The 111,844-nt window shown below is 73.7% G+C and carries 101 protein-coding genes (2 of these 101 cut by a window edge); 37 read left to right on the plus strand and 64 right to left on the minus strand.

What is annotated here, in order from left to right:
• The 5 genes from ggt to ACLWS4_RS00740 all read right to left on the minus strand — a co-directional run.
• Positions 1–481: the 5' end (the start) of a gamma-glutamyltransferase gene (gene ggt, locus ACLWS4_RS00720; RefSeq protein WP_416873035.1), read on the minus strand. Its footprint begins 1,310 nt before the window's first position; the window shows 481 of its 1,791 coding nt (coding positions 1–481); it begins with the start codon at positions 479–481; its stop codon lies off the left edge, out of view.
• Between the two features lie 139 nt (positions 482–620).
• A complete protein-coding gene (locus tag ACLWS4_RS00725; protein WP_049654486.1) occupies positions 621–1,727 on the minus strand; it encodes an ROK family glucokinase in 1,107 nt (368 codons plus the stop codon).
• Complete coding sequence (locus tag ACLWS4_RS00730) at positions 1,724–2,626, minus strand: ATP-binding cassette domain-containing protein (protein ID WP_416873036.1); 903 nt, start codon at positions 2,624–2,626, stop codon at positions 1,724–1,726. The genes ACLWS4_RS00725 and ACLWS4_RS00730 overlap by 4 nt, the downstream gene beginning before the upstream one ends.
• A gap of 38 nt (positions 2,627–2,664) precedes the next feature.
• Entirely contained in the window at positions 2,665–3,711 is a 1,047-nt protein-coding gene (locus ACLWS4_RS00735) for an ABC transporter permease (protein WP_380744170.1), read from the minus strand.
• Entirely contained in the window at positions 3,708–4,727 is a 1,020-nt protein-coding gene (locus ACLWS4_RS00740) for a substrate-binding domain-containing protein (protein ID WP_416873037.1), read from the minus strand. The genes ACLWS4_RS00735 and ACLWS4_RS00740 overlap by 4 nt, the downstream gene beginning before the upstream one ends.
• 311 nt (positions 4,728–5,038) lie before the next feature.
• Here ACLWS4_RS00740 and ACLWS4_RS00745 point away from each other — a divergent pair, with 311 nt between their 5' ends.
• Positions 5,039–6,172 carry an alpha/beta hydrolase gene (locus ACLWS4_RS00745; protein ID WP_049654481.1) on the plus strand — a complete coding sequence of 378 codons (1,134 nt, stop codon included), beginning with the start codon at positions 5,039–5,041 and terminating at the stop codon, positions 6,170–6,172.
• 84 nt (positions 6,173–6,256) lie between these two features.
• Here the strand turns inward: ACLWS4_RS00745 and ACLWS4_RS00750 are convergent, their stop codons facing one another.
• On the minus strand, positions 6,257–7,867 hold the full coding sequence (locus ACLWS4_RS00750; protein WP_074004317.1) for a PucR family transcriptional regulator: 1,611 nt from the start codon (positions 7,865–7,867) through the stop codon (positions 6,257–6,259).
• Between the two features lie 299 nt (positions 7,868–8,166).
• Here ACLWS4_RS00750 and ACLWS4_RS00755 point away from each other — a divergent pair, with 299 nt between their 5' ends.
• The 6 genes from ACLWS4_RS00755 to ACLWS4_RS00780 all read left to right on the plus strand — a co-directional run bounded on the left by ACLWS4_RS00755 (position 8,167) and on the right by ACLWS4_RS00780 (position 15,436).
• Positions 8,167–9,054 carry an FAD binding domain-containing protein gene (locus ACLWS4_RS00755; RefSeq protein WP_416873038.1) on the plus strand — a complete coding sequence of 296 codons (888 nt, stop codon included), beginning with the start codon at positions 8,167–8,169 and terminating at the stop codon, positions 9,052–9,054.
• On the plus strand, positions 9,051–9,539 hold the full coding sequence (locus tag ACLWS4_RS00760; protein WP_074004315.1) for a (2Fe-2S)-binding protein: 489 nt from the start codon (positions 9,051–9,053) through the stop codon (positions 9,537–9,539). Before ACLWS4_RS00755 ends, ACLWS4_RS00760 begins: the two co-directional genes overlap by 4 nt.
• Complete coding sequence (gene pucD / locus ACLWS4_RS00765) at positions 9,536–11,902, plus strand: xanthine dehydrogenase subunit D (protein WP_198959433.1); 2,367 nt, start codon at positions 9,536–9,538, stop codon at positions 11,900–11,902. The genes ACLWS4_RS00760 and pucD overlap by 4 nt, the downstream gene beginning before the upstream one ends.
• Before the next feature lie 291 nt (positions 11,903–12,193).
• The gene (locus ACLWS4_RS00770; protein WP_387969346.1) at positions 12,194–13,693 is read left to right on the plus strand and encodes an NCS2 family permease; all 1,500 of its coding nucleotides are present in this window, start codon (positions 12,194–12,196) and stop codon (positions 13,691–13,693) included.
• 134 nt (positions 13,694–13,827) lie between these two features.
• Positions 13,828–15,042 carry an XdhC family protein gene (locus ACLWS4_RS00775; protein ID WP_375873457.1) on the plus strand — a complete coding sequence of 405 codons (1,215 nt, stop codon included), beginning with the start codon at positions 13,828–13,830 and terminating at the stop codon, positions 15,040–15,042.
• 100 nt (positions 15,043–15,142) lie between these two features.
• Positions 15,143–15,436 (plus strand): hypothetical protein, encoded by a 294-nt coding sequence (locus ACLWS4_RS00780; RefSeq protein WP_049654035.1) that lies wholly within the window; start codon positions 15,143–15,145, stop codon positions 15,434–15,436.
• Positions 15,437–15,454: 18 nt separating this feature from the next.
• Here ACLWS4_RS00780 and ACLWS4_RS00785 read toward each other — a convergent pair whose 3' ends face one another.
• The 13 genes from ACLWS4_RS00785 to ACLWS4_RS00845 all read right to left on the minus strand — a co-directional run bounded on the left by ACLWS4_RS00785 (position 15,455) and on the right by ACLWS4_RS00845 (position 30,216).
• Complete coding sequence (locus ACLWS4_RS00785; protein WP_049654038.1) at positions 15,455–16,075, minus strand: LysE family translocator; 621 nt, start codon at positions 16,073–16,075, stop codon at positions 15,455–15,457.
• 94 nt (positions 16,076–16,169) lie between these two features.
• On the minus strand, positions 16,170–16,367 hold the full coding sequence (locus ACLWS4_RS00790) for a type II toxin-antitoxin system VapB family antitoxin (protein ID WP_049654040.1): 198 nt from the start codon (positions 16,365–16,367) through the stop codon (positions 16,170–16,172).
• A gap of 97 nt (positions 16,368–16,464) precedes the next feature.
• The gene (locus ACLWS4_RS00795) at positions 16,465–18,219 is read right to left on the minus strand and encodes an SDR family oxidoreductase (protein WP_416873039.1); all 1,755 of its coding nucleotides are present in this window, start codon (positions 18,217–18,219) and stop codon (positions 16,465–16,467) included.
• Complete coding sequence (locus tag ACLWS4_RS00800) at positions 18,216–19,112, minus strand: M24 family metallopeptidase (protein ID WP_074004312.1); 897 nt, start codon at positions 19,110–19,112, stop codon at positions 18,216–18,218. The genes ACLWS4_RS00795 and ACLWS4_RS00800 overlap by 4 nt, the downstream gene beginning before the upstream one ends.
• Before the next feature lie 13 nt (positions 19,113–19,125).
• Entirely contained in the window at positions 19,126–20,214 is a 1,089-nt protein-coding gene (locus ACLWS4_RS00805; protein ID WP_416873040.1) for a PDR/VanB family oxidoreductase, read from the minus strand.
• Between the two features lie 47 nt (positions 20,215–20,261).
• Positions 20,262–21,179 carry a metal-dependent hydrolase gene (locus ACLWS4_RS00810; protein ID WP_049657802.1) on the minus strand — a complete coding sequence of 306 codons (918 nt, stop codon included), beginning with the start codon at positions 21,177–21,179 and terminating at the stop codon, positions 20,262–20,264.
• Between the two features lie 244 nt (positions 21,180–21,423).
• Positions 21,424–22,203, minus strand: coding sequence for an IclR family transcriptional regulator (locus ACLWS4_RS00815; RefSeq protein WP_074004310.1), 780 nt, complete (start codon positions 22,201–22,203; stop codon positions 21,424–21,426).
• 251 nt (positions 22,204–22,454) lie between these two features.
• On the minus strand, positions 22,455–23,915 hold the full coding sequence (locus ACLWS4_RS00820; RefSeq protein ID WP_416873041.1) for a catalase: 1,461 nt from the start codon (positions 23,913–23,915) through the stop codon (positions 22,455–22,457).
• A 116-nt stretch (positions 23,916–24,031) separates the two neighbouring features.
• Positions 24,032–25,228: an allantoicase gene (alc, locus tag ACLWS4_RS00825; protein ID WP_416873042.1), complete on the minus strand. Its 1,197-nt coding sequence runs from the start codon at positions 25,226–25,228 to the stop codon at positions 24,032–24,034.
• Positions 25,229–25,238: 10 nt separating this feature from the next.
• The gene (allB, locus tag ACLWS4_RS00830) at positions 25,239–26,645 is read right to left on the minus strand and encodes an allantoinase AllB (RefSeq protein WP_416873043.1); all 1,407 of its coding nucleotides are present in this window, start codon (positions 26,643–26,645) and stop codon (positions 25,239–25,241) included.
• A 147-nt stretch (positions 26,646–26,792) separates the two neighbouring features.
• The gene (locus ACLWS4_RS00835; protein WP_416873044.1) at positions 26,793–27,935 is read right to left on the minus strand and encodes a glycerate kinase; all 1,143 of its coding nucleotides are present in this window, start codon (positions 27,933–27,935) and stop codon (positions 26,793–26,795) included.
• A gap of 440 nt (positions 27,936–28,375) precedes the next feature.
• A complete protein-coding gene (locus ACLWS4_RS00840) occupies positions 28,376–29,263 on the minus strand; it encodes a 2-hydroxy-3-oxopropionate reductase (RefSeq protein ID WP_375873446.1) in 888 nt (295 codons plus the stop codon).
• Between the two features lie 107 nt (positions 29,264–29,370).
• On the minus strand, positions 29,371–30,216 hold the full coding sequence (locus ACLWS4_RS00845; protein ID WP_117492631.1) for a TIM barrel protein: 846 nt from the start codon (positions 30,214–30,216) through the stop codon (positions 29,371–29,373).
• A gap of 272 nt (positions 30,217–30,488) precedes the next feature.
• Between ACLWS4_RS00845 and ACLWS4_RS00850 the strand changes: the two genes are divergently transcribed.
• From ACLWS4_RS00850 to ACLWS4_RS00880, 7 genes are all read left to right on the plus strand, one after another.
• Positions 30,489–30,743, plus strand: a complete 255-nt coding sequence (locus ACLWS4_RS00850; RefSeq protein WP_063780213.1) for a thiamine-binding protein — start codon at positions 30,489–30,491, stop codon at positions 30,741–30,743.
• Complete coding sequence (locus ACLWS4_RS00855) at positions 30,740–31,120, plus strand: helix-turn-helix domain-containing protein (protein ID WP_049653753.1); 381 nt, start codon at positions 30,740–30,742, stop codon at positions 31,118–31,120. Before ACLWS4_RS00850 ends, ACLWS4_RS00855 begins: the two co-directional genes overlap by 4 nt.
• Positions 31,121–31,368: 248 nt before the next feature.
• Positions 31,369–31,872 carry a 2-oxo-4-hydroxy-4-carboxy-5-ureidoimidazoline decarboxylase gene (gene uraD / locus ACLWS4_RS00860; protein ID WP_053112152.1) on the plus strand — a complete coding sequence of 168 codons (504 nt, stop codon included), beginning with the start codon at positions 31,369–31,371 and terminating at the stop codon, positions 31,870–31,872.
• A gap of 105 nt (positions 31,873–31,977) precedes the next feature.
• Positions 31,978–32,313 carry a hydroxyisourate hydrolase gene (gene uraH, locus ACLWS4_RS00865; protein ID WP_049653752.1) on the plus strand — a complete coding sequence of 112 codons (336 nt, stop codon included), beginning with the start codon at positions 31,978–31,980 and terminating at the stop codon, positions 32,311–32,313.
• 32 nt (positions 32,314–32,345) lie between these two features.
• Entirely contained in the window at positions 32,346–33,266 is a 921-nt protein-coding gene (pucL, locus tag ACLWS4_RS00870) for a factor-independent urate hydroxylase (RefSeq protein ID WP_074004302.1), read from the plus strand.
• A 318-nt stretch (positions 33,267–33,584) separates the two neighbouring features.
• Positions 33,585–35,135: a nucleobase:cation symporter-2 family protein gene (locus ACLWS4_RS00875; RefSeq protein WP_117492638.1), complete on the plus strand. Its 1,551-nt coding sequence runs from the start codon at positions 33,585–33,587 to the stop codon at positions 35,133–35,135.
• A gap of 67 nt (positions 35,136–35,202) precedes the next feature.
• Positions 35,203–36,588 (plus strand): 8-oxoguanine deaminase, encoded by a 1,386-nt coding sequence (locus tag ACLWS4_RS00880; RefSeq protein WP_416873045.1) that lies wholly within the window; start codon positions 35,203–35,205, stop codon positions 36,586–36,588.
• Positions 36,589–36,848: 260 nt separating this feature from the next.
• Here the strand turns inward: ACLWS4_RS00880 and ACLWS4_RS00885 are convergent, their stop codons facing one another.
• Both ACLWS4_RS00885 and aceB read right to left on the minus strand, forming a co-directional pair.
• On the minus strand, positions 36,849–37,250 hold the full coding sequence (locus tag ACLWS4_RS00885) for a gamma-glutamylcyclotransferase (RefSeq protein WP_074004300.1): 402 nt from the start codon (positions 37,248–37,250) through the stop codon (positions 36,849–36,851).
• Positions 37,251–37,383: 133 nt separating this feature from the next.
• The gene (aceB, locus tag ACLWS4_RS00890) at positions 37,384–39,036 is read right to left on the minus strand and encodes a malate synthase A (RefSeq protein WP_416873046.1); all 1,653 of its coding nucleotides are present in this window, start codon (positions 39,034–39,036) and stop codon (positions 37,384–37,386) included.
• A 202-nt stretch (positions 39,037–39,238) separates the two neighbouring features.
• Between aceB and ACLWS4_RS00895 the strand changes: the two genes are divergently transcribed.
• Positions 39,239–40,036: an IclR family transcriptional regulator gene (locus ACLWS4_RS00895; protein WP_049653741.1), complete on the plus strand. Its 798-nt coding sequence runs from the start codon at positions 39,239–39,241 to the stop codon at positions 40,034–40,036.
• Between the two features lie 174 nt (positions 40,037–40,210).
• Positions 40,211–40,993, plus strand: a complete 783-nt coding sequence (locus ACLWS4_RS00900) for a hypothetical protein (protein WP_416873047.1) — start codon at positions 40,211–40,213, stop codon at positions 40,991–40,993.
• Between the two features lie 138 nt (positions 40,994–41,131).
• On the opposite strand, the gene ACLWS4_RS00905 is transcribed toward ACLWS4_RS00900, so the two are convergent.
• Positions 41,132–42,430: an esterase/lipase family protein gene (locus ACLWS4_RS00905; protein ID WP_416873048.1), complete on the minus strand. Its 1,299-nt coding sequence runs from the start codon at positions 42,428–42,430 to the stop codon at positions 41,132–41,134.
• 210 nt (positions 42,431–42,640) lie between these two features.
• On the opposite strand from ACLWS4_RS00905, the gene ACLWS4_RS00910 reads away from it, so the two are divergent.
• Positions 42,641–42,970, plus strand: coding sequence for a MoaF-related domain-containing protein (locus tag ACLWS4_RS00910; protein WP_049658181.1), 330 nt, complete (start codon positions 42,641–42,643; stop codon positions 42,968–42,970).
• A gap of 117 nt (positions 42,971–43,087) precedes the next feature.
• Here the strand turns inward: ACLWS4_RS00910 and ACLWS4_RS00915 are convergent, their stop codons facing one another.
• On the minus strand, positions 43,088–44,230 hold the full coding sequence (locus tag ACLWS4_RS00915) for an alpha/beta hydrolase (RefSeq protein ID WP_049658183.1): 1,143 nt from the start codon (positions 44,228–44,230) through the stop codon (positions 43,088–43,090).
• A 261-nt stretch (positions 44,231–44,491) separates the two neighbouring features.
• Positions 44,492–45,112: a TetR family transcriptional regulator gene (locus tag ACLWS4_RS00920; RefSeq protein WP_380738600.1), complete on the minus strand. Its 621-nt coding sequence runs from the start codon at positions 45,110–45,112 to the stop codon at positions 44,492–44,494.
• Positions 45,113–45,249: 137 nt separating this feature from the next.
• Between ACLWS4_RS00920 and ACLWS4_RS00925 the strand changes: the two genes are divergently transcribed.
• Positions 45,250–46,014 carry an SDR family NAD(P)-dependent oxidoreductase gene (locus ACLWS4_RS00925; RefSeq protein ID WP_416873049.1) on the plus strand — a complete coding sequence of 255 codons (765 nt, stop codon included), beginning with the start codon at positions 45,250–45,252 and terminating at the stop codon, positions 46,012–46,014.
• Positions 46,015–46,152: 138 nt separating this feature from the next.
• Here ACLWS4_RS00925 and ACLWS4_RS00930 read toward each other — a convergent pair whose 3' ends face one another.
• The 6 genes from ACLWS4_RS00930 to ACLWS4_RS00955 form a co-directional block, all read right to left on the minus strand.
• Positions 46,153–46,644 (minus strand): GNAT family N-acetyltransferase, encoded by a 492-nt coding sequence (locus tag ACLWS4_RS00930; protein ID WP_416873050.1) that lies wholly within the window; start codon positions 46,642–46,644, stop codon positions 46,153–46,155.
• A 141-nt stretch (positions 46,645–46,785) separates the two neighbouring features.
• Positions 46,786–47,730 carry a phosphotriesterase gene (locus ACLWS4_RS00935; protein WP_416873051.1) on the minus strand — a complete coding sequence of 315 codons (945 nt, stop codon included), beginning with the start codon at positions 47,728–47,730 and terminating at the stop codon, positions 46,786–46,788.
• Positions 47,727–48,197 (minus strand): carboxymuconolactone decarboxylase family protein, encoded by a 471-nt coding sequence (locus ACLWS4_RS00940; RefSeq protein WP_416873052.1) that lies wholly within the window; start codon positions 48,195–48,197, stop codon positions 47,727–47,729. The genes ACLWS4_RS00935 and ACLWS4_RS00940 overlap by 4 nt, the downstream gene beginning before the upstream one ends.
• Before the next feature lie 17 nt (positions 48,198–48,214).
• Positions 48,215–48,808, minus strand: a complete 594-nt coding sequence (locus tag ACLWS4_RS00945; RefSeq protein ID WP_416873053.1) for a DUF4865 family protein — start codon at positions 48,806–48,808, stop codon at positions 48,215–48,217.
• Between the two features lie 149 nt (positions 48,809–48,957).
• Positions 48,958–49,524 (minus strand): TetR/AcrR family transcriptional regulator, encoded by a 567-nt coding sequence (locus ACLWS4_RS00950; RefSeq protein ID WP_117492659.1) that lies wholly within the window; start codon positions 49,522–49,524, stop codon positions 48,958–48,960.
• 269 nt (positions 49,525–49,793) lie between these two features.
• Positions 49,794–50,813 (minus strand): LLM class flavin-dependent oxidoreductase, encoded by a 1,020-nt coding sequence (locus tag ACLWS4_RS00955; protein ID WP_074004290.1) that lies wholly within the window; start codon positions 50,811–50,813, stop codon positions 49,794–49,796.
• A 432-nt stretch (positions 50,814–51,245) separates the two neighbouring features.
• Here ACLWS4_RS00955 and ACLWS4_RS00960 point away from each other — a divergent pair, with 432 nt between their 5' ends.
• The gene (locus tag ACLWS4_RS00960) at positions 51,246–52,238 is read left to right on the plus strand and encodes an aldo/keto reductase (RefSeq protein WP_117492663.1); all 993 of its coding nucleotides are present in this window, start codon (positions 51,246–51,248) and stop codon (positions 52,236–52,238) included.
• A 131-nt stretch (positions 52,239–52,369) separates the two neighbouring features.
• Here the strand turns inward: ACLWS4_RS00960 and ACLWS4_RS00965 are convergent, their stop codons facing one another.
• The 6 genes from ACLWS4_RS00965 to ACLWS4_RS00990 form a co-directional block, all read right to left on the minus strand.
• Positions 52,370–53,458 (minus strand): LLM class flavin-dependent oxidoreductase, encoded by a 1,089-nt coding sequence (locus tag ACLWS4_RS00965; RefSeq protein WP_416873054.1) that lies wholly within the window; start codon positions 53,456–53,458, stop codon positions 52,370–52,372.
• 3 nt (positions 53,459–53,461) lie between these two features.
• A complete protein-coding gene (locus ACLWS4_RS00970; RefSeq protein ID WP_388047846.1) occupies positions 53,462–54,367 on the minus strand; it encodes an ABC transporter substrate-binding protein in 906 nt (301 codons plus the stop codon).
• Positions 54,368–54,453: 86 nt separating this feature from the next.
• Positions 54,454–55,230, minus strand: a complete 777-nt coding sequence (locus tag ACLWS4_RS00975; protein ID WP_375873428.1) for an ABC transporter ATP-binding protein — start codon at positions 55,228–55,230, stop codon at positions 54,454–54,456.
• Positions 55,227–56,093, minus strand: coding sequence for an ABC transporter permease (locus ACLWS4_RS00980; RefSeq protein WP_049652179.1), 867 nt, complete (start codon positions 56,091–56,093; stop codon positions 55,227–55,229). The genes ACLWS4_RS00975 and ACLWS4_RS00980 overlap by 4 nt, the downstream gene beginning before the upstream one ends.
• Positions 56,090–57,130, minus strand: coding sequence for an NrtA/SsuA/CpmA family ABC transporter substrate-binding protein (locus tag ACLWS4_RS00985; RefSeq protein WP_416873055.1), 1,041 nt, complete (start codon positions 57,128–57,130; stop codon positions 56,090–56,092). Before ACLWS4_RS00985 ends, ACLWS4_RS00980 begins: the two co-directional genes overlap by 4 nt.
• Before the next feature lie 59 nt (positions 57,131–57,189).
• Complete coding sequence (locus ACLWS4_RS00990; protein WP_416873056.1) at positions 57,190–58,299, minus strand: ABC transporter substrate-binding protein; 1,110 nt, start codon at positions 58,297–58,299, stop codon at positions 57,190–57,192.
• A 431-nt stretch (positions 58,300–58,730) separates the two neighbouring features.
• Between ACLWS4_RS00990 and ACLWS4_RS00995 the strand changes: the two genes are divergently transcribed.
• Complete coding sequence (locus tag ACLWS4_RS00995) at positions 58,731–59,513, plus strand: IclR family transcriptional regulator (RefSeq protein ID WP_387966720.1); 783 nt, start codon at positions 58,731–58,733, stop codon at positions 59,511–59,513.
• A gap of 174 nt (positions 59,514–59,687) precedes the next feature.
• Here the strand turns inward: ACLWS4_RS00995 and ACLWS4_RS01000 are convergent, their stop codons facing one another.
• The 6 genes from ACLWS4_RS01000 to ACLWS4_RS01025 form a co-directional block, all read right to left on the minus strand.
• A complete protein-coding gene (locus tag ACLWS4_RS01000) occupies positions 59,688–60,326 on the minus strand; it encodes a winged helix-turn-helix domain-containing protein (RefSeq protein WP_416873288.1) in 639 nt (212 codons plus the stop codon).
• An 801-nt stretch (positions 60,327–61,127) separates the two neighbouring features.
• On the minus strand, positions 61,128–61,286 hold the full coding sequence (locus ACLWS4_RS01005; protein WP_375873423.1) for a hypothetical protein: 159 nt from the start codon (positions 61,284–61,286) through the stop codon (positions 61,128–61,130).
• Positions 61,287–61,700: 414 nt separating this feature from the next.
• The gene (locus ACLWS4_RS01010) at positions 61,701–62,375 is read right to left on the minus strand and encodes a GTP-binding protein (protein ID WP_079272453.1); all 675 of its coding nucleotides are present in this window, start codon (positions 62,373–62,375) and stop codon (positions 61,701–61,703) included.
• Positions 62,356–62,760, minus strand: coding sequence for a DUF742 domain-containing protein (locus tag ACLWS4_RS01015; protein ID WP_416873289.1), 405 nt, complete (start codon positions 62,758–62,760; stop codon positions 62,356–62,358). Before ACLWS4_RS01015 ends, ACLWS4_RS01010 begins: the two co-directional genes overlap by 20 nt.
• Positions 62,761–62,975: 215 nt before the next feature.
• Complete coding sequence (locus tag ACLWS4_RS01020) at positions 62,976–63,395, minus strand: roadblock/LC7 domain-containing protein (RefSeq protein ID WP_049652175.1); 420 nt, start codon at positions 63,393–63,395, stop codon at positions 62,976–62,978.
• On the minus strand, positions 63,392–66,406 hold the full coding sequence (locus ACLWS4_RS01025) for a nitrate- and nitrite sensing domain-containing protein (RefSeq protein WP_416873057.1): 3,015 nt from the start codon (positions 66,404–66,406) through the stop codon (positions 63,392–63,394). The genes ACLWS4_RS01020 and ACLWS4_RS01025 overlap by 4 nt, the downstream gene beginning before the upstream one ends.
• A 540-nt stretch (positions 66,407–66,946) precedes the next feature.
• Here ACLWS4_RS01025 and ACLWS4_RS01030 point away from each other — a divergent pair.
• Positions 66,947–68,773, plus strand: coding sequence for an AMP-dependent synthetase/ligase (locus ACLWS4_RS01030; protein WP_416873058.1), 1,827 nt, complete (start codon positions 66,947–66,949; stop codon positions 68,771–68,773).
• Positions 68,774–68,984: 211 nt separating this feature from the next.
• Positions 68,985–70,172 (plus strand): polysaccharide deacetylase family protein, encoded by a 1,188-nt coding sequence (locus tag ACLWS4_RS01035; protein WP_416873059.1) that lies wholly within the window; start codon positions 68,985–68,987, stop codon positions 70,170–70,172.
• 108 nt (positions 70,173–70,280) lie between these two features.
• On the opposite strand, the gene ACLWS4_RS01040 is transcribed toward ACLWS4_RS01035, so the two are convergent.
• Entirely contained in the window at positions 70,281–70,673 is a 393-nt protein-coding gene (locus ACLWS4_RS01040) for a hypothetical protein (protein WP_416873060.1), read from the minus strand.
• A gap of 399 nt (positions 70,674–71,072) precedes the next feature.
• Here ACLWS4_RS01040 and ACLWS4_RS01045 point away from each other — a divergent pair, with 399 nt between their 5' ends.
• Positions 71,073–72,038, plus strand: a complete 966-nt coding sequence (locus tag ACLWS4_RS01045; RefSeq protein ID WP_416873061.1) for a nitroreductase/quinone reductase family protein — start codon at positions 71,073–71,075, stop codon at positions 72,036–72,038.
• Positions 72,039–72,225: 187 nt separating this feature from the next.
• Here ACLWS4_RS01045 and ACLWS4_RS01050 read toward each other — a convergent pair whose 3' ends face one another.
• The 3 genes from ACLWS4_RS01050 to ACLWS4_RS01060 form a co-directional block, all read right to left on the minus strand.
• Positions 72,226–73,023 (minus strand): SGNH/GDSL hydrolase family protein, encoded by a 798-nt coding sequence (locus ACLWS4_RS01050; RefSeq protein WP_074004280.1) that lies wholly within the window; start codon positions 73,021–73,023, stop codon positions 72,226–72,228.
• Between the two features lie 553 nt (positions 73,024–73,576).
• Complete coding sequence (locus ACLWS4_RS01055; RefSeq protein ID WP_181970874.1) at positions 73,577–74,233, minus strand: NUDIX domain-containing protein; 657 nt, start codon at positions 74,231–74,233, stop codon at positions 73,577–73,579.
• 302 nt (positions 74,234–74,535) lie between these two features.
• Positions 74,536–75,711 (minus strand): hypothetical protein, encoded by a 1,176-nt coding sequence (locus ACLWS4_RS01060; RefSeq protein WP_416873062.1) that lies wholly within the window; start codon positions 75,709–75,711, stop codon positions 74,536–74,538.
• Positions 75,712–75,962: 251 nt separating this feature from the next.
• Here ACLWS4_RS01060 and ACLWS4_RS01065 point away from each other — a divergent pair, with 251 nt between their 5' ends.
• On the plus strand, positions 75,963–77,132 hold the full coding sequence (locus tag ACLWS4_RS01065; protein ID WP_117491108.1) for an exonuclease SbcCD subunit D: 1,170 nt from the start codon (positions 75,963–75,965) through the stop codon (positions 77,130–77,132).
• Positions 77,129–80,167 (plus strand): AAA family ATPase, encoded by a 3,039-nt coding sequence (locus ACLWS4_RS01070; RefSeq protein WP_416873063.1) that lies wholly within the window; start codon positions 77,129–77,131, stop codon positions 80,165–80,167. Before ACLWS4_RS01065 ends, ACLWS4_RS01070 begins: the two co-directional genes overlap by 4 nt.
• A 31-nt stretch (positions 80,168–80,198) precedes the next feature.
• On the opposite strand, the gene ACLWS4_RS01075 is transcribed toward ACLWS4_RS01070, so the two are convergent.
• Entirely contained in the window at positions 80,199–80,417 is a 219-nt protein-coding gene (locus ACLWS4_RS01075) for a hypothetical protein (RefSeq protein ID WP_049650622.1), read from the minus strand.
• 272 nt (positions 80,418–80,689) lie between these two features.
• Between ACLWS4_RS01075 and ACLWS4_RS01080 the strand changes: the two genes are divergently transcribed.
• A complete protein-coding gene (locus tag ACLWS4_RS01080) occupies positions 80,690–81,244 on the plus strand; it encodes a DUF1990 family protein (protein WP_416873064.1) in 555 nt (184 codons plus the stop codon).
• An 81-nt stretch (positions 81,245–81,325) separates the two neighbouring features.
• Here ACLWS4_RS01080 and ACLWS4_RS01085 read toward each other — a convergent pair whose 3' ends face one another.
• Complete coding sequence (locus ACLWS4_RS01085; RefSeq protein ID WP_049650624.1) at positions 81,326–81,787, minus strand: YjbQ family protein; 462 nt, start codon at positions 81,785–81,787, stop codon at positions 81,326–81,328.
• A gap of 237 nt (positions 81,788–82,024) precedes the next feature.
• Complete coding sequence (locus ACLWS4_RS01090; RefSeq protein ID WP_049650625.1) at positions 82,025–82,291, minus strand: hypothetical protein; 267 nt, start codon at positions 82,289–82,291, stop codon at positions 82,025–82,027.
• A gap of 896 nt (positions 82,292–83,187) precedes the next feature.
• Between ACLWS4_RS01090 and ACLWS4_RS01095 the strand changes: the two genes are divergently transcribed.
• A complete protein-coding gene (locus ACLWS4_RS01095; RefSeq protein WP_388044642.1) occupies positions 83,188–85,395 on the plus strand; it encodes a bifunctional glycosyltransferase/CDP-glycerol:glycerophosphate glycerophosphotransferase in 2,208 nt (735 codons plus the stop codon).
• Between the two features lie 83 nt (positions 85,396–85,478).
• On the opposite strand, the gene ACLWS4_RS01100 is transcribed toward ACLWS4_RS01095, so the two are convergent.
• The gene (locus ACLWS4_RS01100) at positions 85,479–85,691 is read right to left on the minus strand and encodes an EF-hand domain-containing protein (protein WP_049650627.1); all 213 of its coding nucleotides are present in this window, start codon (positions 85,689–85,691) and stop codon (positions 85,479–85,481) included.
• A 176-nt stretch (positions 85,692–85,867) separates the two neighbouring features.
• On the opposite strand from ACLWS4_RS01100, the gene ACLWS4_RS01105 reads away from it, so the two are divergent.
• Positions 85,868–86,536 (plus strand): lysophospholipid acyltransferase family protein, encoded by a 669-nt coding sequence (locus ACLWS4_RS01105; protein WP_074004273.1) that lies wholly within the window; start codon positions 85,868–85,870, stop codon positions 86,534–86,536.
• A gap of 112 nt (positions 86,537–86,648) precedes the next feature.
• On the opposite strand, the gene ACLWS4_RS01110 is transcribed toward ACLWS4_RS01105, so the two are convergent.
• Entirely contained in the window at positions 86,649–88,487 is a 1,839-nt protein-coding gene (locus ACLWS4_RS01110; protein ID WP_049650629.1) for an ABC transporter ATP-binding protein, read from the minus strand.
• Between the two features lie 211 nt (positions 88,488–88,698).
• Positions 88,699–89,472: an SDR family NAD(P)-dependent oxidoreductase gene (locus ACLWS4_RS01115; protein WP_074004271.1), complete on the minus strand. Its 774-nt coding sequence runs from the start codon at positions 89,470–89,472 to the stop codon at positions 88,699–88,701.
• 233 nt (positions 89,473–89,705) lie between these two features.
• On the opposite strand from ACLWS4_RS01115, the gene ACLWS4_RS01120 reads away from it, so the two are divergent.
• The 4 genes from ACLWS4_RS01120 to ACLWS4_RS01135 all read left to right on the plus strand — a co-directional run bounded on the left by ACLWS4_RS01120 (position 89,706) and on the right by ACLWS4_RS01135 (position 92,598).
• The gene (locus tag ACLWS4_RS01120) at positions 89,706–89,831 is read left to right on the plus strand and encodes a hypothetical protein (protein ID WP_380349161.1); all 126 of its coding nucleotides are present in this window, start codon (positions 89,706–89,708) and stop codon (positions 89,829–89,831) included.
• Positions 89,832–89,909: 78 nt separating this feature from the next.
• On the plus strand, positions 89,910–90,623 hold the full coding sequence (locus ACLWS4_RS01125; protein WP_416873065.1) for a hypothetical protein: 714 nt from the start codon (positions 89,910–89,912) through the stop codon (positions 90,621–90,623).
• Positions 90,620–91,573, plus strand: a complete 954-nt coding sequence (locus tag ACLWS4_RS01130) for a DUF6895 family protein (RefSeq protein ID WP_387820118.1) — start codon at positions 90,620–90,622, stop codon at positions 91,571–91,573. Before ACLWS4_RS01125 ends, ACLWS4_RS01130 begins: the two co-directional genes overlap by 4 nt.
• A complete protein-coding gene (locus ACLWS4_RS01135; protein WP_416873066.1) occupies positions 91,570–92,598 on the plus strand; it encodes a serine hydrolase domain-containing protein in 1,029 nt (342 codons plus the stop codon). The genes ACLWS4_RS01130 and ACLWS4_RS01135 overlap by 4 nt, the downstream gene beginning before the upstream one ends.
• Before the next feature lie 48 nt (positions 92,599–92,646).
• Here ACLWS4_RS01135 and ACLWS4_RS01140 read toward each other — a convergent pair whose 3' ends face one another.
• Positions 92,647–93,309, minus strand: a complete 663-nt coding sequence (locus ACLWS4_RS01140) for a LysE family translocator (RefSeq protein WP_049650635.1) — start codon at positions 93,307–93,309, stop codon at positions 92,647–92,649.
• Positions 93,310–93,402: 93 nt separating this feature from the next.
• Between ACLWS4_RS01140 and ACLWS4_RS01145 the strand changes: the two genes are divergently transcribed.
• Positions 93,403–94,755 (plus strand): PLP-dependent aminotransferase family protein, encoded by a 1,353-nt coding sequence (locus ACLWS4_RS01145; RefSeq protein ID WP_416873067.1) that lies wholly within the window; start codon positions 93,403–93,405, stop codon positions 94,753–94,755.
• 65 nt (positions 94,756–94,820) lie between these two features.
• Here the strand turns inward: ACLWS4_RS01145 and ACLWS4_RS01150 are convergent, their stop codons facing one another.
• From ACLWS4_RS01150 to ACLWS4_RS01160, 3 genes are read right to left on the minus strand one after another with little or no spacing between them, the layout of a single operon-like run.
• Positions 94,821–95,714, minus strand: coding sequence for an SDR family oxidoreductase (locus tag ACLWS4_RS01150; RefSeq protein WP_416873068.1), 894 nt, complete (start codon positions 95,712–95,714; stop codon positions 94,821–94,823).
• A complete protein-coding gene (locus ACLWS4_RS01155) occupies positions 95,711–96,694 on the minus strand; it encodes an alpha/beta fold hydrolase (RefSeq protein ID WP_416873069.1) in 984 nt (327 codons plus the stop codon). Before ACLWS4_RS01155 ends, ACLWS4_RS01150 begins: the two co-directional genes overlap by 4 nt.
• Complete coding sequence (locus ACLWS4_RS01160) at positions 96,691–98,262, minus strand: flavin-containing monooxygenase (RefSeq protein WP_375873407.1); 1,572 nt, start codon at positions 98,260–98,262, stop codon at positions 96,691–96,693. The genes ACLWS4_RS01155 and ACLWS4_RS01160 overlap by 4 nt, the downstream gene beginning before the upstream one ends.
• A gap of 222 nt (positions 98,263–98,484) precedes the next feature.
• Here ACLWS4_RS01160 and ACLWS4_RS01165 point away from each other — a divergent pair, with 222 nt between their 5' ends.
• Positions 98,485–99,273 carry a MerR family transcriptional regulator gene (locus ACLWS4_RS01165; protein ID WP_049650639.1) on the plus strand — a complete coding sequence of 263 codons (789 nt, stop codon included), beginning with the start codon at positions 98,485–98,487 and terminating at the stop codon, positions 99,271–99,273.
• A 59-nt stretch (positions 99,274–99,332) separates the two neighbouring features.
• Positions 99,333–100,370 (plus strand): ABC transporter substrate-binding protein, encoded by a 1,038-nt coding sequence (locus ACLWS4_RS01170; protein ID WP_416873070.1) that lies wholly within the window; start codon positions 99,333–99,335, stop codon positions 100,368–100,370.
• 119 nt (positions 100,371–100,489) lie between these two features.
• On the opposite strand, the gene ACLWS4_RS01175 is transcribed toward ACLWS4_RS01170, so the two are convergent.
• From ACLWS4_RS01175 to ACLWS4_RS01195, 5 genes are all read right to left on the minus strand, one after another.
• Entirely contained in the window at positions 100,490–101,428 is a 939-nt protein-coding gene (locus ACLWS4_RS01175; protein WP_416873071.1) for a CPBP family intramembrane glutamic endopeptidase, read from the minus strand.
• A gap of 395 nt (positions 101,429–101,823) precedes the next feature.
• Positions 101,824–103,461, minus strand: coding sequence for a M4 family metallopeptidase (locus tag ACLWS4_RS01180; RefSeq protein WP_416873072.1), 1,638 nt, complete (start codon positions 103,459–103,461; stop codon positions 101,824–101,826).
• Positions 103,462–104,153: 692 nt separating this feature from the next.
• Complete coding sequence (locus tag ACLWS4_RS01185) at positions 104,154–106,205, minus strand: serine/threonine-protein kinase (protein ID WP_416873073.1); 2,052 nt, start codon at positions 106,203–106,205, stop codon at positions 104,154–104,156.
• Between the two features lie 113 nt (positions 106,206–106,318).
• Positions 106,319–107,245 (minus strand): alpha/beta fold hydrolase, encoded by a 927-nt coding sequence (locus ACLWS4_RS01190; protein WP_416873074.1) that lies wholly within the window; start codon positions 107,243–107,245, stop codon positions 106,319–106,321.
• A 150-nt stretch (positions 107,246–107,395) separates the two neighbouring features.
• On the minus strand, positions 107,396–108,154 hold the full coding sequence (locus ACLWS4_RS01195; protein ID WP_074004258.1) for a dienelactone hydrolase family protein: 759 nt from the start codon (positions 108,152–108,154) through the stop codon (positions 107,396–107,398).
• A 178-nt stretch (positions 108,155–108,332) separates the two neighbouring features.
• Here ACLWS4_RS01195 and ACLWS4_RS01200 point away from each other — a divergent pair, with 178 nt between their 5' ends.
• Positions 108,333–108,746 (plus strand): DUF6191 domain-containing protein, encoded by a 414-nt coding sequence (locus ACLWS4_RS01200; protein WP_416873075.1) that lies wholly within the window; start codon positions 108,333–108,335, stop codon positions 108,744–108,746.
• Here the strand turns inward: ACLWS4_RS01200 and ACLWS4_RS01205 are convergent.
• Both ACLWS4_RS01205 and ACLWS4_RS01210 read right to left on the minus strand, forming a co-directional pair.
• Positions 108,707–109,108, minus strand: a complete 402-nt coding sequence (locus tag ACLWS4_RS01205; protein WP_416873076.1) for a VOC family protein — start codon at positions 109,106–109,108, stop codon at positions 108,707–108,709. The two genes, ACLWS4_RS01200 and ACLWS4_RS01205, sit on opposite strands and share 40 nt — an antisense overlap.
• A gap of 66 nt (positions 109,109–109,174) precedes the next feature.
• On the minus strand, positions 109,175–110,035 hold the full coding sequence (locus tag ACLWS4_RS01210; protein WP_416873077.1) for a (2Fe-2S)-binding protein: 861 nt from the start codon (positions 110,033–110,035) through the stop codon (positions 109,175–109,177).
• A gap of 346 nt (positions 110,036–110,381) precedes the next feature.
• On the opposite strand from ACLWS4_RS01210, the gene ACLWS4_RS01215 reads away from it, so the two are divergent.
• Complete coding sequence (locus tag ACLWS4_RS01215; RefSeq protein WP_049651877.1) at positions 110,382–111,179, plus strand: inositol monophosphatase family protein; 798 nt, start codon at positions 110,382–110,384, stop codon at positions 111,177–111,179.
• 46 nt (positions 111,180–111,225) lie between these two features.
• On the opposite strand, the gene ACLWS4_RS01220 is transcribed toward ACLWS4_RS01215, so the two are convergent.
• Positions 111,226–111,844: the end of a pyridoxal phosphate-dependent decarboxylase family protein gene (locus ACLWS4_RS01220; RefSeq protein WP_234348391.1), read on the minus strand. 896 nt of this gene lie beyond the right edge of the window; 619 of the gene's 1,515 nt are visible here — the last part of the coding sequence; its start codon lies beyond the right edge, outside the window; its stop codon occupies positions 111,226–111,228.

The raw sequence follows: 111,844 nt of genomic DNA on the forward strand, positions 1-111,844 counted from the left end.
CGAGCGAGCGGGTGCCCCACTTGCGCAGTGCGGCGTCCCAGGTGGCGGGGGTGCCGGGGATTCCGACGGACAGGCCGCTGGTGACGGCGTCGGCGAAGGCCAGCGGTTTGCCGTCCTCCAGGAACAGGCCGCTGTCGGCGGTGCGGCCGGCCGTCTCCCGGCCGTCGATGGTGTGCACCCGGCCGGTGGCGTGGTCGTAGTAGACGAAGTACCCGCCGCCGCCGATGCCGGAGGAGTACGGCTCGGTGACCCCGAGGGCCGCGGCGGCGGCGACGGCCGCGTCCACCGCGTTGCCGCCCTTGCGCAGCACCTCGATGCCGGCGGCGGTGGCGTCGGCGTCGACGGTGGCGACCGCTCCGCCCCGGCCCACCGCCTCGGGCACCTTCGTCGGCGGGGTCGCGGCGCCGGCCGGTCCGACGCCGGACCAGACCAGCGCGGTGGCGAGCAGCAGTGGTGGTGCGAGACGGGTCAGAGCCCTCATCCGAATCCTCCTGAGTCTGCGTCAACTCAGTTGTTCCACAGGAGGGATGATCCGACAACCACACCGCGCCGCTACCAACGGGTAGTTGGCGGGGCGGGCGGGGGCGCCAGGAGAACAGCCGGCAGGCGCCCCCACCCCGCTACAGCGCGCTGCGCTCCACCCGCCGCCGCTTGATCGTGCGGAAGCGCCGCGCCACCTGCCGGGCCAGGTCGGCCGCGCCGACCAGGCCGGCCTCGTTGCCGAGGGCGGCGTGCACGATGGCGGCCTCCGGGCGGAACCCGCGCCCGGTGAGGGTGCGGCGGAAGGTGTCCCGGGCCGGACCGAGCAGCAGGTCACCGGCCTCGGAGACCCCGCCGCCGATCACGAAGCGGCCCGGGTCCAGCGCGGCGGCCAGGTTGGCGATGCCGACGCCGAGCCAGGTGCCGACCTCGTAGAGCAGCTCGGTCGCGACCGGGTCGCCCTCCTGGGCGGCCTCGGTGACCAGCGGCCCGGTGATGCCCTCGACCGTGCCGCCCGCCCGGGCCAGCAGCGGCTGCACCACCGGCGACTCCTCGGCGACCAGCTCGCGCGCGTCGCGCACCAGGGCGTTGCCGGAGGAGTACTGCTCCCAGCAGCCCCGGTTGCCGCACGGGCAGCGGTGGCCGCCGGGCAGCACCTGCATGTGCCCGAACTCGCCCGCCAGGCCGTACTTGCCGCGGTCCACGTAGCCGTCCCGGACCACCGCGCCGCCGATGCCGGTGCCCAGGGTGAGCATCACCATGTGGTCCTCGCCGCGCCCGGCGCCGAAGCGCCACTCGGCCCAGGCGGCCGCGTTGGCGTCGTTCTCCACGATCACCGGGAACCGCAGCCGCTCGCTGAGCGCCTCCCGGAGCGGCTCGTTGCGCCAGTTGAGGTGCGGGGCGAACAGCACCTTGGAGCGGTCGGCGTCGACCCAGCCGGCCGCGCCGATGCCCACGGCGTGGACGTCGTGCCGGTCGGCGAGCTGGAGCACCAGCTCGACGATGACGTCCTCGACCACCTTGGGGCTCTTGCTCTTGTGCGGCGTGTCCGTGCGCAGCTTCTCCAGCACCTTGCCCTCGCCGTCCACCACCCCGGCGACCACCTTGGTGCCGCCGATGTCGACACCGATCGTGGGCAGCCGCAGTATCCCGGCGGGCAGGGCGCGGCGGCGGCGCTCGGCGCGCGGGCCGAGGCCGAGCAGGGTCGGCAGGACGGGTGGCCGGGTGCTGCCTTGGGAGCCGGTCACGGCTGCGGACGCTCCTCACGGGTGTCGGGTTCTCGGGGGTCGGATTCTCCGGAAGCCGATTCTCCGCCACCGGGGAGCCCGGTGCCGGAGCCGCCGGGGTCGGAGCCACGGGGGTCGGAGAGCGACGGTCGGGCCAGCTCGTGCGAGAGCTCGGCGAGGTCGGAGCCGCCGGCCATCTCGGTGGTGAGCTGTTCGAGGCTGATCTCGGCACGCGGATGGCTGCCCGCCATCCGGCCCCGCCGGAGCAGGGTGAAGTGGTCGCCGACCAGGTACGCGTGGTGCGGGTTGTGGGTGATCAGCACGACCCCCAGCCCGGCGTCGCGGGCGGCGGTGACGTACTTGAGCACCACCCCGGACTGCTTGACGCCGAGCGCGGCGGTGGGCTCGTCCAGGATCAGCACCTTGGCGCCGAAGTGCACCGCGCGGGCGATCGCCACGCACTGGCGCTGCCCGCCGGAGAGGGTGCCGATCGGCCGGTCGACGTCGTACAGGTCGATGCCCATCCGCGCGAGCGCGTCGCGGGTGGTGGCGCGCATCCCCTCGGCGTCCAGCCGCAGGCCGCCCCAGCGGCGCATGCCCTGCTCGGAGCCGAGGAAGAAGTTGCGCCAGACCGGCATCAGCGGGACGACCGCGAGGTCCTGGTAGACGGTGGCGATGCCGCGGTCCAGGGCCTGGCGCGGGGAGTCGAAGCGGACCGCCTCGCCGCCGACGGTGACGGTGCCCTCGTCGTGCTGGTGCAGCCCGGAGATGATCTTGATCAGGGTGGACTTGCCGGCCCCGTTGTCGCCGAGCACGCAGCTGATCTCGCCGGCCCGCAGGGTCAGCGAGACGTCCTGGAGCGCCCGGACGGTGCCGTAGCTCTTGCCGACGCCGTCGAGGGAGAGCAGTTCGGTACCCATCGCTTCCGTGTTCGTCGCGGCCCCCGTGAGGTCCGTGTTCATCGCGGCCCCCGCTCGGCCCGGCGCTTGACGTAGGCGTTCAGCAGCGCGGCCAGCAGCAGCATCGCGCCGAGGAAGAACTTGAACCAGTCCGGGTTCCACTGGGCGTAGATGATCCCCTTGCTGGCCATGCCGAAGATCAGCGCGCCGAGCGCGGAGCCCACCACCGAGCCGTAGCCGCCGGTGATCAGGCAGCCGCCGATGACCGCCGCGACGATGTAGATCAGCTCGTTGCCGACGCCCTCGCCGGACTGCACGGTGTCGAAGGAGAACAGCAGGTGCTGACCGAGCACCCAGGCGCCGAAGCCGACACCCAGGTACAGCAGGGTCTTCGTCCGGGCGACCGGCACGCCGACCGCGCGGGCCGCGTCCGCGTCGCCGCCGACCGCGAAGATCCAGTTGCCGAAGCGGGTGCGCAGCAGCACCCAGCTGCCGACCACGAGCAGGCCGAGCCACCACCAGACGGTGGCCTTGATGGTCAGCCCGCCGACGGTCACCTCGGAGGCGAACAGCCAGCGGCAGGCGGCGAAGCCCTCCATGTCGGAGATCGACTTGGTGGAGACGGTGCCGGAGATCGCCTTGGTGACGCCCAGGTTGGCGCCGGTCAGCATCAGGAAGGTGCCGAGCGTGACGATGAAGCTGGGCAGCCTGGTGCGGCCGAGCATCCAGCCGTTGAACCCGCCGATGGCCAGCGTGGTCGCCAGCGAGACCAGCACGCCGACCCAGGTCACCGCGGTGAACTGGTACGAGACCATCGAGGAGGTCAGCGCGGCGGTGGTGACCAGCACGCCGGCCGACAGGTCGAACTCGCCGCCGATCATCAGCAGCGAGACCGGCACCGCCATGATCCCGATGGTGGAGGCCGCGTACAGCACGGTGCCCAGCGAGGAGACCCGCAGGAACGGTTCGGCGACGACGGCGAAGACCGTGAAGACCGCGACGGCGGCGATCAGCGAGCCCAGCTCGGGGCGGGCGAGGAGCCGCCGCAGGGCCGCCGGACGGCCGTCGACCAGGCCGTCGTGGGCGAGGAGGTCGGGGGTGCTCACCTGGTCCCCCTCGCGACGTACTCGGCGAGCGCGTCGGCGTTGTCCTTGGTCAGGATCTGCGGACCGGTCTCGACGGGCTTGCCGCCGCCGAGCATGTTCAGGTTGTACTTGTACAGCCAGACCAGGTCGACGCCGGTGTAGCCCTGGAGGTAGGGCTGCTGGTCGACGACGAAGCCGACGCTGCCGGACTTGAGCCCGGACACCACCTGCGTGCCCAGGTCGAAGGTGTCCAGTTCGACGGTGCGGTGGGCGTCCTGGACGGCCTGGAGGCCGGTGGCGGCCATCGGGCCGGAGAGGGTGAGCACGGTGTCGATGGACGGGTCGGCCTGCAGCTTGGCGGAGATCGCGGCGCGGGCGTCGGGCATGTCGACGCCGTTGACGTAGAGCACCTGGAAGGCTCCGCCGGACTTGGACTGGGCGCCGGAGCAGCGCTGCTCCTGGCCGACGTTGCCCTGCTCGTGGATCACGCAGAGCACGTTCTTGCGGCCGCGCGAGGCCAGCTCGGTACCGGCCGCCTGGCCGGCGGTGGACTCGTCCTGACCGATGTGGGTCAGCGCGCCGAACTTCTGCGAGTACTCCTGGCCGGAGTTGATCGTGATCACGGGGATGCCGGCGGCCTTGGCCTTGCCGAGGACGTCCGCCATGGCGTCGCCCTTGGCGAGGGTGACCAGCAGGCCGTCGACCTTCTGGTCGATGGCGGCCTGGACGAGCTGGACCTGGTTCTGGGTCTGCGCGTCGTTGGAGTACAGGAAGGTGATGTTGTCCTTGGCGGCGGCCTGCTCGGCGCCCTTGCGCACAGTGTCCCAGAAGGCGTCGCCGGCTCCGGCGTGGGTCACCATGGCGACCTTCCAGCGCGGAGTCGAGACGGCGCCGCCGCCGGTGGCCGCGGCCTTGGCGCGGGCCTCCTCGGCGCGTCTGCCTCCAGTACTGCTGCAACCGGCCACGGCGACCGCGAGTGCCAGGACGGCACACGCGGGCCAGAGGCGGTGGGACGGGCGAAAGCGGGTGATGCTCATCCCCATAGTCTCCCTGCCCGTGCCGCGCGGTATCGCACCGCCTCGCCCGGCAGCGCGAACGGCCTGGGAGGTAAGGTGCCCCGGGGGACCTTTCCTGGTAGTTCGCTGAACATCTGGTCCGGACGACGTCCGTTCGGGTGGCAGACTAGGCGCCGATCCGAAGGCGGTTCATCACAAGAAAGTGATGTTCCTCTCAGGTTCCGCACAGATTCGGACGGCAACCGATCACCGGTCCATCGCCGTCTGATGCCATTGACGTGCGTTCGGGCGAGTGGGCCCCGGGCGGCGTGCGACCCGGATACGAGAACTCGATGGAACTGACAGGTACGCCATTCTTCCTCCTCACCGTCATCCTGGTGCCGGTGTCCATCACAGTGGCGTTGCTGTTCTGGGGGAAGGTCGGCGGCCCGCAGCCGGTACGCTACCTCACCCGGATCGTCATGATCATGTTCTGCCAGGTCACGGCCGTCCTGATGGTCTTCGTGATGGTCAACAACGCCAACCTGATCTACGGCAACTGGGACGACCTGCTCGGCACCGGCAACCACGTCCGCGCGGTGCCCGTGGTGGCGCCGGTCGACCCGGCCGCGGCCGCCGCCGGCGGCCAGGGCGCCGAGCCCGCCAAGGAGCCGCAGAAGGTCAAGCAGAGCTTCGGCGGCGTGAACGACCCGCTCGTCCCGAACGACGTGCAGCGGACCGAGCTCAAGGGCCAGGTGTCCGGGGTCGACGGCGAGGTGCTGGTCTGGCTGCCGCCGCAGTACAACGACCCGGCGTTCAAGGACAAGAAGTTCCCCGTGGTCGAGCTGATCCCGGGCTACCCCGGCTCCTCCTCCACCTGGTACGGCACCCTCAAGGTCTCCGAGCAGCTCAAGCCGCTGATGCAGCAGGGCAAGGTCGCCCCGTTCATCCTGGTCTCGCCCCGCACGAAGCTGCTGAACAACCAGGACGCCGGCTGCACCGACATCCCCGGCAAGATCAACGCCGACGCCTGGGTCACCCGCGACGTCCCGCAGATGGTGCTGGACAACTTCCGCGCCGACCCGTCCGCGGACCGCTGGGCGATCGCCGGCTACTCGGCCGGCGCGCACTGCGCGGCCAAGCTGTCGCTGGCCCACCCCAACCGGTACCGGGCCGCCATCGCGATGTCCGGCTACAACGACCCGGCCCAGGAGCCGGACTCCCTGGTCGGCAAGGACGCCAAGCTGCGCGAGGCCAACAACCCGGTCAACATCCTGAAGACCGCCCCGCAGCCGCCGAAGGTCGCCCTGCTGGTCAGCGGCTCCAAGGGCGACGGCTACGAGGACGGCGAGGCGATCCGCGCCGCGGCCAAGGCCCCGACCACCGTCCAGGTCGAGGAGGGCACCGGCCCGCACACCACCGAGCAGTGGAAGAAGATGGTCCCCGCCGCCTTCCAGTGGCTGACCTCGGTCATCCCGGTCCAGTAGGCCGGCCGGCAACAGCGAACCGTACGGGAAGGGCCCGCCGCGACCGAGGTCGCGGCGGGCCCTTCCGCTTGTCCGGGCGCGGCGTCAGGCCAGCTCCAGCGCCAGGTAGAAGTCCACTCGGTCTTCCAGCCGGGAGAGGTCACGCCCGGTCAGCTCCTCGATCCGGCCGATCCGGTACCGCAGGGTGTTCACGTGGACGTGCAGCTGCGCGGCGCAGCGGGTCCAGGAGCCGTCCGAGCGCAGGAAGGCCTCCAGGGTGCGGACCAGGTCCGCCTGGTGCTCGATGTCGTACGCGATCACCGTGTCCAGCAGCCGGCTGCGGAAGGCCCGGCGCACCTCGTCCGGGACGGCGGCCAGCAGCAGGACGTGCGAGGCGAGCTCCTCGGGGCCCGCGACACAGACCCGGCCGACCCGGGAGGCGGCGATCCGGCGGGCGTGCCGGGCCTCCTCCAGGGCGCCGCGCAGGCCGCCGGCCCCGGCGGCGGGGGCGGAGACGCCGAGGGTGATCCGGCCCTCCGAGCCGAGCCCGGCCTCCAGCGGGGCGAGCAGTTCGCGCAGGGCGTCGGCGGGCACCGGGGCGTCCAGGACGGGCAGCACCACCACGGCGCCGGTGCCCGTCCCGGCGACCAGGGCGCGGTCGGAGGCGCCGCCGAGCGCCTCCTCCAGCACCGCCCGTACGGCGCCCTCCGGCAGGCCGGTGCCCTCGGCGCTGAGCACCAGCCAGGAGCCGTCCTCCGCCTGGGACTTGGCCCCGGGGCCCTCGTAGCGGGCGGCCATCGCCGAGGAGGCGTACAGGGCGCGGCCGACCTCGGCCGGGTCGGCGTCGCGGCGCAGCAGGGCGAGCAGTTCGTCGGCGAGGCGGCGGCGCAGCCGGCGGCCCTCGTCGCGGCGGTGGCGCTCGGCGGCGACCAGCCGGGCCAGGTTCTCGGCGAGCTGCTGGCGCTTGGTGGTCCACTCGGTGACGTCGCCGGCCACCGCGAGCACCCAGTCGGCCAGCAGGCCGCCGCCGGCCGGCGGCTCGTCGTGCTCGGCGGAGGCCGGGGCGGGCAGCAGCGAGAAGGAGCCGGCGGCCAGTCGGGCCCGGTGCGGGGGGCGGCGGCGCTGGCGCTGGGCGGCGAGGTGGGCGCGGACCAGCTGGTCGCGGTCCTGGGCGGAGAGCCGGTCGGCGGGGCCGGCGATCACCGCGCCGGTCGGGGTGAGCACCCAGCAGTCCAGGTCGAGGTCGCCGCCGAGCAGGTCGAGCACCGCGTCCAGTCCGCCGCCGCCGGCCGCCGAGACCAGCAGGCGGTGCCGGTCGACCAGGGCGGCGAGGTCGGCGGCGCGGTCGGCGGAGACCTGGCGGCCGATGAACTCGGTGACGGTGCCGAAGGCGATGTCGTCGGGGACGGCGAGCAGCGGCATCCGGTGCCGGCGGCAGGCCTCGACCAGGTCCTCGGGCACCGGGCCGACCTCGGCCTCGCCGGCCGCCAGGGCCACCGCGCCGCCGGCCGCGAGGGTGCGGACGAAGCGCTCGGAGTCGGCCGGGACGGTGCGCCAGAGCATGCCGGTGAGCACCAGTTCACCGCCGTGCAGGTAGCGGCCCGGGTCCTGGAGGTCCGTCGTCATCACACCGCTGACCTGCCGGTCCAGCTCTTCCTCGGCCGCGAGCAGGCGCAGTCGCGGGGCGCCGGGGGCGAGCAGGTCACGGACGCGCATCCGCGGACTCCTTAACGGGGGCTTGGGGGGAGGGTGAAGGGGTAACGATAGGGCCTGTCCGGCCGGGCGTCCGCCCGGGTCCGTAGCCCGCGCGTCACGGCCGGATTACGGTCGTAGGTAGCACCCGGCGGACACCTGGGCTGCGAGGTTCTCCTCCTTAGAGGAACGTACAGGATGCCGGGCGGGCTCACAGCCGGGGCTTCATGCCATCGGTGACTGCCAGCGGGCCGCGTCGCGGCGGTTCACTGGGCGACACGCCGCCGGGCACCCGGCGGGCGACGACTTGAGGAGACACCCGCATGGAGTTCCTTCGGCCCGCCACCTGGGACGAGGCACTCGCGGCGAAGGCCGAGTACCCGACCGCGCTGCCTGTTTCGGGCGGCACGGACGTCATGGTCGAGCTGAACTTCGACGTGCACCGGCCATCCGCGATTCTCGACCTGAACCGCATCACCGAACTCGCCGAATGGTCGAACGACGGCGAGGTGGTGAGGCTCGGCGCCGCGGTCCCGTACGCCCGGATCATCGCGGAGCTGTCCGGTCCGCTGCCCGGGCTGGCCCTGGCGGCCCACACCGTCGGCTCGCCGCAGATCCGCAACCGCGGCAGCGTCGGCGGCAACCTCGGCGCGGCCTCCCCGGCCGGCGACTCGCATCCGGCGCTGCTCGCGGCCGGGCGGGACGTGTTCGTCGAGGCGGCCTCGGTGCGCGGCACCCGGCTGATCCCGATCGACGACTTCTACGTCGGGGTGAAGCGCAACCTCCTGGCGGCCGACGAGCTGATCCGGGCCGTGCTCATCCCGGTGGCGGACGGGCCGCAGCAGTTCTCGAAGATCGGCACCCGCAACGCCATGGTGATCGCGGTCTGCGCGTTCGGCTTCGCCCTGCACCCGCGGAACGGGACCGTCGGCACCGGCATCGGTTCGGCCGCCCCCACACCGCGCCGCGCCGTCGAGGCCGAGGAGTACCTCCAGGGCGTGCTCGCCGAGCGCGGGCTGTGGGAGTCCGGGGAGCTGCTGGGAGCCGAGGTGGTCCAGCGCTTCGGCGAGCTGGTGAAGGCCGCGGCCTCGCCGATCGACGACGTCCGCGGCACCGCCGACTACCGCCGGCACGCGCTCGCCGTGATGGCCCGCCGCACCCTCACCTGGACCTGGAACGACTACGGCAAGCAGATCAGGAGCGCGGCATGAAGGTCACTTTCACCGCCAACGGCAGGCCCGTCGAGGCCGACGACGTGTGGGAGGGCGAGAGCCTGCTGTACGTGCTGCGCGAGCGGGTCGGCCTGCCCGGCTCGAAGAACGCCTGCGAGCAGGGCGAGTGCGGCTCCTGCACGGTCTACCTGGACGGCCTCCCGGTCTGCTCCTGCCTGGTCGCGGCCGGCCAGGTGCAGGACCGCGAGGTGCGCACGGTCGAGGGCCTGGGCACGGAGGACGGCGAACTGGGCCTGGTCCAGCAGGCGTTCGTCGACGCCGGCGCCGTCCAGTGCGGCTTCTGCACCCCCGGCCTGCTGGTGCAGACCGACGCGCTGCTGGCCGAGGACCCGCAGCCGAGCGACGACGACATCCGCGAGGCGCTGTCCGGCAACCTGTGCCGCTGCACCGGCTACGAGAAGATCATGGACGCGGTGCGGCTGGCCTCGGCCCGCGCGTGCGCGGGGACGGAGGGCGCGGCGTGAGTGCGCGGACCATCCAGGGGCAGAAGAACCTGCAGAACATCAACCAGGCGGCCAAGGACGGCATCGGCGGCTCGCCGCTGCGCCCGGACGGCAACCTGAAGGTCCGGGGCGAGTTCGCCTACTCCTCCGACCTGTGGCACGAGGACATGCTCTGGGGCACGGCGCTGCGCTCGCCGCACCCCCGGGCGAACATCCTGTCGGTGGACGTCTCCGAGGCGCTCAAGGTGCCCGGGGTGTACGCGGTGCTGACGCACGAGGACATCCCCGGCTCGAAGTACTACGGCCTGGAGATCCAGGACCAGCCGGTCCTGGCCATCGACCGGATCCGCTACCACGGCGAGGCGATCGCGCTGGTCGCCGCCGACCACCCGGAGACGGCCCGCCGGGCGGTGAAGAAGATCGCGGTCGAGTACGAGGTGCTCACCCCGATCGTCACCGAGGAGCAGTGCCTCGACCCGGAGACGTACGGGTACGTGCACGAGCCGCACGAGTACAAGTCCCACGCGTACGGCAACATCTGCCACGAGCAGCGGCTGGTCTCCGGCCGCGGCGTGACCGACGAGGTGCGGGCGCTGGCGGACGTGGTCGTCAGCGGCGACTACGAGGTCGGCATGCAGGACCAGGCCTTCCTCGGCCCGGAGTCCGGCCTCGCGGTGCCCGCCGAGGACGGCGGAATCGACCTCTACATCGCCACCCAGTGGCTGCACGTCGACCGCCAGCAGATGGCGCCGGTGCTGGACCTGCCGGAGGAGAAGGTCCGGCTGACCCTGGCCGGCGTGGGCGGCGCGTTCGGCGGCCGCGAGGACCTGTCGATGCAGATCCACGCCTGCCTGCTGGCCCAGCACACCGGCAAGCCGGTCAAGATCGTCTACTCCCGGGACGAGTCCTTCTTCGGCCACGTGCACCGCCACCCGGCGCGGATGCACTACGAACACGGCGCCACCCGGGACGGCCGGCTGGTCTACGCCGACTGCCGGATCGTGCTGGACGGCGGCGCGTACGCCTCCGCCTCCCCCGCCGTGGTCGGCAACGCGGCCTCGCTCGGGCACGGCCCGTACGTGATCCCCAACGTGCGGATGCACGCCATCGCGCTGTACAGCAACAACCCGTCCTGCGGGGCGATGCGCGGCTTCGGCGCGGTGCAGGCGGCGTTCGGCTACGAGTCGCAGATGGACAAGCTGGCCGCCGCCCTGGGCATGGACCCGGTGGAGCTGCGGCAGCTCAACGCGATGTCCGAGGGCGACTTCATGCCCACCGGCCAGCAGATCGACTCCCCCGCGCCGGTGGCCGAACTGCTGCGGCGGGCCAAGGAGATGCCGCTGCCGCCGCCGCTGGACACCGAGCACCTCGACGTCCGCCGGCTGCCCGGCGCGCTGTCCAACACCTCGCACGGCGAGGGGATCGTCCGCGGCGTCGGCTATTCGGTCGGCATCAAGAACGTCGGCTTCTCCGAGGGCTTCGACGACTACTCCACCGCCCGGGTGCGGCTGGAGGTGATCGGCGGCGAGCCGGTCGCCATGGTGCACACCGCGGCGGCCGAGGTCGGCCAGGGCGGCGTCACCGTGCACGCCCAGATCGCCCGCACCGAGCTGGGCGTCGAGCAGGTCACCATCCACCCGGCCAACACCGAGGTGGGGTCGGCCGGTTCGACCTCCGCCTCGCGCCAGACGTACATGACCGGCGGGGCGGTGAAGCTGGCCGCCGAGGCCGTCCGCCGGGAGCTGTTCGACAAGGGGCGCCGTCGCTACGGCTGGACCCACGACGACCTGGTGCTGGCCGACGGCAAGGTGGTGTCGAAGAGCGCCGGCGCGCTGGTCTCCATCGTCGACCTGCTCGGCGACGAGGCCGTCGAGCAGACCCGCGAGCACCACCACCGGCCCACCCAGGCCTTCGACAAGGAGACCGGCCAGGGCTTCGGCCACGTCCAGTACACCTTCTGCGCCAACCGCGCGGTGGTGGACGTGGACGTGGAGCTGGGCCTGGTCAAGGTGGTCGAGCTCACCGCCGTCCAGGACGTCGGCAAGGCGCTCAACCCGCTCTCCGTGGTCGGCCAGATCCAGGGCGGCTGCACCCAGGCGCTGGGCCTCGCGGTGATGGAGGAGATCATCGTGCGGGAGGGCAAGGTGCGCAACGCCTCCTTCACCGACTACCTGATCCCCACCATCCTGGACACCCCGCCGATCCCGGTGGAGGTACTCGAACTGCCCGACCCCAACGCCCCGTACGGGCTGCGCGGGGTCGGCGAGGCGCCGACCGTCTCGGCGACGCCGTCCATCGTGGCCGCCATCCGCAACGCCACCGGGCTGGCGCTCAACCGGATCCCGGTCCGGCCGGAGCACCTGACCACCGAACGGCCGCTCTGACGGCCCGAGTTCGTCCTCCCCGGGGCGGCGACCGTCTTCCCCACCGCCCCGGGGACCCTAGGGCGCCCCCGCCACCCCGGAGGCGTCCCCGTACACCCGCTGCCCTGCCCACGCCGGGGCCCGCAGCGGTGCGCACCACCCTCTGATGCACCACACCCTCTGATGCACCGCGGGCACTCCCCCGCTGCTCATGAGTGCCCCCGTGAGTCGATACGTCCCCCTACGCCGCTTCGTTGACCGGCGGTCAGGTCGGCTCGCCCACCCCAACCCCCTTTGACACTTGGGATGGACATGACCAGAATCCCCACGGAGCCCGGCCCCACCGAAGACAGACCCGCCGAGGACGGACCCGCCGGGAACGAACCCGGCACGTCGCCCCAGGAAGCCCCGCGCCCCACCGGCGCACTGGACGCCTACTTCAAGATCTCGGCCCGGGGATCGACCCTCGCCAACGAACTGCGCGGTGGGGTCACCACCTTCATGGCGATGGCGTACATCATCCTGCTCAACCCGCTCATCCTGAGCGGCGCGGACGCGACCGGCGCCAAACTGGACCCCGCCGCGCTGACCACCGCCACCGCGCTGGCCGCCGCCGTCACCACCGTCCTGATGGGCCTGGTCGGCAACGTGCCGCTCGCCCTCGCCGCCGGGCTCTCCGTCTCCGGCGCGGTCTCCGCGCTGGTCGTCCCGCACACCACCTGGGCGCAGGCCATGGGCCTGTGCGTGATCTACGGCCTGCTGATCGTGCTGCTGGTCGTCTCCGGGCTGCGCGAGCGGATCATGAACGGCATCCCGCTGCCGCTCAAGCACGCCATCACCATCGGCATCGGCCTGTTCGTCACGGTGATCGGCCTCTACAAGGCCGGGTTCATGCACACCGGCGGCCCCACCCCGCTCTCGCTCGGCCCGACCGGCGAGCTGTCCGGCTGGCCGGTGCTGGTCTTCTGCGTCACCCTGCTGGCGATCTTCGTGCTGATGGCGCGCGGCGTCCGCGGCGCGATCCTGCTCGGCATCGCCGGCGGCACCGTGCTCGCGGTGATCGTCAACCGGGCCGCCCACGTGCCCGCCGGGGCCTGGCGGAACTCGGTGCCGGTCTGGCCCGGCAGCCCCGTCTCCGCACCGGACTTCGGCCTGTTCGGCCACGTCGACCTGTTCGGCGCGTTCGGCGGCCACGGCATGGGTGCGATCAGCGCCTCGGTCGCGGTGTTCACCCTGGTGCTGGCCGGCTTCTTCGACGCGATGGCCACCATCATCGGCGTCGGCACCGAGGCCGGACTGGCCGACCGGCGCGGCCGGATGCCCGGACTGTCCAAGGCGCTGTTCATCGACGGCGCGGGCGGCGCGGTCGGCGGCCTGGCGGGCGCCTCCGGGCAGACCGTCTTCGTCGAGTCCGCCACCGGCGTCGGCGACGGCGCCCGCACCGGACTCGCCTCCACCGTCACCGGCGCCCTGTTCGCGCTGATGCTGTTCTTCTCGCCGATCGCCGGGATCGTCCCGGTCGAGGTGGCCTCGGCCGCCCTGGTCGTGATCGGCTCGATGATGATGAGCCAGGCCCGGCACATCGACTGGTCCGACCGCGAGGTGGCCGTCCCGGCCTTCCTCACCTGCGTGCTGATGCCGTTCACGTACAGCATCACCGCGGGCGTCGCGGCCGGCGTCATCTCGTACACCGTCATCAAGGCCGGGCTGGGGCGCTGGCGCGAGCCCGGGGTACTGATGTGGATCCTCACCGCGGTGTTCGTGGTGTACTTCGCGATCACCCCGGTCAAGTCCTGGCTGGGCGTGCACTAGGCACCCGGACGCCTTCGCCCTGTTCGCGCCCGCGTCGGGCAGGACCGCCTCGGGTGCCACCGCCGCCGTACGGGATCGTTTCCCGTACGGCGGCGTCTCCCGCTACTGTCGAAACCGTGTAAGGAGCCTCCCCCATGCAGGACATCGCCGAGCAGCTGCGGGCCTGGCACGCGTCCGGGCGCTCCTTCGCCGTGGCCACCGTGGTCGGCGTCTCCGGCAGCGCTCCGCGCGACCCCGGGGCGGCGCTGGCCGTGGACGCGGACGGCGAGGCGGTCGGCAGCGTCTCCGGCGGGTGCGTCGAGGGCGCGGTGTACGAGCTGTGCCGGGCCGCCCTGGCGAGCGGCGAGCCAGTGCTGGAACGCTTCGGGTACAGCGACGAGGACGCCTTCGCGGTGGGTCTGACCTGCGGCGGCGTCCTGGACGTGTTCGTCCAGCCGGTGGTGCCGGGGGCCGATGCCGGGCTGGACACCGGGATCGCGCACATCGCGGCCGGCACACCGGTGGCCCTGGTCCGGGTGATCGCCGGACCGGGCGGGGCGGGCGGGCTGGTCGGGGCCACCCTGGCGGTCACCGCGGACGGCGTGGCCGGCGCGCTCTCACCCACCCCCTCGACGGTCGGCGCCCTGGAGCGGGCGATCGTCGTGCGGGCCCGGGCGATGCTGGAGGCCGGACGCACCGGCCGGCTGGTGCTCGGCCTGGACGGCCGCCCCTGCGACGAACACGGCCGGGGCACCGTCACCTGCTTCGTCGAGTCGTACGTGCCCGCGCCGCGGATGCTGGTGTTCGGGGCGATCGACTTCGCGGCCGCGGTGGTGCGGATCGGCAAGTTCCTCGGCTACCACGTGACCGTCTGCGACGCCCGGCCGGTCTTCGCCACCGCCCGCCGCTTCCCGGAGGCCGACGAGGTGGTGGTCGACTGGCCGCACCGCTACCTGGACTCCCAACTCGGCCGGATCGACGGACGCACCGTGCTCTGCGTACTCACCCACGACGCCAAGTTCGACATCCCGCTGCTGGAACGCGCCCTGCGGCTGCCGGTCGGCTACGTCGGCGCGATGGGATCGCGCCGCACCCACCGGGACCGCGCCGCCCGGCTCCGCGAGGCGGGGCTCACCGAGGCCGAACTGGCCCGGCTGCGCTCCCCGATCGGCCTGGACCTCGGCTCCCGCACCCCGGAGGAGACGGCGGTCTCGGTCGCCGCCGAGATCGTCGCCCACCGGCGCGGCGGCAGCTGCCTGCCACTGAGCGCCTCGGACGGGCCGATCCACCACGACCTGTCGCGCACGGGGACGGAGGGTGACGGGGGCGGCGCGGCCGGCGGCCCGGCACCCCGCACCCACGCGGCCTGAGCCGGGAACGGCTCCGGCACCGCTCACGTTGCGTGGCCACCGGCGCGGCGGGAGGCTGGAGTTGCGGACTCGCCCCGAGCCCGGGGAAGGAGCGGGCACCATGCGCGCCCTGCTGGAGGTCGAAATCGACACCGCGGCCTCGAACAAGCTGATCAGCGACGGAACGATGGCCGAAGGGGTCCAGCGCATACTGGCCCAACTGAAGCCGGAGGCGGCCTACTTCCTCAACCGCAACGGGAGCCGCGGCATGGTCATGGTCGTCGACGTCCCGGACGAGGCCTCGCTGCCGTCCATCGCCGAGCCGTTCTGGACCCAGCTGAACGCCACCGTCGACCTGCACATCTGCATGAACGCGGACGAACTCATGGAAGGACTGAAGCGTCTCGGCCGCTGAGCGGCCCGAGGTCCCGCTCTAGTCGGTCAGCGCCAGCTTCACGCCGAAGCCCACCACCACCGCGCCGGTCACCCGGTCCATCGACCGCCGGGCGGCCGGCCGGCGCAGCCAGCCGCGCAGCACCCGGGCGAAACCCACCAGGACGGTCGACCAGAGCAGGCCCTCCACGACGTGCACGCAGGTCAGCGCCACACCGGCGGCGAAGTGCGGGACGCCGACCGGGATGAACTGCGGCAGCACGGCCACGTAGAAGACCCCGACCTTGGGGTTCAGCAGATTGGTCAGCGTGCCCCGCCGCCAGCCGTGCGCGAACCCGCCGTCCTCCGGCTCCTCCTCGGCCGCCGCCTCACCGCCCCGGTTGCGCAGCATCCCGATGCCCATCCACACCAGGTACGCCGCGCCCGCCCATCGCAGGACCTCGTACGCCACCTGCGAGGCGGTGAGCAGCGCCGTCACCCCGGCCGAGGTCAGCGTCCCCCAGATCAGCGTCCCGGTCTGGATCCCCAGCACGACGCCCCACGCCTGCCGGCGCCGCCCCAACGCGGAGGTCCGCAGGACCAGCGCCGTGTCGAGCCCGGGCGTGAGCGTGAGCAGCCCCACGACGAGGGCGAAGGACCACAGGGCCGTTGTCATCTCCATGGGCCTCGATGCTCTCACAGCCCCGGAGGAGCGTCGTCAAACGGCCATCGCTCAGTCCGCCGACCCCGGCGGGACGACCCACTCGGTGGAGCGCTCACTCACCCTTTTCCACCGGCCCGGTGAGATCGGGCAGCCCACCGTCCTCGAGCCAGGTCGTGAAGACCTGGCGCTTGCGACGCTTCACCGCATCCTCGAGAGCGGCGTTGACGGTGGCGGTCTTGGTCGTCGTACCGAAGATCTCCGCAGCCTCGGCCAGCAGGTCGTCGTTGATGTCCATCACGGTACGGGCCATGACCAACCTCCCGAGCGAAGCGGGGTCTGCGATATCGGGTTCGACCGTATCCGATATCGCAGGCCCCACGGGGCCCGATCGGCCGTTGTTCACCCGGTCAGGTGATGTTGAGGCGGGCGGCGAGGCGCAGCAGGCCGGGGCTGAGGCGGGAGAGGAAGCGGGCGGCCTTGGCCTCGGGGGTGACGGGGACGACGGGCCTGCCGGTGCGGACGGCGGTCACGATCGCGGTGGCGACCTTCTCCGGGGGGAAGCCGCGGCGGGCGTAGAGCTTCGCGGCGCGGGCCTGCTTGGCGGCCTGCTCGGTGGAGGTGGTGGCGGAGAAGGTGGAGGTGCGGGTGATGTTGGTGTTGACGATGCCGGGGCAGATGGTGGAGACGCCGATGCCGTGGCCGACGAACTCGGCGCGCAGGCAGTCGGAGAGCATGAACACCGCGGCCTTGCTGGTGGCGTAGGCGGTGAGCGCCTTGGACGGCAGGTAGGCGGCGGCGGAGGAGACGTTGACGATGTGGCCGCCCCGGCCGCGGTCGGCCATCAGGGTGCCGAAGGCGCGGCAGCCGTGGATCACGCCCCAGAGGTTGACGTCCAGGACCCGCTGCCACTCCTTCTCGGTGGTCTGCAGGAACGTCCCGGAGTGCCCGATGCCCGCGTTGTTGACCATGACGTCGGGCACCCCGTGCTCGGCCGCGACGGTCTGCGCGAAGGCGTCCACCGCGGCGCCGTCGGAGACGTCCACCCGGTAGGCGTGCGCCTGCGGGCCGATCAGCGAGGCCAGTTCGGCGGTGCGCTCGGCGGCCGCGAGGTCGAGGTCGCAGACCACCACCCGGGCGCCGTCCTCGGCGAAGGCGAGCGCGGTCGCCCGGCCGATGCCGCTGCCGCCGCCGGTGACCACGACCAGCCGGCCGTCGCCCTCCTCGGGGCGGGCCCGGCCCTCGTCGGTGCGGGTGGTGAACTCGCGGACCAGTCCGGCCACGGTGGCTCCCTTCTCCAGCAGCGCCGACCAGTGGCCGGCGTGCAGCGTCCTGCGGGTCAGGTTCGGCGCCCAGCGCTCCAGCCCCTCGGAGAGGTAGGTGCCGACGTACCGGTCCCGGGTGAGGGTGATCAGCTGGACCGGCACCTCGGTCGGCCGCTCGCGCGGACTGCCCAGGGTGGGGCGGAAGTTGGCCCGGTACAGCTCGATGCCGCGGACCGCGTCGCGGCGCAGGGTGGGCTGCGGGTGGTCGGCGCGCGGGGTGACGTGCTCCAGGTCGCGCAGCACCCTCGGCCAGGCCCGGGCCAGGCCGAGGCGCCAGAGGCCGGGGGCGAGGTAGGGCAGGTGGAAGGCGGTGATGTACCAGGAGTGCAGGCCCTGGTGGAGCAGTTGCCCCAGGTGGCGGGGGGTGGGGCGGCGCAGCCGGTGGCGCAGCCAGTGGCCCATGTGGTCCAGGCTGGGGCCGGACAGGGTGGTGTACGAGGCGATCCGGCGCTCGGCGCCGGGTGCGGTGACGGCCTCCCAGGACTGGATCGAGCCCCAGTCGTGGGCGAGCAGGTGCACCGGGCGGTCGGGGCTGACGGCGTCGGCGACGGCGAACAGGTCCTCGGCGAGGTGCTCCAGGCGGTAGCCGGACCGGTCGGCGGGGGCGGCCGACTCCCCGGCGCCGCGCACGTCGTAGCGGACCACGTGGTGGTCGCGGGCGAGGTCGGCGGCGATGTCGTCCCAGACGGTGTGGGTGTCGGGGTAGCCGTGCACGAGGAGGACGGTGGGGGCGTCCGGGTCGCCCTGCTCGAAGACGGCGAGCGGGAGGCCGCCGGAGTGGACGGTCCGGCGGCGGACCGGGGGCTTCGCCCGCGCCTGGGGCTTCGTCGGGAACGTCATCGGGTGGCCTCCAGGGTGGTCGGCTCGGCGGCGGTCGGCTCCGTGGTGGCCGGCTCGGTGGCGGCGGCGGTCCAGCGGCGGACGTGCGGCAGGTCGTCGTCGAGCCAGTAGGCGTCGTCCTCGGTGACCACCAGCAGTTCCTCGAACTTGATGCCCACGCCCCGGAAGCCGATGTGCGGCTCGACCGCCCACAGCCCCGGGGTGGGCGCGTGCCGGGACGACCGCCCGTCGGCCCAGAGCGGCGAACGGCCGTGCAGCCGCTCGGTGACGAGCTCGCGGCCGAGGGTCTGGAGGGTGCGCACGCCGAAGCCGAAGACGTTCACCCCGGCCGGGCCGCGCGCGGTGTTGCGGGTGACCTGGTGGCCGATCACCCGGCCCGGGTAGACCTGGTGGCGGTTGTCGTAGCCGTGCGCGGCGATCTGGGCGTCCACCGCGGCGTACACCTCGGCGAGCGGCCTGCGGGCCCGCACCTCGGCGAGGATCAGCTCGCGGTAGACCTTCAGGTCGGCGGCCAGCCGGTCCCAGACCCGGTTCTCGCCGACCTTGCCGCCGTAGCCGATGTCGGCGGTGTAGCCGTCCACCACGGGCGCGCAGTCCAGCACGTACGGCATGCCCTCCTCCAGCCGGCGGTTGCCGGCGAAGAACTGGAGCGGGGTGTGGAAGTGCCGGAACGCCGTCCGGTCGCCGAACCAGGCGAAGGGGACGTGGAAGAAGTCCTGCACCCCGGCGGCGACCAGGCGGCGGCGCAGCTCGGCGGTGGTCTGCCGCTCGGTGACGCCGGGTTCGATCCAGGCGGCGACCTGTTCGGCGCAGTGGTAGGCGAGTTGCTGGGTCTCGCGGAAGCGGGCGAGGTCGCGCTCGGTGTAGCGGAAGGCGGGGGTCGCTTTCGCCATGGCGGAGCTCCTTCTAGAGGTCGAGCACGAGGGTCTCACCCTCGGCGGCCCGGGAGACGCAGGGCAGCAGGGCGCCGGCGGCGCGCTGCTCGGGGGTGAGCCTGCGGTCCCGGTGGTCGGGCGAGCCGGCCAGCAGGCGGACCTCGCAGGTGCCGCAGAAGCCCTGGTGGCAGGAGTACGGGAGGTCCGGACGGGCCTCGCGCAGCACGTCCAGGGCGGAGCGGTCGGCGGGGACGTCGAGGGTCGGGCCGTCGGTGCCGAGTCGGACGGCGAACGGTTCGCCGTCGGTGACCGGGGCCGCGCCGAAGCGCTCGAAGTGCAGGGAGGCGGCCGGGGAGCCGTCCAGGGCGCGCTGCACGGCGGAGAGCATCGGGGCCGGGCCGCAGCAGTAGACGGCGGCGCCGCGCGGGGCGTGGGCGAGCAGTTCGGCGCCGGTGGGGACGCCGCCGTGCTCGTCGTCGGTGCGCAGCACCACCCGGTGCGGGTCGAGGGCGCGCAGCTCGTCCGTGTACGGGAGGGTGTCGGCACTGCGGCCGACGTGCACCAGGCGCCAGTCCAGGCCGTGCCGCTGCGCCTCGCGGACCATCGGGAGCAGCGGGGTGATGCCGATGCCGCCGGCCAGCAGGAGGACGGCGGGCTCGGCGCAGAAGGCGAAGCCGTTGCGCGGGCGGCGGGCGGTGAGCCGGGTGCCGGGGTGCAGGGCGTCGTGGACCTCGACGGACCCGCCGCCGCCCTCGGGCAGCCGCCGGACGGCGATGCGGTAGACGGCGCGGTCGGCCGGGTCGCCGCTGAGGGAGTAGTGGCGCTCGCGGCCGGAGGGCAGGACGAGGCGCAGGTGGGCGCCGGGCTGCCAACCGGGCAGCGGGCCGCCGGAGGGGTCGGCGAGCCGCAACTCGACGACGTCGGCGGCCGGTCGGCGGCGTTCGGCGACGACCAACTGGAGCGGCGGGGTGGGGCGGCTGAGCGGGCGCCGGGGGTTGCGGCGCAGCAGGGGGCTGCCGAGGGCCGGGGAGTAGCGGTCGCCGAAGGCGGTGAGCCGGCGCATGAAGCCGTCGGCGCGGGGGCGGCCGTAGAGGTCGGGGGGCGGGGCGAGCGGGTCCATCCGGCGGGGTCCTTGGGGTGAGGGGGGAGAGGGGGCTGTCGCCCGCGTCAGCCGCGCCCGGCGGCCGCGCGGGCGGCCGGGGAGGCGGCGAGGTAGCCCAGCGCCTGGCTGGACGAGCCCTCCTGGGTCGGGTGGTAGCCCGGCCGCAGGTAGCGCAGCCCGGAGCGGACCGACTTGACCGGGTCCGGCAGCAGTCCGCGCTTGGCGATCCGGCCGGCCTCCCGCCAGGTGGGCTTGAGCCGCCCCGCCAGGGTGGGGTCGGCGGCGAGCAGGAACCGGGCGCCGCGCACCCAGAGGTGGACCAGCAGCGGCCCAGAGACGGCCATTCCGCGCACCCGGCGGAGGTAGCCCGGGTCCAGGTGGACCATCAGGTCGTAGGCGACGCTGCGGTGCTCGACCTCCTCCGCGCCGTGCCAGCGCAGCAGGTCCAGCATCGTCGGGTCCGCCTTGGCGCGGTCCAGGCCCGGGGAGTTGAGCGCCCAGTTGCCGAGGAAGGCGGTGAAGTGCTCGATCGCCGCGATGAAGGCGACCCGCTCGATGACGTTCTCGCGCTGCCGGGCCGGCGACAGCCCCGGCTTGTCGCCGAGGACGCGCTGGAACAGCCAGGAGATCTGCCGGACGTACGGCCGCGGGTCGAGCCCCTGGCCGAGCAGGTGGTCCAGGACCTCCTGGTGCGCTTCGGCGTGGATGGCCTCCTGGCCGATGAACCCGAGGACCTCCTCGCGCAGTTGCTCGTCCCGGATGAGCGGCAGCGCCTCCTTGAACACCTTGACGAACCACCGCTCGCCCTCGGGCAGCAGCAGGTGCAGCACGTTGATGACGTGGGTGGCCATCGGCTCGTCCGGGATCCAGTGCAGCGGCAGCCGGGACCAGTCGAAGCGGACGTCCCGGGGCTCCAGCACGAGGCTCTCGTGCACGCGTGCGGCGGGCGCGGCGAGGGCGGGGACGGGGGTGGAACGGGGCATGGCAGGCCCTCCTGACCTGGGGGCGGCGGCTCGGCTCCAGGGAAACGTACTCGCGGGTAGCCATCGGGACAAGGGGTTCGGCACCCCTTATCGACATCGAGTCTAATAAGTGACTCGCACCGTCGGGCGACGCGCGCGGCCGGACGCCATCGGACACCGTGGGGAAAAGCGGGAAACGCGGGAGGCCCCACCGGTCTCCCGGCGGGGCCTCCCCGACGTCACGCGCGCGACGGCCGCCCCGCCGTCAGACCGCCATCGCCAGCATCAGCGGCGCCGCCCGGGCCGCCAGCAGCTCGGCGGCGGCCTTCAGCTTGTGGATGTTGTCCGCCGGCATCGAGGTGGCCAGGCAGCCGACCGTGCTGCCCGCCGTGATCGGCACGGCCGCGCACACCGTGCCCAGCGCGTACTCCTGGATGTCCAGCACCGGCACCGTGGCCGGCTGCCGCTCCAGCCGGTGCATCAGCTGGTCGGCGTCGACGACGGTGCGGGAGGTGAGCCGGGCGACCGGGTGCCGGGAGAGGTGGTCGCGCCGGGCGTCCGCGTCCAGCTGGCCGAGCAGGCACTTGCCGATCGCACTGGCGTGCGCGGTGGCCCGGAAGTCCACCCACTCCTGCACGGCCGGGGCGTAGTCGGCGGCCGAGACCGCCTCCACCGACAACTCCCCGTCGTGGTACCGGGTGAAGTACACGGCGGCGCCCAACTCGTCCCGGAGTTCGGCGAGCTTGCGGTTGAGCCGGGCCTTCACCAGCTGCTCCCGGTTGTGCTGGCCGAGCAGGGCGAAGGTGCCGCCCAGCAGCCAACCGCCGTCCTGGCACTGGAGGTAGCCCTCGACCTCCAGGATCTCGGCGAGCCGGCGCACGGTCGGCAGCCCGAGCGAGGTCTCCCGGGCGAGGGCCACCAGGGTGGCTCCGTCGGAGTGGCGGTCGACCGCCTCCAGCAGTCTGAGGGCGTGCTGCAGGGAGGTGAACGGGCCCGTCGGACCCTGGTCAAGCGCGGCGTGACGACCCGGGGCTGGTGTCGACATGTCGTCCCCTTCCGATGTCCCCCCACGGAGCGACCGCGGGCGCACACCAGCCTATCGACCCGGCGGCTCCGACGACTGCCGTCCGTACATATCCGTGGACAATCCGTGCAGGCCCACCGGCCGACCTGGGCGGACGCGACGGGCCCCTCCCCCACTGCCCGGGAGGAGGGGCCCGTTCCGCGGCCGCCGGGTACGGGCCCGGCGGCCGCGAGGGTGGCGGTGCGGAGGATGGTGCGGGCGGTGCGGGCGGGTCAGCCCTCGTCGCCCGCGCGCAACTTGGCGACGGCGGCGGCCAGTCGGGCGCCGTACTCCTCGTCGGCGGCGTGGAAGTGGGCGAGGTTCCGCTCCACCACGTCGTCGCGCGAGACCTGCGCCAGGAAGCCCGCGATGTTGCCGACCAGGCGGGTCTTCTCGCCGTCCGACATCAGCCGGTACAGCTCGCCGGCCTGGAAGAAGTCGTCGTCCTTGGTGTGCGCCGGGGTGGTGTAGGTGCCGGTGTGGCCGGTCACCTTGACCGGCGCGGCCGTCGCGTCGCCGGTCTGGACCGGACCGTCGTACGAGTTGGGCTCGTAGTTCCTGCCGCGGCCGGCGCTGTTGGCGGCCATCTGGCCGTCCCGGCCGTAGTTGGCGGCCTCGGTGGCGCGCGGGGCGTTCACCGGCAGCTGGGTGTGGTTGACGCCGAGGCGGTAGCGCTGGGCGTCCGCGTAGGCGAACAGGCGGCCCTGGAGCATCTTGTCCGGGGACGGGCCGATGCCGGGCACGAAGTTGTTCGGCGAGAACGCGGCCTGCTCGACCTCGGCGAAGACGTTCTCCGGGTTCCGGTTGAGCACCAGGCGGCCGACCTTGACCAGCGGGTAGTCGGCGTGCGGCCACACCTTGGTGAGGTCGAAGGGGTTGAAGCGGTAGTCCGCGGCCTCGGCGACCGGCATCAGCTGGACGTAGAGGGTCCAGGACGGGAACACCCCGCGCTCGATGGCCTGGTGGAGGTCGCGCTGGTGCGAGTCGGCGTCGCCGCCGACCACCTCGGCGGCCTGGTCGCCGTCCAGGCAGCGGATGCCCTGGTTGGTCTTGAAGTGGTACTTCACCCAGTAGGCGTCGCCGTCGGCGTTGACCCACTGGTAGGTGTGCGAGCCGTAGCCGTTCATGTGGCGGTAGGAGGCCGGGATGCCCCGGTCGCCGAACAGCCAGGTGATCTGGTGGGTCGAGGCCGGCAAGTGGGCCCAGAAGTCCCAGACGTTGTCCGCCTCCTGCACGCCGGTGTACGGGTCGCGCTTCTGCGAGTGGATGAAGTCGGGGAACTTGATCGGGTCCTTGATGAAGAACACCGGGGTGTTGTTGCCGACGAGGTCGTAATTGCCCTCCTCGGTATAGAACTTGAGCGCGAAGCCGCGCGGGTCGCGCACCGCGTCGCTGGCGCCCAGGTTGCCGGCCACGGTGGAGAAGCGCAGGAAGACCTCGGTGCGCTTGCCGACCTCGGAGAGGAAGCCCGCCCGGGTGTACCGCGCGACCTCGTCGGTGACCTCGAAGTAGCCGTACGCGCCGGAGCCGCGGGCGTGCACCACCCGCTCCGGGATGCGCTCGCGGTTGAACCGGGCCAGCTTCTCCAGCAGGTGCTGGTCCTGGATCAGCAGCGGACCGTACTCGCCGGCCGAGGCCGAGTTCTGGTTGTCGGCGACCGGGGCGCCGGACTCCGTGGTCAGGATCTTGGGCATGGAGGGTCCTTCAGGTGTCGATAAGCGCGGTGCGTGGAGAGTGAGGTGACGAATCGTCAGATCCGTTCGCCGGAAAAGGTTCCCTGGGGTTCCCGACGAGCGGATCCGACGGGTCGTCAGTTTCCGAGCAGGCTCCGGACGACGGTCGCGGCCGCGGCCGGGTCGACCACCGGGCGGGCGGCGGTCAGCGCGGCGGCCTCGTCGGCGGTGAGACCGGCCCCGGTGAGGGCCGCGACGGCCTCGGCGGCCGGGAGGGCGTTGAACCAGCGCAGCGCGAGGGCCGCGCGGCCGGCCCCGGTGAGGCGGCCGGTGAGCCGGAGGCGGGCGAGGCCGCCGTCCGGGTGGACGTTGATGCGCACGTGGGTCACCGGGCGGCCGGCGGCGAGCCGGAAGCGGTGCCGGGTGTCGGGCTGGAGCCGCGTGCGGGGCAGGAGTTCGAACCACTCGCCGTCGGCCGGGTCGGCCCCGGTCGAGGCGTCGAAGCCGATCAGGTCGGCCCAGCCGGGGGCATTGGCGACGAAGTAGGAGGTGTCCACTTCGGCGGCCAGGACCTCACCGCCCCCGGCCAGGGCGATCTGCACCCAGTCGTTGGCCTTGTCGCGCCGACGCCGGGTCTCCCAGCCGTCGCCCATGACGGAGGCGCGGCCGGGAGCGTTCAGGTTGTGCGGGGAGGAGAAGTAGCGGTCGGAGGCCGCCTCGGCCACGCCGCCGTACTCCTGGGCGGCCAGGTCGAAGGTGAGGCCGTCCAGTTCGCGCGGATCGGGCAGTACCTCGCCGTGCACCCGCAGCCGGGCGACCCCGCCGTCCGGGAAGATGTTCAGCCGTACGTGGGTGTAGCGGGTGCCGTCCGCGACGGCGAACTCGTGGGCGGTGTCGCCGTCGAGCGCGGTGCGCGGCACGATCGTGGTCCACTCGGCGTCCTGGAGCTCCTCGGGCGAGGGGTGGCCGGGGACGGACGCGGCCTCGACCGAGGCGGTCTCCGGGTAGTTGCCGGTGAAGTGGGCGGTGTCCACGATCACGCCGCGGACCACCCCGGCGGCGCCGAGCCGGACGATCGCCCAGTCGTGGTCCTCGTCGGTGGGGTGCGGCTGGTCGGCGGAGACGCCGCGGCGGCGCTTGGACTCCCAGCCGTCCATGATCTGGCCCTTGTGGCCGAAGGTGTGCGGGCGGAACTCGGCCGGCTTGGCGACCAGCAGGTTCTCGGCGTCCGCGAAGGTGTCCTCGTTGGTGGCGACGACGCCCGCCCCGAGCAGTCGGGAGGCCAGGTCGACCAGCTCGGTGAAGGGAGCACTCGGGGTGTCGGCAGTGGTCACTGACTCTCCTTTAGGCGCGTTCGGACGGGATGGGGGTGGCGGTGGTGAAGCGGGTGGGGTCGGCCTGCGGCCGGGCGAGCTGCCGGCCGAAGGGGCGGGCCGCCGGGTCCACCTCGCGGCCGCGCAGCCAGGTGGCGCGCACCGCGCCGGTGAGGGTCCGGCCCGCGTACGGGGTCACCGGGTTGCGGTGGTGCAGCCCGCTCGCACGGACGGCGAACCCGCCGTCCGGGTCGAAGGCGACCAGGTCCGCGTCGTGGCCGGCGGCGATGGCGCCCTTGGTGCCGGTCAGGCCGACCAGTTCGGCCGGTCCGGCGGACATCCAGCGCACCACGTCGGCCAGGGTGTGGCCGCGTCGGCGGGCCTCGGTCCAGACGGCCGGCAGGCCCAGCTGGAGCGAGGCGATCCCGCCCCAGGCGGCCGCGAAGTCGCCGCTGCCGCCGTACTCGGGCAGCAGCTTGAGGTCGGGGGTGGACGGCGAGTGGTCGGAGACGACGGCGATGAACTCGCCGCGGCCCAGGGCCTCCCAGAGCGCGTCCCGGTTGGACTCGTCGCGGATCGGCGGACAGCACTTGAAGGCGGTGTCGCCGTCCGGCACCTGCTCGGCCGCGAGGGTCAGGTAATGCGGACAGGTCTCGGCGGTCACCCGTACGCCGTCCTCGCGGGCCTGCCGCAGCAGCGGCAGCACCGCGGCCGAGGAGACGTGCAGGACGTGCACCCGGGCACCGGTGCGCCGGGCCGTGTCGAGCAGCCGGGCGACGGCCGCGGTCTCCGCGTCGGCGGGCCGGGAGGCCAGGAAGTCCCGGTAGTGGACGCCGGGTTGCTGCGGGGCGGCGGCGAGCACGGCCGGGTCCTCGGCGTGGATGATCGCCAACGCCCCGATCCTGGCCTGCTCGGCCAGCGCCGCCTCCAGGTCGGCGGCCTCGACGTGCGGGAACTCGTCCACCCCGGAGGGGGCGAGGAAGCTCTTGAAGCCGAATACCCCTGCCTGGTGCAGCGGTTCGAGGTCGGCCAGATTGCCGGGGACGGCGCCGCCCCAGAAGCCGAGGTCCACCCAGGCCTGGCCGTCGGCGGCCTTCCGCTTGAGCGCCAGCCCCGCCACCGTGGTGGTGGGCGGGATCGAGTTGAGCGGCATGTCGACGACCGTGGTGACGCCGCCGGCCGCGGCGGCCCGGGTGGCGGTGGCGAAGCCCTCCCACTCGGTGCGGCCGGGCTCGTTGACGTGCACGTGGGTGTCGACCAGGCCGGGCAGCAGGGCGGTGTCGCCGAGGTCGACGAGCTCGCCCTCGCGGGCCGCGAGCGAGCCGTACGGGGCCGTCCGGGCGATCCTCCCGTCCTGGATCAGCACGTCCGCGGGGCGCTCGCCGTCGGGCAGGACCGCCCGCCGGGAGCGGATCACCGTCGGCTGGCTGAAAGGCATGGGGGACCTCCGGAACCTGGGAGTCGAGGGTGTCGGAACACGGGGGAGGCGAGGGATTGCCGGGAGCCTAGGCCCGCCTTCAACAAAACGTCAATGGAGGAACGTCCGAGGGATCACCGCGCGGGAAGGTCGCGCACGCACCGGGGTTCAGTGCGACAGGAGCTCCTCGGCCAGCCGCTCCCCCGCGAGTTCGGCCAGCTCGGCGGCCCTGGTCATGCTCTCCCCCGGCCGCTCGGCCAGGTCGGTCAGGGCGATCGCGGCGGCGAAGCCGGCGGCCCGCCACTCGGGCTCGGAGAGCTCCAGCCGGCCCGCCACCGCGGCCACCCGGACCCCCGCCCGGGCGGCCGCCGCTGCGACTCCGGCCGGGGCCTTGCCGTGGAGCGTCTGGGCATCCAGACACCCCTCCCCGGTCACGACGAGGCGTGCCCCGCGCACGGCCCCGTCGAAGCCCAGCAGGTCGAGCAGCAGCTCGATGCCGGGGCGCTTGGTCGCACCGAGCAGGGCCAGGGCGGCGAAGCCCACCCCGCCCGCGGCGCCGGCGCCGGGCGCCTCCCGGACGTCCCGCCCGGTGGCCTCGGCGACCAGGTCGGCGAACCGGGTCAGCCCCGCCTCCAGCACCACCAGGTCCCCGCCGTCGGCGCCCTTCTGCGGGCCGTAGACGGCGGTGGCGCCGCGCGGCCCGAGCAGCGGGTTGTCCACGTCGCAGGCCACCACGACCTCGACCCCGCCCAGGGCCTCGGCCAGCGGGCCGGGGTCGATCTCCGCGAGCCGGCGCAACGCGGCGCCGCCGGGCGGCAGTTCGACCCCGCCGGCATCGCGCAGCCGTGCCCCGAGCGCCTGCACCATGCCGGCGCCGCCGTCCGTACAGGCACTGCCGCCGAGGCCCAGCACGATCCGCTTGGCGCCGAGCGAGACCGCCTTGGCGATCAACTGGCCGACTCCGTAGGACCCGGCCGCGAGCGGGGCGGTGCGGCCGCCGGGCAGCCGGGCGAGGCCGGAGGCCTGCGCCAGCTCGACCACGGCGGTGTCGTCCCGGACGGCCAGCGCGGCGTCCACCGGCAGGCCGGTCGGGCCGGCCACCTTGGCCGGGACCCGGCTGAAGCCGGCCGCGAGCGCGGCGGCCAGGGTGCCCTCGCCGCCGTCGGCGACGGGCAGTTCGCGCACCTCGGTACCGGGCGCGGCGCGCCGGATGCCGGCCGCGATCCGGGCCGCCGCCTCGGCACCCTCCAGGCTGCCCTTGAACTTGTCGGGGGCGACGACCACATGGCCCTGGTGGGGGGTGGGGGGCATGGGGCGCTCCTCGCTTCCGTACGGGTCTGGCGGTGGTTCCGGGACGTGCGTCCGGCTGACGTGCGTCCAGCATGGGCCCGGGTGCTCCGGGTAGCCAGCGCCTCGGCCGGGGAGGCCGGGGAAGCCGGGGAGGCCGTGGTGTCCGGAGCGGCCCGCTCCAGGAGGGTGCGCCCCTCCCCGCCGTTCCCCCCGTCCCGCTTCCGACGTACGAGGGGCTCCCCTCGGCGGGGAGGGGCCCTGGCGACGCGTACCAGGCACGACCGAAGTGCCCCCAGGGGGACGTACGCGTCACCGGCCTGGATCGACCGACGGGCGGGCGGATGAGCCCCGGCCCGCACGCCGGTCGGGTCCGGCCTCCTGGCGGCGCGGGCACGACCGGATAGGTACACGCCACCAGGAGGAGTTCGGGGCCGGGGGCTCCGCGCGGGAGCCCCCGGCGGTTACGCGACCTCGCGCCCGGAGAGCCGCTCGACGCCGCGCAGCAGCGCCGAGTGGTCGAGCGAGCCGTCGCCGTTGGCCCGGGCGGAGGCGACCAGCTGGGCCACCACGGCGCCGACCGGCAGCGCGGCGCCCACGGCGCGGGCGGCGTCGGTGACGATGCCCATGTCCTTGTGGTGCAGGTCGATCCGGAAGCCGGGGGCGAACTCGCGGTTCAGCATGTTCGCCCGCTTGCGGTTGAGCACGGTGGAGCCGGCCAGGCCGCCGCCGAGCACGTCCAGCGCGGCCGCGAGGTCGACGCCGGCGTTCTCCAGGAACACCACGGCCTCGGCGAGCACCTGGATGTTGACCGCGACGATCAGCTGGTTGGCGGCCTTGACGGTCTGGCCGGCGCCGGCCGGGCCGACGTGGACGACCGTGGTGCCCAGCGCGTCGAACAGCGGCCTGGCCTCGGCGAAGTCCTCGGCCGCACCGCCGACCATGATCGACAGGACGGCCTCGACGGCGCCGGCCTCACCGCCGGAGACCGGGGCGTCCAGGGTGCGGACACCCTTCTCCCTGGCGGCGGCCTCGACCCTGATCGAGGTCTGCGGGGTGATCGAGGACATGTCGATCACCAGGGTGCCGGGCCTGGCGTTCTCCAGCACGCCGCCCTCCCCCAGGACGACCTGCTCGACCTGCGGGTCGGCCGGGACCATGGTGATGACCACCTCGGCGTCCCTGACCGCCTCCGCGATGCTGCCGGCGCCGTGGCCGCCGAGCGCGACCAGGGCGTCGATCGGCGGCCGGGTGAGGTTGAAGCCGGTGACGTGGTGGCCGGCCTTGACCAGGTTGGCGGCCATCGGGCTGCCCATGATGCCGAGGCCGATGAAGGCGATCTTGCGGCTCATCGCGTCGAGTTCCTTACGTGTGCGGGTGGGAGGTCGGGTGGGTCGGCGGTGCGCTGCCCGCCGCTCGAACCGGGCACTGCCCGGCGGCGCGCCGCCGGGCGGCTCCGCTACTGGGCGGCGCGCAGCTCGCGCGGCAGCCACCCGAAGCTGTCGGCGCTGACGCCGCCGGAGGGGCGGTACTCCAGACCGATGGAGCCCGCGTAGCCCGCGGCCGTGAGCCGGGCGAACAGGTCCTCGAAGTCCAGCTCGCCGGTGCCGGGCTCGTTGCGGCCCGGGGTGTCGGCGATCTGCACGTGGCCGATGCGGTCGGCGTGGGTGTCGATGACCGCCGCGAGATCCTCGCCGTTCCTGGCCAGGTGGTACAGGTCGCAGAGGAACCTGGCGTTCCCCAGGCCGGTGGCGGCGTTGACCCGGTCGACCACCTCGACCGCGGCGGCGGCCGAGACCAGCGGGTAGTCCGGCGACTCGGCCCTGTTCAGGGCCTCGATCAGCAGGACGGCGCCGATCCCGTGCGCGGCCCGCGCGGCGAGCACCAGGTTCTCCAGCGCGAGCGCGTCCTGCTCGGCCGGGTCGACGCCCTCGACCCGGTTGCCGTACAGCGCGTTGAGCGCGGTGGCGCCGAGCGAGGCGGCGAGTTCGGCGGCGACCGGGAGGTTGGCGCGGAAGCGGTCCCGCTCGGCGGGCACCGAGACGGTTCCGCGGGCGCCCTTGCTCAGGTCGTCCAGGAGGTTGAGGCCGGTGAGCCGCACGCCGGCGTCGGTGAACGCCTTGCGCAACGCGTCCAGTTCGGCCTGCGAGGGGTCATGCTCCGCGCCGAAGGGCCACCACAGTTCGGCGGCGGTGAAGCCGGCCGCGGCGGCCGCGGCGGGGCGCTCCAGGAGCGGCAGTTCGCCGAACAGGATCGACAGGTTGACCGTGAAGCCGTGCTTGGCAGCCGCCGTCACGTCGCTCACCTCTCATCTCTCTTCCTTCATCCGCAACTTCCACGATCCGGAAGAGGGATTCTGTGTGGTGGAAGCATCTCCGGCCCGCCGAGCGGGTGTCAAGGGAGTCGCAACATTTTGTTGAAGCAGTCCCGAGGGGCCCTGCCGGGCGCCCCGAGGGCACGCCGGGGCAGTCCCGAGGGCACACCGAGGCCACACCGGCGGCGCGCCGTCCGCGGGGGCCGGACCGTTCGATCCCCCGACCCCTGCCCGCCCGCACCCCCGCTCGCTACAGTGACCCCGTGCGATTGATGGTGGAGTTCACGACAGAACCGTTCGAACTGGACACGTTCCCGGAGCACGCCGCGGCGGCTCGCCGGGTGGTCGACGACGCCGGCCTGGACGTCTCGGTCGGCCCCTTCGGCACCGGTGCCGAGGGCGGGGCCGAGCAGGTCCTCGCCGCGGTGACCAAGCTGCTCAAGGAGACCCTGGACGCCGGGGCGACCCGGATCTCGGTCCAGGTCAGCGTGCTGGGCGAGGAGGACGGTACGCCGTGACCGAGAACGTGGAACACCCGCTCGCCGCGGCGGTGAAGCCGCTGCTGGCCGCGGTCGGCGCGACGCACGTCCCGCTGGACGAGGCGAAGCCCGACGACGTGGTCCTGGAGTGGGAGGGCACCCCGGCCCTGGCCGTCCGACTGCCGCACCTGAGCAGCGCGTTGGACCGGCTGCTCGCCGAGATGACCCGGCAGTTCGACGGCCGCCCGCTGGCCGAGCTCGACCGCCTGGAGAAGCAGCGGGTCGTCGCCCTACTGGAGGAGCGCGGCGCCTTCACCGTCCGCCACGGCGTGGAGACCGTCGCCTCCGCCCTGGGCGTCAGCCGTTTCACCGTGTACAACTACCTGAACCGCCAGGACGGCGCGAAGTCGTCCTGACACTCCGGCTCGACGCCCTCCGGGGCACGTGCGCGCCCCCGCCCCGGGGGCTTCCGAACGGGTGACCCCGCCGACACGACAGGACCGGATCGGCCTGCGGCGGGGCACACTTGGCGAATCGCACACGAAAGGGCCCGGCATCGGGGCCCGGTTCAAAACGTAACCACCAACCGTTCAACAAAGTGTTGACGGCCGGGTGGGGCCGATCTAGCTTTTCCGGGTGGCACCACTCTTCAGGAGGTCCACCCGTGACCAACCACCCCCACACCCTTGACGTCCTGGCCGCGACCGATGCCGCGGCACTGGAAGGGATCCTGCTGGAGGTCTGCTCCAGCCCCCGCTGGGCCGCCGCGGTCGCCGCGGCCCGGCCCTGGTCCGACCGCGACACCCTGCTCGCCGCCAACGCGGCGGCCATGGCGTCACTGACGACCGAGGACCTGCGCGACGCGATGGCCGGCCACGCCCGGATCGGCAGGCCGACGGCCGGCGACGCCGTCTCCGAGCGCGAACAGGCCGGCATCCAGGGCGTGGACCAGGCGGTCCTCGACGCACTGCACGAGGCCAACGCCGCCTACGAGGCCAAGTTCGGCCACGTGTTCCTGATCTGCGCGACCGGCCGCACCGCGGTCGGCATGCTCGCCGCCCTGCGCGAACGCCACCCCAACGACGCCGCCACCGAGGCGGAGATCGTCCGCGGGGAGCTGCGCAAGATCAACGACATCCGGCTCGACCGTCTGCTCGACGCTTCCTGACGCTCCGTCATATCGCGCTCTCTCCCATTCTCCTTGCCAGAAACTTCCGGCATCCACTGATGCTGACGCACCATCACTTCTGCCATCAGTAAGGTCACTTCACCCATGACTGGCATCTCCACCCACGTGCTCGACACCAGCCTCGGCCGACCGGCCGAAGGCGTCCCGGTCGAGCTCGCACTGCACACCGAGGGTGGCTGGCAGGTGCTCGGCACCTCCGCCACGGACTCCGACGGCCGGGTCAAGGACCTGCCGGCCGTGGAGGCGGGCTCGGTCGTCCGGCTGCTCTTCGACACCGGCGCGTACTCCGCGTCCACGTCCGCCGAGCCGCCGTTCTTCCCCGAGGTCTCGATCGTCTTCACGGTCGCGCCCGAACAGCACCACTACCACGTGCCGTTGCTGCTCAACCCGTTCGGATACTCGGTCTACCGCGGAAGCTAGTGGACCGACCTGGAAAGCTTAGGAGCCACGTCATGGCCCACGTGCTCGGTCAGAACCAGTACGGCAAGGCGGAGAACCGCATCGTCCGGATCCACCGCGACTCCACCCGGCACGAGATCAAGGACCTGAACGTCTCGGTCTCGCTCCGCGGCGAGTTCGAGGACGTCCACCTCACCGGGTCCAACGCCAACTGCCTTCCCACCGACACCACCAAGAACACCGTCTACGCCTTCGCCAAGGAGCACGGCATCGAGTCGGCCGAGGCGTTCGGCATCCTCCTGGCCCGCCACTTCGTCGACGACACCGAGCGCGGCGTCGTGCACAGCGCCCGGATCCGGATCGAGGAGTACTCCTGGGACCGGATCCGGACGCCGGACAGCTCGGCCCGCTTCATCGGCTCGGAGGAGGTCGGCCACTCCTTCGTCCGCAACGGCCAGGAGGTCCGCACCAGCGAGATCGTCTACGACGGGGAGTCCGTCCAGGTCATATCCGGCCTGAAGGACCTGGTCGTCATGAACTCCACCAACTCGGAGTTCTGGGGCTACATCAAGGACGGCTACACCACCCTCCAGGAAGCGTACGACCGCATCCTCGCCACCCAGGTCACCGCCCGCTGGAAGTTCGGCTACAGCGGCCGGGACGGCGAGGCCCAGCCCAACTGGAACCGCTCCTACACCCACGTGAAGCGGCACCTGCTGGAGGCGTTCGCCGAGACCTACTCCTACTCGCTGCAGCAGACCCTGCACGCGATGGGCACCCGGGTCCTCAACAACCGCGCCGAGGTGGACGAGGTCCGCCTGGAACTGCCGAACAAGCACCACTTCCTGGTCGACCTGGAGCCGTTCGGCCTCAAGAACGAGAACGAGGTCTACTTCGCCGCCGACCGCATGTACGGCCTGATCGAGGGCACCGTGCACCGCGAGGGCGTCGTCCCGGTCATCCCGGTCGCCTGACCTCCCCCACCCTCACCACCCTCAGGTGGACGCCGCCCGGAATCGCCGCATCCCCCGGTCCCCACGGGCCGGACGGCCGGGCGGGCCGCCCCACCGGCCCCATCACCAGGCACCACCCGCACCAGTTAGTTCTTCTCCACCTCCACCCCCACCCACCGGAGTTCGTGTCTGCCTCGCGGCGGCCGGCCCGGGGCACTGGAGAGCCCGGCCGAGGGATCCTTGCACCGCCGTCCCGCCCCCGGTCGTACCAGCACCAGCACCAGCCGCACTCCAGCGCCACGGGCGCGCCGGGAGCCACGGGCACAAGAGGGGCTCGACATGGCACCCAGCAACACCACCAGTACAGACGGCGGTTCCACCCCGGAGAGAACGCAGGACCCGGACGGCACGGACGGCACGCCGGCGCACCGCACCGGCAAGCCGCCCCGGCCCGGAACCCATCCCGTGGACGAGTTGCTGCCCCCGGTGAAGCTGTTCTCCACCGGACTCCAGCACGTCGCCGCGATGTACGCGGGGGTCGTCGCACCCCCGCTCATCGTCGGCGCCGGCGTCGGGCTCTCCCCCGCCGAACTCGCCCTGCTCATCTCGGCCAGCCTGTTCACCGCCGGACTGGCCACCCTCCTCCAGACCCTCGGCATCTGGAAGATCGGCGCGCGGCTGCCGTTCGTGAACGGCGTCTCCTTCGCGGGGGTCGCGCCCATGATCGCCATCGCCAAGGGCTCCATCGAGAAGACGGGAGGACCGAAGGAGGCCCTCCCGGTGATCTTCGGAGCGGTGATCGTCGCGGGGCTCCTGTGCTTCCTCGCGGCACCGTACTTCTGCAAGCTCATCCGGTTCTTCCCCCCGGTCGTCCAGGGCACCGTGATCACCCTCATCGGGGTGTCCCTGCTCCCGGTGGCGGTCAACTGGGCGCGCGGCGGTTCGCCGGGCGCCCCCGGGTACGGCTCCATGCGGGCCGTCGGCCTCGCCGCGATCACCCTCGTCGCGGTGGTGCTCTGCAACCGGCTGCTGCGCGGGTTCTGGCAGCAGCTGTCCCTGCTCATCGGCCTGGCGTTCGGCACCCTGATCGCCTTCCCGCTGGGGCTCGCCGACTTCGGCGCGGTCAAGGACGCGAAGGTCTTCTCGCTCCCCTCCCCGTTCCACTTCGGCGCGCCCGTGTTCGACGCCGCCGCGATCGTCTCGATGTGCATCGTCATGGTGGTCGCGATGACCGAGTCCACCGCCGACATGCTCGCCCTCGGCAGGATCGTCGACCGCGAGGCGGACGAACCCACCCTCGCCGCCGGCCTGCGGGCCGACGGCCTGGCCACCGCGCTCAGCCCCGTCTTCAACGGCTTCGCCGCCAGCGCCTTCGCCCAGAACATCGGGCTGGTGGCGCTGACGAAGATCCGCAGCCGCTTCGTGGTCGCGGCCGGCGGAGGCATCCTGGTCCTGCTGGGGCTGTTCCCCGTGCTGGGCTCGGTCGTCTCCCTGGTGCCGCAGCCCGTCCTCGGCGGCGCCGGGATCGTGCTCTTCGGCACGGTCGCGGCCAGCGGCATCCGCACCCTCGCGGAGGCCGGCATGGAGTCCGGCTCGAACACCATCCTGGTGTCCGTCTCGCTCGGGGTCGGCATCGTCCCGATCGCCGCGCCGACGTTCTACGACTCCTTCCCGGAGGCCGCCCGGACCCTGCTGCACTCGGGGATATCGGCCGGCTGCGTGGTGGCCGTCCTGCTCAACCTGCTCTTCCACCACGTCGGGGCCGCCCGTCGCTCCAGGCCCGGCCAGGGCTCCGACGCGACGGTGCCGGCGGCTCCGACCGCTCCCGCGGTGCCGTCGGTGCCGTCGATGCCGACAGGTCCCACGGTTCCGACGGCGACGCCGTCCTGACCGGCCCCGGGAGGGGCGCGCACCACGGTGCGCACCCCTCCCGGCCCTCCCCCCTAGGAGTCACGCCATGGCAGTCCAGCCCCCGCCCACCGACCAGCGGACCGTGATCGAGAACGTCGCGATCGCCACCGTGGACGCGAACGACACCGAGTACGCCCGCGGCCACGTGATCCTCCTCGGCAACACCATCGAGGCGGTGGGCGACGGCCCCGCCCCCGCGTGGCTGGACAACGTGGTGCGCCGGATCAACGGCGAGGGCCACCTGGCCACCCCCGGCCTGGTCAACACCCACCACCACTTCTACCAGTGGATCACCCGCGGCCTGGCCCAGGACGACATCCTGTTCGACTGGCTGGTCGCCCTCTACCCGACCTGGGCGCGGATCGACGAGCGGCTCGTGCACGCCGCGAGCCAGGGCTCCGCCGCCGCGCTGCTCAAGTCCGGCTGCACCACCGCCTCGGACCACCACTACGTCTTCCCGAAGGACGGCGGCGACATCCTCGGCGCCTCCATCGAGGCCGTCCAGGAGCTCGGCCTGCGCTTCACCGCGCTGCGCGGCTCGATGGACCGCTCGAAGAAGGACGGCGGGCTGCCGCCGGACCACGCGGTCGAGGAGCTGGACGACATCCTGGCCGCCTCCGAGACCGCCGTGGACCGCTACCACGACTCCTCCTTCGGCTCGATGCTGCACATCGCCCTCGCGCCCTGTTCCCCCTTCTCCGTCTCCACCGACCTGCTCCGGCAGTCCGCCGAACTCGCCCGCCGCAAGGGCGTCCGGCTGCACACCCACGGCTCGGAGACGGCCGAGGAGGAGGCGTTCTGCAAGGAGCTGTTCGGCATGGGGCCGACCGACTACTTCGAGTCGGTGGGCTGGCTCGGCGAGGACGTCTGGATGGCGCACTGCGTGCACATGAACGACTCCGACATCGCCAAGTTCGCCGAGACCGGCACCGGCGTCGCCCACTGCCCGTCCTCCAACGCCCGCCTGGCGGCCGGGATCGCGCGGGTGCCCGACATGCTCCGGGCCGGCGTCCCGGTCGGGCTCGGGGTGGACGGCACCGCCTCCAACGAGTCCGGCGAGCTGGGTACGGAGCTGCGCAACGCCCTGCTGATCAACCGGTTGCACGGCTCCCCCGCCGCGCTGACCGGGCGGCAGGCGCTGCGCCTGGGCACCATGGGCGGCGCCCGGGTGCTCGGCCGGCAGGACGAGATCGGCTCGATCGAGGTCGGCAAGCTCGCCGACCTGGCGCTGTGGAAGATCGACGGGGTCATGCACTCGTCCATCGCCGACCCGGTCGCCGCGCTCACCTTCGGCGCGCTGCCGCCGCTGTCGGTGCTGTTCGTCAACGGCAACGCGGTGGTCGAGAAGGGGCAGCTGACCACCGTCAACGAGGACCGGATCGCACACGACTGCGCCCGCGCCGCCCGCGAGCTGGCGGCGCGTCCGGTCTAGGGCCGGTCCGGTCTAGGGCCGGTCCGACGCCCACCCCGTACTCCGGGGGCGCCCAGGGACGGTGCGCCCCCGGGCTCCGCGCACCTCGGGGCGACGGACGGACGACAGTGGCGGACAGATGACAGCTGACAACTTTCGTCATCTGTTATCTGTTATCTGTCGCCTGTTATCTGTCGCCTGTTCGCCGTCACCGGTGCGCGGACCGCAGCCCCGGACCCACGGCGAGGGTCCGGGGCTGCCGGCGCACCCGGCGGCAGCCGTCAGGCCGTGCGCCCGATCGACGCCAGGTAGGCGCGCCAGCCGCCGTGGTGGGTGATCTCCCGGTGGACGCCGCGCTCCAGCTCGCCCCGGGAGAGCAGCATGGACAGGCACGCGGAGCCGTCCTCCAGCTCGATGACGCCCAGTTCCAGCTCCCGCGGCTCCCCCGGCAGGATGACGTCCCGCAGCCGCTCCAGGGGGATGTCGTACAGCTCGCCCTCGATGGCGGTGTCCGCCTCCGGGTCGGCCAGCAGTCCCGGGCAGACGTCCGTGCCGCCGCTGTGGTCGATGGAGAAGAAGCGGTAACCGGGGGCGGTCCTGGCCGGCCCGATCAGCGAGTCGGCGACCTTCGCGTGGAAGGGACCGCCGACCATTGCCTGGCCGTTGAAGAACATGCGCGCCATGGGTGAACTCCTTACGTGGACAAGACCGTTCCGTACGGCGACGAGAGGACGGGTGGGATTCGTCGCCGTACGGAACGGAGTGGTGGACCGCCGGCGCACCGCAGCCGGGCAGGCTCCGGCGGGCAGGTCGGGATCAGCCCAGCAGCGGGAGCGCGGGGAGGGTCAGGAAGTCCACGAACTCCTCGGCCAGGGCGACCTGTTCGAAGAGCCGGGCGGCCTCCGGCCAGCGGCCGGCGCCGTAGGCCTCCTCGCCCAGCTCGGCGAGGAGTTCGGCCAGCTCCGCGGCGACCAGGGAGCGGACCAGGTCGGCGGTGGCCTTCTCGCCGGTGTCGGAGAGCACGACCCCGTTGTGGATCCACTGCCAGATCTGCGAGCGGGAGATCTCGGCAGTGGCGGCGTCCTCCATCATGTTGAAGATGCCGACGGCCCCGAGCCCGCGCAGCCAGGCCTCGATGTAGCGGACGCCGACCTGGACGGCGTTGTGCAGCCCCGCGCGGGTGCAGGTGCCGCCGGCTCCGGCGATGTCGAGGAGCTGGGCGGCGGTCACCGGCTCGGCCGGGCCGGGGTTGTCCTTCTGGTGGGGCCGCTCGCCGAGCACCGCGTCGAAGGAGGCCCGGGCGACCGGCACCAGGTCGGGGTGGGCGACCCAGGAGCCGTCGAAGCCGTTCCCGGCCTCGCGGTCCTTGTCCGCCTTGACCTTCTCCAACGCGGCCGCGTTGACCTCCGGGTCGCGGCGGCTCGGGATGAACGCGGCCATGCCGCCGATCGCGTGGGCGCCGCGCCGGTGGCAGGTCCGCACCAGCAGCCGGGTGTAGGCGGCCATGAACGGCGAGGCCATGGTGACGGTGTTGCGGTCCGGCAGGATGTAGTGCTCGCCGGCGTCGCGGAAGTTCTTGACGATCGAGAACAGGTAGTCCCAGCGCCCGGCGTTGAGGCCGGCCGCGTGGTCGCGCAGCTCGTAGAGGATCTCGTCCATCTCGAACGCGGCGGTGATGGTCTCGATCAGCACGGTCGCCCGGATCGTGCCGTGCGGGATGCCGAGTTCGGCCTGGGCGTGGGTGAACACGTCGTTCCACAGCCGGGCCTCGAGGTGGCTCTCGGTCTTCGGCAGGTAGAAGTACGGGCCGGAGTTGGGGTCCTCGGCACCCTTGGCCAGCAGCCGGGCGGCGTTGTGGAAGAAGTAGAGGCCGAAGTCGACGAACGCGCCGGCCACCGGGGTGCCGTCGACCAGCAGGTGGTTCTCGTCCAGATGCCAGCCGCGGGGGCGGACCACGACGGTGGCGAGCTCGGCGGCGGGCTTGAGGGTGTACGCCTTGCCGGCCGCGCCGGTGAAGTCGATCCGACCCTCGAAGGCGTCGGTCAGGTTGGCCTGGCCGCCGACCACGTTCTCCCAGGTCGGGGAGGTGGCGTCCTCGAAGTCCGCGAGCCAGATCCGCGCTCCGGAGTTGAGCGCGTTGACGACCATCTTGCGGTCGGTCGGCCCGGTGATCTCGACCCGGCGGTCCTGGAGGGCGCGGGGCGCCTCGGCGACCTTCCAGTCCCCGGCCCGGATGTCGGCGGTGTCGGGGCGGAAGTCCAGCGTGCCGGTGGCGGCGATCTCGGCGCGGCGGGCCTTCCGCCCGGCCAGCAGCTCCTGTCGGCGCCCCTCGAAGGCCTGATGGAGCCCGGCGACGAAGGCGAGCGCCTCCGGAGTGAGCACCTCCTCCGCCCGGGGGACGCGAGGACCGGCGACAGTGACGACCGGAGCGGCGGGCGAGGCGCCGACGGGCCCCTGATCTGCAGCCATGAGCAGGACACTCCTAAGACGGTTGAGCCTGGCGGAGGGAGCTCCGGTGGGAACTTCCTCAGGGAACTTCCTCGATCGGTACCCGCCTGTCGGCGAGTTCGATTCTGTAAGGTGGAGACTAGTTTCCGCGATACAGAATTTCAACGGTTTGTTGAAGAGATCGCCGGGACTCTACTCCTCCCCGACAGTGAAGGAAACGCCGGTGGTTGCGACCCCCGACCCAGCATCGACGACAGGCGCCGACCGCGCGGGCGGCGGCGTGCAGTCCGTCGAACGCGCCTTCCAACTCCTGGAGGCGCTGGCCGACTCCGGCGGCGTGGCCACCCTCAGCGAGCTCTCCACCACGTCCGGCCTCCCGATGCCGACCATCCACCGGTTGGTTCGTACCCTCGTGCAGCAGGGCTATGTCCGCCAGGACACCGCGCGCCGCTACACCCTCGGCCCCCGGCTGATCCGACTCGGCGAGACGGCCGGCCGGCTGCTCGGCAGCTGGGCCCGCCCGTACCTGGCCGAGCTCATGGAGGCCACCGGCGAGACCGCCAACCTGGCGGTGCTGGAGGGCGGCGAGGTGGTGTACGTCGGCCAGGTGCAGTCGCGCCGCTCGATGCGGATGTTCACCGAGGTCGGCCGACGGGTGCAGCCGCACTGCACCGGCGTCGGCAAGGCGCTGCTCGCCCAGCTTCCCGAGGACGAGGCCCGCGCCGTGCTCGGCCCCAACCCGCTGCCCGCGCACACCGAGTACACGGTCACCGACCCGCAGGAGCTGATGCGCCAGCTCGCCGAGGCGCGCGAGCGCGGCTACGTGGTCGACGACCAGGAGCAGGAGATCGGCGTCCGCTGCATCGCGCTCGCCGTCCCGGGCGCGCCGACGCCCACCGCGCTCTCGGTCTCCGGCCCGGAGGCCCGCATCCGGGCCCTGGAGGAGCAGGCCGGAGCCGCCTCGCTGGTACCGGTGATGCACCAGATCGCGACCCGGCTGGGTCAGGTCCTCGCTCCCTGACGGAACGTCAACCACCCTTGCCGGCCGACCCGGTTGGCACGGCGTGCCGCGTCATCCGTTCGGGCGGACGACGGGCGGGTTGCCGCCCGGCTCCGGCGGTGGCTCCGCCACCCTGGTGCCGACGCGGCCCGCAACGGCGCGGGCGGCCGGGACGCGAGGGCAGGGTGAGCGGGGATGGAGCAGCAGTACCGGGACGCATGGGAGGGCGCGCGGGGCGGTGGGGTCCGGGGAGGTGAGGTCCGGACCGATGGCGTACGGGCCGGTGGCGTACGGCGCGCCGCGAGGGGCCGGGGGTTCGGCGGGGCCGGGCTGGTCGCGGCCGTGGCGGCGGGGTGCGCGGTGACGGTACTGGCCACCGACCCGGTCTGGGCGCTGCGGCGGCCCGAGCCCCGGCCCGCCGTGGAGGTCGTCGCGGCCGGTGCGCCCTCGCCGTCCACCCTGCCCGCACCGGCGACGCCCACCGCCTCGACCCTGCCGGCCCCGGCCAAGCCCGGAGCCGGGTCCGGGGCCGGGTCCACCGCCGGGTCCGGGACGGCCGAGGCCGCCGCGCGACCGTCCGACTCCGATCTGGAGGTGGTCCGGATCGACCCGGACGCGGCCGCGCCCGGCGGCACCACCACCATCCACGCCTTCGTCGGCAACGGCGGCCCGGAGACCACCGCCTCCCCGTTCACGGTCTCGATCACCCTGCCGGAGGGCGTCAGCCCGGAGGGCCCGTTCTTCCCGTCCACCTGCCAGGTGGTGAGCCGCGGCCGCGTCGTGCGGTGCGTGTTCGCGCCCGGGCTGCGGGAGGGGCGCAGCGCGACCGCCCTCATCCCGGTCCGGCTCGCCCCGGACCTGCCGGAGGGCAGGCTGAGCGGCGGCTCGGTCGCGGTGCGCAGCGCGGACGACCGGTACGAGGGCAACAACCGGCAGCCGTTCGACATCACGGTGGCCGGGACGGCCGCCGGTTCCTGAGCCGTGTGGGCCGCGCGGTCCCGTCGGCGGGGTCGGCCCTGCCGACGGGACCGTCCTGCCGGCGGCGGGCTGGGCGCCGCACCCGCCGAGGTGCCGACCAACAGCCCTGTGCGGCAGCCGAGTTGACCGGCTTGAGGCTCAGCTCAGCCAGGCGTTGACCTGGCTCGCCGCGTCCGGCGCCCAGGCGAGCTCCAGGTGGTTCAGGCCGCCGAGCAGCCGGGTGCCGCCGACCGTCGCGATGCCGGTGGTGTCCAGCGCGCTCGCGGTGAAGACCAGGCCGTCGCTCGGCCCGCGACCCTCGTTGAGCACGCCCGGGATGTCGGCGGACCCGCCCGCCAGCAGGTAGGTGCGCACCGCGGCCGGGATGCCGGCCTGCCGGAGCGGGGCGATCAGCGAGCCCGCGTCGATCGCCGCCTGGATGCCCTGGCCGGAGGTGTAGAAGCCCTGGCCGCCGTAGTAGGTGGTCCACCAGTCCTGCGCACTGCCGTCCACCCCGTAGGTGCCGTCCCAGCGGGCGAGCAGCTGGCGCTGGCCCGGGTAGCAGTCGTAGCCGCCGCTCGGCAGCACCCCGAGGCAGGGCTGCGCGGTGTACGTGCCGTAGCAGGTCATGGAGAGGTGCGGGGACGGCGCGTTGGCGGTGCCGCCGCAGGCGGGCCAGGTCACCAGGTCGAAGTCCCAGCCGTGCGCGTACACGTAGTCGAGCCCGCCGTGCGGCCCGCCCAGCGTGACCAGCCGGCGCACGTCGCCCGCGTACGCCCTCCCCCAGGAGGGCTTCACCGAGGACACGTACGCCCGGGCGGCGACCTCGCCCTTGCTCCAGGCCACCACGTCGACCTGGGGGACCCCGAGCCGGGCCCGGATCAGCGCGACCGCGTCGCCGACCGCCTGGGCCTGGAGCAGGTTGTCGCCGTGCTTGTGGGCGAAACCGATCGCGAAGACCCGGTGGCCGGTGCCGGCCAGGTACTGGGCGAGCCCGGTGGACGGGCAGTTCGCGGCACCGCAGGCGCCGCTCTCCCCCGGGTTCGCCCAGGCCCGGTCGGCGTTGTCGTTGGCGCCGTGGACCAGCAGGACGGGGGTGGCCTGGGCGCCGGTGTCCCAGCCGGCGGCGGAGTAGAGCAGGAACCGGGCGGAGGAGGGCCGACCGGTGCCGAAGTACGTCCGGCGGGCGCCGTCCTGGTCGCCGCGCCCGTCGGCGGGGAACTGCTCGGCGCCGAAGCCGGGGGTGGTGTCGAGGTAGCGCTCGACCTTGGCCCAGCCGTTGCCGGGGGCGGGGAAGGTCGCTTCCAGGGTGAGGGGGGCGGCGGCCGCGGCCCGGGCCGTGCCCGCCTGCGCGGCGGTGGGGGTGCCGAGCAGGGCGGCGGCGAGGGTCAGGAGCACGGTGGCGAGGGCGGTGGGGACGCGTCTCGCGGGGCCGGGGCGTGTGGGGGTACGTCTCATGGCCGGACGCTAGGGCCGGCGCGCGGCCCTGCCCATGTGCCGGTCGCACACCCGGGCCGCCGCGTGGTGGCGGACCGTACCGTGGCCTTTGCCTGACCGAGTGCGCCCGGTCGGATAAATTGGAAGCCTGACATCATCCGCCGTGCACAAGAGCGGCGAGCCCGACCGGGTGCTCGCCACGACCTGACAGAGACGAGGACCCGCCCCACCATGACCGCGCCCCTGCCCGCCTTCGCCGGCCGCACCTACCTCTTCCGGGTCGACAACGGCGCGGCCTTCCGCAACACCTACTCGGCCGACGGCACGCGGCTGCGCTGGGAGGGCCTCGGCGAGTCGGCGGGCCAGTGGGAGGACGTGCGCCTGCACGTCGCCGAGGTCGCGCCCTCGATCTACTTCGTCAGCTGGACCGAGCAGAGCGGGATCACCGTCAGCCACGTGATGGACCTCGGCAGGCTGACCGTGCGGGCCTTCTGGACCTTCGAGGGCGAGGGCGGCCGGGTCGGCCAGCTGCACACCGGGACGCTGGAGCGGGTGGCCTGAGCGGCGGGACCGCCGTACGGCTCCTGAATGACCGAACCCCCGGGGCCGTGGCTCCGGGGGTTCGGTCATTCAGGCTCGGTCGTCCAGGATCGGTCGGTCAGGCCCGGCCGGTCAGGCTCATGCGGACTGGTTCGGCACCTTGAGGTGCTGGGACAGCCACTCCAGCGAGGAGGGCAGCAGGGCGCTCCAGGTCTCGAAGTTGTGGCCGCCGTTCTCCAGCATGCTGTACGAGACCTTCATCGGGCTCTGCACCCCGTCGACGAAGGCCTCGGTCTGCTGCCGGTAGTCGCCGTCGCCCTTCTTGGTGCCGGCCAGCAGCACGGACACCTTCGGCTGCGGCAGGTTCTTCAGCCGCCACAGCAGGTTGGCCTCGTCGCGGCGTTGCTTGCTGCCGCCGAAGAGGTCGCCCGTGGTCGGGTCGTCGGCGGCGTCGTAGTAGGCGGAGAGGGCGACGGCGGTCGGGAAGACGTCCGGGTGGCGCATGGCCAGCTTGAGCGCGCAGTAGCCGCCGGTCGAGTTGCCCATGAAGGCCCAGGCCTGCGGGTCGGTGGAGACCCGGTAGCTGGCCTGGATCGCCGAGGGCACGTCCTTGGTGAAGTAGGTGTCGGACTGCGGGCCGTTCGGGACGTCCTCGCACTCGGTGTCCTGGGGCAGCGCGGGCGAGGGGCGCACCAGGACCATGACGGTCGGCTGCATCCGCCCCTCCTGCAGCAGCTTGAGCGCGGCGCCCGGGTAGTTGAAGCGGGTGATCAGGTTCTCGGCGATTCCTGGGAATCCGGTGCTGACGATCACGGCCGGGAACTGCTTCTGGGCGTACTCCGGCTGGAAGTACTGCGGGGGCAGGTAGACGTAGCCCTCGGTGGACAGCCGACTGGCCGCGCCGTCTATCCGGACCTTGCGGATCTCGCCGGACTGGGCGGGCTCGCGGCCCATCGCGCCGCCGCCCTTGACCGCGGCCTGGCCCATCGTCTCCACCATCAGCCGGCCGGAGGCGTCCGCCTTGTTGTGGATGACCACCGGGCCGGTGTCGCCGGTGCCCAGCAGGTCGTCCCAACTGCTGTAGAAGGCGAAGTAGTTGTTCGCGACCAGGCCGAGCGCGGCGAGCACCGCGAGCTGGGTGGCGAGCAGTGCGCCGATCCGGCCGAGCACCGACTGCCAGGTCTTCTTCGCGAGTCTGGGCCACAGCCAGACCGTGCCGACCATCATCACGACCGCGATCAGTGCGGTCAGCGCCAGCACCTTGTGGCTCGTCAGACCCATGTCCCGCTTGCTCCCACGCCTCGAACTCCAGTCCCCTCCGCTGGGGACATCCGAGGAGGTCACCCCGGTTCCCCCGCCGGGGCGCGAGGACCAACCCTAACGCCAGCTGGGAGGAAGCTGACCGCGGCTGGGAGGTGACGGGGAGCCGGGCTGACAGATGACAACGTTCAGATAACAGATTTCGAAAGTTGTCATCTGACATCTGTCAGCGGTCGGCTGTCCTCCGCCAGCCGGAGCGGGCGGGGTGGGCTGCGCCCGGGCTCAGCCCACCCGCTCCCAGAGCCGCAGCCCCGCCGTGAGCTCGCGCATGCAGCGCGCGCCGAGGTCCTGCGGGGAGCCCGGACCGGCGAGGGGCGCCTCGGAGGAGGCCCACTGCTCCAGGGCCACCCGGATCGCCGCGGTCGCGGCGGCGGCGGCCAGCCGGATCTCCAGCGGATCGGTGCCGTCCGGGCAGCGCTCGGTGAGGGCGACCCGCAGCCGCGCCTCCGAGTCGGCGTGGACCCGCTGCCAGGTGGCGTTCAGCTTCGGGTCGCGCAGCAGGCCGCGGGCCCACCGCATCATCTCCGCCCGCGCCTCGTCGGCCGGGGTCAGCGACGCGACCGCCGCGCGCTCCAGCGCCTCGCGCAGCGGCAGGTCGGCCGGGCTCGCCGCGAACAGTTCCACCCACTCCTGCCCGCCCGACGCGAGCAGCGGGGCGACGGCGTCCTCCTTGACGGAGAAGTACCGGTAGAAGGTGCGCAGCGAGATGCCCGCGGCGAGGGCGATCTCCTCGGCGGTGACCGCCTCGGCTCCCCGCTCGGCGAAGAGCGCGGCGGCGGTACGGGCGATCTCCAGTCGGGTGGCCTCACGGCGGCGCTGGGTCAGGGTCGGGCGTCCGGTCACAGGGCCAGCCTACGCGGACGCATGCCAAGGTGGCACGTCACGACGATCTGGCACATCCAGCCTTTTTGGCACAACGTGCCACTCAGGCGTACCGTGGTTCCCGAGGTCGAGAGACCACGAACGAACGGAGTACCACCATGGAGCGCTTCAGCGGACGGAACGTCCTGATCACCGGCGGCGGCTCGGGCATCGGCCAGGCCACCGTGCACCGGATCCTCGCCGAGGGCGGGAAGGTCGTCGCCGTCGACGTCAACGAGGACGGCCTGAAGAAGACCCTGGACCGCGCCACCGCCGAGGGCACCGCGGACCGCCTGACCATTCAGGTTCTGGACATCTCGGACGAGGCGGCCGTCGTCGCGGGCGTCGCCGAGGCGACCACCAGCCTGGGCGGCCTGGACGTGCTGGTCAACGCGGCCGGCATCCTCCGCTCCTCGCACACCCACGAGACCAGCCTGGAGTTCTGGAACAAGCTCCTCGCGGTGAACCTGACCGGCACCTTCCTGATGACCCGCGAGGCGCTCCCCGCGCTGCTCGCGGGCGGCCGGGGCGTGGTGGTCAACTTCAGCTCCACCTCCGCGAGCTTCGCCCACCCGTACATGGCCGCGTACGCCGCGACCAAGGGCGGCATCCAGTCCTTCACCCACGCCATCGCCTCGGAGTACTCGAAGCAGGGCCTGCGCGCGGTCTGCGTCGCGCCGGGCAGCATCGACAGCGGCATGACCCACAACCCGGGCCTGCCCGCCGACGCCGACTTCAGCCTGCTGGCCAAGCTCTCCCCCGCCCTCGGCCAGGGCTTCGCCGGCCCGGAGACGGTGGCCGGCGTGATCGCCATGCTCGCCTCCGACGACGGCGCCTTCGTCACCGGTACCGAGCTGCGCATCGACGGCGGCACCCACATGTGACCGGCTGATCGCCCCCTCGGTCCGGTCGAAGGCGGGGCCTGTGCCGTCCCCCGTACGGCGCAGGCCCCGCCTTCGTGTCGCTGTCGCTGTCGCTATCGCTGTCGGAGCCGGAGCCGGGTGCGGCGGCGGTCGGTCAGGTCACCGCAGGGGCTTCCCGAGCAGGAGTTCCCGGGTGACCCCGTCGGCGAGCAGGTCGCCCGGCTCCGCGAGCGGGGCGAAGCCGTGGCGGCGGTAGAGGGCGAGCGCCGCTTCGTTGCCGGGGAGCACGGCGAGGCGCAGCGTGGTCCCGCCGGTGGCGCGGGCCCAGCGCTCGACCTCCTCGACGAGCCGGTCGGCGACGCCCCGGCCGCGCGCCCGCGGGGCGACCCAGAGCGAGCGCAACTCCCGTACCCCGTCAGGCGATCCGGGCAGGCCGCCGACGAGCCCGACCGGGTCCTCGTCCAGCAGGGCCGCGACGTGGTGGGCGCCCGGGATGCCGAGCCGGTCGCGCCAGCGCTCCTCGCCGCCCCGGTGCCAGTCGGCGAGGCCGGCCTTGAAGGCCTCCGGTGCGTCGGTCAGGGCGGCGAGGCGGAGGTCCCGCCAGAGCTGCCAGTCGGCGGTCGTGAGGGTTCGGAGCGTCAGCGTCACCATGTCCGGCACCGTAGAGGGCCCGACCGGCGGCCGTCAGTCCGTTTCCCGTACCTGCGGGCCCGCGCGCCACCGGCCCCGGTGGTTCGGCGGGGTCCGACGGCCCGGCGAGCGCCCTACGGCGTGCGCCAGTCGGCGGGTGCCCTACGGCGTGCGCCAGTCGGCGGCGAAGGCGGCGGCCGGATTGGCGGTGAGGAGCAGCTCGGGCAGTTCGGGGCCGTGGCTGCGGGCGAGGCGCGGGGCGAGCTCGGTGAGCAGCCGGACCGGGCCGCCGGCCGCGCGGGCGGTCCGGGTCGTGGTGTCGGCGCCGAGCAGCAGCTGGGCGGCGTGGCCCGCCTCGACCAGGTCGGCGATGACCTCGAAGGCCTGGTGGTCGCCTGCGTGGCCGGCCCGGGAGGGGCTGTCCAGCGCGAGGTACACGCCCTCGGCGGCCAGTCGGCGGTGCAGCGCACGGTCGGGGAGCCGGGTGAGGTGGCCGAGGATGACCCGGTCGGGCCGGACGCCGTGCTGGTGGCACAGCCGGTGCACGACCCCGGGCGGGGCGCCGTCGGCTTCGAGGTGGACGGCGATCGGGGCGCCGGTGGCATGGTGGGCCTCGGCGGCGGCGGCCATCGTCCACCGGGTGTGGCGACTGTCGGGCCCCGCGTCGGCCGCGACCTTGATCAGCCCGGCCCGGACCCCCTCGGGCGCGCCGGGCAGACCGGTGGTGAGCTCGGCGACGAAACGTTCCGCCAGGTCGGCGTACGGGCCGGGGCGACCCTCCGCCCCGGCGCCGGTGGCGGAGAAGGAGCCCGGCGCGTAGTGGACCGCCTGGTGCGCGCCGGTGGCGGCGACGATCCGCACGCCGGTCGTACGGGAGAGCGCGGCGAGCGAGTCCGCGCCCCGGCCCAGGCCGAGCGGGGTCCACTGGACGAGGGTGCGGCCGCCGGCGGCGGCGTAGGCGCGCAGGACGTCCTCGGCGGCGGCCGGGTCGTCCAGCTCCTGGCCGGGGAGCAGCGGGCTGCGGATGAAGAGGTGGTCGTGGGCGTCGGTGACGCCGAGGGCGGCGGGGTCCAGGTCGCCGAGGACGGTGCGGACGGTGCGGCTCATGCCCCGGCCTCCTCGGTGACGGTCCCGGCGGCGCTCTCGGCGGCCTTGGCGCTCTCGGTGCTCTCGGCGAAGGTCGCGGTGGCGACCCGCAGGCCGGCCAGCGCCTTGGGGAGGCCGACGTACGGGGCGAGGTGGACCATGACCTCGGTGATCTCCGCCTCCGTCAGGCCGATCCGCCGGCTGTAGCGGACGTGGTCGGCGAGCTGCGGCTCGACGCCGCCGAGGGCGGTGAGGGCGGCCAGGTTGGCGATCTGGCGGTCGCGCAGGGCGAGGCCGGGGCGCTGGTAGGTGCCGCCGAAGAGGCTGGTGACGATCCAGTCGGGGAAGCCGGGGGCGAGGGCGTCCAGGCCGCCGAGGGTGGCGGCGGCGCCCGGACCGGCCAGGTCGGCGAGCAGGGCGTGGCCGGCCGCGCGGTCGAGCGGGGCCGGGGTGAGGTCGGGGCCGGCGGGAGCGGTCGCGGGGGACATCGGGGCGGTGGGTCCTTTCACCAGTGGCGGCCGGCGGGCAGCCGGTCCAGTTCGGGGCGGGACAGGTGCAGCACCTGGTACCGGACGCCGGGCGCGTCCTCGGGGGCCGGGCCGTTCCAGAGGGCGAAGCGGAGCAGCTCCCAGCGGCTCGGGTCGACGGCCACGGCGGCGGTGTGCAGGTCCGGGTGCGCGGGCAGGTCCGCGAGCGCCCGCTCGACGGCCTCGGCCGGGTCGGCGCCTTCCGGCAGCCGTACGGTCGCCCGGGTGGCGGTGCTGGGCTGCTCGGTCCTCTCCCCCGCCACTGACGACGTGCCGCGGGTCAGACCCGCGCCGAGCCAGTGCCGGACGGCGGGGCGGCCGAAGTCGGCGCTCAGGCCGCGGAAGCCCGGGCCCCAGAGGAAGCCGTTCATGCCCTCGACGGTGCGCCAGAGGTAGAACGGCGCGTACTGGTTGACGGGCGAGCCCTGCCGACCGCGCTCGCGGACCAGGTAGGCCTTGAGGCCGAGGCCCGGGTGCGCGTCGAGCAGGTGGCCCTTGTCGGCGACGCGCTTGCGGATGACGCCCATGTCGTAGTCGGCGGGGAGGGTGATCTCGTACTGCATGGCGTGCACGGCGGGGCTCCTCGGGTTCTGGCCGGTCTGACGGCGGGCGTCCTGGTGTCGGCAGGCGCGTCGGCTCTGGTCGTACGGGTTCGGCCGCGAGGGTTCGGCCGTACGGGTGCGGCGGCGCGCCCGGGGCCGTGCGGGTCAGGCCGTGCGGGTCAGGCCGTGCGGTGTGCCGCGAGCAGGCCGAGGGCGCCGCGGACGGCCCGGTCGAACGGCTCGGCGCTGTCGGCGGCGCGGGCCAGGACGTAGCCGCCCTGGACGACGGCGACCACGGCGGCGGCCGTGTCGGCCGGGTCGAGGCCGGGGGCGAACTCGCCGTCCGCCTGGCCCTGGGCGACCAGCTCGGCGATCCGGCCGCGCAGCCAGTCGAAGGTCTCCTCGACGGGCGCGCGCAGCTGCGGGTCGGCGACGACGTCGGGGTCCTGGGCCATCCGGCCGATCCGGCAGCCGCGCAGGACGTCGCGGTCGCGGTGCAGGTAGGCGGCGATCCGGTCGTAGGCGGTGCCGGGGGCGGCGAGGTCGGCCTCGGCGACGCCCCGCATCTGCTCGGCGCTGCGGCGCAGGGCGGCGGCCGCGAGGTCGGGCTTGCCGGTGAAGTGGTGGTACATGCTGCCCTGGCCGACCCCGGAGCGCTGCTGGATGGCCTTGGGGCTGGTGCCGACGTAGCCGCGCTCCCAGAGGAGGGCCTGGGTGCTCTCGATGAGACGGTCCTGGGTGCTCATGCGACTCACTGTACATACCAGTAGGTACAGAAGACCAGTGCTGACTCCGCCCGGGCGCCCCGGGGCGCCCGGATCCTCCTCGCGAAACGGTTGAGGGCCGTGCGCCGCCCCCCGGCGGCCACGGCCCCTCGACCGTTCGTCATCCCCCGCACCGCCGAGCGGCATTCCGGCGCGCCTGGTGGCGCGCGTCACGTCACGGACGGTGGCCGGCGTCACGCCGCGTAGGGGGTGCACGGCGCACTGCGCGGGCGGGCGCCGGACGCGGGCGACTACGGCAGCGCGCGGCGGACCTCCGGGGCCACCTCGCTCGCGAACAGCTCCAGTTGCTCGCGCTGCGCCCCCTCGGTGAGCGCGTCCACCCCGATGCCGACCACCTCGTTGCCGAAGGCCTCGTGGTAGCGGTGGATCTTCTCGATCACCTGCTGCGGACTGCCGACCAGGGCCGAACCGCGCTCCAGCGCGTCCTCCAGCGACGTGAACGGCGAGTTGTTGTGCCGGCCGGCGGCCGAGTCGAACAGCGCGTTCCAGTACGGGCGGAAGCCCTCGACCGCGTCCTGCGAGCGCTTGGCGACGTACAGTCCGCCGAAGCTCGCGCCCACCCTGGCCCGCTCCGGGTCGTGCCCGTAGTACTCCCAGCGCTCGCGGTAGTGGTCGACCAGCGCCCGGTACTTCTCCAGCGGGTGGAAGGAGTTGGCGGAGAAGAGCGGGTCGCCGTGGCGGGCCGCGAGGTCGGTGGACCGCGTGCTGGTCGCGCTGCCGTGCCACACCGGGATCGGGTCCTGGAGCGGGCGCGGCCAGACGGTGGCGTCCCGGAGCGGCGGGCGGGTCGAGCCCTCCCAGGTCACCTTCTCCTCGCGCCAGAGCCTGCGCAGCAGACCGTAGTTCTCGGCGAGCGCCTCCCACTGGCGCTCCTCGGGAAGGCCGAACAGCCCGAAGTGGCGCGGGTCGTTGCCCTTGCCGACGATCAACTCAAGTCGGCCACCGGAGAGTTGGTCGAGCATCGCGTAGTCCTCGGCGACCCGGACCGGGTCGAGGATGCTGAGCACCGTCACCGTGGTGAACAGCCGGATGGTGGAGGTGCGGGCAGCGATCGCGCTGAGCAGCAGGGGCGGGGCCGGGGAGAGGAACGGCTCGCCGTGCCGCTCCCCCACCCCGTAGCCGTCGTAGCCGAGCCGCTCGGCGAGGACCGCCTGGTCGATGACGTTGTGGAGCTTCTGCTCCGGGGTGCGCCGGACACCGGTTACCGGATCGGGGGCGTTGGCGACGAGGGACGAGACGGTGAACCGCACGGCGGTCTCCTTGGACGCTCGGGAGGGGCTCGGGAAGGAGTCGGAGGGGCTCGAGGAGGAGCCCTCGGGAAGGGGTTCGGCGCAGACCGGGCCGGGCGTGACGAGGCCGGTGGAGCCCCGGGAGCCGACGGGCCGCGCGGGGCACGGGGAGCCGGTACGTGGTCCGGCGCCGCACTCCCACGGGCGGGCACCGGCGGAGCGGCTGACGGGACGGGCGGCGCGCCGCTCGGGCGGCAGGGCACGCGGGTGGCGTCAGCGGACGGTGCCGCGGTGGCGGCGACAACAACAGCGGGCTGCGGCGGCGGTCACGGTCCGGACTGCCATCTCGCCTCCCCCTCGCCTCGCACGCGCACGATCCTCCGCGAGCATAGGCACCGGCCGGGGACGGGGCAAGGGCTTGATCCGCCACAGCCGACTGGCAAGATGTCCGGCATGAGCTACCTCGCCGCGGATGACCGCTATGACTCGATGACCTATCGGAAGGCCGGCCACAGCGGCGTCCAGCTGCCCGCCGTATCGCTCGGGCTCTGGCACAACTTCGGTGACGCCCAGCCGCTGGAGGTGCAGCGGGCGGTGCTCCGCCGGGCCTTCGACCGGGGTGTCACCCACTTCGACCTGGCGAACAACTACGGCCCGCCGTACGGCAGCGCCGAGCGCAACTTCGGCTACCTGTTCGCCCAGGACTTCCGGCCGTACCGGGACGAGCTGTTCATCGCCACCAAGGCCGGCTGGGACATGTGGCCCGGCCCGTACGGCAACGGCGGCAGCCGCAAGTACCTGCTGGCCAGCCTCGACCAGTCGCTGGACCGGATGGGCCTGGACTACGTCGACGTCTTCTACTCGCACCGGTACGACCCGGACACCCCGATCGAGGAGACGATGGGGGCGCTCGACAGCGCGGTGCGCTCGGGCAAGGCGCTGTACGCCGCGATCTCCAACTACCCGGCGGAGCAGCACCGGGAGGCGGTGGCGATCCTGCGCGAGCTGGGGACGCCGGTGCTGATGAACCAGTCGGCGTACTCGATCCTCAACCGGTACGTGGAGGACCACGGCGTGCTGGACGCGGTGGGCGACACCCGGACCAGCCTCATCGCGTACTCGCCGCTGGCCCAGGGGCTGCTGACCGACCGCTACCTGACCGGGGAGGTGCCGGCGGGCTCGCGGATGTCGGTCGGGAAGTTCCTCACCGAGGAGGCGCTGACCGGGCCGAAGCTGGACCGGCTGCGGGCGCTGGCCAAGGTCGCCGAGGGGCGCGGGCAGACGCTGGCGCAGCTGGCGCTGTGCTGGGTGCTGCGGGACCCGCGGGTGGTCTCGGTGATCATCGGCGCGAGCAGCGTGGCCCAGCTGGACCAGAACCTCGACGCGCTGGCGGGCGGCCCGCTGACGGCTGAGGAGCTGGCGGAGATCGACCGGCTGAGCCGCTGAGCCGAGGCGCCTCCGGCGGAGCGGGAGGCGTTGGCTGACGGCTGACGATCGACGGATGACAGCTGACAGATTTCGAAATCTGTCAGCTGTCATCTGTTATCTGTTCGCTGATATCTGTTACTTGTCAGCCGTCAGCTATTCGCTGCCGGCCGCTTGATGCCCAGGGCCGGCAGAACCGTTTCTGCAACCCGGTGGGCCTCCTCCAGCAGCGGATTGCCCGACAGGATGAAGGTGTCGACACCCAGCGCCTCGAACTCCTGCAGGCGCTCGATCACCTGGGCCGTCGAGCCGACCACCGCGGTGCCGGGGCCGGGGCGGAACAGGCTCATCCCCGGCCAGAGGTTGGGGTAGGCCTCCAGCTCGCGGGCCCGGGCCGGCACCTTGCCCCCGTGCTGGCGGAACTGCCGCTGCCAGCCGACCCCGTCCTCCCCCTTCGCCCCGCCCAGCTGGCGCGCGTAGGTGGCCTCGCTGGTGACGTCCAGCAGCCGGTCGGCGGCCGCCCAGGCCTCGTCCTCGGTGTCGCGGACGATCAGGTGCAGTCGCAGTCCGATCCGCAGAGTCCGGCCGTGGGCGGCGGCGCGCTCGCGGACCAGGTCCAGCTTCTCCTTGAGCAGGTGCGGCGGCTCGCCCCAGGTCAGGTAGACGTCCACGTGCTCGGCCGCCATCTCGATGCCGGCCGCCGAACTGCCACCGAACCAGAGCGGAATGCCGCCGGGCTGCGCCGGGGCCAGCTCGCGCAGGCTCGCGCCCGCGTTCTTCAGCTCGTAGAACTCGCCCTTGTGGTCGAAGACTTCGCCCGCTGTGAGGCGCTTGACGATCGACCAGTACTCGCCGCTGAGCCGGTAGCGGTCGTCGTGCTCGACGTCCAGGCCGTACTCGCGCAGTTGCGCGGTCGAGCCGTTCACCACGTTGAAGCGCAGTCGGCCGCCGTGCAGGTGGTCGAAGCTGAGCGCCATCTTGGCCAGCAGGGTGGGCGAGACCAGCCCCGGGTGGACGGCCAGCAGCGGCTTGAAGGCCGGGGTGGTGGCGGCGGCGAGCGCGCTGCCGAGCGTCCAGACGTCGTACAGGTCGGTCGCGAGCAGGGCGCCGGTGTAGCCCAACCGCTCGACGCTGCCCGCCAGTTGCTGGAGGTAGCGGAGGTCCACCGGGCGGCGCCCGGCCGGCTCCCAGGGATAGTGGCCCTCGCGCGGGATGATGTACCAGAGGACTTCGGAGGCCATGGGTCAGACCGCCTTCGCGAGCGCGGCGGCCACCGGGGCCTCCAGACCGGGGAGGTGGGCGTCGGCGACGGTCAGCGCCCGGTCGATGAAGCCCACACCGTGGAAGATGTCCGCGGCCTCCTGCTGCTCGGCGACGAACCCGGCCGTGGCGGGCTCCAGTCGCCAGGGCAGTGCGACCAGCGCGGCCTGCCAGTCGGCGGCCGTGCCGCCCAGGTTCTCGGCGGCGATCGCTGCGGCCTCGGCCGGGTTGGCGGCCACCCAGGCGTCCGCCCGGCGCAGCGCGGTCGCGATCGCGGCGACCACCTCGGGGCGCCCGGTCGCGAAGTCCCGACGGGTGAAGAACACCGAGCGGTCGGTGATGACGTCACCGGTGCGGACCAGTTCACGGAACTCCCCGGTGCGGCGGGCCGCGGCGAGTTCGGCGCCCTGGGCGATCCAGCCGGCGATCTCGCCGTCGCGCAGCCGCCGGGCCTGGTCCTCACCGGCCGCCGGGCGCGCCGGGGTGACGTCCTCGCCGTACGAGAGCCCCTGGGCGTGCAGGGCCTTGGCGAGCAGGTGGGTCTGCCAGGAACCGACGGAGAGGACGACGGTGCCGCCCTTGAGGTCCGCGACCGTCCGCACCGGACCGGAGTCCAGCACCAGCAGGGCGCCGTGGTCCGGTCGGGGCGCCGAGACCGCCGCGTAGACCAGGTCGTGGCCGGCCGCCTGGGCGGTGATCGGCGGAGTGGAGCCGGTGCCGCCGAAGTCGATGACGCCCTCGGCGAGCAGGGCGCCGGTGCGGGTGCCGTCCGCGTAGTGGTGGAAGGCGCCGGTCTCGCCGAGCGGGGCCAGCTCCTCGTCCAGGTACGGGAGTCGGGCGAGGTAGTAGAGCGAGGGGTTGCTGGCGTGGACGCCGAGGGTGACGGTCATCTGGTCAACTCCGGTGGTGCGGGCCTGGCTTGTGGGAAGGCAGGCGGGATCGGGGGAAGGTCGGGGAAAGCGGGGGGTCGCGGACGTCAGTGGACGCCGAGGTCGGCGAGCAGACGGCGCCGCAGGTCGGCGAAGGCGGGGTCGGCCGGATCGCGCGGGCTCTCGACGGTGACGGCCTCGTCCCGGGCGAGCAGGCCGTCGCGCAGGACCACGACCCGGTCGGCGAGCCGTACGGCCTCGTCCACGTCGTGGGTGACCAGCAGGACCGCCGGGCGGTGGCGGCGCACCAGGTCGCCGACGAGGTCCTGCATCCGTAGTCGGGTGAGCGCGTCCAGGGCGGCGAACGGTTCGTCCAGCAGCAGGAGTTGCGGCTCGCGGACGAGTGCCCGGGCGAGCGCGACGCGCTGCGCCTCACCGCCGGAGAGGGTGGCCGGCCAGGCCTCGGCGTGCCGCTCCAGGCCGACCTCGGCGAGTGCCTTCAGCCCGGTCTCCCGGGTCGCGGCGCCGCGCGGGAGGCCGACCGTGACGTTGGCCAGCACCCGCTTGGACGGCACCAGCCGGGGCTCCTGGAACACCACGGTACGGACCGGCGGGACGAGCACGGTGCCCTCGTCGGCCTGGTCGAGCGCCCCGAGGATGCGCAGCAGCGTGGTCTTGCCGGTTCCGCTGGCGCCGAGCAGGGCGACGAACTCGCCGCGGGCGATGGAGAGGTCGACCCCGTCGAGGACCGCCCGGGTGCCGAACACCCGGCGCAGGCCGCGCAGGTGGACGGCCGGGGCCGTCCGCTCGGTCGCCGAGGGAGGAGCGGGCGAACGGGGCGAGGAGGGGGCGAGGGCGGCGGCGGTGGTCGTGTCGGCGGTCATCGGGCCGCTCCCTGGACGGCCTGGCGCCACGGCATCAGCACGCGCTCCAGGACTCGGACGATGCCGTCGGCGGCGAGGCCGAGCAGCCCGTAGATCAGGATGCAGACGGCGAGGACGTCGGTGCGCGAGTAGTTCTGCGCCTGGGCCATCAAGTACCCGATGCCCTCGGTAGAGTTGATCTCCTCGGCGGCGATCAGGGCGATCACGCTGAGCGTCATCGACAGGCGCAGTCCGGACAGCAGCGAGGGCAGCGCACCGGGCAGCACGACGGTGCGCACGATCGCCCAGCGGCCGAGGCCGAAGCTGCGCATCGCCTCGACCAGTTTGCGGTCGGTGCTGCGGACCCCGCCCGAGGCGGACACGTACATCGGGAAGCTGGTGGCGACCCCGATCAGGGCCACCTTCGCGGTCTCCGTGATGCCGAACCACACCATGAACAGCGGGACGAGGGCCAGGAACGGGACGGTCCGCAGGATCTGGATCGCGGAGTCGAGCAACTCCTCGCCGAGCCGGGTGAATCCGGTGACCACGCCGAGCACCAGGCCGGTGGTCGCGCCGAAGAACAGGCCGAGCCCGGCCCGGGTGAGGGAGACGGACAGGGCGTCGGTCAGCTGACCGTTGCCCCACAACTCCCCCACGGCCTGGGCGACCTGGGCGGGCGAGGCGAGCACGTCCTGGGTCAGCGCGCCGGTGGCGGACGCGAGCGCCCAGCCACCGAGCAGGGCGAGCGGACCGACGGTGCGCAGGGTCACGGCCAGCGCGCGGGGGCGGGGCCGGTTCCGCCGGCTCTGCGGGGCGACCAGGCCGGCGTCGAGGGCGGCCCGGGTGTCCTCGGGGGTGAACTTCTCTGTCGTGGTGGTCACTTGGCACCGTCCCCGAGCCTGTTGACGTCGATCAGGTAGGGCTTGACGTCCACCAGCTGCTTGGTGACCTTCTGGTCGGCGAAGAACTGGGCGACCGTCCCGAACCGGGCGGTGTCGGCGTCGGAGATGGCGTCGGCCGGGGTCCCCTGCCTGCTGACGTTCACCGCGACGTCCTTCTCGGCGGGGGTGACGGCGGTCGGGCCGGCGTCGGTGAACACGTTGAGGTAGCCGGCCGGGTCGGCCTTCTCCTTCTCGCCGTTCTCGCGCAGGTAGGTGTAGAACTCCTTGACCACCTCGGGGTGCTTGTCGGCGAAGCCGTTGCGCACCGCCCAGACGGCGTAGTTGTCGGAGCCGACCTCCTGGCCGTTGACCAGGAAGTGCGCGCCGGCGTTGGCGATGGCGGGCGTCGAGAAGGTGTTCCAGGTCGCCCAGGCGTCCACCTGGCCGGAGTTGAAGACCCCGGAGGTCTGGTCGGCGCGCAGGTAGACCCGCTCCACCTTGTCGGCCGGGACGCCGTTCTTCGCCAGCGCCTTGAGCAGCAGGTACTCGCTGGTGCCGCCCTGGGAGACGGCGACCTTCCGGCCGACCAGGTCCTGGACGGACTTGACGGGCGAGTCGTTCTTCACCAGGATCCCCTCGCCGACGCCGTCGGGCGCGGTCTGGGCGAACAGCTTGAAGCCGGGCTTCTGGGCGAGCGCGGCGACGGCCGAGGTGATCGAGCCCTGGGCGACGTCCAGTTGGTCGGCGGAGAGGGCCTGGGCGGCGGGGGCGAAGGGGCCGGCGCTGCCGGTCCAGGCGACCTTGGCGTGGACGGCCGCCAGGGCCCGGTCCAGCGAACCGTCCTTCTTGCCGCGGGCGAGGAAGCCGTTGTTGCCGGGGTCGGGCAGGCGGAGCACCACGTCGGCCTTGCCACCGGCCCCGCCGGCGGCGGAGGCCTTGGCCCCGTCGGCGGACGAGCCGCAGGCGGCCAGGGCGGTGGAGGCGAGCAGCGCGGTGGCGGCGAGGGCGAGGCGGGGGGTCTTCACGGGGGTCTCCATGTGAGTGACAGATGACAGCCGACAGCTGACAACTTTTGAAATCTGTTAGCTGAACGCTGTTACCTGAAGTCTGTGATCCGAGCGCTGTCGGCGCCCGCACCCGAACCTGCGGCGCCGCTCGTGTCGGTGCCGGCAGCGACACCCGCACCCTCACCCGCACGCCGCACACGCAGCAGCTCGCGGGCCGCACGGAGCGGCTCCGGGTCGGCCCACGCCCGGACGTCCACCGGCGCGGTGAGGAAGCCCTGCTCCCCGAGGAACCGTTCCTGTAGCGCCAGCAGCTCCAGCCGCTCCGCCGACAGGTCCAGGTGCAGGGTGCGGTGACTGCCCGGCGCATAGGCCCCGGCGACGCCCTCGGCCCCGGCACCGGTCTCGGCCCGCAGGATCCGGACCACCTCCTCCGGGTGCTCCGCCGCCCAGTCGGCGGCCTCCAGCAGCACCGCGAGGAACCGGGCGACCAGCTCGGGCTGCTCGTCCAGCAGCCGCTGGTGGACCGTGATCGGCCGCGGGGTGCCGTTGTTGACCCGGACCCGGCGGTCCGGCGCCGCGTCCAGCTCCACGGCCACCTCCGCACCGATCCGGCGGGCCGCCTCGACGGCGAGCGCCCCCTTCACGTACACCGCGTCCACCACCCCGTCCCGCAGGGCGGCCAGCTCCGCGGACCACTGCCCGCCGCCCGGGACGCCGGGGACGTCCACCAGTTCGGCGTCCGCCAGGGTGAGGCCCGCGAGCCCGAGGGCGCCGCGGAGGCCGGCCAGCGCCATCGCCCGCCAGAAGTCGATGCCGATGTCATGATGCGGCACCGCCAGCCGCAGTCCGCGCAGCTGCGCCGGTTCGGTCACGCCGCTGCCGGCCCGCACCAGCACCACCTGGCGCTCCTCGATCCAGGTGAGGCCGATCAGCCTGGTCGCCTCGCCGCGCGAACGGGCCCACAGTGCGGGGACGTTGCCGCCCTCCCGGAACAGTCCGGTCAGCGCGTGGGTGTAGTGGTGGTCCGCCGCCACCTCCGGCGGAGCGTCCTGCAAGGAGCGGACGGCGATGCCGTCGGGGGCGAACTCCCGGGCGAGCCACCCCTGGTCGGCGGCGATCCCGGTCGCGGTGGGCACCGGGCAGCGGGTGAACCAGAGGGTGTCGGGAAGCGGGGAGGTGTTCTGGATGCGACTGGACAACGGAGTTGGTCCTCTACGGGGGCTCCGACGACAGCCGGAGGAGCTCGGGATCGATTACCGCACGAAGGCACAGGAAGCCTGGTGCGCAAGGAAGTTGTACGCCACGATGCAGGGAGGAAGGCAGGTGGCGCGGGAGGCGTCGGTCAGCGACAACACGCACGGGAGGGGAGACACCGGTGGGACGTCACGGTGCTTCTCCTTCCGCAGAGTCGGGGCAGGCGCCGCCTGGACCGAGTGGCCGTCCGGCGCGATGCCAGGAGCGTTCCACGGCGGACGAGCCCGAGGCAAGTCTTTGCCACATGGTGGGACCAGTTGTTCATCAACGCCATTCCATTGCAACGTCGTCGACACATTCCCGCAGCACCGGCTGCCCTACGCTGAGACCGCCTCCGGCCGCCGGGCCGGAGTTCCGAACCGAAACGCGAGGTGCCATGCCCGGGGCCGCCACCGCCGTCCAGAGTCCGCCGGCCGGTGCGCAGGCCGTCCAGCGCGCGCTCGGACTGCTGCACTGCTTCCATGACAACGGCCCCGACCTGAGCGCCTCGGACCTGGCCCGCCGGATGGGCCTGTCGGTCTCCACCGCGCACCGGCTGGCCCGCACGCTGGTCAGCGCCGGGTTCCTGGAGCAGGACGAGCAGACCGCCCGTTACCGGCTCGGTCCGGCCGTCGCCGAACTCGGCCAGCTCACCTTCCACCAGCGCGGGTTGCACCTCGCCGGGCCCGAGCTGGAGCTGCTGTCCCGGCGCACCAAGGCCACCGCCGACCTGGCGATCCGCAGTGGCGCGCACGCGGTGATCCTGGTCGGCGGATCGGTCCGCCCGGATACCGGACTGGGCCTGCGCCGCCCGCTGCACTCCACGGCGCTCGGCAAGGTCCTGCTGGCCTGGCCCCGCCCGGGCGAGACGACGCCCTCGACACTCGGCCCGCTGGCCTCCTTCACCGACCGCACGATCACCGAACCGGCGGTCCTGGAGGAGGAGTTGGCGAAGGTCCGAACGGCCGGGTACGCGCTCAACGACGGCGAGTCGACCGCCGGGGTGCGGACGGTGGCCGTGCCCGTCCTGGACGGTGCCGGGCAGGCGCGGTTCGCGCTGGCGGTCCGTTCGACGCCCGCGCACCTCACCGACGACCGGCTGGACTGGTTCCTCGGCCACGCCCGCGGCTGCGCCGACGCCCTCGCCGTCCTCCTGCTCCCGCCGGACCAGCGCGGCTGACGCTCCCGGCGCGCCTTCCACTCCACAGGGACGCGACGAAGCAGCGGGCCGCCCGTCCGTGTCCAGGACGAGCGGTCCGCTGCTTCGACCGGCCGGCGGTCAACCGGCCGGTGGCAACAGGCCGTTGGCGACCTGCCACCAGACCGGGCGCCAGATCGGCTGCCGGACCAGCCGTCAGATCGCGGCCGGGGTGTACTTGTAGCCGACCCGGCGGACCGTCACGATGGTGTCCCGGTAGGCCGGTCCGAGCTTGCGGCGCAGCCGGGCGACGTGCACGTCGACCGTCCACCCGTCCCCGACGTGGCCGTAGCCCCAGACCGCGGAGACCAGGTGGTCCCGGGTGTGCACCCGCTGCGGGTGCTCGGTGAGGTGGGCCAGCAGCTCGAACTCCAGGTAGGTGAGGTCGAGCAGCCGCCCGTCGACGTAGGCGTTGCGCCGCTCGGTGTCGACGGCGATGCCGCGCCCGGCCGGGCGGACCGGACGGACCCCCGCCACGGTCTGGCCGGCGGGCCCGCCGGTCGTCGGCTGTGCCCCGTGGGCCGGGTGGGCCCCGGGGAGCGTGTGGGCCCCGGGCTGGGCGGCGGCCCCGACACCGGCCGGAGCCCCCGGCAGGCCGACGACCTGCGCCGCCGGGCCCTCGGTCGGCACCAGCACCAGGTACCCGACCATCGCGCCGCCGTTCACGCCGCCGAACTGGATTCCGTACTGGGCGAGCAGACCCTGCGGCAGCGCGCCCTGCGGCAGGGTGGCGACGACGGCCGCCCCCTCCGGCAGCGCGGCGAGCAGCGCCTGGGGCACCTGCGGGACGGTCACTCCCGGCTGCGCGGCGGCGGGTGCCGGGACGGTCGCCGGACGGGTCGGTCCGACATGGGCCGGGCCGACGTGGGCCGTTCCGGCGTGGGTCGGTCCGGCATAGGGCGGACGGGCCGCCACCCCGGGCCATCGGTCGGACAGCGACGCCGGGGGGACGGACGGTCCCGCGGCCCCGGACGCGCCGGGACCGACCGGCGCGGTGGCGGGGACGGAGGAGACCGGCGGGACGGAGCGGACCGCGCGCAGGTGCGGGGTCGCGGTGGGCAGGGGCAGGGTGGCCGTGGAGGAAGAAGACATGGTGTGCCGCTCATTTCGCGCGTGACGGACGGGGTGGAGTCGTCTGCGCGTCGACCGGGCGTACTGCCTGGGCTGGACCGGAACGAACCGGATCAGCGGGCGGAGGGCCGGGACGCGCTGGGCGAGCCGGGACACGTCTGATCGAACAGGTGCGGCTGCCGGGACGGCCAGAACGGCTCGAGGTCGAGGCGACCCCGCCGGCTGTCCACGGCGCGGCTCCCGCACCGGTTCCACCGTCCGGTCCGTCCACCCGCGCGCATCGCGGGGGCCGACCCGGCCGTTCGGGTACGGCCGACGATGCCGGGGGTGGTGCTGGGGCAGACGATGTTCACTGGTGGTCTCTCCGCTGGGCGGGTCCGGTTGGTCGGCCGCGGGCACGCCGGACGGGCGGTCCGCTACGGCCTGGCCGACGGGTTTCGGCGGTGCGTCGGACGGTGGACCGAGAGGGCCGGGTGGGCCGTCAGCGCCGGGGACGTACCGGGAAGGTCGGGAAGGTCAGGCCGGTCAGCGACAACACGCGCTGCAGATCAGCGCGTGGTCGATGTAGCGGCGGACGGTGAGCGCCGGATCGGCGGCACCGGTCACGGCGACGCCGGGCATGGGGGCACCGGGCAGCGGGGAGCCGGGCACGGCGGTGGTGATGCGTCGTCGGCCGACGGTCATCCTGCTGCCCTCCCCCTCGTTCTCCACACGGCGGCGCACCGTTGACGGTGCCCGCCGACAATGCCTCGCCGGTTCGTCGAAGGCCGTCCGCCGGTTGCAACGCCCGTACGAACGGGGCGTTTCCGGCGCCCCCGACGGCATGGCCGGGCGGCCTTCGTCCACAGAGCCTTCCACGGCCGGGCCGGTCTAGGCAACCTTCGGCGCAGTGATTGTCCACGATGCGGACGGTGAAATGAGACAGCGGGCGGAAGGGGCAGGTCGGCGCGCTGACCTGCCGACTCTTCGCACGCCCGTCGAACGGCGGTCGCCCAGCCGTCCTTCACCCGTTGTCGAGCCGGAGCACGGGCCGCCCCCGGCCGGAGCTGGACCTGCTCCGACCGGACCGAGCCGGGTCCGGCCGGGGCCGAGCCGCCCTCAGGCGCCGACCGGGGCGCGGCGGTGCCGGCCGGCGGCGGCGTGCTCGACCAGCGCGACGAGCAGGTCCTTGCCGTCCTGCCGCAGCCGCGCGTCGCAGAGCACCACCGGGATGTCCGGGTCGAGGTCGAGTGCCTCGCGGACCTCGTCCGGAGAGAACCGCTCGGTGCCCTCGAAGCAGTTCACCGCGACCAGGAACGGGATGCCGCGCTGCTCGAAGAAGTCCACCGACGGGAAGCAGTCGGCCAGCCGCCGGGTGTCCGCGAGCACCAGGGCGCCGAGCGCGCCGCGGGCCAACTCGTCCCAGACGAACCAGAACCGGTCCTGCCCGGGCGTGCCGAACAGGTAGAGCGCGAGGCCCGGCCGCAGATCGATCCGGCCGAAGTCCATCGCGACGGTGGTGGTGCGCTTCGCCTCCACCCCCGAGGTGTCGTCGACCGGGCGGCCCAGCTCGCTGAGCTCCTCCTCGGTCCGCAACGGCCGGATCTCGCTGACCGATCCGACCAGCGTGGTCTTGCCCGCGCCGAAGCCGCCCGCGACCAGGATCTTCACCGCGACGGCCGGACCGCCGCGCCAGCGCGGGTCGTTGGCGTTCGCCGGGTGGGACGCGGTGCCGTCCGGATCGGGCACGGTGCCCTCCGGGCGGGGGCGGGGGTCAGAGCGCACGGAGTCCATTGATCACGTCTCGCAGCAGGCGCTCGTCCGGCAGCTCGGCGAGCGGAACGGGTCGGGTGACGCTGATCAGCTCGGCGTCGTAGAGGTCGCCGAGCAGCACCCGCACCACGCTGACCGGCAGGTCGGTGTAGGAGCCGAGCTCGGCGACGGAGAGCGGCTCGCGGCGGCACAGGGTGAGCAGCGTCTGGTGCTCCGGGTCGAGGACGTGCGCGGGCACGGCCCCCGCGACCGGCCCGGGCTCGACGGCGGTGACCAGCGAGATCAGGTCGAACAGCCCCTCCTCGACCGGCCGGGTGCGGCCGCGGGTCATCGAGTAGAGCCGCACCACCGGGCCGGCCTCGTCGTCGAACCAGCGGTCGTCGACCGGGGTGCGCGGCCGGAACAGGTCGACGTCGGGCCCGTCCGGGTCGACCTCGCCGTCCTGGCCGTCCGGGCCGTCCGTGCGGTCGGCGGCGTTCGAACCGCCACTGCCGGACGGACCGCCGACGCCGGAGGAACCGCCGGCGCCGGACGGCCCGGCCGTACCCACCGGCACCTGGGGGCCGTCCGGCGTCTCCGGGCCGTCCGGCTCATCCGCCTTCGGATCCGCCATCGGACCGCTCATCTCACCGGCGGGGCGGTTTCGGTGCGCGGCTCGGCGGCCATGTGCTCGCCGACCCGCTTGACCAGCAGCGCCATCTCGTACGCGATCTGGCCGATGTCCGCCTCGGCCTCGCTCAGCACGGCCAGGCAGCTGCCGTCGCCGGCGGCCGTGATGAACAGGAAGGCCTCGTCCAGCTCCACCATGGTCTGCCGGACGCCGCCGACCTTGAAGTGCCCGCCGGCGCCCTTCGCCAGGCTGTGGAACCCGGCGGCGACGGCGGCCAGGTGCTCGGCGTCCTCGCGGTCGAGGTCGCGGGAGGCGCCGGTGGCCAGGCCGTCGTTGGAGAGGATCACCGCGTGCCGCAGGGCCGCGACGCGCCCCACCAGGTCGTCCAGGAGCCAGTTGAGGTCCCCTGACGACTGCATCGACGTGGTCATGAATCAGTTCCTTCCGCTGGAGCGGGTGGTGCGTGTGGAGCAGGTGGTGCGGATGAAGCGGGTGGTGCGGGTACGGCGGTGTCCGGGGTCCGGCGGACCGGCTGCCCGGGCGGTACCCGCCGGACGAGCGGCGCCCGGCCGGTGTCCCGCGGCGCGGGCAGCGCCGCCGGGGCGGGCGCCGGGGCGATCGCCCGCCGGGACCGGTCGGGCGGCTGCCAGGCCGGTACGGCGGTGGGCCGTCCGGTCCCCCGCACGGCACGATCGTCGGGTGTGCCGGGACGATCCGTCAACGGAGCGCCGGTCCGGTCCGTCGGCGCACCGGGGCGGCCCGGGGAGCCGACCGTACGGTCCGCCGGGGCCGTGGCCCCTCGCCCCCGGGTGAAGCCGCGCTGGAAGGAGGCGAAGGTGGCCCTGGCCTCCTCGGGCGAGCGTTCCCGGACCTCCCGGGCCTCCCCGCCGTCCTGGGCACCTACGGCCGACGCGCCTCCGGCCTCGCCGTCGGCTCCGGTACCGGCTCCGTTGCGGAACCGTTCCTTCAGCTGTTCCGTGAGCTGCTCCCTGAGCTGCGGCGCCAGGTTCGCCTGCCGGACCCGCCGGGGCAGGCCGCCCGCCGTCCGGGGAGCGGCATCTGCGGGCGGAACCGCGGCCGGGTCGGTCCGCCCGACGGAGCCGCCGACTCCACTGGCCCCGGCAGCTCCGACGCCCCCGGCAGCCGCGACGGCCGCCTCGGCCGCGGCCACCACGACGTCCTCCCGCCGGTGCCGCCCCGGCCCCGGCGCGTCCTCGGTGTCCACCGCGGGCGCGGGGACCAGCACCGGCCCGCCCTTGCCGCGCGAGACCCGGCGCGGCAGTCCGCCCGCCGTCCGGCCCGCGTCCGGCGCGGAGGGGCGCGGCCCTCCCGTCGCCCCGCGGTGCCTGCCGTCCGCGTCACCACCGGCACCGGCGGAACCGACGGCACCGACCGCGGACGCCGACGAGGGAGCCGACGGGCGTGCCGACGGAGCCGCCGACGGGGAAGCACCACCCGACCCGGGCACCGCCACCAGGTCCCGCTGCCCGCGCCGGCCGCCCGCCGCGGGCCGTTGCCCGGCCGTGCCCGGCTCCGGCCGCCCGTCCGGCGCCTCCGCGAGCAGCTCGCGCGGGATCAGCACCACCGCCGTCGTCCCGCCGTACGGGGACGGCCGCAGGTGCACCCGGATGCCGTGCCGGCGGGCCAGCCGGCTGACCACGAACAGGCCCAGCCGGTCGGTGTCGGCGAGGTCGAACTCCTGCTCCACGGCGAGGCGTTCGTTGATCTCGGCGAGCAGCTGCTCGCTCAGCCCGAGGCCGCGGTCGTCGATCTCCAGCGCGAAGCCGTGCGCCACCACCTCGCCCTGGACGGTGACCTGGGTGCTCGGCGGGGAGAACACGGCGGCGTTCTCGACGAGTTCGGCGACCAGGTGGGTGACGTCCGCGACGGCGCTGCCGAGCAGGCCGGTGCCGGGGAACGGCCGGACGATCACCCGGGCGTAGTCCTCGACCTCGCCGACCGCCGCCCGGACCACGTCCACCATCCGGACCGGCTTGCGCCAGGCGCGCCCGGGCGAGCCGCCGGCCAGGATGATCAGGCCCTCGGCGTGCCGTCGCATGCGGGTGGTGAGGTGGTCGACCTTGAAGAGGTCCTCCAGCTCCGCCGGGTCCTCGGTGCGGCGCTCCATGGTGTCGAGCAGGGTGAGCTGGCGGTGCAGCAGCACCTGGCTGCGCCGGGCCAGGTTGACGAACACCGCCGAGACCCCGCGCCGCAGTTCGGCCTGTTCGACGGCGGCCTCGACGGCGGCGCGTTGCACCGCGTTGAAGGCTTGGCCGACCTGGCCGATCTCGGCGTCCCCGAAGTGCAGCTCGGGGGCCTCGGTGGCCACGTCCACCGGCTCGCCGCGGCGCAGCCGCAGCATGACGGACGGCAGCCGGGTGCCGGCCAGCTCGTGGGCCGCGTTGCGCAGGCCGATCAGCTGGCGGGCGAGGCCGCGGCCGATCCGGAACGAGATCATGATCGACAGCACTACGGCGACCAGGCCGATGGCACCGGCGATGCCGCCGCGCCACAGCAGTCCCATCGAGGCGGACCGCGCGCGCTCGTCCAGCCCGGCGGAGATCCGGCTGTTGATCGAGGCGAGGTCGCCGAGCGCCCGGTCGGCGGTCACCCGCCAGGAGTCGCTGTTGAGCGCCTGGACCACCCGCTCGGGGCCGCCGGCGCCGACGAAGTCCGCCTCGGCGCGGGCCAGCGCGCCCCAGGCCTCGCCACCGCGCAGCGCGACGTAGTCGGACTGGTCGGCGGGGTCGAGTTCGGCGACGTAGACGGTGAACAGCGCCTGCTGGTTGTGCAGGGCGTCCAGCGCGACCTGGTACTGCTCGGCGGTGGGCTTGGCGACGCCGGTGCGCAGGCCCTCCATCGCCGCGTCCTCCTGCGACAGGTACTCGCGGGCGCGCACCAGCTCGATCAGGATGGTGCCCTGACGCGGGAGTTGGCCGCTCTGCCGGGCGACGTAGGCGGACCGGAAGCCGAACACCGGCTTGACCAGGTCGCTGTACTGGCCCAGCGCGAACTCCCAGTTCAGCGCGGAGCGGCCGACCTGGGCGCGGAGCGGTCCGAGCTGGTCGGCGGCGGCGACGATCTGCACGAAGCGGCCGCGCTGCGGGGCGGAGAGCTTGCCCGCGGAGGTGTCCTTCTTCTGCCGCAGCACGTCCAGGCTGCGGTCGGTGGCGGCCTTGGCCCGCTCGTAGCCGTCCCTGGCGGCCGGCGAGCGCGGGTCGGCCAGGCGCTGGACGGCGGCGCGGCGCTCGTTCTGCAGGTCCCCGGTGTACTGGTCGACCGGGCCCGCGAACTCCTTGTACGTACGGCTGATCCCGAGCTGGTTCCAGACGTCCCCGGTGGTGGCGATCGTCGCGTAGGCCCACAGCGCGGCGAGCGCGACGATGGGCACCAGGAGCAGCGCGATGATCTTCGCGCGGATCGAGCTGCTGCGCAGACGCATGGAGTCCTCGGTCGGGAAGTGCCAGGCGCGGACGGGGAGCGGTGGGAACGGTAGGAACGGCGGGAGCGGTGGAGGGATGGTGTCGAGGCGCCGGTTCAGGGCCGGATCGGGGCCGAGGCGGAGCCGGGTCGGTGCTGGTACGGGGCTGGTACGGGGGGTGGCGCGGGACGGCATGGAGGGTGCCGAGGGCAAGGTCGGAGGAGGGGTTTCCGGCCACAGGTCTGCGAGACTCTACTACGCCCTCACCACTCGTTCGAGGGGCGAACCAGTCCACCGACCGGTCTCGTCCCGCACACGTCAGAAACCGGCCTCCCCCTCCCCCGCTTCGCGTCCGGATTGTCCGCCCGTGCCCGGAAATGCGGGATTGACACGAGGCCCCCGCACCCTCGGCGGTTTCTCCTCCGCACCTCCCCGGGGACGACACCACCGGAGGAGGCCGGTGCCGATCTCGTCGTGTCACCGCCACAACCCTGGGCAGTGACAGGGTGATCCGATAGTTTCGGCCCACCCCGTACTACCGGCACCGAACTGGGGAGGACTGTGCGCGAGTTCACCACCCCCGCCCCGGCCGTGCCCGAGGCCTCCGGAGGACTCGCCGACTCCCTCTACGACACCGCCGGGCGCACCCCCGACCTGGTCCAGCTGTCCCGGCGGACCGAGGACGGACAGTGGCAGGACGTCACCGCCCGGGAGTTCCGGGACCAGGTGCTCGCCCTGGCCAAGGGTCTGCTCACCCACGGCGTGCGCTACGGCGACCGGGTCGCCCTGATGTCCCGCACCCGCTACGAGTGGACGCTGTTCGACTACGCACTCTGGTCGATCGGCGCGATCACCGTGCCGGTCTACCCCACCGCCTCCCCCGAGCAGGTGCGCTGGATCCTCGCCGAGACCCAGGCGGTGGCCTGTCTGGTCGAGGACGAGGACGCCGCGATGACCGTCGGCGCGGTCTGCGACGCGCTGCCCGACCTCACCGGCATCTGGCAGCTGGACCGCGACTGCGTCGCCGCGATCACCGAGGACGGCCTCGGCGTGCCCGACTCCCTGGTGCACCGCCAGCGCCTCGGCGTCGCCGCCGGGAACATCGCCACCGTCGTCTACACCTCGGGCACCACCGGCCGCCCCAAGGGCTGCCTGATCACCCACGCCAACCTGGCCGCCGAGGCGGACGCCCTGCTCGCCGGCTGGGGGGACGTCCTGCGCGACACCGGCGGCGGCCGCCCCGCCACCCTGCTGTTCCTGCCGCTCGCGCACGTCTACGGGCGGGCCGTGCAGATCGCGGCGATCCGCGGCGGCTTCCGGATCGGGCACATCCCCGAGGTCTCCACCGACGCGCTGCTGCCCGCGCTGGAGGCCTTCCGCCCGACCTTCCTGCACGCCGTCCCGTACGTCTTCGAGAAGATCTTCCAGCAGGCCCGGCGGGCCGCCGAGGACGCCGGGCGCGGCGAACTCTTCGAGCAGGCCCGGCAGGTGGCCGTCGACTGGGCCGCCGCCCGGGAGCAGAAGGCCTTCGGCCGCGGCCCCGGACCGGGCGCGGCCCTGCGGCTGCGCCACCTCGCGTACGAGCGGACCGTCTACCCGAGGCTGCGGGCGGTGCTCGGCGGCCGGGTGCGCAGCGTGATGTGCGGCGGCTCCACGCTCCGGCGCGAGCTGGGCCTGTTCTTCACCGGCGCCGGCCTCCAGCTGTACGAGGGCTACGGGCTGACCGAGACCACCGCCGCGATCACCGCCAACCCGGCCGGCCGGCAGAAGCTCGGCACGGTCGGACAGCCGGTGCCGGGCGCCTCGGTGGCGATCGCCGACGACGGCGAGGTGTGGGTGCGCGGCGGCTCGGTCTTCGGCGGCTACCTCAACCATCCGCGGTGCACCGCCGAGTCCCTGGTCGACGGGTGGTTCGCGACCGGCGACCTGGGCCGGCTGGACGAGGACGGCTACCTCAGCATCACCGGCCGCAAGAAGGACCTGATCGTCACCAGCAGCGGCAAGAACCTGGCCCCGGCGGCCCTGGAGGAACGGGTCGAGGCGCACCCGCTGGTCTCCCAGTGCCTGGTGGTGGGCGACGACCGCCCGTACGTGGCCGCACTGATCACGCTCGACCCGGCCGCCCTGGCGCACTGGCTGAAGACCCACGGGCGGGAGCAGGCGGACCCGTGGACGGTGCTCGCGGACGAGGAGCTGCACGTGGAGGTCCAGCGTGCGGTGGCGGCCGCGAACACGGCCGTCTCGCGGGCCGAGTCGATCCGCGCGTTCCGGCTGCTGCCACGGGAGTTCAGCCAGGAGCAGGGGCTGCTGACGCCCTCGCTCAAGCTGCGGCGGGCGGCGATCGCCGAGCACTACGCGACGGACATCGAGGAGTTGTACCTGCCCTGAACCGGGGCTGTCCGTCAGGTCCTTGACGTACCGTCTTGTCCCTTGTGCCACAGGCCCGATGACCGCGCAGCGGCGAACTGGTTCATCCGCCGTTCCCTTGACGACCCTATTGGTCTAGTCCATTGTTGCGACGATCCAGAGTTCCACGGTCCGATTCCGCTCACGCCCTCCCCACGGGCGTACCCCCACCTGCTGGAGTCCTCACGTGTCGATGTCCACACGCCTGTCCGCGCGCCCGTCCACACGCCTGTCCACGCGCCTGTCCACGCGCCTGTCCGCGCTGGCCGCCTCGGTCGCCCTGCTCACCGGTCTCGCCGCACCGGCGGCCTCGGCCGACGCCGCCCCGGCCGGCGGTCCGAGCGCCCAGGCCGCCCCGACCGTCAACCTCGCCACCAACCCCGGCTTCGAACTGCCCTCCCCCGACCTCGCCGACTGGGGCAGCGTCCCCGGCTGGAGCTGCACCGGCGGACCGGCCGAAGCGGCCGTCACCGCCAACGCCCCGCACACCGGCGCCTCCGCGCTGACCGTCACCCCCGCGAACGCCGACTCCACCGGGGAGTGCGCCCAGACCGTCGCGGTCCAGCCCAACACCACCTACACGGCCTCCGCATGGGTGCGCGGCAACTTCGTCTACCTGGGCGCCACCGGCACCGGCAAGGACGTCGCACCCGCCTGGACGGAGACCACCGGCGGCGGCTGGCAGCGGCTGAGCACCCGGTTCACCACCGGCCCGAACGCGCGCAGCATCCGGCTGTACGTCCACGGCTGGTACCAGCAGGGCCCGTTCTCCGTGGACGACGTCCGGGTGGACGGCCCCGCACCCGCCCCGGCCGTCGCCGCCGGCTCCGTCCCCACCAACGACAAGGTCGTCTTCTTCACCGTGGACGACGGCTGGCAGCGCACCCCCGAGGCGGAACGGTTCATCGCCGACCACCGGCTGCCGATCACCGCCTTCCCGCTGCCGATGCCGGCCGCCACCGACCCGGACTTCTTCCGGCGGGTCACCGCCGTACCCGGCTCCTCGGTCCAGGACCACAGCGTCTCCCACACCGACCTCAGCACGCTCCCGCTGGAACGGCAGCAGGTCGAGATCTGCGACGCCCGTGACTCCATGACCCGCGTCTTCGGCACCACGCCGACGTTCTTCCGCCCGCCGTACTTCACCTGGAACGCCGACACCCTGCAGGCCGCCGCCAACTGCGGCATCCGCACCGTGCTCACCGCCGACGCGGACTTCAGCTGGGGCGCCGCCAACATCTGGCACCCGGGCCTGCTGCAGCCGGGCGACGTCGTCCTGATGCACTGGACCGACACCCTCGCCTCCGACCTCCAGCGCGCCCTCGCCGCCGCCGACGCCGCCGGGCTCAAGCCGGCCGGCCTGGTCGACTACCTCCGCTGACGGGCACCGTCCGGGCCTGACGGACGCGCCGCCGCCTCCGAGGGGGGCGGCGGCGCGTCGCCGTTCGCTCGGGTGCTCCCGCGCTCCGGCGCTCAGCCGCTCCGGCGCTCAGCCGCCGAAGACGTCTCCCGTCCATCCGGTCAGGCGCGCTTCGAAGTCGGCCGCGGAGGTGATGTCCTGGGCCGGGATCGCACCGCCCGACTCGTGCTCCCCCGCCGTGACCAGCTTCTCCTCCCAGCCGGCGGCCAGGTAGGACACGTCCGCCCAGCCCCCGCGGAAGAGCACCGCCTCCAGTTCCGCACCGGTCAGCGGGTCGGCCAGCCGCAGGCCGACCGAGTCCGGATCGACGACCCGGGCACGGTCCGTCTCCAGCGGCTGCGGCCACGGGGCGAGCCAATCGCGCCAGGTGAGCGGACCCACCGTCAGCCGGGCCGCACGCCACCCCGGGGCCCGGGCGGCGATCCGCGCGGCGGCGTCGTCGAGGTCCACCACACGTTCCATGGCAGCTTCCGGTTCCTCTCAGGCGGCGATCGTCCTCGTTGACAGCGTGTCCGCGGCCTGGCTCTAATGGGGGCGTGCAGCGCGGCGTCGGCCACAGAGTAGTGGGCCGGCCGACAGCCGAGCGAGCACCTTTCCGAAGGGACGATGCGCGATGAGCACTCTCTCCGCTTCCCTGATCTGACGCCGGGCGGTCACCGCGCTGCCCGCGTGCGCGAACCGTGCCCCGTGACGGACGTCTACGGACGCCGACGGATGTCCGCGGACGTCGCCGGACGCGCGACCAGCCGTTATCACCGGCTCCGGAACTCGGCGCCCGGCCCTCGGCACTGGGCACTCGGCACTCGGCACAGCAGGTGACCGCGACTTCCCCTTTCCTCTCTGGAGATCCACCACACACGCATGCCCATGTCCTTCAACCAAAACGTCATCGAGGAGTTCCGCGCCAACGGCGGGCAGGTCGGCGGCCCGTTCGAGGGCGGCGACCTGCTGTTGCTGACCACCACCGGGGCAAGCTCCGGGCGGCCGCACACCGTGCCGCTCGGGTACGTCCGGGCGGAGGGGTTGCTCCTGGTCGTCGCCTCGGCCGCCGGGGCGCCGGAACACCCCCAGTGGTACCGCAACCTCCTCGCCCACCCAGTGGTCCGGGTCGAGATCGGCACCGAAGCCTTCGACAGTGCAGGATTCGGCGTCGAGGCCTTCGACACCGTCGCCGTGCCCACCGAAGGCGACCGCCGGGAACGGCTGTTCGCCGCCGTCGTCCGGAAGGCTCCGGGCTACGGCGACTACCAGGCGCACACCGACCGGGAGTTGCCGGTCATCGCCCTGGAACGACCCGAGCCGCCCTCCGTCAGCCCCGCCCCGGTGGTGCGCAGCCTCGCCGACAAGCTGCTGGAGGCGCACACCTGGCTGCGCGCACAGCTGCGCCACGTACGGGAGGCAGCGCACGCCCACCTCCCGGGCCGACCGGCCCCGCTCGGGCTGCAGCTGCGCCAGCACTGCCTGGCCTTCTGCGACGGGCTGACGCACCACCACACCGGCGAGGACACCGCCGTGTTCCCCGCCCTCGCGCGCAGCCACCCGGAGCTGGCCGACGTCCTGGCGCGGCTCGACGAGCAGCACCGGGCCATCGGGCGGATCAAGGAGGAGTTGGTGGCCCTGCTGGCCGGGATCACGGTCACCGAACCGGAGCGGCTCCGTTCGGAGCTGGACCGGATGTCCGCCGAACTCGAGGCGCACCTCGACTTCGAGGAGGCGGAACTCCTGCCGGTCCTCGCCGGCATCCCCTTCCCGCCGACCGGACCGGCCCCGGGCAGGCCCGCGCCGAACGGATCCGCGCCGAACGGATCGGCGCCGAACGGCCGCTGAAACGGCGGTGCCGCCGCCCCCTCCCGAAGCATGGGAGGGGACGGCGGCACCGGCATGCCCCAGGACGGGACAGTGCCGTCGGAGCCCGTCCGTGACGACGGTCCGCCAAAGCGGTTCGCTACGGCGGTCCGCCACGACGACCACTGCGGGCCGATCCGGCTCCTACGGCCCTTACGGCCTACCGTCCTCAGGAGGCCGAGAACACCGGCAGGTAGCCGCCGGACTGGCCGGCCGCCTTCGGGTGGTAGCTCTCGTCGACCGGCAGGGTGGCGCTGTTCAGCCAGGTGGTCAGCGAGCCGCAGATCTCGTGCTCGGTGAAGACGTTGCGGACGTCGCCGAAGGCGAAGCCGGCGTTGGCGGCCCGCTTGGCGAGGACGCCGTCCAGGGTGTCGGCGGCACTGTTGATGGCGGCGCGAGCCGTGTCGCCGATGCCGAAGATGCAGCTGCCGCCGATCTTGTAGATGTGCGGGTAGCCCATCACCACGACGTGGGCGTTGGGGGACTTCGACTTGATCGCCGAGTACACCTTGTCCAGCTGGCCGGGCAGGGTGGTGGTGGCGTAGTTCTTGGCGGTGTTGACGGCGTTGACGCAGTCGGACTCCGAACCGAGGACACAGGTCTGCATGGTGTCGGCGAAACCGGCGTCGTTGCCGCCGACCGAGATGCTGACCAGCGTGGTGCTGGCGTCCAGGGCGGAGATCTGGCTGTTGAGGATGTCACCGGTCTTGGCGCCCGAACAGGCCACGAACTTGAAGGAGGACGGCGCGTGCGCGTTCTTCCAGAGGTACGCGTACGCGTTGGTGCTGCGCTTGCAGCTGCCGCTGTCGCTCAGGTAGCTGCCGGCACCGACGCCGGAGGAGTACGAGTCCCCGAGGGCCACGTAGTTGACACCGGCGGCGTTCGCGGACGACGCGGCGAAGAGCGTCGTCATGGTGAGGCCTGCCGCTACGGCGGCGATGGACAGGGCACGGGCAGGGCGGATCATCGCATCTCCAGTGGGGTGGCGTGGCGAGGGTCACAGAAGTGATACCAGGCGGTAGCCAAACCCGGAAGCGGTCATGCCAAGGATATTGACGGGCCGTCCGACAGCCCGGAGATGAATTGCCGCCGAAAATCCGGGATTTCGCCCAGGTCAGCGGGGGTACGCGGTGACGCGCGTAGCGCAGCGCGCGTAGACCGGCAACTTGCGGAAGTTCTGTGCACGGTAAGCGGGGGGCCGCCGCCCGGCTACCGCCGAGTCAGATTCGAAGCGGGTGCCGAGGGGCGCAGGGGGGGCTGACGGAACACCTCAAGGCACGTCAGAAGGTGGGCGGAACAGGGCATCGGCAGAACCGGTGAAATTCACCGGTGAGCCTGATCGGACCCGTGCGGCTGATCGGACGCGTGCGGCTGACGGTTGACGTCCGCCATGGCCGCGCCTGCCGTACGTGCCGCGCGTTGTGGCAGCGCGTCAAGGCAGCACGGCGGGACACCACGCCAGGGCGGCGCATCAGGGCGCCCCGCCGGGAGGTCGCGCAGGAGTACGGCGACGCGCGTGGTCAGCCGTGCACGCCGGGGCGGCCACCACCGAGGTGCACGGCACCCGGGTAGACGGCGCCCGGGGAGACCGTGCAGCCCTCGACCGGCAGCTCCTCGATCGCCTCGTTCGCGGCCGCGGGCACGCCGAGCCAGCGCGCGGCGGTGGCGACCGCCGCCCGAGCCTGGCGCAGCCCGGGCGCGCCCCAGCCGAGCAGCTCGACGGCGAGGCCCGGCGCGACCAGCAGCCGCCGGTAGTGCCGCCCCGAGGCCGGGTCGGCCACGCTCGGGCCGACCGCCCGCAGCGCCGCCGCCATCCGGACCCGCGCACACTCGTGCCCGCCGTTCGCCGAACCGACCCGGTCGTAGAGGTAGCCGAGGTAGTACGGCCGGCCGATCACGGCCTGCGCCTCCTCGGCGGCCTCCCGGGCCAGGGCGGCCGCCGGATCACCGCCGTCCTCCGGCTCCAGCGACCCGCCGGGCAGCGAGCAGATCCCGTCCCTGGGGTTCACCAGCGTCAGCACCCGCCCGTCCGGTGCGAACAGCCACCCCCAGGACTGCTTGACCGGCAGCCCCTCCGGCACCTGCTCGCCCGGCCGCCACGGCCAGCCCGCGGTGGGACGCCGCCGCACCTTCCCGAGCAGTTCGGCGATCTCCGCGCTGTACTCGATCGGGCTCATGCTCTCGCCCCGCGGCGCTCGGCGGGGGTGCTCGCCCCTGCGCACCCCCTGGCACCGAGCTCGCTCCGCTCGCTCATCCGTCCCCCTCTCGCTGTCGGGCTTCGCCGGACCGGCGGTGCGCGGGGAGGACCTGCAGGGCGCGGTACGGAGCGGCCGGAGCGGCGGCGTGGGGCACCGCACGCTCCTGCTGTTGATCTTCTCCGAATCTTCCCCGAACAGGCGGTCGATGAACAGTCCCCAGCGCCGCATGGTGGACGCGGAGGCGGCGAACGCGGTGGACGCGGAGGCGACGAGCCCCCCGATCACCCCAGCGGCCCACCCCCTTCCCCGGCGCCCCCGAAGCCGGGCAGCGGGAACCCGGGCCGAGGGTCCACCCCGGGCGGGAACGGCATCCCACGCGCGGCGTCGTCGGCCAGCTCGTCGAACACCTCGTGCGCCGTCATCGGCCGCAGCCGCCCGCCGGTCAACGCCCAGCCGAGCACCGGCGGCCGGAGCCCGGCCTCGTCGGCCAGGGAGGCCGGACCCCTGGCCGGGGCGGACCGGCCGTCGGCCTGACCGGCGGCCCGGACACCCGCCGACGGATCGCCGTGCAGCAGCAACGCCCCCTCCCCGCCCAGGGCGACGCCCGCCGCGAGCGTGACGCAGAACGCCTCGGCGTCCCGCCCGGCCGGGTACAGCCGCCCCTCCTCCACACAGACGTCCACCGCCGAGGTGAGCTCCTCGCCGTCCTCCGGGCCGTGGCAGCGCAGCGTCAGCAGGTGGCACCCCTCCCCCGCGCCCTCGGCGAGCGCCAGGTAGACGGACGTCACGTACCGCATCACGGCCGCCATCCGGAACTGCCCGTCCGGGTCCTCGCCGACGGCGTCCAGCAGGGCCGCGCAGGCCACGGACATCCGCACCCGCGCCCGGTGGTCGTCCAGCAGCACCGGGAGCAGCTCGGCCAGCCGCTCCCCCGCGTAGACGAACGGCTCCCCCGCCAGCTCGGGATCGCCCGCGTAGGCGACCCGGGCGGCGGGCATCCGAGGATCGAGGCCGAGCGCCTCGCAGTAGTCCTCGAAGTCGCCCGCCTCCAGGACCCGCAGGTGCACCTCCAGCCCCTGCCGGTGCAGGGCCGTGAGCTGCTCCTCCGCCCGCCGCAGGTAGGCCTGGTGCCCGAGCCCGCCGAACAGCCCGTACCGCGCCAGCCCGGCGAAGTCCCCGGCGTCGACGGCCAGGGCCACCGCCACCGGCTGGGGCGGCGGCGCGCCCCGGACCCGCCCGCCGAGCCCGACCGCCCGCGCACCGTCCCCTCCCGCACGGGCCCCCGGCGGCCGGCCGCCCCCGGGCGGCGCCGCCCCGCCGGGCCCGGCGGCCGACACCCCGCCGACACCGCCGCCCGGCCTCCGCCCGGCCATCACCAGCACCCGCCGCCGCCCCCGCGACGGACGCCCCGCCGCAGCGCCCAGCGCCTCGCACACCGACTCCCGCACGACAGTCATGACTCCTCCTTCTCGCTCGCCCGACTCCGGACCTCGTCGGCCGCCCCGACCGGGGGTGGCCGACGCCGAGGAACATACACAGAGCCACTGACAATTCACCCCAAGTAATCGAACAAGCTCAGCGCCACCCTCACCGGCACCGCACGGCACCCGCGGCCCGCCGTCCCCCCGGAACTCCCGGGAGTTCCGGGACCTGTGGTTTCCACCGGGCCGGGCGGGATTGTCAGTGCTGCGCGTTAGGGTCGGGGACCATGCGACTGCTGCATACCTCCGACTGGCATCTCGGGCGCTCGTTCCACCGGGAGAGCCTGCACGACGCCCAGCGCGCCTTCCTGGACCACCTGGTGGAAGTGGTCCGGTCCGAGGGCGTGGACGCCGTGCTGGTCGCGGGGGACGTGTACGACCGGGCGCTGCCCGGGCTGGAAGCGGTCGCGCTGTTCGACGACGTGCTGCACCGGCTGGCGGACCTCGGGGTGCCGACGGTCTTCATCAGCGGCAACCACGACTCGGCCCGCCGCCTCGGCGTCGGGGCGGGGCTGATCGGGCGGGCCGGCATCCACCTGCGGACCGACCCGGGCGAGTGCGCCGAGCCCGTCCTGCTGGCGGACGAGCACGGCCCGGTGGCGGTGTACGGGCTCCCCTACCTGGAGCCGACGCTGGTCCGCGAGCGGTTCGGGCTGGCGAAGGGCGGGCACGCGGCGGTGCTCGGCGCCGCGATGGACCAGGTCCGGGCGGATCTCGCGGCGCGCCCGTCCGGCACCCGGGCGGTGGTGCTGGCGCACGCCTTCGTCACCGGCGGCGCGCCGAGCGACAGCGAGCGGGACATCGCGGTCGGCGGCGTCGCCTCCGTACCCGCGTCGGTCTTCGACGGGGTGCACTACGCGGCGCTCGGCCACCTGCACGGCTGCCAGACGCTCGCACCGCACCTGCGCTACAGCGGCTCCCCGCTCGCCTACTCCTTCTCCGAGGTGAAGCAGCGCAAGACCATGTGGCTGGTCGACCTGGCCGCCGACGGCTCGGTGACGGCGGAGCGCGTCCCCTGCCCCGAGCCGCGCCGGCTGGCGACGCTGCGCGGCACCCTCGACGCGCTGCTCACCGAGGAGGGGTACGCCGAGCACGAGCAGTCCTGGGTGCAGGCCACGCTCACCGACGCGGCCCGGCCGAGCGAGCCGATGGAGCGGTTGCGCCGCCGCTTCCCGCACACCCTCCAGCTGCTGTTCGACCCCGAGCGGAGCGAGGCCGAGCCCTCGCAGTCGTACGCGGCGCGGGTCAGCGGCCGCGGGGACCTGGAGATCGCGGAGGGCTTCCTGCGGCACGTCCGCCCCGGTGCCGAGCCGGAGCCGGACGAGCTCGGCTGGCTGCGCGAGGGCTTCGAGCACGTCCGGGAGACCACCGACCGGAAGGCGGACCTGCCCCGATGAGGCTGCACAAGCTCACCGTCACCGCCTTCGGCCCGTTCGCGGGCAGCGAGACGGTGGACTTCGACGCGCTCGCCGCCGGCGGGCTGTTCCTGCTGCGCGGCGCCACGGGCGCGGGCAAGACCAGCGTGCTGGACGCGGTCTGCTTCGCCCTGTACGGCGAGACGCCGGGCGCGCGCCGGGCCAACCGGCTGCGCAGCGACCACGCCGACCCGAAGCGGCTGACCTCGGTGGAGCTGGAACTGACCCTCGGCGGGCGGCGGCTCCAGGTCACCCGGCTGCCGGAGCAGCGCCGGCCGAAGAAGGTCGGCACCGGCACCACCGTGGAGCGGGCGCAGACCCTGCTGCGCGAGTGGGTCGCCGACACGGGCGACGGCACGCCCGGCTGGCGGGGGCTCAGCAAGTCGCATCAGGAGGCCGGGGAGGAGATCCACCGGCTGGTCGGCATGAACCGGGAGCAGTTCTGCCAGGTGGTGCTACTGCCGCAGGGCGACTTCGCCCGCTTCCTCAAGGCCGACTCGGAGGAGCGCGGCAAGCTGCTGCGGCGGCTGTTCGACACCGAGCGGTTCCAGTACGTGGAGGCCTGGCTGGCCGAGCAGCGGCGCGGCCAGGAGGCCGCCGTCCAGGCCGGCCGGCGGCGGCTGCGGGACCTCGCCAGCAAGGCCGAGCAGGCGGCCGGCCCGGACGCCGAGCCCGCCGCGGGCTGGGTGCCGGCCGAGGACGACGCCGCCGGTCTGGCCGCCGGGGTGCTGGGCTGGGCGGCGGTCCTGCGCGGCGGCGCGGCCGAGCAGCTCGCCGTCGCCGAGGCCGCCCTCGCGGGCGCCGGGGCGGCCCAGCGCGCCGCCCAGGAGCGGCGCGAGGCCGCCGAAGAGCTGGCCGGCCACCAGCGCCGGCACCGGGAGGCACTGGGCCTGGCCGAGCGGCTGGCCGGCTTCGAGCCCGCCGCGGCCGCGGACCGGCAGCGGCTGGCCGCCGCGCAGGAGGCCGTCGGGGTGGAGTCGGCGCTGCGGCTGCGGGAGGGCGCGGCCGAGGCGCTCGGTCGCGCCCGGCTGGCGGAGCGCCGGCACCGCGAGGCGCTGGCCGGCTCCGGTGGCGAGGGCCGGGAGCTCGCCGGGGCGGACACCGCCGGGCTGGCCGAGGCCGAGCTGCGGCTGCGGGCCGAGGTGGTCCGGCTGGAGGCGGCCAGGGCGGAGGAGCGGCGCTGCGCCGAACTCGCCCGCGAGCAGCGCTCCCTGACGGAGGACCGGCGAGCCGCCGAGGAACTGGCCGAGGAGGCCGAGGACTGGCTCGCCGAGTTCGAGGACGGGCTGGCCCGCCTGGAGCAGCAGCACACCGAGGCCCGGTCGGCGACCTCGCGGGTCGAGCAACTGGACGGGCAGCGCGCCGAGTTGACCATCCGCCTGGGCGCGGCCCGGGAGCGCGACGGCCTGCGCGCCGAGATCGCCGCGGCGGAGCCCCGGGTGGTCGCCCTGCGCACCGCCGCGCTGGACGCCCGCGAGCACAGCCTGGACCTGCGGGACCGCCGGCTCAGCGGCATGGCCGCCGAGCTGGCCGAGCAGCTGCGGGCGGGCCGGGCCTGCCGGGTCTGCGGCTCACCCGAGCACCCGGCGCCCGCCGAGGCCGCGCCCGGCAGCCGGGTCGGCGCCGAGGACGAGGAGCGGGCGCGCCGGGCACAGGCCGCCGCCGAGCGGGTCTGGACGGAGGCCGACCAGGCGCTCACCGCGCTGCGGGTGCGCGAGGCCACCGCGTCCGGCGCGGCCGGGCCGGACGGTACGGAGGCGCTCGCGCAGGCCCTCGCCGGGCTGGAGCGCGAGCACCGCGAGGCGCGGCACGCGGCGGAGGCGCTCGGCCGGGTCGAGCAGGAGATCGCCCGGCTGTCGCAGGACCGTGCCCGCCGGGTCGACGAGCTGCACGAGGCCAAGGAGCGCGCGGCCGTCCTCTCCGACCGGCTGCTGGCGCTCGACACCGAGCAGCGGGCGCTGACCGCCCGGGTGGCGGCCGCCCGGGGCGAGGCGGCCTCGGTCGCCGACCGGGCCACGGCCCTCACCCGGCTCACCGAGGCGGTCGCCGCGGCTGCGGTCGCCGCCCGGGCGTACACGGAGGCGGCGGCCCGGCTCGGCGAGGCCGAGGAGGAGCTGGGCAAGGCCGCCGCCGCGGCGGGCTTCCCGGACGCCGCGGCGGCGCTGGCGGTGCTGCTGCCGCGCGAGGAGCGCGAGCGGCTGGAGGCCCGGTTGGAGCGGCACCGCACGGAGACCGCCGCCGTCCGCCGCGAGCTGGCGCTGCCGGAGCTGGCCGAGGCCGCGGTCCGTCCGCCGGTGGACCTGCCCGCCGTGGCGGCCGCGCTCGGCACCGCGACCGACCGGCTCGGCCGGGCGCACGCCGCCCACGCGGCCGCCCGCGAACGCTGCGGGGCACTGGCCGCGATCGGGCGGCAGCTGACCGGGCTCGCCGCCGAACTGGCCCCGGCGCTGGACAGGTACGGGCGGATCAACCGGCTCGCCGCGCTCGCGGCCGGCACCTCGGCCGACAACCGGCTACGGATGCGCCTGGAGTCGTACGTCCTGGCGGCCCGGCTGGAGCAGGTCGCGGCGGCGGCCAGCGACCGGCTGGTCCGGATGTCCGGCGGGCGCTACACCCTGGTGCACAGCGACGACCGGGGCACCGGGACCAAGCGCTCGGGCCTGGCCCTGCGGGTGGTCGACGCCTGGACGGGCACCGAGCGGGACACCGCGACCCTCTCCGGCGGCGAGAGCTTCTTCGCCTCGCTCTCCCTCGCCCTGGGCCTGGCCGACGTGGTCACCGACGAGGCGGGCGGCATGCCGCTGGACACCCTCTTCATCGACGAGGGCTTCGGCACCCTCGACGAGCACGCCCTGGAGGAGGTCATGGACGTCCTGGACGGACTGCGCGAGCGGGACCGCGCGGTCGGCATCGTCAGCCACGTCGCCGACCTGCGCAGCCGTATCCCCGCCCAGTTGCTGGTCCGCAAGGGACGGCACGGCTCGACCCTGGCGCTGGCCGGGCGGGAGGACGCGTAGGACCTGAACCCCCGGACCCGGGTTCGGAGGTTCAGCCCGAGCAGGCGATCCGCTGCGCCTGCTGCCAGGCGCACACCGGGCAGAGGGTGCTGCCCGGCTGGTCGGCGGGCAGTTCGGTCGGCTCGCCGCACAGGACGCAGTCGGCGCGCGGGCCGGCCGCCCGCGGGTCGTGCCGCAGCGCCGCCTCCGCTCCGCCGTCGGGCGCGAGTTCGCAGACGCCCGCTTCCTGGTTCGTACCGGTGTCGCTCATACCGACTTCCTACTCCGCGCCGCCGCCCTGCCGCAACACGCCGCGGGTGACCGGGCCGCCGCCCGCCCCTCTCTCCCCCCGCCCGCCCCGCCTCGCCTCGCCGGCAGCGAACAGATTTCAGAAAACGTTCGCTGAAAGCTGTCGGTTGAACTCTGTTCGCTGACGTTCGTTCGCTGAAACCTGTTCGCTGAAACCTGTCCGCCGAAGCCCGCCACAGGTCCGCCCCCGCCCCGCCGACGGCCCCCTCCCACCTGGCGGTTACCGTGGCCGGCATGCCCACCGACCTGCACCGACGTCTGCTCGCCGCCCGCGCCACCACCCCGTCGTACCCCGAGGTGGGTGCCACCCGGGACGGGGGCGGGCGGCTCCCGGACGGCTACGCCCACCTGCGGCGGCGGGTCCACCTGGGGCACGGGCCGGAGGTGCTGGAGCGGGCCGGGCGCTACGTGCTCGGCTGGGGCAGCCAGTTGGGCACCGGCTTCGCGGTGCACCCGGCCGGCCCGGCCCGGGAGGGCGGGACGGTGCTGCTGCGGCTGAACCTGCCGGGGAGCGGGTGGCCCCGGCTGGTGATCCCCTGCCGGGTGGTGTGGACGGTGGAGGAGCCGGACCGGATCGGCTTCGGGTACGGCACCCTCCCCGGGCACCCGGAGTGCGGCGAGGAGGCGTTCCTGGTGTCGATGGACGCCGGCGGCGAGGTGTGGTTCGAGGTCACCGCGTTCTCCCGGCTGTCCGCCTGGTACGCCAGGCTCGGCCGGCCGGTGGCCCTGCTCTGCCAGCACCTGGCGATCGAGCGCTACCTCGCCGCGGTGGCCGCGCACGTCCGCTGAGCCACCGGGTCCGCCGAGGCCATCCACCGGACCGCCACCCGCGGGACCGCCGCCCGCCGGAGCGCCCGCCGTTCCCGCGCGTCAGCCGAGGAAGGACAGCCGGACGGTCCGGCGCGGGTTGTCCCCGTTGGTGTCGACCAGGACCACCGACTGCCAGACGCCGAGGGCCAGTTGACCGCCGAGCACCGGCAGGGTCGCGTGCGGGGCGACCAGTCCGGGCACCACGTGGTCCCGGCCGTGGCCCGGGCTGCCGTGCCGGTGGCGCCAGCGGTCGTCGGCCGGGAGCAGGTCGCGCAGGGTGGCGAGGAAGTCGTCGTCGCTGCCCGAACCGGTCTCCAGTACCGCGATCCCCGCGGTGGCGTGCGGGACGAAGATGTTGAGCAGGCCGTCGCGCCCGGTGGCCCGTTCGTCGAGGAACTCGACGCAGCGGTCGGTGATGTCGAGCGCGACCTCGCGGGAGCCGGTGGTGATCTCGAAGGTGCTGCTCTGGAAGGTGGTGGTCGGGAACGAGCCGGTCTGGGTGGAGTGGTTGTTGTCCGCCATGGCGCCATCCTGTCCCAGGTCAGCGGGCCGGGCGTACTCCCTCGCCGTCTGGCCGTGCCGGGCGGGCAAACTCGCATAGGCTGAAAGGTTCAGACCACATCACCCCGGACGGCCGCGACGCTCCCCCGGGCACCGCCCGGACGCCGTCCGGACACACTGAAGACCCGGCGGACCGGACGGTCCACCGGGTCGGTTCCGACCGGGCGGCGGGGAGGGACCCGTGCCGCACCGGTCGGACTAGCCGCGCCCGCCGAAAAGGCTCCGCCGCAGCCGACGCAGCGGCGTCAGCAGCGAGATCCTGGTGTGGCGACGACGGGTCGTCGGGGCCTCGGCGCCGCGCGGCGTGAGCTCCCTTATCAACCCGAGCGCCTCGGCGGTGTCCACCGCCGGGAGTGCGGGCGCGCCGAGCACGGCCAGGTGTCGGTCGATCCGGCGGCCGGTCGTGCCGACACCGCACTGGATCGCCGGCACGCGGGGCCGAGTCCGCACTTGCATGTGTTCCATCAGTTTTTCCCACCCCTACGAGGCGCCAGGGCCGTGAGGCGAAGACTATCCGTGAAGGACGGCCTTCGCGCAACCGTCCTTGGTGTTGTGCCACCGTATCGTGCGGCGTCAACTGACGAAGCACCAGGGGCCGCCCGGCCGGTCACGACTAGGCATCAATGATGGTGCACGACCGGCCATCCGTCACCAGGGCGGGCGGGCGCGAGTGCGGCAACCCTGCGCATGACGCGCGCCCGGCGCACAGCGGCACCCCGGCGGCACCCCGCCCACGCACCACCGGCACCGCCCGCACCGACCGCTTCCGCCCGCACCCCGCCCGCGTCCCCCTATTAAGGGGACAGCCGCCACATCGACAAAGCGATCACCGACCGGCCCATCGGGCACGGCCCGCCCGGGCATGACCGCCCGAGCGCGGACCCCGATGACGCCGTGACCGACCGACTTCAGGAAGTGAACACATTCGAGGGATTGACTCCCGCCGAACCTCCAAGCAATATCGGATGCACACGCCAGTGCCCGCACCGCACTCAAGCGTGTGTTCGAGTGATGAAGAACTCCGGCTCCCGCGAGCCACTGCCCGGCCGCCTCGACGCTGCGGTGGCCAGGCTCGCGCGGTGCCCGGACCGGCGGTCGGCCGTCGAGGGTCGGCCGGATCGCCACCTGACTGCCGGTGCCGCCCCGCGAGGGGCCCGGCACCGGCGGTTCCGGGTCCGCCACGGACGGCTTGTCCGCCACGGACGGCTTTCACGGACACCCTTCCCGGACACCCCGCAGCCCCCGCCGCAGCCGCGCCGCCGCCACCGCCGCCCAGGCCCCCCAAGGGCCGCAAGGCCCCGGAAAGCCCGCACCGGACGTCCGCGCAGGTCGCGCCCGGTGGATCGGTACACTCGGCCAGCGTGTCCCTCCTCCTCAGCATCGTGCTCCCGGTCCACGGCGTGGAGCGGTACCTCCCGCGCTGCCTCGACTCGATCCTCGGCGACGTCCCCGCCGCCGAGACCCGTTTCGAGGTGATCGCGGTCGACGACCTCTCCCCCGACGGCTCCGGCGCGATCCTGGACGCCTACGCGGCCCGCGACAGCCGGCTGCGGGTGCTGCACCTCACCGAGAACCAGGGCCTCGGCGGCGCCCGCACCGCCGCCCTGCCGCAGGCCCGCGGCGAGTACGTCTGGTTCGTGGACAGCGACGACTGGGTGCCCGAGGGGACGGTCGGCACGCTGCTGGACGAGCTGGCGCGGGAGCGTCTCCGGGAGACCCCCGCCGACGTGCTGCTCACCGGCTTCACCCACGTCTACCCGGACGGCGGGACGGAGCCCAACCCCTGGCGCCACGTGCTGGCCGACTCCCCGCTGGTCGAGGGCTGCACCCTGGCCGAGCACCCGGCGCTGTTCCAGACCGTGATGTCGGTGTGGAACAAGCTGTTCCGCCGCGCGTTCCTGGACGGCCTCGGCGTCTCCTTCGGCCGCGGCTACTACGAGGACATCTCGGTCACCTACCCGGCGCTGCTGGCCGCCGAGCGGCTGCGCTACCTGGACCGCCCCTGCTACTTCTACCGGCGCGGCCGGGACGGTGCGATCACCGCCACCGCCTCCCCCAAGCACGCCGACGTGTTCGCCCAGTACGACGCGATCTTCGCCTTCCTGGACCGCCCGGACCGCCCCGGCCGGCCCGTCCCGGACTCGCTGCGCACCCTGGTCTTCGACCGGACCGTCCGCCAGGCCCTGAACGTCTACGACACCCCCGGGCTGGTCCCCACCGACCTGCGCAAGGACTTCTTCCAGCGGATCGCCCGGCACTTCGACCGCCACCGCCCGGCCGGCTACCGCTTCCCCGGCGGGGTGCGCGGCGTGCAGTACCGGCTGGCCGCCCGCGGCGCCCGGATCGCGTACGCCGAGCTGCGCCGCACCGGCCGGCTGCCGCGCGAACTCAAGCGCGGGGCACGGGCGGTGGCGCCCGCGGTGAAGAAGGGGATGCGCAGCGGCGCCCGGTTCACCGCGTACAACGCGTTCCGCCGGCTGCCGCTGGACCAGCACCTCGCGGTCTACGCCGCGTACTGGCACCGGGGTTACGCGTGCAGCCCGGCGGCGATCTACGAGAAGGCGAAGGAACTCGCCCCGCGGGTGCGGGGCGTGTGGGTGGTGGAGAACCGCGCCCAGGCCGCCACGCTGCCGCCCGGGGTGCCGTACGTGATCGTCAACACCCCCGCCTACCTCAGGGCGATGGCGACCGCCAAGTACTTCGTCAACAACGTCAACTTCCCCCGCACCATGACGAAGCGGGCGGGCACGGTGCACGTCCAGACCCAGCACGGCACCCCGCTCAAGGCCATGGGCATGGACCTGCGCGACCATCCGGCGGCGGCCGAGGGGATGGACTTCGACCTGCTCCAGGAGGCCGTCGACCGCTGGGACTTCCTGGTCTCCCCCAACCCGCACACCAGCGGGCACTTCGCCCGCGCCTTCCCCGGCCGGTACGAGATGCTGGACACCGGCTACCCGCGCAACGACCGGCTGGCGAACGCCACTTCGGACGAGGTCCGGGCGATGCGCGAGCTGCTCGGGCTGCGGCCGGACACCCGGGCGGTGCTGTACGCGCCGACCCACCGCGGCAGCAAGGGCGGCTACGTGCCGCTGCTCGACGTGGCGGAGCTGGCCCGGCGGCTGGGCCCGGACTTCACACTGCTGGTGCGCACCCACTACTTCCACGCGGACGGCCCGGGCGACCTGACGGCGGCCGGTGCGGAGTCGGCACGGATCGTGGACGTCTCGGCGCACCCGACCGTCGAGGACCTCTACCTCGCGGCGGACGTGCTGGTGACGGACTACTCGTCGATGATGTTCGACTACGCGGTGCTGGACCGGCCGGTGGTGGTCTTCGCCCCGGACTGGGAGGAGTACCAGCGGGAACGCGGCGTCTACTTCGACCTGTTCGCGGAGCCGCCGGGCGCGGTCACGGTGGACGCGGACGGGCTGGCGCGGGCGCTGCTGGCGGGCGACCCCGAGCCGGCGGCGCGGGCCGACTTCCGGGCGAAGTTCTGCGTCTGGGACGACGGCGGGGCCGCGGAGCGGGTGGTGCGCCGGGTGTTCCCGGTGGAGAAGGACAAGTAGGAGGAGCGGCGCGGGAGCGTCCGCGGGACCTCCGGACGGGGCCGGCGCCGCCGGTACGGCGACCGGCCCCGTCCGGCACGGGCTCAGCGCCGGCGGGCGGCCAGGAACTCCTCGAAGGTCAGGACGCCGTCGTGGTTGGTGTCCATGCTGTGGATCAGCGCCTCGGCCATCGAGATGGTGACGTCGTGGTCGCCCATCTCGTTGGCGGCCAGAGCGTACTCGGCCGGGGTGATCTTGCCGTCGCCGTCCTTGTCGAAGCGGTCGAAAAAGGCCTTGATCGCCTCGGTGGTCTCCATGGTGCCCTCCTGGGTACTGCGGGGTGTCGCTCGGTTCGGACGGCCGTACCCTACCCGGCCGTGGTGTTCGCCACGGTCGCCGGGAGTGGACGCGCGCCGGGGTCGGTGTCGTAGTCTGCGGATCTGATTGCAGGCCCGGGCTCCTCCCGGGCGATCGTTCGTCCAGGGAGGGAATCGTGCTCGACCTCGCCACCAAGTTGGTGCTGAAACCGGTCTCGCGGGGGATCTGGCGGCCGGTCATCGAGGGAATCGGGAACGTGCCGCGCAAGGGCGGGGTGATCCTGGCCAGCAACCACCTGTCCTTCATCGACAGCGTGGTGATCCCGCTGACCGCCCCGCGCCGGGTCCACTTCCTCGCCAAGGCCGAGTACTTCACCGGCAGCGGGCTCAAGGGCCGGCTCTCCAAGGGCTTCTTCGAGGCCATCGGCGCCGTGCCGGTCGAGCGCGGCACCTACCGTTCCGCTCAGGCCTCGCTGGAGTCGGCGCTGGAGATCCTGGAGGACGGCAAGGCCTTCGGCATCTACCCCGAGGGCACCCGCTCCCTGGACGGCCGGCTCTACCGGGGCAAGACGGGCGTCGCCTGGCTCGCGCTGACCGCGGGCGTGCCGGTGGTGCCGGTTGCGCTGGAGGGTCCGGAGCAGATCCTGCCGGTGGGCAAACGGCTGCCGCGGCTGAAGAAGGTGACGGTCCGCTTCGGCGAGCCGCTGCACTTCGACGAGCTGCACGGGCAGGCCCGCTCGCTGAAGGCCCGTCGGCAGGTGACCGACGAGGTGATGGCGGCCATCCAGCGGCTCTCCGGCCAGGAGGTCGCGGAGAGCTACAACGAGGTCCCGAAGGCGGCCTGACCGCCGGCCCGTCCCGGGCGCACGCGCTCGCACGCCGGCCCGTCCCGCACACCCGAGCGCGGCGTCCGCCCCGTCTGCCCGACTCGACACGAACCCGGGCGCGCCCGCCCCGTCACACGTGCCCGAGCGCGGCCGGCTCGGGCTGCCGGGCGGCCTCCGGCACCTCCCGGCGCAGCAGCGCCGCGTACCGTCCGTCCAGCGCCACCAGCTCCTCGTGGGTGCCGAGTTCGACCACCTCGCCGTGGTCCAGGACGGCGATCTGGTCGGCGGCGCGGACGGTGGAGAGCCGGTGCGCGATGGTGATGGTGGTGCGGCCGGCGGCCAGGGTGTCCACGGCCTGCTGGACGGCGTGCTCGGTGCGGTTGTCGAGCGCGCTGGTGGCCTCGTCGAGGATGAGCACCGGCGGGTTGCGCAGGATCGTCCGGGCGAGTGCGAGGCGCTGCTTCTCGCCGCCGGAGAAGCGGTAGCCGCGCTCGCCGACCAGGGTGTCGTAGCCGTCCGGGAGGGCGGCGATGGTGTCGTGGACCTGTGCGGCCCGGGCGGCCTCGACCAGTTCGGCGTCGCTGGCGCCGGGTTTGGCGAAGCGCAGGTTCTCGGCGACCGAGGCATGGAAGAGGTAGGTCTCCTGGGAGACCACGCCGACCGCGCGGGCCAGGGTGTCGAAGGACAGTTCGCGCACGTCCACGCCGTCCAGGGTGACGCTTCCGCCGGTGACGTCGTACAGCCGCGGGACGAGGTAGCTGAGGGTGGTCTTGCCCGAGCCGGTCTCGCCGACCACGGCCAGCGAGCTCCCGGCCGGGACGGTGAGGTCGACGCCGGCCAGGGTGGGGCGCTCCTGCGCCGGGTCGTAGCGGAAGTCGACGTCCTTGAAGCGGACCTCGCCGCGGATGTCGGTCAGGGTGACCGGGTCGGCCGGCTCGTCGATCTCCACCGGCAGGTCGAGGTACTCGAAGATGCGCTGGAAGAGGGCGAGCGAGGTCTGCACGTCCACGCCGGTGGAGAGCAGGCTGACGGTGGGCCGGAAGAGGCCCTGCTGGAGGGTGACGAAGGCGACCAGGGTGCCGACCGAGACGATCGGCGCACCGGCGGCGGAGGTCAGCCCGGCCGCCCAGTAGATCAGCGCGGGCATCGCGGCCATCACGATCTGGATGGTGTTCATCCGCCAGCGCCCGGCCATGCTGGCCCGCACCTCCAGGTCGGCGAGCTGGTCGGACTGCCCGGTGAACTCCCGGGCGAGCGAGCCGGAGCGGCCCATCGTGCGGCCGAGCAGGATGCCGCTGACCGAGAGCGACTCCTGGACCGCCGAGCTCATCGCGGCCAGCTGCTTCTGCCGCTCGGTGGTGATCTTCTTGCGCTCCTGCCCGACCCTGCGGCTGATCCAGACGAACAGCGGGAGCAGCAGCAGCGAGACGACGGTCAGCCGCCAGTCGAGGGCGACCATGGCGACGACGGAGGCGACCACGGCGGTCAGGTTGGAGACCAGGCTGGTCGCGGTGGAGGTCACCGTGGACTGCATGCCGCCGATGTCGTTGGCGATCCGGGACTGCACCTCACCGGTGCGGGTGCGGGTGAAGAAGGCCAGCGACTGCCGCTGGAGGTGGCCGTAGACGGCGGTGCGCAGGTCGTGCATCACGCGCTGGCCGACGGTGGTGGAGATCAGCGTCTGGAGCACGTTGAAGATGCTGTTCACCACGGCGGTCAGGATCATCCCGAGCGCGAGCAGGCTGAGCAGCCCGGTGCGGCCCTGCGGGATGGCGGTGTCCAGGACGGCCCTGAGCAGGAAGGGCGAGACGACCGAGACCACGGCCGAGGCGGCGACCAGCAGCCCGACGACGGCCAGGCGGGCCCGGTACGGGCGGAAGAGCGCGAGGATGCGGCGCCACTCGGCCGGTGGGCGGGGTTCGCCCTCGGCGCGCTCGGGCGGGGTCCAGTCGATGGCGGTGGGCCTCAAGGACGGGCCTCCCTGGGTGGGGCGGTCGGGTGCGGGGCAATATAGCGAGGATAGCTCATAGTTAGATAAGCTAATAGTGACTGTTGCCCTATTCCTCGTCCGTACAGGCTCCGCGGAGCGCCCGTACGATCCCTGCGGAGCGCGCGTACGGGCCCCGCGGAGCGCGCGTACGGGCCCGCGGAGTGCCCGACCGCCCCGACCGCCCCGGGCCTCAGTTGGTCCGGTAGGTGCGCGCCGCCTTCGAGGAGACCCCGCCGAGCTTGCCGGAGGGCAGCATCCGGGCGATGGCCACGGCGACCTTGTACCGCTTGCCCGGCACGGACACGGCCCGGCCGCGCGCCAGGTCGCGCATCGCCTCGTCCACCACCCGCTCGGCGGACAGCCAGGACCAGGACGGGATGTTCCCGGTGCCCATGCCGGCCCGCTGGTGGAACTCGGTCCGGGTGAAGCCCGGGCAGAGCGCCATCATCCGAACGCCCGTACCGCCGAGGTCGCGCAGCACGCCCTGGGTGAAACTGACCACCCAGGCCTTGCTCGCGCCGTACGTGCCGCGCGGCAGGAAGGCCGCCACCGAGGCCACATTGACGATCGCACCGCGGCCGCGCTCCCGCATTCCGGGCAGGGCGGCCGTGGTCAGCCGCAGGATCGCCTCGATGTGCACCTTCAGCATGGCCAGCTCGTCCTGGAGCGGGACGGTCCCGAAGGCGCCCTTGTTGCCGAAGCCCGCGTTGTTGACCAGGAGGTCCACCGGGCGGGCGGGGTCGGCGAGTCGGGCCTCGACGGCACCGATGCCCTCGTCGGTCGCGAGGTCGGCGGTCAGCACCTCCGTCTCGATGCCGTACCTGCCGTGCAGGTCGGCGGCGGCGCGCTCCAGGCGCTCGGTGTCCCGGGCCACCAGGACGAGCTGGTAGCCGCTGCGGGCGAGCCGTCGCGCGAAGGCGGCTCCGATGCCGGCGGTCGCGCCGGTGATCAAGGCTGTGGTCATGCCCCAGACCGTACCGACTCGCCGCTTCCGGACCCACACCGAGGGCGATTTCCCAGCTCAGAGAGTTGCGGATGCAGCCCCCGGGAGGTGCTCGTACTGTCGAACGGGGGCATCGTCCGACCGGGCGGTGAAATCCAGACGAGGAGGCACTTCTGATGCTTACTCAGTTCCGGACCGCGACGACTACGACGTCACACAGCGCGACGCTCGAAGCCGAAACACTCGCGAGCCTGATGGTGGAGGAAGAGGCCGTCGTGTCCGACGCGCCCACGTACTCGCCCGAGGCCGCGGGGCTCCTGCTCCTGCTCGGCCTGGTCCTTCTCTCCCCGAAGGGCCCGAAGGAGAAGCCGATCAGGTAGCCGGGCCCCACCCACGGGGCCGCGTGCCCCTGGGACCCCGCGCCCATCCCGAGTCTCCTGAAGGAGTAGCTCACCACCATGCCGTTCGCCGAAACCCCTCTCCGTGACGAGTACGCCGCGGCGGTCGAGCGGGTGGCCGGCCGGACCCTCGACGCCCTCCGGGGCGCCGGGGGTGCGGCCGCACTCGCGGACCCCGACACCGCCGTACCCCGCCCGCTGCTGGCCGCGGTGCGCGTGCTCGGCGCCGACCTCTTCACTCCGCAACTGCTCGCCGGGGCCGAGCCCGACGGGCCCACCGCCGCGCTGCTCGCCGAGGCCCGACGGGCCTTCCCCGCCCCGGCACCGACGTCCGCCGAGGCCGCGCTGGTCGTCGCCTGGCAGGACTGGGCAGCCGACCGGCTGCTCGCCCGCACACCGTACGGGGACCCCGCACCGGCCTCACCCCCTCCCCCGCTGCCCGGACCTGACGACCTGGGCTGGCAGTCCTGGTCGGTACGGATGGCGCAGTTGTCCGTGCTCGCGCTGCCCGGACTGGACGGCCCGGTGCACGACGCCGCCCGCGCCGGCACCGCGCAACTCGCCCACGGCACCGTCCGCTCCATGCTCCGACGGGACTTCACCACCGCCGTGCGGCTCGCCCGCTGGCTCGCCTGGGCGAGCACCGAGGGCCTCCCGCTACGGCTGGAGGTCGAACCGGTCCTGGACCGGACCCACCTGGTCGGCATCGGCGCCGTCCGGACCAGGCTCGAACTCGCCGTCGCCCAGCGCCTGTTGGAGGGAAGTCCGGCATGACCGACACCCAGACGCTCACCATCGCCCAGCAGCTCGGCACCCGCGCGCTGTCCTGGCTGCACACGTCGTACCAGGGCAGCTACGGCAAGTTCGCGGACAACGCCATCATCAACCTCTCCAAGCCGGACGACATCTACAAGCCGCTCTGCGAGGTCGCGATGGCCTCCTCCCTGGTGCTGCGCGACGGGGTCGCCGGACCGCAGGACATCCATGCCGCGCGCGACCTCATCACGACCGCCTGGGGCCAGCTGCGCGAGGGCGACATGCTCTACGAGCGCCAGCTGCGGTACGTCACCATCACCGACCCGCTGGAGACGTACGCCCACTTCGCCCGGCTCGGCTACCGGCACGCCGCACTGGAGGAGTTGCTCGAATCCCTCAGCCGGCTGCGGGCCGTGCACGCCGTCGAGATCCAGGGCAGCCGGCACCTGGCCGTGGCCAACGCACGGCGGATCATCGAGCTGAGCCACCGGCCGGACTGGGCCACGCTCGCCGCCCGCACCTGGCTCGGCGCGCTCCCCGAACCCTGGACCGTCTCCTGGTCCACCGCCTACCAGGTCACCCACACCGTCTTCCACCTCACCGACTGGGGCGCCCGGCCCCAGGACCTGCCCGAACCGATGCGGGACTACCTGCGCGACTGGCTGCCGGTCTGGCTCGACATCTGGCTGGAGATCGGCGAGTGGGACCTGGTCGGCGAACTGCTGATCGTCGACTCGTGCATCGGGGAACCCGTCACCGGACGGTCCGGCTGGGAGGCCCTGGCCTCGGTGCAACGGGCGGACGGCCTCGTACCCCGGGACAACGAACCGATCGAGGACGACCCGGAGTTGGCCATCCGCGCGCACGAGCACACCGCCGTGGTCGCGGTCGTGGCCGCGACGGTCGCGCTCTCCCGGGCACTCGGCGGCGCGAACGGCGCCGACACCGCCGACACCGCGGCCGCATGAACGAACTCGACACGGCCGTCCGGGCGGCAGTCCGGGCGGCCGCACCGTACGCGACCGCGGTCACCGTAGCCGTGGCGCGCGACGGACAGGGGGAGGTGCGGTGCTTCGGACGCCTCGCCCGAGGGCGGGCGGCCGACTGCACCCCGGACACCGTCTTCGAACTCGGCTCGGTCAGCAAGACGTTCACCGCGCTGCTGCTCGCCGAACTGGCCACGCGCGGCGAACTCTCCCTCGACGACCCGGTCGAACGCCGACTGCCGCCCGACTGGCGCCCGATGGCCACCCGCTCCCCCGAGCCGATCCGGCTGCTGCACCTCGCCACCCACACCTCGGGGCTGCCCGGGCTGCCCCCCGGACTGCTCACCGGAGCCGTGCCGACCTGGCAGACCAACCCGTACGCGGCGTTCGGCGACGACCAGTTGAGAGCCGCCCTGGCCCGAACCACCGTACGTGGCAGGCCCGGCAGCATGCACCGGTACTCCAACTACGGGGTCGGGCTGCTCGGCCGACTGCTGGCCGAGACGGGCGGACTGCCGTACGGGGAACTGCTCGCCAAGCGGGTCCTGATGCCCCTGGGACTCGACGCCACCACCTGCGCGCCGGACGCGCCGAACCGGGCGACCGGCTACCGGCGCGGCCGGGCGATGCCGACCTGGCGGATCCCCGGGCTGCCGGGCGCCGGCGCGGTACGGGCCAGCGGAAGCGACCTGCTGCGCTTCCTCCAGGCCCACATCGGCGAGGGGGAAGGCCGGCTGGGGGCGCCACTGGCCGAGGTCCAACGGGTCAGACTGCGGCTCCCGCACTCCTCCGACGAGCTGTGCCTGGTGTGGAACCACCGCCGCTCGGGAGGGCGCGACCTGTACTTCCACTCCGGCGCGACCCGGGGGTTCACCTCCTTCGTCGGGTTCTCACCGACGGGCGGGACGGCGGTGGCGGCCCTCGCCAACACCGGCCCCAAGCGGGGCGGACGGTTCGTCCAGGCGGGGTACGAGGTGCTGCGGACCGCCACCGGCCGTAGCACCTAGGTACTCAACACCTGCCACCCGACAGCTGGATCGTTGCGGCCCCGGCCCTCAGACCGCCACGGCCTTGGCGCGGTCGGCGGCGATGTGCACGGCGAGGCCCGCGAGGACGGTGCCCATCACGTAGCGCTGGATCCGCAGCCAGCCGGGGCGGCGGTTGAGAAAGGCCGCGATGCTGCCCGCGCTCACCGCGATCAGGCCGTTGACGGTGATCGCTATCGCGATCTGGGTCAGGCCCAGCAGCAGGCTCTGCAGGGCGACGTGACCGCGTTCCGGGGCCACGAACTGGGGCAGCAGCGAGATGTACATGATGGCGATCTTGGGGTTGAGCAGGCAGGTCAGGAAGCCCATCGCGAACAGCCGGCGCGGCGGGTCCGGCGGCAGCTGCTGCGGGGCGAAGACCGCCGTGCCGCCCGGCTTGACCGCCTTCCAGGCCAGCCAGAGCAGGTACCCGGCACCGGCCAGCTTGATCGCGGTGTAGAGGGCGGGCACCACCGAGAACACCGCGGCCACCCCCGCCGTCACCGCGACCAGGTAGACCAGGAAGCCGGCCGCGACCCCGGTCAGCGAGATCAGCCCGGCGCGGCGGCCCTGCGCGATCGAGCGCGAGACCAGGTAGATCATGTTCGGCCCGGGCGACAGCACCATGCCCAGGGCCACGGCGGCGATCCCGAGCAGCGCCCGGCCGTCCACAGCGGATGTCAACGCGTCCATGCGAGGAGGCTAGGACGGCTCATCGGGTCAATGCAATGATGACTTTGCCCTCGGTGCAATCCGGCGCCCGAGGCCTTGGAGGAGCGAACGCCGATGGACGACTACCGCCTGATCGCCGACCGGATCGCCGCCGAGATCGCGGACGGACGACTGCGGCCCGGCCAACAGCTGCCCACCCAACGGGCGTTCGCCCGCGGTCGGGGCATCGCCAACTCGACGGCGGGGCGCGTCTACCGGGAACTGGCCCGGCGCGGACTGACCGTCGGGGAGGTCGGGCGCGGGACCTTCGTCCGGGCCGGGCGCGCACCGGACGGCACCCGGGTGGCACTCGCGGAGCCGGCCGCCGCCCCCGTGGACCTGGAGCTCAACTACCCCACCGTCCCCGGGCAGGCCGAACTGCTGGCGGGCGCACTGGCGCCGCTGCTGCGGCCGGACGCGCTGGGCGAGGCGCTGCGGCCGGTCGGCGCGGCCGGGACGGGCGCGGCACGGCGGGCGTTCGCCGGACTGGTGTCGGCCGGCTCCTGGGAGGTCGCGGCGGAGGACCTGCTGTTCGCCGGCAACGGGCGGCAGGCCATCGCCGGGGCCCTGTCCGCGCTGGTGCCGCCCGGACAGCGGCTGGGCGTGGAGGAGCTGACCTATCCGGTGGTCAAGGCGGCGGCGGAGCGGCTGGGCATCGTGCTGGTGCCGCTGGCCATGGACGAGTACGGGCTGCTGCCGGACGCCGTGGCGGCCGCCCACCGGGCCGGACCGCTGCGCGCGGTGTACATCCAGCCGCGCCTGCAGAACCCGCTCGGCGCGAGCCTGCCGCAGGAGCGGGTGGTGGCGCTCGTGGCGCTGCTGCGGCGGCTCGACCTGCCGGTGGTCGAGGACGCCGTCTGGTCCTTCCTGCGGCCGGAGTCGGTGCCGCTGGCCGCGCTCGCACCGGAGCGCACCGTCCTCGTGGACAGCCTCTCCAAGCGGCTCGCCCCGGGGCTGACCACCGGGTTCGCGGTCGTCCCGGCGACGCTGCGCGAAAGGGTGGCGGGCGCACTGCGCTCGGGCGGGTGGACGCCGGGCGGCTTCGCGCTGGAGGCGGCGGTGCGCTGGATCGGGGACGGCACGCTGGCCACGGTGGAGGCGGCGAAGCGGGCCGACGCGACGGCCCGGCAGCTGCTGGCGCGCGAGGTACTGGCGGGGCAGCGGCTGCGGTCCGACCCGTGCTCGTACTACCTGTGGTGGGAGCTGCCGACCGGCCGACGGGCGGAGACCTTCGTCGCGGAGGCGGCGCGGGCCGGGATCTCGGTCACGCCCGCGGTGGCCTTCGCCGTCGATCCCCGGCGCTCGCCCTCCGCCGTCCGGGTCGGGCTCGCCTCGCCGCCACTGCCGGTGCTGGCGCGGGCGCTGGAGACGCTGGCGGGGATCGCGGCGGGGGCGGGTGACGGCGAACGACGAACAGCTGACAGATGACAGATGACAGCTGACAGATTTCGAAATCTGTCAGCTGTCATCTGTTATCCGTCGCCTGTCATCCGTCAGCTGTCGACTGTCCGCCGTCGGTCGTCCGCCGCGCCCCCGGCGCCGACGGCGCGCAGGCGAGTGGCGGCGGTGGCGGCGAGCTGGGGGGCGAGCCGGGCCACGTCCCGGGAGCCGACCACCGCGATCAGGCTCGGCAGCAGCCAGCGGACCGGCTGCATCCCGCGCAGCCAGGCCTGGGCGTAGACGTGGGCGGATCGGCGGGCGATCCCGGCGACGATCCGGTCCACCGCGGGCTCCAGCGGATACGTCTTGTTCGCCGGCCACGGCAGCCGGGAGCGCATCTGCTTCAGCACGGCGTCCTCGTCGGCCCCGCGCACCATGTCGGTGTCGGTCCAACTCAGGTACCCGACACCGACCTTGATCCCCTGGTAGGCCACCTCGGCGCGGATCGAGTGCGCGAAGGCCTCCACCCCGGACTTGCTGGCGCAGTACGCGCTCATCAGCGGTGCGGGGGTCAGCGCGGCGAGCGAGGCGATCTGGAGCAGGTACCCGCGGCTCTCGGCGAGCGCCGGCAGGAAGGCCCGGGCGGTGGCCACGCTGCCGAGCAGGTTGACCTCGATGACCCGGCTGAAGGCCCGGTGGTCGCTGTCGGCCAGCGGCCCGCCGAGGGCGATCCCGGCATTGGCGACGACGGTGTCGACCCGCCCGTAGTGCTCCTTGATCCGCCGGGCGGTGTCCTCCAGCGCGTCGAGGTCGGTGACGTCCACCTCCCAGCTGGTCGCGGACGGGCCGCACTGCGCGGCGACGGCCTTCAGCTCCTCCGGCTCCAGCCCCAGCAGGGCCACCTTGGCCCCGCGCCGGGCGAGCTTGCGGGCCAGCGACGCGCCGACGCCGCGCGCGGCCCCGGTGACGACGACGACCTGCTCGGACAACGGCGGGATGGCGTTCATGCGACGGCGGTCCTCTCGTCGGTGGATGCGGGAACGGCGCCGGCGGGCGCGGTAGCGGCAGCGGGCGCGGCCGTCAGGTACCCGGAGGCCATCCGGTGGATCTCCGCCGCGACCTCCGCCGGGCGCTCCAGCGGCGACATGTGCCCGACCCCGGGCAGCAGCAACAGCCCCTGTGCGTCCTGGAGTTCGGCGACCATCCGGTGCGCGTGCACCGGCGGGGTCAGCCGGTCGTCGGTGCCGACCACCACCGCCGTGGGCGCGGCGATCCGGGCGAGCCCGGCGTGGACGTCCAGCCGGTCGAGGACCGCGGCCCAGTTGGCGCGGACGGCGGTCGGGCAGGCGTGCACGATCCGGGCCGTCGCCTCGACCTGGCCAGCGGGCGAACCGGCGCCCATGGTCGCGTACTTGAGCGCCGCCCGGCTGACCGGCGAGACCGGTCCGAGTGGCATCCGGGAGCGCAGCAGCTGCCGGTGCAGGAAGCGTCGCAGGCCCCGGGCGCGTACGGCCGTTGGCAGGACGGTGAGTTCGGCCACCAGGTCGCCCGGCCCGGTGGAGATCAGGACGGCCGCGGCGGTGCGCTCGGCGACCTCGGGGCGGCCACCGGCGGCCATGATCGTCATCCCGCCCATGCTGTGCCCGGCGAGCACGGCCCGCTCGCCCGCCGGCACGGTCCGCGCGAGCACGGCGGACAGGTCCTCGGCCAGCGCCCTGGTCGAGTAGCGGGCCCGGCTCGGCGGGATCTCGCTGCGCCCGTGGCCGCGCTGGTCGTAGGCCACCACCCGGTAGCGGTCGGCCAGCAGGCGGATCACCGGGGCCCAGAAGGCGATCGAGCAGGTCCAGCCGTGGGCGAGCACCACGGTGGGCGCGTCGAGCCGGCCGTGCACCTCGACGTGCAGCCGGATGCCGTCCGCCGACCGTACGCTCAACTCCTCAACGGAGACGGGAGGTTCGTACTCCTCGGGCAGCCGGACGCCGTTCACGCGGAGACCTCCTGGACGGTGCGGGCGGCCGCCGGTGCGGCGCGCATGATCAGCTCGTACTCGCCCAGGTCGACCCTGCGGGTGGCCCGGCGGAACGAGGTGGTGGAGCCGGGCCAGAGCACGGTGTTCCTGCCGCTCGGGTCGAGGTACCAGCTGAGGCAGCCGCCGGTGGTCCAGACGGTGCGGTCCATCCGGTGCTGGAGTTCGAGGTTCCACTGCCGCTGGGCGCGCGCGGTGGGCTGCATCGCGGCGGCTCCGATCGAGCCGAGCGTGGTCAACGCGTCGATCATGTAGTTCAGTTGGGACTCGATCATCAGGATCATCGAGCTGTTGCCGAGGCCGGTGTTGGGCCCGATGACGAAGAAGAGGTTCGGGAAGCCGTGCACGGTCGAGCCGCGCAGCGCCTCCATGCCGTCCTTCCACTCCTCCGCCAGGCTGGTCCCGTTGGCGCCGAACACCCGGGCGCCGATGGGCATGTCGGTGACGTGGAAGCCGGTGCCGAAGACGATGGCGTCCACCTCGTGCTCGCTGCCGTCGGCCGCGACCAGCGTGGAGCCGCGCAGTTCGCGCAGGCCGGAGGAGACGACCTCGGTGTTGGCCGCGGCGAGCGCCGGGTAGTAGGTGTTGCTGAGCAGGATGCGCTTGCAGCCGATCCGGTAGTCCGGGGTGAGCCTGGCCCGCAGCGCCGGGTCGGGGACGCCCTGGGCGATGTGGCGTTCGGCGAGCTGCTGGACCAGGCGCAGCAGTCCGGGGCGGCGCACGAACGCGTCCACCTGGAGCTCGCGGAGGGCGAACAGGGTGCCCCGGCGGATCTTCGCGGTGACCGGCAGGCGGCCGTGCAGCCACTTCTCCAGCTGGCTGATCTCGCGGTCGCGGCGCGGCAGCACCCAGGCCGGGGTGCGCTGGAAGACCGTCAGCCTGCCGACCTTGGGCTGGATCGACGGGATGATCTGCGCGGCGGAGGCGCCGGTGCCGACCATCGCGACGCGCTTGCCGGTCAGGTCGAAGTCGTGGTCCCAGCGGGAGGAGTGGAACACCTTGCCGGGGAAGTCGCCCAGCCCGGGCAGGTCGGGGATCTGCGGGTCGGCGAGCGGTCCGGCGGCGGAGACGATGGCGTCGGCCGTCCACTGGCCGGCCGAGGTGGTGATCCGCCAGCGGGTCTGCTCGCTCTCCCAACGCGCCTCCAGCACCTCGGTGTTGAAGCGCAGGTGGGGGCGGAGGCCGAAGACGGTGGCGACCTTCTCCAGGTAGGCGCGGATGTCCGGCTGGCCGGAGAAGCTGCGCGGCCAGTCGGGGTTGGGCGCGAAGGAGAAGGAGTAGAGGTGCGAGGGCACGTCGCAGGCGCAGCCGGGGTAGCTGTTGTCGCGCCAGGTGCCGCCGACCGAGTCCGCCCGCTCCAGGACCACGAAGTCGGTGATCCCGGCACGGCGCAGTCGGACCGCGGCACCGAGTCCGCCGAAGCCGGAGCCGATCACCGCCACCCGGACGTGCGGGACGGACTCCTGCGCCGCGGTGGTGTCGGTCGCTGCGGACGCGCCGGAGCGGGGGCGCTTGCTGCTGGATGCCATGCGGCAACCTCCTGAGGGTGGGACGGTGATCGTCGCGCTCTCCCGGCGAGCGTGCCCCGGAACCTCCTGGGGCCCGTCTCCGGATCCTCCCGGGGCCCGCCTCCGGAACCCCGCCAATCGCGCCAGTAATCACTGGCATGGTTGGCAGGGTAGCCCTTGCTGACACCGGATGGAAGAAGCGCGACCGCTCCGGTTCGGGGAACCTTCCGAGCCGACGGACCTATGCTGATCGCCGTGGACAAGGTCAGAGCTGCTGCGGGCGACAGAAAACGCGAGTACCGGGTGGAGGAACTGGCCGAGGCCGCCGGCATCACCACCCGCACCCTGCGCTTCTACCGCGAGCGCAAACTGCTTCAGCCGCCCCGCAAGGAGGGCCGCATCGCCTGGTACGGCGAGGAGCACCTGGCCCGGCTGCGGATGATCGGCGAACTGCTCGAACGCGGCCACACCCTGGGCGGCATCGCCGAGCTGATCGGCGCCGGTGAGAGCGGGCGGGACGTCGCCGAGCTGATCGGGCTGGAGGCGGCGATCGTCGCACCGTGGTCCGACGAGACCCCGGTACGCCTGGACTGGGACGAGCTCAAGACCGCCTTCGGCGACCAGCTGACCGAGGAGAACACCGCCGAGTCGATCGCCCAGGGCTACATCACCGTCGAGGAGGACGGCATCACCCACGTCAGCCGCCGGCTGATGGACGCCACCACCGAGCTGGTGGCGGAGGGGGTGCCTCTCTCGGCGGTGCTGGACGCCAGTCGGCGCACCCGGGAGCACGTGGACGCCATCGCCGAGATCTTCATCGAGGTGGTCGGCGAGCACCTGCTCAGCGCGCTGGCCGCCGACACCCCGCTGCCGCCCGGCGAGGCGGCCCGGCTCACCGAGCGCATCCTGCGGGTGCGACCGCTGGCGCGCACGGTCGCGGACGCCCAGTTCGCCCTCGCCATGGACCGGCGGGTGCACGTCGAGTACCTCGAACTCCTGCGCCAGCGACGGGAGAACGGCTCCGAGGCGTAACCGGGCCGCCGCGCGGGCAGGGATTCCCGCGCCCTGCCCGTACGTTGGAGGTGCCGCCGATGGCCCGACCGCTCAGCCGCCGCGCCGCTCTCGGCCTCGCCGCCGGGCTCGCCCCGGGGCTCGCGCTCGCCGCGTGCGGGTCCGACTCCCCGGCGCCGGGCGGCGGTTCGTCCGGTGGTGGTTCGTCGGGCTCCGGTTCGTCCGACTCCGGTTCGTCCGGTGGTGGTTCGGCCGGCTCCGGCGGCACCCGGACGGTCCGGCACGCGCGCGGCGAGAGCACCGTGCCGGCCCGGGCGAACCGGGTGGTGGCCCTGGACACCGACGCGCTGGACTCGGTGGTCACCCTCGGCCTCAGCCCGGTCGGCGCCACCACCGTCACCGCGGGCGCCCCGTTCCCCGCCTACCTGCCCGCCCAGCGGCTGTCCGGGACGAAGCCCGTCGGGGCCATCGGCCAGCCCAGCCTGGAGACGATCGCGGCACTGCGGCCGGACCTCATCCTGAGCAACCAGGTCCGCGACGACAAGCGGTACGACGAACTGTCGAAGATCGCGCCGACGGTGCTCTCCAAGACCACCGGGCCGACCTGGAAGGAGAACGTCCGGCTGCACGCCGAGGCGCTGGGCCGCCAGGCCGAGGCCGACGCGGCGGACGCGGCGTACCGGACGAAGCTGCGGGACCTGGTCACCGCGCTCGGCGGACCGGCCAGGGCGGCGGCCACCCGGGTCGAGATGGCCCGCTTCCTGGCGGGTGCGCCGACCAGGCTCTACCTGAACGACACCTTCGTCGGCTCGCTGTTCAAGGATCTGGGGCTCGGGCGGCCCGCCAACCAGGACAAGCCCGGTTTCTCGATGGAGATCAGCCCCGAACAGGTGGACCAGGCCGCGGCCGACGTCATCTTCTACGCGGTGTACGGGGACGCGGCCAAGTCCGACCAGGGGAAGATCACCGAGGGGGCGCTCTGGAAGAACCTGGACGCCGTACGCAACGGGCGGGTGTTCCGGGTGGACGACAACCTGTGGATGCTCGGCATCGGCTACACCGGGGCCGGGCTGATCCTGGACGAGATCCGCAAGGACATGGCACCGGCGGGCGGGTGACGGACGACGGGTGACCGCGAACAGACGACAGGCGACAGACGACAGCTAACAGATTTCAGATAACAGATGATGAAATCTGTCATCTGACATCCGTCATCCGCCGCCCGCCACGGCGCGCGTCACCCCTGCCCGTACCGGCCCGGCCGCAGTCGCCCGGTGAAGGCGAGGAAGGCCACGAACCCGCCGAGGACGACCCAGCCGGGCCAGCCCGCCAGCGACATCGTGAGCGGGTCCAGCTCGGCGTCCGGGTCCGCGAACTCCCGGACCATCGACACGCTCATGCTGCTCGTGAAGGCGTGCGCCAGCACCGCCGGGACCACCGACCCCGAGCGCAGCCTCAGCCAGGTGAAGACCGGCAGGACGAGCACACAGCTGACCGTCAGCGCGGGCACCGCCAGGTACCACGGCCGCCCCGGGTACTGGCCGCCCATCAGCAGCGTCGGCAGGTGCCAGAGCGCGAAGGCCGTCCCCGCGAGCAGGTAGGCCCGGACCAACACCGCCCTGCCACCGGCGCCCTCACCCCCGCCCGCTCGCCGGCCGAGCAGCAGCAGCCGGGGGAAGAGGAAGCCCTGCCAGCCGATCTCCTCGCCGAAGAACAGCGGCAGCGAGAGCACCATCCCGATCAGGCCCTGGACCGCCCACGTTCCGATCCGCCCCGCGTCCAGCGAGCCGAAGCCGGCGAACGGGTAGCTGCCCGCCAGCGCGCCGAGTGCCAGCGTCGCGGCCGTCAGCCCGCCGAGCACCCCGAGCGGCAGCAGGCAGGCTCGGACCGCGCGGGCCCGGGGCCGCGGCCAGCGCAGTGCCAGCGCCTCCCGTACCCCGCCGCCCCGCTCGACGAGGCGGACCACCAGCAGCGCCGCCAGTGCCGGGGCCAGCATGGCGGCCGCGATGCAGGTCTGCTCCAGCGCGCCGACCCCCTCCCGGGCGTCGGTGCGCTGGTAGCCCTCGGCGAGCAGCGGGGTCATCGCCGCCCACATCCCGGCGTAGGCGAGCACCAGGTAGACCAACAGGCCGCGCCGTCGGACGGCGCTCGGCGGGGTTCGTGTCAGTAGCGTCATGCCGAGGACGCTACGGATCCGGAGGTTCACCCCGGAACCAAGTGCACTGCCGTGCCCGGGGGTTGTCCGCTACCGCCGCGATGGTCGAGTTTTCTGGGTGTCCGGGGGCCCGCCGGAGGTGCTACCAGGGCCCCGCGCCCTGCTGTCCACCCTCGCGTGCGCCACGAATCGCCACGGAAGCTGCACGGAAAGGAAAATTGACGTATCGTCAGGCGTCACACAGCGGGGGCGACGGTGGTCCGCTCACCGTCGCCCCCGCCGTACTCCCCCGCCGGCCGGCACCCACGGCCCGGCGGGGCCCTCCACGCCTCCCCGGGCCCGGGCCTGATGGGTTCAGGCCCGGGCCCGGTTCAGCTCCGGGCTGGACTCATGCCCGAAGTCTCCCCGGAGCCTGGTCAGTTGACGTTGACGGCCGTCCAGGTGGCGGCGACCGCGTTGTACTCCGCGCTGCCCGACCCGTACAGGTCCGCCGCCGCGCTGAGGGTGCCCGCACGGGCGCCCGCGTAGTCGGTGGTGGAGGTGAAGTACGTGGTCAGCGCGCGGTACCAGATCTGCGCGGCCTTGTCCCGGCCGATGCCCGCGAGCGTGGAGTTGTCGTACGTCGGGCTGTTGTAGCTGAACCCGTTGATCGTCTTCGCGCCGCTGCCCTCGGACAGCAGGTAGAAGAAGTGGTTCGCCACCCCGGACGAGTAGTGCACGTCCAGGTTGCCGACGTTCGCGTCCCAGTAGTCCGCCGAGCCGCCGTCCTTGCTCGGCTGGTCCATGTACCGCAGCGGCGTGCCGTTGCCGTTGAGGTTGATCAGCTCGCCGATCCAGTAGTTCGGCGGGTTGGAGGGCAGGTTGGCGTACCACTCGACCATCGTGCCCATGATGTCCGAGGTGGCCTCGTTGAGGCCGCCGGACTCGCCCGCGTAGTTGAGGTTCGCGGTGGCCGCGGTCACGCCGTGGCTCATCTCGTGGCCGGCCACGTCGATCTCGGTGAGCGGTGCGGTGTTGTTGCTGCCGTCGCCGTACGACATGCAGAAGCAGCTGTCGTCCCAGAAGGCGTTGACGTAGTTGGAGCCGTAGTGCACCCGGCTCAGGGCGCCGACGCCGTCGTTGCGGATGCCGTTGCGGCCGAAGGTGCTCTTGTAGAAGTCCCAGGTGGTGGCGGCACCGAACTGGGCGTCCACGGCGGCGGATTCGCGGTTGTTGACGGTGCCGTCACCGAAGCTGTTGCTGGTGTTGGCGAACAGCGAGCCGGTGCCGTCGGTGCCGTTGTTGAGGTCGCTGGTGGACTGGCCGCCGCGACCGGCGTCCTTCAGCTGGTAGTTCGAGCCGCTCTGGGTGGTGGCCAGCGGGACCTGGCCGACGAAGATGCCGTTGCCCGTGCCGGCCGCGGTCTCGATCGTCTCGTGGGTGGCGAGGACCCGGCCGTCGGCCGCGTCGGTGACCAGGATCTGGCGGCTCGGGGTGCCGTCGGCACGCTGGCCCTCGACCGTGGTGCGGTACGCCAGGCGCGGGTTGCCGTCGGTGGCCCAGACCACCAGCTCGGCCTTGCCGGCCTGGTGGACCTCGGTGAGCGGCGACTCGTCGGCGTCGGCGCGCGCCCCGATGGTGGCCTTGACCCCCGCGGTGACCTGCGTGGCGGCCTGGTCGGCGGCGATCTTCGGGGTCGTGTTCGGCAGCGCGATCCGGGCGGCGACCGCCTTGTCGACCGACTTCACCGAGCCGTCGGCCTTCTGGTGGACGACCAGGTCGCCACCGATCACCGGCAGGCCGGCGTAGGTGCGCTCGAAGCGCAGGTGGCGGGTGCCGTCCTTGTCCACCGCGGCGTCCTTGGCGACCAGCTGCTCCTTGTCGCCGAGCTTGAGCGCCTTGGCCAGCGGGCCGGCCTGACCGACCGCCAGCTTGAGCGCGGTCGCGTGCTGCTGGGCGGCCTGGGCCTGCAGCGAGGGGGTGGGAGCGGCCTGGGCGGCGGTGCTCACCTGGATCACACCGGTCAACAGGGCCGTGGCCGAGAGTACGGCGACGGCCGCGAGCTTACGCTTCACGTACGAGTCCTTCCGGGAATCCGCGTCTGGGCGCGGTCGCACCGCGTCCCGGGGGGCCGGGTCGGCACCTGTGGGGCGGGACGGGCACTGACGTGCGGGAACCCCGTGCAGTCGAGCGGTTCGCCACCGATGGGTGGGGGTGGGGCTACCGCTGGGGGATGACCAGAAGCATGACAATCCAGCAGGTGAATTGACAGGTCTTGCTCAGCAATTGGCCAGGTCCCGCCATCGGGTAAAGAGCCTCCAATCAGCAGACGAACCCGGGCAATTCACCACATCCCGCCAAGGGCTCCGACCCGAACGACGCCCGGTCGCCTGCACCTACGGGAATCCACCCGCCGCACGCCGCACGCCGACCCGACGAGCGGGCCCGGCCAGCCGTCGATCGACTTTTACATGTGTGTAGAAGACTCCATACGGTTCCTTGACACGCCGGTGGCGAGGTCCCGCCACCCGGACCCCCTTGAACACCGGGAGGTCGTCTGCTAATCAGCCGACCGTCACCGTCACCGCCCGGACCGCAGGGCCACCTCCCTGCGCGCGAGTTGGGGGACGGCAGCAGAGGGAAGCGACGGCACGGCTGCGCTGGAGCCCACGGCTCCTCCTTCACGGGGCGGTGATGGTGGTCACCGGCAGCCTCACAGGCCGCTCGCGCACCCCGCGCCGCGAATTCTCATGCCTCGGGCGGGCCCCTACTGCAGCCGCCACTCCTGGGCGGCGTTGCCGGGGGTGCAGGAGACCATGGTGACGGCGCTGCCGGGGCCGTTGTTGGTCATGCAGGACTGGTTCTGGTAGTCGCCCAGCGTGTACGAGCCGGCCGAACTGCCGGTGCGCATCGTCCAGTTGGTGAGGAAGCTGAGGCCGTTGCTCAGCACGACCTTCCCGTCCATCGTCTGGACCAGCTGCGGGCCGCCGTTGTTGCAGGCGTTGAACAGGATCCACATGCCGGGGTTGGTCGAGCGCACCCAGCCGTACTGCGCGTGACCGCCGACGACGATCGGGTTGTCGCCGTTCAGGTTGTCGTCGCGCATCCCGATCGCGCGGCCGTCCTTCGCGCTGACGATGGTGCTCCAGCTGGTGCCGCCGCAGGACGCGGGCCGGGGCGGGCTCTGCGGGACGCTGGTGGTCCCGCCGTTGGCGCTCTGGGCCGGAGGCTGAGGGTTCTGGTTGGCGGGCGGGTTGGGCGGGTTGCCGCCGCCGGGCTGGCTCCCCTGACCGGCCGACGACGCCCCGCCGGCGGCCGCGCCCGTACCACCGGTCCGGGCGCCACCCGAACCGGCAGAGGCGCCCGAACCGCCGCTGCCGCCCTGACCACCGGTGGCCGGAACCGGGGGGACGGGGACCTGCGGCTGGTTCTGGGCGGCGCCGGGCGCCGGCTGGTCGGGGCCCGGGGTGGCCGCCGGGGTGTCGGTCGGCGCCGGGGTGGTCGGCGCGGTGGTGGTCGCGGGCGCCGAGGTGGCGGTGCCCGGGGTCACGGGGGCGGTGACCACCACGGTCGGCTGGGCGCCGGGCGACTGGGCCGCGTCGGTGCCGCCGGCCCCGCGGTCGACCAGCAGGACGGTCGCCGTGCCCATCGAGATGACCACGGGGATGACGACGGGCACCAGCAGGGTGCGCCGGGACCGCCGCCGACCGGGTTCGGTCTGCGCCTGCGGCTCCACCTTCGCCACCTCGTCCGGTGCCGGGGCGCCGCCCGCGGCGGGCACCACCACCGCCCCGCCCTTGACCAGCGCCACGGCCGCGCCGCCCTGGGCCGGCCCCGCCGCACCGTCCTTCGCGGGCTCCGCGGCACCGTCCTTCGCGGGCTCCGCGGCACCGCCCTCGGCGGCCGGGCCCGCACCGGGCCGGAGCGGGAGGGTCCCGCTGTCGGCCGCGCCGGTCTTCCCCGGCGTCTGCCCGCCGCCGGCGAAGCCCTCCCCCGCGAGCGCCGCCCGGACCGCCCTCGCCATCTCCGCCGCGTCCGCGTACCGCTCCTCGGGCTTCTTGGCGAGCGCCCGGGCGACCAGTGCCCGTACCGGCGCCGGAAAGGTGTCCGGCAGTTCCGGCACCGGCTGGTTGACGTGCTTGAGCGCGATCTGGAGCGGCCCGTCACCGGAGTACGGCGGCTCGCCGACCAGCAGTTCGTAGCAGACCACGCCGATCGAGTACAGGTCGGTGGCCGGCCCGAGGTTCACGCCCTCGGCCTGCTCCGGGGACATGTAGAGCGCGGTGCCGATGATCGCGAACGGGGCGGTGAGCTTGGTGCTGGCGAGCGCCCGGGCGATGCCGAAGTCGGTGATGGCCACCCGGCCGTCCGAACGCACCATCAGGTTGGACGGCTTGATGTCCCGGTGGACGATCTCCCGCTGGTGCGCGGCGTGCAGCGCGTCCAGGGCTCCGGCCACCAGGTCGAGGGTGCGCTCGACGCCCATCGGTCCGGTGTCCTTGAGCACCTGGTCCAGCGGACGGCCGTCGATCAGCTCCATGACGATGTAGGCGCAGCGCTCCTCGCCGTCCCCGCCGCTCTCGCCGTAGTCGTGGACGCCCACCACACCGGGGTGGTCGACCGCGGCGACCAGCTGGGCCTCGCGGCGGAAGCGCTGGGCGGAGGTGTCGTCCTCCAGCAGCTCCGAGCGCAGGATCTTGACCGCGACCCTGCGCGCCAGCACGGTGTCCTCGGCCTTCCAGACCGAGCCCATGGCGCCGCCGCCGATCTTCTCGACCAGCTCGTACCGCCCGCCGAGCACGGTGCCCGCGCCGCTCATACCCCTGCTCCCCCGTGTCATGACCCCACCCCCGCGGGTCGTCGGCACACAGTGTGCCAGAGGGTGTCGTGGACTCAGTCGTGCAGGTCCGAAAAGGAATTGGGCGCGAGTTGTCAGTCCTTGAGGAAATATCGAGCACGGTCCGCGACTTCCCGGACAGCCGAGACGACCGCGTGGGGCCGGTCGGCCTGGATGGCGTGACCGGCGCCGAGCACCGTGCCGTGCGTCCCCCGGACGGCGCTCCTCGCGACACCCGCCTGGAAGGCGGTCCAGCGGACGCGCATCGCCCTGGGCAGCCCCCGGGTCGCGCTCAGGACGGCCAGCGGCGCCTCGGTCGGCGGAGCCCCGGCCCGGCGACGACGGATCTCGGGGACGGCGGCGGCGGTCAGCCCCAGCTCGGCGAGGAGGGCACGCCGCTGGTGCCGGTGCGCGATCACGGCCGCCTCGGCCCGGGCGAGCGGCTCCTCCGGTTCGGGCGAGGTCGGCGACACCGCCGTCCGGTACAGCCAGAGCCGGTTCAGCACGGCCTCGGCGACCTGGATGGACCGCGGCTGGAACTCCTCGTGCGCCGGGTCCACGAGCACCTGCCCGGCCACCAGCTCCGGCCGCTGCCAGGCGAGGAGTTGGGACAGCTGGCCGCCCCAGCTATGCCCGACCAGGAGGGCCGGGCCCGCGTCCAGGTGCCGCACGAGGGCGGCCAGGTCGGCGAGCTGGCCGTTCAGCGTCGGGGCGGTGGACCGCTCGGGCTCACTGGCCCCCAGCCCGGCCCGGTCGTACGCCACGACCCTCCCGTACCGGGCGAGTTCGGGCAGGACGGCCGACCAGGTGAGCGCCGACGTCCCGGCGCCCGCGATCAGGACCACCGGCACGGCGCCGCCCCGGCCGGCCTCCACCCAGCGCAACGCCCGTCCGTCCCGGTCCAGTTCGCCGGTGCGCACGCCGCCGGGCAGGTGCTCGCCGAGCGCCCGGGCGACGGCCTCCTGGACGCTCCGCAGACCCGGCCCGGCGGGCTTTCCCCGCGTGCCCTGACTGGTGTTCATGTGCCGTCCCCCTGGATCCCTCGTTCGGCCCCGTTTCCCCCGGGCCTGGTTCCGACCGGCCTGCGAGCGGCCTCGGGCAGTCCTCAGACCTGTCCGGGACCGGTCTCAGGCAATCCTCAGACCGGCCCCGGACAGTTCTCCGGCGGCCCCTCAGGCAGGCAGGGCCCGCTTCAGCAGCCCGAGCAGCGCCTCCCAGTGCCGCTCAGCCGCCACCGCGTCGTAGCGGTTGGTGTCGGCCTGGGTGTAGCCGTGCGGGGCGCCGGCGTAGACCTCCGCCCGGTACCGGACGCCGGCGGCGGTGAGGGCCGCGGCGAGCCGGTCGATCTGCTCGGGCGGCAGCGACGGGTCCTCGTCCGCGTGGCCGAAGTACAGCTCCGCGGTGATCCGGTCGGCGCCCAGGTGCGGGCTGTCCGGGCTGTCGGTGGCGAGCCTGCCGCCGTGGAACCCGGCCGCGACGGCGATCCGGTCCGGGTGGCTGGCGGCGGCGCGCAGCGCCAGCATGGCCCCGAAGCAGTAGCCGGTCAGGCCGACCGGGCCGTCCTGGACCAGCGGGGACTCGGCGAGCCAGCGCAGGTACGCGTCCGCGTCGCGGGAGTTCGCGTCCGGGGTGAGCGTTTCGATCAGCGGGAAGATCCGGCCGAAGAGTTCGTCGGCCTGCTCCAGGTCGATGCGCTCCGGCAGGTCGAAGACCGGCGCGCGGCCGGCGCGGTAGAAGAGGTTGGGGGCGAGTACGGCGTACCCGGCCGCGGCCAGCCGGTCGGCCATGCCCTCCACGTGCGGCCGGAGGCCGAAGGCGTCCGTGAAGAGGATGACGCCCGGGTGGGCCCGGCCGTCGTCGGGGTGGGCGAGGTAGGCGTCGGCGGTGCCGTCCGCCGTCGGGATGTCCACGAGGGTTCCGCGCACGAGCATGGTGAGGGTGCTCCTTCCGATTCGTCCGGCAGCGTATCCGGTGGACCCGCCGCCCGCCCGTGCGCTTTACGCCACAGTGCGGCCGCGTCGAACCCGCGTCGAATCCGCGACGTACCCGCGGCGCGCCCACGTGTGCGCCCGGGGGAACGCCGTGGCCCCGTGAGCGCGTTGAGCGGGCATGGGGTGGATCGTGGGTGTGGCGGCGACGGTCGCGGCGGTGCTGGGTCTGGTGCTGCTGGCGGTGTGGCAGGTCCAGGACGAGTCCTCGTCGCGGCCGCGGCGGCGCGGGCCCGGGGTGGGAACGGGTGCCGGCGGGCTGGAGGAGCTGCACGCGCTGTTCAGCCCGGGCAAGCAGGTGCAGGTCGAGCAGAAGCGGGAGCAGCTCGTGCTCCGGGACGACGAACAGGCCGGAGCGCCGCCGCACTTCGGCGTGGACCTGGACCGGGGCGTGGCGGTGCTGCCCGGCGGGGCCGGAGGACGTGCGCCCGGCCCCGCGGAGCGCGAGGGGATCGGAACGGGTACGGCCGGTCGGGCGCCCCGGGAGCTGGGGGCTCAGGCCCCCCAGGTGCGGGAGCAGAGCACCAGCCGGTAGCCGTCCGGGTCGGCTATCGTCACGCCGTGCTCGTCCCAGTACGGGTTGTGGGACGCGACCCGGGTGCCGCCGGCCTCCTCCAGCCGGGCGACCAGTGCCTCGTCCACCGGGGCGCCGAGGTAGAGGACGAACAGGTCGTCCACCGTCGGGGTGGGCTCCAGCGGCCGCTCCGGGTCGTGCGTCAGCTCGAAGTGCCAACTGCCGCCGGGCGGGCCGACCATCAGCAGGTCGTGCTCGCCGGACACCCGCTCGGTGCTGCGCCACTGCACGGCGAGGCCGAGGGCGTCGACGTAGAAGCGCTCGGCCGCCGCGATGTCGCGCGAGGGGCGGGCGATCCGGACCCGCGTGGTGGAATCGATCATGTCGGCGACCATAGCCGATGCCACTGACAGCGAACCAGGCTGCGCGGCCCGGCTGTGGACGGACCGTCAGAGCCGCCGCAGCCGCTCCTCGTCGGAGGTCCTCGGGCAGGTCAGACAGGCGGTGGCCGCGGGCCCGACCGCGTAGTAGAGGCAGCAGGCGAGCCGGGTGCGGGTGTGGTGGGCGCGCCCGTCGGGGGTGTGCAGGCGGCGGAAGTCGGCGCCGCCGGGGAGCGGCAGGGTGCCGCCGGGCAGGACGGCCTCGGCGGCGGCGACGGCGGCGTCCTCCTCGGCGACCGCGACGGCGGCGCCCTCCCCTGCGGCGGCGACGGCGACACCCTCCTCGCCGAGCATCCGCCCCAGGTACCAGAGGGCGGAGGCCAGATCGTCCGTCACCATGCCCCAGAGCGCCCGGTCGCGGCGCCGGGTGGGACCGGCGAACGCGGCGAGCACCGGTCCGAGGTGCGCGACCACGGTGGCCCGCAGCTCGGCGCGCAGTTCGTCGTCGCCGGGGAGGGTGACGTACCCGCGCGGGCGCAGGGCGAGCGCGCCGGTGGGGGCGTGCAGCCAGAGGTCGGCCGGGTCGACGACGGGGACCCGGCGGGCGAGGTGCCAGGGGCCGGCGATCAGCAGGCAGGCCGACCAGACGTAGTGGTGGAGCAACCGGGAGGCGGTGACGTGCGGTCGCGGAGCGCGGCCGTGCTCGTCGGCGATGCGGGCCTCCGCGCCCGCCAGGACGGCGGCCAGCGCCCGTTCGTCGGTGGCGAGTTCGGCTCCGGAGTGCCAGCCGTCGGCGGCGCCCGGGGCGGGCTCGGCGGCGTCGAGCAGGCGCAGCTCCAGCACCGGGCAGAGCTCCCGCAACCGCCGGTAGTCGGCGACCAGCGCGGAGGACGCGCAGGGTGCTACGGGCAGGGGTGTTCCGGGAACCATGGGCACTCCCGAGATCGATTCCGCATGATCGATTAAGGTGAGGCTCACCTTACAACGCATCACCGCGCTCGATGACCATGCCCAACTCCACCGGTCGGCTCACCGGTCCCGCCGGTCGAAGTGGCCCGAAGGCCGCGGGCGTGGACGCGCCGAAGTGGCCGTCGACGGCCGGGGGCGAACAGCTGACAGATTTCGAAATCTGTCAGCTGTTATCTGTTATCTGTCAGCTGCAATCTGTCAGCCATCAACCGTAGGCCGTCAGCCGTTCCACCGCCCCGGACCGCCGCCGCCCCCTTCCTCCGCTCGTGGGAGAGTGGTAGGCAGCGAAGGGAGCGCGAACGTGCTGATGGACAAGGTGGCGGAGATACTCGCCGAGGCGTCGGCCGAGGTGGTGGAGCCGCGCTTCCGGGCGCTGGCCGCCGGCGAGGTGATGGAGAAGGCCCCCGGCGAGATCGTCACGGTCGCCGACCGCGAGGCCGAGGCGATCATCGCCCGTCGACTGCACGAACTGCTGCCCGTCCCCGTGGTCGGCGAGGAGGCGGTCTCCGCCGACCCGTCGCTCGCCCTGGCCCTCCACGACGAGCCGGCCGCCTGGCTGGTCGACCCGGTGGACGGCACCGCCAACTTCGTCGCCGGCAGACCCGAGTACGCCGTGATGTGCTCCCTGGTCCGCTCCGGCCGGACCGTCGCCTCCTGGATCTGGCAGCCCGCCACCGCCACCGCCTACTGCGCCGAGCTGGGCTCCGGCGCCTGGCGCGACGGCGTGCGCCTGACCCGCCCCCCGGCACCGAAGGACGTCGCGAAGCTGCGCGGCTCGGTGAAGAGCCGCTACCTCGACGCCGCGCACCGCCGCCGGCTCCAGGACAACATCGCGGCCTTCGGCGAGATCTCCCCCGGTCGGCACGCCGCCGGGATCGAGTACCCGGACGTCGTCGACGGCCGCTTCGACTTCCTCCTCTACTGGCGCACCCTCCCCTGGGACCACGCCCCGGGCTCCCTCCTGGTCACCGAGGCCGGCGGTGTCTCCGCCCGCCCGGACGGCACCCCGTACCGCCCGGAGGCCCCCGGGTGCGAGGACGGCCTCCTGGTCGCCGCCGACCCCGAGACCTGGGAGCTCACCCGGTCGATCCTCCTCGCCGGCTGACGCCGGGGCCCGCCCGCCCGGAGCCCCCGCGGAACCCCCGTCGGCCCTACCCCGCCCGCTCGCCCGCGACCTTGCGGCCGGCGCCCACCACCTCCCGCACCAGCGCGCCGACCTCCCCCACCGTGGTGTGGGGGTTCAGCAGCGTGAGCTTCAACCGGACCCGGCCCGGACCGTCGCCCGGGAGTTCGGTGCGGCCGACCACCGCCCGGCCGGTGCGCAGCAGCAGGCGCCGCAGCCGGCCGTTCACCTCGTCCAGCGCGGCCTCGTCCGTCACACCGGGCGGCCGGTAGCGAAAGAGGACGGCGGTGAGCACCGGCTCGGCGTAGAGCTCGAGCGCCGGGTCCGCGCGCACGGCGTCGGCCGCGGCGAGCGCGAGGTCGTGGCAGGAGTCGACCAGCCGGCCGAGTCCATCGCGGCCGAGGGTGCGCAGGGTGACGGCGAGCTTGAAGGCGTCGGCCCGGCGGGTGGTGCGCAGCGAGCGGCCGAGCAGGCTGGGGTAGCCGGCCTGCTCGTCGTCGACCGGGTTGAGGTACTCGGCGCGGCGGGCGAGCGAGACGTAGGTCTCGGCGCGGCGCACCAGGAAGACCCCGGCCGCGGCCGGCTGCCAGCCGAGTTTGTGCCAGTCGAGGGAGACCGAGTCGGCGCGGGCGATGCCGTCGAGCAGC

Source organism: Kitasatospora sp. SC0581 (assembly GCF_048159585.1).
Lineage (GTDB): Bacteria > Actinomycetota > Actinomycetes > Streptomycetales > Streptomycetaceae > Kitasatospora.

Excerpts from the sequence above, each read along its gene's own strand:
- uraH (WP_049653752.1), top strand. The coding sequence starts at position 31,978 with ATGACTGGCATCTCCACCCACGTGCTCGACACCAGCCTCGGCCGACCG.
- allB (WP_416873043.1), bottom strand. The coding sequence starts at position 26,645 with ATGCCTTTCAGCCAGCCGACGGTGATCCGCTCCCGGCGGGCGGTCCTG.
- ACLWS4_RS01020 (WP_049652175.1), bottom strand. The coding sequence starts at position 63,395 with ATGACCACGTCGATGCAGTCGTCAGGGGACCTCAACTGGCTCCTGGAC.
- ACLWS4_RS00950 (WP_117492659.1), bottom strand. The coding sequence starts at position 49,524 with ATGAGCACCCAGGACCGTCTCATCGAGAGCACCCAGGCCCTCCTCTGG.
- ACLWS4_RS01040 (WP_416873060.1), bottom strand. The coding sequence starts at position 70,673 with ATGGAACGTGTGGTGGACCTCGACGACGCCGCCGCGCGGATCGCCGCC.
- ACLWS4_RS00810 (WP_049657802.1), bottom strand. The coding sequence starts at position 21,179 with ATGCCCCGTTCCACCCCCGTCCCCGCCCTCGCCGCGCCCGCCGCACGC.
- ACLWS4_RS01035 (WP_416873059.1), top strand. The coding sequence starts at position 68,985 with ATGTCCACACGCCTGTCCGCGCGCCCGTCCACACGCCTGTCCACGCGC.
- ACLWS4_RS01130 (WP_387820118.1), top strand. The coding sequence starts at position 90,620 with ATGACCGACACCCAGACGCTCACCATCGCCCAGCAGCTCGGCACCCGC.
- ACLWS4_RS00930 (WP_416873050.1), bottom strand. The coding sequence starts at position 46,644 with ATGGTGACGCTGACGCTCCGAACCCTCACGACCGCCGACTGGCAGCTC.
- ACLWS4_RS01165 (WP_049650639.1), top strand. The coding sequence starts at position 98,485 with ATGCTGATCGCCGTGGACAAGGTCAGAGCTGCTGCGGGCGACAGAAAA.
- ACLWS4_RS01135 (WP_416873066.1), top strand. The coding sequence starts at position 91,570 with ATGAACGAACTCGACACGGCCGTCCGGGCGGCAGTCCGGGCGGCCGCA.
- ACLWS4_RS01150 (WP_416873068.1), bottom strand. The coding sequence starts at position 95,714 with ATGAACGCCATCCCGCCGTTGTCCGAGCAGGTCGTCGTCGTCACCGGG.
- ACLWS4_RS01145 (WP_416873067.1), top strand. The coding sequence starts at position 93,403 with ATGGACGACTACCGCCTGATCGCCGACCGGATCGCCGCCGAGATCGCG.
- ACLWS4_RS00745 (WP_049654481.1), top strand. The coding sequence starts at position 5,039 with ATGGAACTGACAGGTACGCCATTCTTCCTCCTCACCGTCATCCTGGTG.
- ACLWS4_RS00905 (WP_416873048.1), bottom strand. The coding sequence starts at position 42,430 with ATGAGACGTACCCCCACACGCCCCGGCCCCGCGAGACGCGTCCCCACC.
- ACLWS4_RS00960 (WP_117492663.1), top strand. The coding sequence starts at position 51,246 with ATGAGCTACCTCGCCGCGGATGACCGCTATGACTCGATGACCTATCGG.
- ACLWS4_RS01200 (WP_416873075.1), top strand. The coding sequence starts at position 108,333 with ATGGGGTGGATCGTGGGTGTGGCGGCGACGGTCGCGGCGGTGCTGGGT.
- pucL (WP_074004302.1), top strand. The coding sequence starts at position 32,346 with ATGGCCCACGTGCTCGGTCAGAACCAGTACGGCAAGGCGGAGAACCGC.
- ACLWS4_RS01215 (WP_049651877.1), top strand. The coding sequence starts at position 110,382 with ATGGACAAGGTGGCGGAGATACTCGCCGAGGCGTCGGCCGAGGTGGTG.
- ACLWS4_RS00940 (WP_416873052.1), bottom strand. The coding sequence starts at position 48,197 with ATGTCCCCCGCGACCGCTCCCGCCGGCCCCGACCTCACCCCGGCCCCG.
- ACLWS4_RS00970 (WP_388047846.1), bottom strand. The coding sequence starts at position 54,367 with ATGACCGTCACCCTCGGCGTCCACGCCAGCAACCCCTCGCTCTACTAC.
- ACLWS4_RS01060 (WP_416873062.1), bottom strand. The coding sequence starts at position 75,711 with ATGACTGTCGTGCGGGAGTCGGTGTGCGAGGCGCTGGGCGCTGCGGCG.
- ACLWS4_RS00775 (WP_375873457.1), top strand. The coding sequence starts at position 13,828 with ATGCAGGACATCGCCGAGCAGCTGCGGGCCTGGCACGCGTCCGGGCGC.
- ACLWS4_RS00790 (WP_049654040.1), bottom strand. The coding sequence starts at position 16,367 with ATGGCCCGTACCGTGATGGACATCAACGACGACCTGCTGGCCGAGGCT.
- ACLWS4_RS01205 (WP_416873076.1), bottom strand. The coding sequence starts at position 109,108 with ATGATCGATTCCACCACGCGGGTCCGGATCGCCCGCCCCTCGCGCGAC.
- ACLWS4_RS00885 (WP_074004300.1), bottom strand. The coding sequence starts at position 37,250 with ATGGCGCGCATGTTCTTCAACGGCCAGGCAATGGTCGGCGGTCCCTTC.
- ACLWS4_RS00740 (WP_416873037.1), bottom strand. The coding sequence starts at position 4,727 with ATGAGCATCACCCGCTTTCGCCCGTCCCACCGCCTCTGGCCCGCGTGT.
- ACLWS4_RS01005 (WP_375873423.1), bottom strand. The coding sequence starts at position 61,286 with ATGACCGTCGGCCGACGACGCATCACCACCGCCGTGCCCGGCTCCCCG.
- ACLWS4_RS00835 (WP_416873044.1), bottom strand. The coding sequence starts at position 27,935 with ATGCCCCCCACCCCCCACCAGGGCCATGTGGTCGTCGCCCCCGACAAG.
- ACLWS4_RS01185 (WP_416873073.1), bottom strand. The coding sequence starts at position 106,205 with ATGAGCGGCGCGGGCACCGTGCTCGGCGGGCGGTACGAGCTGGTCGAG.
- ACLWS4_RS01080 (WP_416873064.1), top strand. The coding sequence starts at position 80,690 with ATGCCCACCGACCTGCACCGACGTCTGCTCGCCGCCCGCGCCACCACC.
- ACLWS4_RS00770 (WP_387969346.1), top strand. The coding sequence starts at position 12,194 with ATGACCAGAATCCCCACGGAGCCCGGCCCCACCGAAGACAGACCCGCC.
- ACLWS4_RS01065 (WP_117491108.1), top strand. The coding sequence starts at position 75,963 with ATGCGACTGCTGCATACCTCCGACTGGCATCTCGGGCGCTCGTTCCAC.
- ACLWS4_RS00880 (WP_416873045.1), top strand. The coding sequence starts at position 35,203 with ATGGCAGTCCAGCCCCCGCCCACCGACCAGCGGACCGTGATCGAGAAC.
- ACLWS4_RS00900 (WP_416873047.1), top strand. The coding sequence starts at position 40,211 with ATGGAGCAGCAGTACCGGGACGCATGGGAGGGCGCGCGGGGCGGTGGG.
- ACLWS4_RS00785 (WP_049654038.1), bottom strand. The coding sequence starts at position 16,075 with ATGGAGATGACAACGGCCCTGTGGTCCTTCGCCCTCGTCGTGGGGCTG.
- ACLWS4_RS01070 (WP_416873063.1), top strand. The coding sequence starts at position 77,129 with ATGAGGCTGCACAAGCTCACCGTCACCGCCTTCGGCCCGTTCGCGGGC.
- ACLWS4_RS00730 (WP_416873036.1), bottom strand. The coding sequence starts at position 2,626 with ATGGGTACCGAACTGCTCTCCCTCGACGGCGTCGGCAAGAGCTACGGC.
- ACLWS4_RS00915 (WP_049658183.1), bottom strand. The coding sequence starts at position 44,230 with ATGGGTCTGACGAGCCACAAGGTGCTGGCGCTGACCGCACTGATCGCG.
- ACLWS4_RS01125 (WP_416873065.1), top strand. The coding sequence starts at position 89,910 with ATGCCGTTCGCCGAAACCCCTCTCCGTGACGAGTACGCCGCGGCGGTC.
- ACLWS4_RS00820 (WP_416873041.1), bottom strand. The coding sequence starts at position 23,915 with ATGCCCAAGATCCTGACCACGGAGTCCGGCGCCCCGGTCGCCGACAAC.
- ACLWS4_RS00925 (WP_416873049.1), top strand. The coding sequence starts at position 45,250 with ATGGAGCGCTTCAGCGGACGGAACGTCCTGATCACCGGCGGCGGCTCG.
- ACLWS4_RS01010 (WP_079272453.1), bottom strand. The coding sequence starts at position 62,375 with ATGGACTCCGTGCGCTCTGACCCCCGCCCCCGCCCGGAGGGCACCGTG.
- ACLWS4_RS01210 (WP_416873077.1), bottom strand. The coding sequence starts at position 110,035 with ATGGTTCCCGGAACACCCCTGCCCGTAGCACCCTGCGCGTCCTCCGCG.
- aceB (WP_416873046.1), bottom strand. The coding sequence starts at position 39,036 with ATGGCTGCAGATCAGGGGCCCGTCGGCGCCTCGCCCGCCGCTCCGGTC.
- ACLWS4_RS00750 (WP_074004317.1), bottom strand. The coding sequence starts at position 7,867 with ATGCGCGTCCGTGACCTGCTCGCCCCCGGCGCCCCGCGACTGCGCCTG.
- ACLWS4_RS00875 (WP_117492638.1), top strand. The coding sequence starts at position 33,585 with ATGGCACCCAGCAACACCACCAGTACAGACGGCGGTTCCACCCCGGAG.
- ACLWS4_RS00760 (WP_074004315.1), top strand. The coding sequence starts at position 9,051 with ATGAAGGTCACTTTCACCGCCAACGGCAGGCCCGTCGAGGCCGACGAC.
- ACLWS4_RS01195 (WP_074004258.1), bottom strand. The coding sequence starts at position 108,154 with ATGCTCGTGCGCGGAACCCTCGTGGACATCCCGACGGCGGACGGCACC.
- ACLWS4_RS01100 (WP_049650627.1), bottom strand. The coding sequence starts at position 85,691 with ATGGAGACCACCGAGGCGATCAAGGCCTTTTTCGACCGCTTCGACAAG.
- ACLWS4_RS01090 (WP_049650625.1), bottom strand. The coding sequence starts at position 82,291 with ATGGAACACATGCAAGTGCGGACTCGGCCCCGCGTGCCGGCGATCCAG.
- ACLWS4_RS00910 (WP_049658181.1), top strand. The coding sequence starts at position 42,641 with ATGACCGCGCCCCTGCCCGCCTTCGCCGGCCGCACCTACCTCTTCCGG.
- ACLWS4_RS01160 (WP_375873407.1), bottom strand. The coding sequence starts at position 98,262 with ATGGCATCCAGCAGCAAGCGCCCCCGCTCCGGCGCGTCCGCAGCGACC.
- ACLWS4_RS01120 (WP_380349161.1), top strand. The coding sequence starts at position 89,706 with ATGGTGGAGGAAGAGGCCGTCGTGTCCGACGCGCCCACGTACTCGCCC.
- ACLWS4_RS00805 (WP_416873040.1), bottom strand. The coding sequence starts at position 20,214 with ATGGACCCGCTCGCCCCGCCCCCCGACCTCTACGGCCGCCCCCGCGCC.
- ACLWS4_RS00840 (WP_375873446.1), bottom strand. The coding sequence starts at position 29,263 with ATGAGCCGCAAGATCGCCTTCATCGGCCTCGGCATCATGGGCAGCCCG.
- ACLWS4_RS01175 (WP_416873071.1), bottom strand. The coding sequence starts at position 101,428 with ATGACGCTACTGACACGAACCCCGCCGAGCGCCGTCCGACGGCGCGGC.
- ACLWS4_RS00815 (WP_074004310.1), bottom strand. The coding sequence starts at position 22,203 with ATGTCGACACCAGCCCCGGGTCGTCACGCCGCGCTTGACCAGGGTCCG.
- ACLWS4_RS01045 (WP_416873061.1), top strand. The coding sequence starts at position 71,073 with ATGCCCATGTCCTTCAACCAAAACGTCATCGAGGAGTTCCGCGCCAAC.
- ACLWS4_RS00800 (WP_074004312.1), bottom strand. The coding sequence starts at position 19,112 with ATGGCGAAAGCGACCCCCGCCTTCCGCTACACCGAGCGCGACCTCGCC.
- ACLWS4_RS01170 (WP_416873070.1), top strand. The coding sequence starts at position 99,333 with ATGGCCCGACCGCTCAGCCGCCGCGCCGCTCTCGGCCTCGCCGCCGGG.
- ACLWS4_RS01190 (WP_416873074.1), bottom strand. The coding sequence starts at position 107,245 with ATGAACACCAGTCAGGGCACGCGGGGAAAGCCCGCCGGGCCGGGTCTG.
- ACLWS4_RS00935 (WP_416873051.1), bottom strand. The coding sequence starts at position 47,730 with ATGAGCCGCACCGTCCGCACCGTCCTCGGCGACCTGGACCCCGCCGCC.
- ACLWS4_RS01055 (WP_181970874.1), bottom strand. The coding sequence starts at position 74,233 with ATGAGCCCGATCGAGTACAGCGCGGAGATCGCCGAACTGCTCGGGAAG.
- ACLWS4_RS00755 (WP_416873038.1), top strand. The coding sequence starts at position 8,167 with ATGGAGTTCCTTCGGCCCGCCACCTGGGACGAGGCACTCGCGGCGAAG.
- ACLWS4_RS01115 (WP_074004271.1), bottom strand. The coding sequence starts at position 89,472 with ATGACCACAGCCTTGATCACCGGCGCGACCGCCGGCATCGGAGCCGCC.
- ACLWS4_RS00965 (WP_416873054.1), bottom strand. The coding sequence starts at position 53,458 with ATGGCCTCCGAAGTCCTCTGGTACATCATCCCGCGCGAGGGCCACTAT.
- ACLWS4_RS00985 (WP_416873055.1), bottom strand. The coding sequence starts at position 57,130 with ATGGAGACCCCCGTGAAGACCCCCCGCCTCGCCCTCGCCGCCACCGCG.
- ACLWS4_RS01025 (WP_416873057.1), bottom strand. The coding sequence starts at position 66,406 with ATGCGTCTGCGCAGCAGCTCGATCCGCGCGAAGATCATCGCGCTGCTC.
- ACLWS4_RS01085 (WP_049650624.1), bottom strand. The coding sequence starts at position 81,787 with ATGGCGGACAACAACCACTCCACCCAGACCGGCTCGTTCCCGACCACC.
- ACLWS4_RS00780 (WP_049654035.1), top strand. The coding sequence starts at position 15,143 with ATGCGCGCCCTGCTGGAGGTCGAAATCGACACCGCGGCCTCGAACAAG.
- ACLWS4_RS00995 (WP_387966720.1), top strand. The coding sequence starts at position 58,731 with ATGCCCGGGGCCGCCACCGCCGTCCAGAGTCCGCCGGCCGGTGCGCAG.
- ACLWS4_RS01075 (WP_049650622.1), bottom strand. The coding sequence starts at position 80,417 with ATGAGCGACACCGGTACGAACCAGGAAGCGGGCGTCTGCGAACTCGCG.
- ACLWS4_RS01140 (WP_049650635.1), bottom strand. The coding sequence starts at position 93,309 with ATGGACGCGTTGACATCCGCTGTGGACGGCCGGGCGCTGCTCGGGATC.
- ACLWS4_RS00975 (WP_375873428.1), bottom strand. The coding sequence starts at position 55,230 with ATGACCGCCGACACGACCACCGCCGCCGCCCTCGCCCCCTCCTCGCCC.
- ACLWS4_RS00795 (WP_416873039.1), bottom strand. The coding sequence starts at position 18,219 with ATGACGTTCCCGACGAAGCCCCAGGCGCGGGCGAAGCCCCCGGTCCGC.
- ACLWS4_RS01050 (WP_074004280.1), bottom strand. The coding sequence starts at position 73,023 with ATGATCCGCCCTGCCCGTGCCCTGTCCATCGCCGCCGTAGCGGCAGGC.